Genomic DNA, 96,698 nt, shown 5'->3' with positions numbered 1-96,698 from the left:
CAGGTTTCCGCTCCGGCCTTTCGGCTTTTCGCGTTTCCCTTTCCGGCGGTTCCGACTCTATCAGATCCTTTCGGGCCTGACTCCCAGTCAGCGGGGTTTGTCTTTGCGGCTGTTGGGCCGTTCCGACGTCCCAAACTTTAGCGGATTCCCCCGGCGGTTCCTAATCGGGCCGCCGTACCGGAATCGAATTGAATTCGGGCACGCCGAATTCGATCCCGGAGGGAGATCGTGCTCGTGGTTGGTTGCCGCTTCAGCGGCGGAGGTGCTGTCGCAGAACCGTTACGGCTCCGTGGCAACTCGAAGAACCTTACGTATCGAGGAGGGGCATGTCAACACCCTCCTGGCAACTTCTTTTCAGTCGAGGTCCGTGAGGCGGCCGCCGGCGTCCGGCTGGGCGTCCTCCACGCGGCGCAGCAGGCGGGTCAGGACCTCACCGAGGACTCCCCGCTCGTCGGAGGAGAGGTCCTGGAGCAGGTCCTCCTCGAAGCCGGAGGCGAGGCGCATCGCCTCGAGCCACTTGGCGCGGCCCTCGGTGGTGAGCTCGACGATGACGCGTACCCGGTTGGACTCGTCGCGGTCGCGGGTGACCAGGCCTTCGCCGACCATGCGGTCGATGCGGTGGGTCATGGCGGCCGGAGTGAGGCCGAGTCGCTTCGCCAGGTCGCCGGGGCCCATGCGGTACGGGGCGCCGGAGAGGACGAGGGCCTTGAGGACCTCCCACTCGGCGTTCGTGATGCCGAGGTTCGCGGTCTGGCGGCCGTAGGCGACGTTCATGCGCCTGTTGAGGCGGCCGAGCGCGGAGACGATCTGCTCGACCTGGGGGTCGAGGTCCTGGAACTCGCGCTGGTACGCGGCGATCTGCTCGTCGAGGGTCGGCTCACTGTCGCCGGGGTTGTCGCCCATGGCCCGCAGTATGGCACGACCGGCTTGGCGTTGAAGTCCTTCGATGTGTATTGTTTAGATCCTAACTTTAGCTTCGAAGTCTTCAGTTCTAACTCCTAAGGCAGGTGAAAGTGACCAGGGCGATGGGCGCAGCGATGCGTCGGATCCAGGTGGGCAGCGCGCTGAGTTCGTTCGGCGTCGGGTTCACGGTCCCGTTCCTCTATGTGTACGTCGCTGAGGTGCGAGGTCTCGGGGCCGGAGCTGCGGGCATCGTGCTCGCCGCCTTCGCCATGGCCGCTCTGGTCGTCCTGCCGTTCACGGGACGGGCCATCGACCGGCGCGGTCCCGTGCCCGTCCTGGTCGTCGCCACGCTGGTGGCGGCGGTCGGTGCCGTCGGGCTCGGGCTCGCGGGCGGTCGGACGACCGCGGTCCTGTCGGCGGCGGTGCTCGGCGCGGGCACGGCCGTGATCCAGCCGGCGCTCGCCACGATGATCGTGTGGACGTCCACGCCGGACACCCGTACGCGCGCCTTCGCCCTGCAGTTCTTTCTGCAGAACCTCGGTCTTGGCATCGGCGGGCTCATCGGCGGCCAGATCGTCGACGAGAGCCGTCCGTCGAGCTTCACCCTGCTTTTCGGCATCGAGGGCGTGATGTTCCTGGTGCTCGCCGCTGTCGTCGGTTTCGTGCGGATGCCGTACGCGCCGACGATCGGCGGGGCCGTGCCGAAGGACGGCTCCGGTGCGGGCAGCGGGCTGCGGGCGCTGCTGCGGCACCGGGCGATGGTGCAGCTGTGCGTCCTCGGGTTCGTGCTGTTCTTCGCCTGCTACGGACAGTTCGAGTCGGGCCTGAGCGCGTACGGCGTGGAGGCGGCGGGGATCTCCCCGTCGACGCTGGGCATCGCGCTCGCCGCCAACACCGCGATGATCGTGGTCGCGCAGTTCGCGGTCCTGAAGTTCGTCGAGCGGCGCAGGCGGTCCCGGGTGATCGCCGCGGTCGGGCTCGTGTGGGCGGTCGCGTGGCTCGCGGCCGGGTACGCGGGTGTGGGGCACGGCAGCCAGGCCATGGCGACGGCCGCGTTCATCTCGACGTACGCGCTGTTCGGTCTCGGTGAGGCGATGCTGTCGCCGACCGTGGCCCCGCTGGTCGCCGATCTGGCGCCGGCCGGGACGGTCGGGCAGTACAACTCGGCGTTCGCGCTGGTCAAGCAGCTCGCTCTGGCCGTCGGTCCGGCGGTCGGCGGGCCCATGGGGGCCGCGCTGCACGGTCCGTACATCGTGACGTTCGTGCTGTTCTCGTTGGGGATCACGTTCCTCGCGGTGCGGCTCGGGCGGCATCTGTCGCCCGTGCAGGACCAGCCGTCACTGGCGAAGAGCCGGATCGTGGCGGAGGGCGGGGCTCCGGTCGAGCCGGTGCCCGCGGCCGCGTCCGCCTGAGGCCCGGCCGGATCACGGCGTACGCGGCAGGGCGAATTCGCACCAGACCGCCTTGCCGCCGCCCGGGGTGCGCCGGGAGCCCCAGTTCGAGGCGATCGTGGCGACGATGGCGATGCCCCGGCCCGCCTCGTCGGCGGGTTCGGCGCGGCGGCGGCGCGGGAGGTGGTCGTCGCCGTCGGTGACCTCGATGATCAGTCGGCGGTCGGTGCGGCGGAGCCTGAGGCGCATGGGCGGGGTGCCGTGCTGGAGCGAGTTGGCGACGAGTTCGCTGGCGGCCAGGACGCCCAGGTCGTGCAGCTCGGTCGAGAAGCGCCAGCTGGCGAGTACCCCGGAGGCGAAGGCACGCGCGCGGGGGGTCGCTTCGACGCCGCCGAGGAGTTCCAGGGCTGCGTTGCGGAACAGCTCTCCGTCGGGGCCCGTGCGCGCCGGGTGCTGGAGGACGAGGACGGCCACGTCGTCGTCGTGGTCCGCGGTGACGCCTGCCGCGCGGATGAGGCGGTCGCACACGACCTGGGGCGTGCCGGTGGCGCCGGCGAGCGCGCGCTCCAGGGCCGCGACGCCCTCGTCGATGTCCTCGTCCCTGCGCTCGACCAGGCCGTCGGTGTACATGACGGCGGTCGATCCGGGGCCGAGCGGAACCGATCCGGAGGCGTGCAGCCACCCGCCGGTGCCGAGCGGGGGCCCCGTGGGCTCTTCCGCGCGGTGGATCGTGCCGCTCTCGTCGCGTACGAGGATGGGGAGGTGGCCGGCCGACGCGTAGACGAGGCGGCCCTCGTTCGGGTCGTGGACCGCGTAGACGCAGGTGGCGATCTGGTTGGCGTCGATCTCGATGGCGAGGCCGTCGAGGAGCTGGAGCACCTCGTGCGGCGGCAGGTCGAGGCGGGCGTAGGCGCGGACGGCGGTGCGCAGCTGGCCCATGACGGCGGCGGCGCGCACCCCGCGGCCCATGACGTCGCCGATGACGAGGGCGGTGCGGCCGCCGCCGAGGGTGATCACGTCGTACCAGTCGCCGCCGACCGCGGCCTCGGTGCCGCCCGGCTGGTACGTGGCCGCGATGCGCAGGTCGTCGGGCTGCTCCAGCTCCTGGGGCAGGAGGGAGCGCTGGAGGGTGACGGCGGTCTCGCGCTGGCGGCGCTCGCTGGCGCGCAGCCGCTCGGCGGCCTCGGCGTGGTCGGTGACGTCGGTCGCGAAGACGAGCACTCCGGGGCCGCCTGCCCGCTGCTGTCCCGCCCCCTCGTTGTCACCGTCCGCTTCGCCGGCCGGCACCGTCACGGGTGTGCAGGTGAACGTGTACGAGCGGCCGCCGGCCACCTTGCGGGACTTGACCGTGCGCGGCTTGGCGCTGCGCAGGACCTGGTCGAGCAGCGGCAGCAGGCCGAGTTCCTCCAGCTCGGGCAGCGCCTCGCGCGCGGGGGCGCCGGTGGGGCGGTCGCCGAAGGCCGAGACGTACGCGTCGTTCACGTACGCGATGCGGTGGTCGGGGCCGTGGACGAGGGCGACGAGGGCCGGGACGCGGTCGAGGACCTCGCGTGCGGGCAGTTCGTCGATGCCGGCGGCGGGCGTGAGCGCGTCGTCGTCGGACGGGGGTTCGTGGCGGGCGGCGGGCACGGCGCCTTCCCCTCGCTGGCTTTGGGAGACGCCATGGTCGGACCGCGCTGCCGCGCGGCGCTGCGTTCCGGGGAGCCGGGCGCTCCAGCGCGTGAAGTTCACTGTGGGGAAAGCCTCGTGAGGTCGGGTGGGGTCTCCCCTGTCCGGCCGGGTGACCGGGAGCGCGGGGAAGGGCAACGTGGCGGTCGGTCCGCCCACGGTCAGGGGCCGGCCAGGGTCATGGACCAGTCTGACCGACCGGACCGGCATCCGTCAGACGCCTGTCCTTGAGGGGGAGTTCCTGAGTCCGGTCAGGTCGACCCCTTCGGGTCCTGGGGCGGGTTCGCCGGGGGGCTGCCCGGCGGGTTTCCCCCGGCCGCGAGTTCGAATTCCGCACGCGGGCGTTCGAGCGAGCCGAGGGAGACGATCTCGCGCTTGAAGAGCCCGGAGAGTATCCATTCGCTCAGGACACGGGCCTTCCGGTTCACGGTCGGCACCCGGCTCAGGTGGTAGACGCGGTGCATGAACCAGGCAGGGTAGCCCTTCAGCCTGCGTCCGTAGACGTGTGCGACACCTTTGTGCAGGCCGAGCGAGGCGACGGAGCCGGCGTACGCGTGCTCGTAGTCCGTCAGGGGCTCGCCGCGCAGGGAGGCCGCGATGTTGTCTCCGAGGACTCTGGCCTGGCGCACCGCGTGCTGGGCGTTGGGCGCGCACTCCTTGCCCTCCTCGCCGGCCGTGATGTCGGGGACGGCGGCCGCGTCGCCCGCGCCCCAGGCGTGCGGAGCGCCGTCGACGGCGAGCTGGGCGGTGCAGGTGAGGCGGCCGCGTTCGTTGCGCGGCAGGTCGGTCGCGGCGAGCAGGGGGTTCGGTTTGACGCCCGCGGTCCACACGACGGTGCGGGTCGGGAAGCGGGAGCCGTCGTCGAGGACGGCGATCCGGTCCTCGCAGGATTCGAGCCGGGTCCGCAGGCGTACGTCGATGTTTCGGCGGCGCAGTTCGCTGACGGTGTAGCGGCCCAGCTCCTCGCCGACCTCCGGGAGGATGCGGTCGCTGGCCTCCACGAGGATCCATTTCAGGTCGTCCGCGGTGACGTTGTGGTAGTGACCTGCGGCGTAGCGCGCCATGTCCTCGAGTTCGCCGAGTGCCTCCACACCCGCGTAGCCGCCCCCTACGAAGACGAAGGTGAGGGCCGCGTCGCGGATGGCGGGGTCGCGGGTCGAGGAGGCGATGTCCAGCTGCTCGATGACGTGGTTGCGCAGGCCGACGGCCTCTTCGACGGTCTTGAAGCCGATGCCGTGGTCGGCGAGCCCGGGCACGGGCAGGGTGCGCGAGACGGAGCCGGGGGCCAGGACGAGTTCGTCGTACGTGATCTCGACGGCGCCCGTGCCCTCCTCCTCGGTGGCCAGCGTGGTGAACGTGGCGGTCCGCTTGCCGTGGTCGACCGCCGTGACCTCGCCGACGATGACGCGGCACCTGCCGAGGACGCGGCGCAGCGGCACGACGACGTGGCGCGGCGAGATGGATCCGGCGGCGGCCTCGGGCAGGAACGGCTGGTAGGTCATGTACGGGTCGGGGGTGACGACGACGATCTCGGTCCGGCCGCTTCTCAGTTCCGGTTTGAGTCTCTGCTGGAGGCGCAGCGCGGTGTACATCCCGACATATCCGCCCCCTACGACGAGGACGCGCGTACGCGGGACTTCCGGGGCCGTCCCCCGGGAAGAAGCAGTCTTCGGCATCGGCACCACCCCATGACGCATCGGCCACTTGAGTTTGTCCACAGCCCCGGCAAATTGTGTGACCGGCGGCCGCACCGGCAGCCGGTCGGGCGAATTGCCGGAGTACGGGACATGTCCGCAGGTCAGCGTGTGTGTAGCGGGTGAGGCACAGGGGTGCAATCGGGGTGGAATCGCCGCGTACTCCGTTCGGGGGGCGCTCTGTGCGGAACCTGCCCCTTCTGAATTGACTCCGGCTCAACTATGTTCGTGTGCTGTCGGGGTGTCGGGGGATGCGCTGACGGACCCGTCGGACGGGTCCGTGGAACTGGCCTGTTCCTCACGCTCCGGTTGCCAATGGCGGGGAGAGTCTCCGGGGGGAGACGTCATTACCGGGGGAACACATATGCACATTCAGGACTCTCAATGGACTTCCACGGCTTCCGCTTCGGCCGTGGCCGGCGGACCGGCCACTACGGCGGGCGGTAACGGGCGCGGCGCGGGCGACAGTTCGCGTGCCGCGCCGCTGCGCGTGGATGCCCAGCGCAATCTGGAACACGTCCTGCGCGCGGCGCGCGAGGTCTTCGGCGAGCTGGGGTACGGCGCGCCGATGGAGGACGTGGCGCGGCGGGCCCGGGTCGGTGTCGGCACGGTGTACCGGCGCTTCCCGAGCAAGGACGTGCTGGTGCGGCGCATAGCCGAGGAGGAGACCTCCCGGCTGACCGACCAGGCGCGGGCCGCCCTCGGCCAGGAGGACGAGCCGTGGTCGGCGCTGTCGCGCTTCCTGCGCACGTCCGTGGCCTCCGGTGCCGGGCGGCTGCTGCCTCCGCAGGTGCTGCGCGTCGGCGTCCCCGACGAGCGTGCCGACGCGGCGGGTGCGGTCCGGGGCGATACACGGGTTCCGCAGCAGCGGCACGCCGGCGTCCCGCCCGAGCTGCGTCTCGTGGAGCAGCGCACGACCCCGGTCGCCGAGGCGGCGCCGGCGGACGACGCGGGCGCCGCGGAGCTGCTCGAGGTCGTCGGGCAGCTCGTGGACCGGGCGCGCGCGGCGTCGGAGCTCCGCGAGGACGTGACGGTGGCGGACGTACTGCTGGTGATCGCCACGGCAGCGCCCTCCCTGCCGGACGCCGCACAGCAGGCCGCGGCCTCGTCGCGACTTCTGGACATCCTGCTCGAAGGGCTGCGCTCACGGCCCGCGTAAGGGCGGGCAGTGCCGCGTAGGACCGGTGGGGCCGGGCGCACCGGGGGCGGGGCGGGTTCTGGGCGTACGACCGACGCCTGGGGTACCCGGCGGCCTTCGGCGGGCGCGGTGGCAGGTGATGCGCGCGGCGCCGGCTGTGGGGACGGCCGTGGGTGGCGCAGGTGCGTCGCGCACGGCCAACTCCCGTTTCTTGCACGAACGTTGACCACTACCCGTACGGGTGAAAGCTATTGCTTCACTGCAGGAAGTTTCCACGGATGAGTGGTTGACGGGCACCGGCAGGTGGTGGGGACCACCCTTGTGGCACTCTTTCCCGCGTGTTCGGGTCTGAGTGTGCGGTCGGGGGCTTTCCGCGGTGAGCGTTGACGGGCGGGACGAGCCACTCGAGAACAGTAGTGCGGGCGACGCCGGGACCGGCGGGCTGCCCGCGCGGCAGGTGCCGAGCCAGGGAGGTCCACGCCGGGACGACTCGCCAGACTCCGAACCCCCCGGCCTCCCGGCCCCCGCAGGCCCTTCCGACGCCCCGGGTGAGGACCGCTCCGACCCGAGCGTCCCGCAGCAGCGCGAGCACGGCGTGGATCCGGGCACCCTCGTGCTCCCGCCCCCGCCCGAAGCGCCTTCGGCGGACGCCGACCTGATCGCCCGTATGCGGTCCGGCGACGACACCGCGTACGAGGAGCTGTACCGCCGTCACTCGGCCGCCGTCCTCCGTTACGCACGCACCTGCTGCCGGGACGGGCACACCGCCGACGACCTCACCGCCGAGGTGTTCGCGCGCATGCTTCAGGCCGTGCGCGGCGGCAGCGGGCCCGAGCACGCGGTGCGCGCCTATCTGCTGACCACCGTGCGCCGCGTCGCCGCTGGCTGGACGAAGTCGGCGAAGCGCGAGCACCTGGTCGAGGACTTCGCGGTGTTCGCCCAGCAGGCCGCCCGCTCCAGCGAGGTCTCCGACGACGACACCCTGGATCTCGGCGCCGACGTCCTCGCGATGCACGAGGCCGAGCAGTCGATGGCCATGCGGGCCTTCCGGTCCCTGCCGGAGCGCTGGCAGGCCGTCCTGTGGCACACGGAGGTCGAGGACGAGTCGCCCAGCGAGGTCGCCACGCTCTTCGGCCTCGACGCCAACGGCACGCGCGTGCTGGCCAAGCGCGCCCGCGAGGGCCTCAAGGAGGCGTACCTCCAGGCCCATGTGAGCACCACCCTCACCCAGGACGAGGAGTGCGCGCGCTACGCCGACCGGCTCGGCGCGTACGCCCGCGGCAGCCTGCGCACCCGGGCCGAGCGCGGCCTGCGCAAGCATCTGGAGGAGTGCGCCAGGTGCCGGCTCGCCGCCGGTCAGATCAAGGAAGTCGCCGGCGGGATCCCCGGTGTCGTGCCGGTCGCGGTCATCGGCTGGTTCGGTGCCGCCGGGTACGCGAAGGTGGTCGCGCTCATCGGCGGCGGCGCCGCGAGTGCGGCCGGCGCCGGTGCGGCGGCCGCGGCGGGCGGCAGTTCCGGAGGGGCGGCGGGCGGGGGCGCCGCGGCGTCCGAGGGGCTCGGCGCGCCCGTGAAGGCGGGTATCGCGGCCGGTGTGGTCGCGGCGGGCGTGGCCGTGGCGGTGGCGATCGCCCTCGCGGGCGACCCGCAGAAGCCCAAGCCGGAGGCGCGCAAGGAGAAGCCGGCAGTCTCGCAGCCGATCACGCCGCCGCAGCCGACGCCTCCCCCCGAGCCGAAGCCCGAGCCGCCGGCCCCGAAGCCGACGCCTCCCCCCAGGCCCGCGCCGAAGCCGACGCCCACCCCGAAGCCGGTCCCGAAGCCCACGCCCGAGCCGACACCACCTCCGAAGCCGGCCCCGAAGCCGACGCCCAAGCCCACTCCGAAGCCCACGCCTCCCCCGCCCGCCCCGGCCGTCTACCAGCTGAACCAGCTGTCGTACGGCGGACTCGGCGACGGCACCGAGCCGGAGATCCGGCCCGGCGAGAGCAGCTGGGTGTGGCAGCGCCACGGCCTGCGCGTGGCGGACAAGCAGTACGCGAACGGCGTCACCGTCCACGCGAACTCCTCCGTGACCGTCGACCTCAACCGCAGCTGCACCGCGTACGACGCCTTCGCCGGTGTCGACGACATGACGCTCGGCACGGGCGCGGTGCGGTTCTCCGTGTACGCGGACGGGGTGCGCCTGTGGGGGTCGCAGGTCCTCAGGGGCGGGGACCCTGCCGTTCCGGTTCACCTGAATCTCGCGGGGCACAAGACGATCCGCCTGGTCACCGAGCCGCGGACGAACTTCGGCTCCCTCGCGGTCGGGGACTGGGCGGAGTCCCGTTTCACCTGCCGGTGAGCGTCCCCGGTCGAAGCGCGCGGCCCTGGTCGAAGTGGCGGACGCGTGCCGTCAGGAACGTGACCGTCTCGGCCGCCGTGTTGCCCGCCCCCGCGGCGCGCGCAGCGGCGTACCGGGTGGCGCCCAGCGCGGCGGCGGCCTCCGCCTCCAGCGCCTCGATCTCGGCGCGTTCGGGCTGGGGCCGCTCGGAGACACCGCGCCAGCCGTCGGACGCGGCCACCACCCGTACCGCGCCCTCCGTGTCGCCCAGCTGGGCCAAAAAGAGCGCCCCGCGGCCCGCGAGTCCTGCGTTGACGCTCTCCGCACAGCGGTGCTCGACCGCGTACCGCAGGGCGTCGGTGAGGACCGCGAGGCCGCGCGCGGGCCCCGACTCGGCCGCCGTGATCCGTGCGTCGACGCCCCCGACCATGGCCGTGAACTGCGGTGGCGGGGTGCCTCGCGACGACTCCGTGGCCGCGTCGTCGCACAGCGCGCGGGCCCGCGCCACCTCGCCGTCCTCCACCGCCATCAGGGCGTTCAGGAGCAGCACGTACGCGTGGGGATCCGGCACCCCGTACCGGTCGGCCTCCCCGATCGCCTCGGTCAGGAGCTTGCGCGCCGCGTCGCGTTCGCCGGAGCGGTAGGCGATCTCGCCGAGCCGGGCGATGAGGAACGGCGCCTCCGCGTACGCGCCGACCTCGTAGGCGAGGCGCAGTGCCTCCTCGAACTCGCCCTTCGCCTCGTCGAACCGGCTGCGCGCGATGGCCGCCTCACCGGCCGCGCTGCACACCTGGGCGCGCATCCACCGGTCCCCGACACGGCGGCTGATGGTCCGCAGCTCGGCGACGTCGTCGTCGACGCCCGTGAGGTTGCCCGGCCCGTCGACGGCCGTGTGCGTACGGAACATCAGGGTGACGCCGATCTCCCACTCGCCGCCGTACACACGGCAGTTGGCGACGGCCTGGTCGAGGGCGGCCCTGACGTTCTCCGGGTTGTCCAGGAAGTGCACGGTGAACGGCCAGATGATGCCGGGGAAGCGTGCCCCCGCGGGCCCGGGCCGAGCGAAGGCGTCGCGCACCCGCATGAGGTACTCCCGGTCGGCCTCGCCCCGCAGGGCGCTCTCCGCTCTGGACTGGGCCACGAAGAAGATGTGCAGGAGGCGCAGCTCCATGAGCGGCCAGTACAGCGGGTCGTCCTCGTCCGCCAGGTCGTCCGCGGCGGGGAACGTCCGCCCTTCGCGCGGGGGGACCCGGCAGCCGGACGGGGCCGGGCGGTCCGGGCGGTCCGGGCGGTGCGCCGGAAGCAGCTGCTCCAGGATGTGGCCGACCCACTCGGCGCCCTCCCTGCGGTAGTTGCGCAGCCACCAGAACCAGCCGGTGGAGAGGGCGAGTGCGACCGCGGACTCCGTGTCGCCGGTCACCGTGGAGCGGTGGAGCGCGGCGCGGAGGTTGTCGAGCTCCGTCTCCAGGCGTTCGATCCATGGGAGTTGCTCGGCGGAGCGCAGGAGCGGGTCGGCCTTCTCGACGAGGGCGCGGAAGCAGGCGACGTGGCGCCGCTCGGCCTCGGTGCGCAGCAGCGGTGTCTCGGCGGCGCGTTCGGTCGCGTACTCGTGGATCGTCTCCAGCATCCGGTACCGCATGCTGCCGTCGCCCGGAGCGGCCACCAGGAGGGACTTGTCGACGAGCGCGCCGATCAGGTCGGATGCGGGGCCGGTGCAGACGGCCTCCGCGGCCTCCAGGTCCCAGCCGCCGGCGAAGACGGACGCCTCCCGCAGGACCGTGCGCTCCTGCTCGTCGAGGAGGTCCCAGGACCAGTCGACGACCGCGCGCAGGGTCTGCTGGCGGGGCAGTACGGTGCGGCTGCCGCTGGTCAGCAGGCGGAAGCGGTCGTCGAGACGGTCCGCGATCTGGCGGGGGGTGAGCAGTCTGAGGCGGGCCGCGGCCAGCTCGATGGCGAGCGGCAGGCCGTCGAGGCGGCGGCAGATCTCGGCCACGGCCTCGGGGTCGCCCGTGACGTCGAAGTCGGGGCGCACGGCGCGGGCGCGCTCCGCGAACAGGCGGTGCGCGGGGTCGGGCGGCAGGGGTTCGACGGGGCGCACGGACTCGCCGGGCACGCCCAGGGGTTCGCGGCTGGTGGCGAGGACCGTGAGGCCGGGGCAGTGGGTGAGGAGGGTCTCGGCGAGCTCGGCCGCGGCGCCGATGACATGTTCGCAGTTGTCGAGGATCAGGAGCAGGCTGCGCGCGGCGCAGTGTTCGACGAGCAGCGCCACGGGGTCGTCCTGCGGCGCCGTGTGCTCGCTGGTCATCAGGACGGTCTCGCGCAGGCCGAGGGCGCTGACGACGGCGCCGGCCACCGCCTCGGGCTGGTCGAGCGGGGCGAGCTCGGCGAGCCAGGCGCGGGGGTGTTCGGCGGCGGCTTCCTCGGCGAGGCGGGTCTTGCCGGAGCCGCCGGGTCCGGTGAGGGTGACGAGGCGGGCCGCTCGCAGGTCTGAACGGATGGCGTCGAGTTCGGGTTCCCGGCCGACGAACGAGTTGAGGCGCGGCCTCAGATTGCCGTCGCGCTGCGGCTGCCGGGGCGACGCCGGGCGGCCGAAGTCGCGGGCGGGGCCTCGGGCGGAGTCGAGCAAGTCGGCGTACAGAGCGGCCAGTTCGGGTCCGGGGTCCGCGCCGAGGCCGTCGGCGAGGGTGCGGCGGGCCGTCTCGTAGACGGCGAGTGCGTCGGCGCCGCGGCCCGCGTCGCGCAGGGCGCGGATGAGGAGGGCGTACAGCGGCTCGTCGTACGGGTGGGCGTGGGTGAGTTCGGTCAGCTCCGGTACGACGTCCGCGGCGCGGCCGAGCTGCAGATCGGCCTCCACGCGCGCGCGTGCCGCTTCGAGACGCTGGGCCTCGGGGCGGGTCGCGGCGGTGCGGTCGGCGAGGTCGGCGAGTGCGGGTCCGCGCCACAGGGCGAGCGCGTCGCGCAGGGCGCGGGACGCGGTCGCCGGGTCGTGTGCCGTGAGGGCGGCCGTGCCCTCACGGGCGAGGCGCTCGAAGACGTACAGGTCCACGTCGTCGGGGCGGGCGGCGAGGCGATAGCCGCCGCCCGCCACCGAAGTGACGGCGTCCTTGCCGAGGGCGCGGCGCAGTCGGCCGACGAGAGCCTGGAGGGCGGCGGTCGCGTCGGCGGGTGGCTCGTCGGCCCATACGTCGTCGATGAGCGCGTCCGCAGGGGCGGTGCGGCCGGCGTGCAGCGCGAGCGACGTGAGCAGGGCGCGCAGGCGCTGTCCGCCCACGGGCAGGGGTGTGCCTTGATCGTCGTACGCCTCGGTGACGCCCAGGATTCGGTACCGCACGGGTCCATTCTCACGGGTCAGGACGGGCTCAGTCGCGCGGATTCCGGTTCGGGCGCGGGGGACGCCACGGGCGCGATGCTTCAGCGCCCGGCTCCCAGTGCGCCCCGCTGCGGCGCGACGCTCCCTGTGGGCACGGCGCGCTGACGGGCCGGGGTGCCGGTCCAGCAGGTGCCGCGGCGGGCGATGAGGCGGCGCAGCCAGAGTTCGAGGGAGACGAGGTCGGCGAGGCCGTCCAGCGGCAGGGGCTCGCCGTCGGCCGCCGCGCGCAGGGCCTTGCGGACGACGCGGGCCTCGATCAGGCCGGTCTGGGCGAGGAGCGGGGTGTCGAAGAGCTGGATGAGGTGGTCGGCAGAGACGCGCAGGCCGGTGCGGGCCGCCGCGGCGGACGATGCGTGCGAGGGGGCGCCCCAGCCGGCGGGGAGTTCGCTGACGCCGGCGCCTTCGAGGACGGTACGCAGGATGTCGGCGCGGGCGCCGGGCCGGACGCGGAGTGCCTCGGGGAGGGCGCGGGAGGCGCGTACGACCTGGTTGTCGAGGAAGGGGGCGTGCAGGCGCTGGAAGCGGATCTCGGCGGCCTGTTCGAGGACGCGCAGGTCGGCCGCGTGACGGGCGAGGGCGGCGCGGGCCCGGAACGCGCCGGGCCGCTGCCCCGGTCCTGGCCCCGGACGCGTCGCGCCGTCCTGGAGGCGAACCGATACTTCAGCGAGGGCCTCGCCCGTCAGCCAGCGCGCGGCGGGCCCCGGTCTCGCCCAGGCGAGGGCCGCGAGCGATGCGCCGACGGCGCCCGCCGCACCGCCCGGGTCCTCGAAATTCCGCTGCAGCAGCCGCTCCGCGAGGCTTGCGATGCCCTCCTTGTACGGCGTGCGGGCCAGCTTGCGTGCCGCGCCGTACACGCGCGCGGGCACCAGCACGGAGCCGCCGTCCGCCTTGGCGAGCGCGGCGACCGGCTTGACCATGTGGCGTCGGCGCCGGTCCATGAGGAGGTCGGCGAGGCGGGCCGGGTGCGCGTCGAGTACCTGGCGGGCGCCGTAGCCCGTGAAGTGGTCGGCGCTGCCGGAGAGAAGGCGCGTGCGGTGGCGGGCGGCGGTGATCAGGGAGGGGCCGGGCTCGTCGGTGAGAGGGCCGTCCAACTCGGCGTAAGGGAGCGCCTCTTCGCCTGCGGTGACGACGACGTGGTGCAGCCGGGGGTTCGCGGCGATGGCGCCCGCGCGCCGGAGTTCGGCCTCGCGCCCTTCGGCGCCCGCGGACAGGTCGTTGAAGGTGACGGCGAGGAGACGTTCGCCCGCGCCCGTGCCGTGGCCGAGGACCGTGCCGGGCAGCCCGGGCAGGCCCGCCGCGAGCAGCGCGAGAGTTCCGGACGCGGGTCCCCCGGAGAGGTCGGCGCCGATGCCGGGCACGGGCATGCCGCGGGCCGCGCGCCGCTCGGCGGGGCCCATGCCGGGGACGGGTCCCGGGTCGATGTCGGCGCCGGGGACATGCCGGGGCGCGACGAGCCGTGCGCGCACGGCTTCGACGAGCGCGTCGCGCAGGGCGTCCACCGCGCCGGTGGGGTCCGCGGAGGGCGCGGCGACGGCGAGCGACGCGACCGGTTCGTAGCCGGCGATCTCGCGGGCACCGGCGCGCAGGATCAGCGCGTGGCCCGGCGGGATGCGGCGTACGCCCTGGTACGGCGTCGAGTCGTGCAGGGCTTCGGGCACGTCGGGGGCGGCGAGCAGGGCCGCGAGATGGCCGATGTCGAGGTGGGCCTCGATCAGGTCGGCGAGCGGCAGGGCGGCCGTCGCGTACGCGGTGCCGCCGGCCCAGGGCGTGTAGAACACGGGCCGTGCGCCCGCGAGATCGCCGACGACCATGAGGCGCCGGCCGACCTGGACGACCGCGGTGTAGCTGCCGGGCCAGGCGGTGAGGTGGCGCAGGGCCCCGCCGCGCGCGGCGAACAGGCCGATCCGCAGCTGCTCGTCGGTGGCACCGCAGGTGCCGAGTACGGCGATACGGGTCTGCTCGTCGGCGCTGACGATCCTGACCTCGTCCGGACGCCAGTCGCCGACCGCCCACAGCGGGTCGGGGTCACCCCACAGGAGCTGGGAGCCCACGGGGTGGACGGTCTCCCCGTCGGATCCGGTCGAGCCCGCGGCCCCGAACCGCACGGGTCCGGCGGCGGTACTGCTCCACCCCACCAACCACCGCATCGCCGCCTCCACAGGCTGTGGACAGAACCTCGTCAGAAGGAATCAGAGGAAATCACAGGAACAGGGTCCCCATGCTGCCACGAAGGAGACGTACGAGAGCGGCGACCGGGCGGCACGTGCGCCACCGAATGCGCCCCTTTTGAGCGGTAGTTGAACCCCCCGGGGGCCGCCCGGAGGCATCGGCGGCGCCGTAGGGCACCGTCGATATTCGGCCAAATCGGCTGCGGATGGCCAGACCTGTGCACACTGCACCGGCCACGGCGCGCAACGCACAGTCCGGGAGGCGCCCTTCACCTCCCGGACCGGTCCGCCACCCGCGGGGATGAAGGCGGCGGTATCCCCCAGCCCGCTGGATCCAGTACAGCGGGCCGACCCACGCACCATCATGGAAGCGCTCCCCCCGTGGCCGCAGAAGAGCGCACGCGCAGGCGCACGGCCACACGGGCGGAGCACACCGTGACGGCGGCGCCCCGGGCACGTACTCCCGTACGGACAATATTCCCGCCATCCGGAACTATGCCCCTTAACGCTTGGGATCCGGCGAACTACGCTGGGTGCACGAATGCCGCGCGGTTATGCCACCGCGGCAGCCGGCTGTGTCGAGGGGTGGCGCATGTCCAGGGAGCAACGCGGGCCGAACGAGAAACTCGGCACCGTTCTCGCCCTCGCGGGAATCAGCAACGCAGGCCTGGCGCGGCGGGTCAACGACCTCGGCGCGCAACGCGGTCTGACGCTTCGCTACGACAAGACCTCGGTGGCCCGCTGGGTCTCCAAGGGCATGGTGCCGCAGGGCGCTGCGCCGCACCTCATCGCCGCCGCCATCGGCCAGAAGCTGGGCCGGCCCGTGCCGCTGCACGAGATCGGTCTGGCGGACGCGGATCCCGCGCCCGAAGTGGGCCTCGCCTTCCCGCGCGACGTGGGGGCGGCGGTGAAGTCGGCGACGGAGCTGTACCGCCTCGACCTCGCGGGCCGCCGCACGGGCGGCGGCATCTGGCAGTCGCTGGCCGGATCGTTCGCGGTGAGCGCGTACGCGACGCCCGCGTCGAGATGGCTGATAACGCCGGCCGACTCGTCTGTCGCACGCGACGCCCAGCCCCTGGAGAGCGGCGGGGACAACACACCTCAGAAGGTCGGCCACAGCGACGTCCGGAAACTGCGCGAGGCGGCCGAGGACGCGCGGCGCTGGGACTCCAAGTACGGGGGCGGCGACTGGCGTTCGTCGATGGTCCCCGAGTGCCTGCGCGTCGAGGCGGCCCCGCTGCTGCTCGGCGCGTACTCGGACGACGTGGGGCGCGCCCTGTTCGGGGCGAGCGCCGAACTGACGCGCCTGGCCGGGTGGATGGCGTTCGACACGGGCCAGCAGGAGGCGGCGCAGCGCTACTACATCCAGGCGCTGCGGCTCGCGCGCGCGGCGGCGGACGTGCCCCTGGGGGGCTACGTGCTGGCGTCGATGTCGCTCCAGGCGACGTACCGGGGGTTCGGCGACGAGGGGGTGGACCTGGCGCAGGCCGCCCTGGAGCGCAATCGCGGGCTCGCCACCGCCAGGACGATGAGCTTCTTCCGGCTCGTGGAAGCACGCGCACACGCGCGCGCGGGTGACGCGCACGCCGCGGGTGCCGCGCTGCGGGCCGCGGAGGGCTGGCTGGAGCGGGCGCGCGACGGGGACCACGACCCGTCGTGGCTCGGCTTCTACTCGTACGACCGCTTCGCCGCCGACGCCGCCGAGTGCTACCGCGACCTCAAGGCTCCCCGCCAGGTGCGGCGCTTCACGGAGCAGGCCCTGTCGAAGCCCACGGAGGAGTTCGTGCGCTCGCACGGGTTACGGCTCGTGGTGTCGGCGGTCGCCGAGCTGGAGTCGGGGAACCTGGACGCGGCGTGCGAGCAGGGCACGCGCGCGCTGGAGGTGGCGGGGCGGATCTCGTCGGCCCGGACCACCGAGTACGTGAAGGATCTGCTGCACCGACTCGAACCGTACGGGGACGAGCCGCGCGTCGTGGAGCTGCGGGAGAGGGCGAGACCGCTTCTGATGGCTCCGGCGTAGGGCAGAGGTGTGAAGAACCGGTCCGGCCGAACGGCCACCGCCCGGGTTTGAACGCGTTGTCAGTGGCGCAGTGCAGTATCGGGGGCGGGAGGTGAGGCACGGTGATGACGAGCGGGTACGACTGCGATGTGCTGGTGATCGGTGGCGGGATCGTCGGTCTGTCGACGGCGTACGCCCTCACGCGCGCGGAGCCGGGCACCCGGGTGACGGTCCTGGAGAAGGAACACGGCCCTGCCCGACACCAGACGGGGCGCAACAGCGGGGTCATCCACAGCGGCGTGTACTACCGCCCCGGCTCGCTCAAGGCCCGCTTCGCGGTGCGGGGAGCGGCCGAGATGGTCAAGTTCTGCGCGGAGTACGGCGTCGCGCACGCGGTCACCGGCAAGCTGATCGTGGCCACCGAGCGCGACGAGCTGCCCCGCCTGCACGCCCTGGTCCAGCGCGGCCGGGAGAACGGGATTCCGGTGCGGGAGCTCGGCCCCGCCCAGATCGGCGAGTACGAGCCGTACGTGCGCGGCCTCGCCGCGATCCACGTGGGCACGACGGGTGTCGCCGACTACGCCTCCGTGGCCCGGCATCTCGCCGAGGCCTCGGGCGCGGACATCCGGTACGGCGCCGAGGTGGTGCAGATCGACCGCCGCGCGGAGCGTGGTGTCGCGGTGCGCACGGCCGCCGGGGATGTCGTCCGGGGGCGCGCCCTGGTGAACTGCGCGGGGCTGCACTGCGACCGGATCGCCCGTCTCGCGGGGGACGACCCCGGCATGCGGATCGTCCCCTTCCGGGGTGAGTACTTCGAGCTGGCCCGCCCCGAGCTCGTGCGCGGCCTGGTCTACCCGGTGCCGGACCCGGCGTTCCCCTTCCTCGGCGTCCATCTCACGCGCGGCATCGACAAGAGCGTGCACGTCGGTCCGAACGCGGTGCCCGCGCTGGCCCTCGAGGGCTACGACTGGTCGACGATCAGACCGCGCGAGCTCGGCGCCACGCTGGCCTGGCCCGGCTCCTGGCGGATAGCGCGCCGGCACTGGCGGTACGGGGCCGGGGAGCTGCGCCGGTCGGTGTCCCGGGACGCGTTCACGGCGGCGGTGCGCAGGCTGCTGCCCGCGGTGACCGCGGACGACCTGGTGCCCACGCCCGCCGGCGTCCGGGCGCAGGCGGTCCTGCGGGACGGGACCCTGGTCGACGACTTCCTGATCCGCGAGGCCCCGCGCACGGTGCATGTGCTGAACGCGCCGTCCCCCGCGGCGACGGCCTCGCTCCCGATCGGCCGCGAGGTCGCCCGGCGGGCCCTGGCCGCGCTCGGGTCGTGAGCTCGGGGACCTGAGCCCCGAGCTCCGGGACCTGGGCTTGGACCTCACCTCCGAGACTTGAGCCTGGGCCCTGGCCTCCAGGGCCCGAGCTTGGGCCCCCGCCGGATCCGGCGTCTAAAATCGCCTCACTGTGTCTGAGTCACCCCGCACCCCCGAAGCCCACACCCCCGAGGCCGCCAGTCCCGAGGCCGCCAGTCCCGAGGCCGCCGGTCCCGAGGCCGCCGGTCCCGAAGCACCGGCTCCCGCACGCGCCAAGGGCGAGCCGCGCTTTCCCGACGGGCCCGCGCCGGACCCCGCCGGTTCGCACTTCGAGCGGCGCATCCGCAGCTTCCAGCCCCGCCGCAGCCGCGTCACGACGGGCCAGGCCGACGCCCTCCAGCGGCTGTGGCCCTTGTGGGGACTCGACATCGACGGGCAGCGCGTCCTCGACCTCGACGAGCTGTTCGACGGCAGGAAGCGCGTCGTCCTGGAGATCGGCTTCGGCATGGGCGAGGCGACGGCGCAGATGGCCGCCGACGACCCCGACACCGGCATCCTCGCGGTCGACGTGCACACCCCGGGCCAGGGCAACCTCCTGGGCCTCGCCGAGCGGAACGGCCTGACGAACATCCGGGTGGCCAACGGCGACGCGATCATCCTGCTCCGCGAGATGCTCCCCGCCGCCTCCCTCGACGGGCTGCGCGTCTACTTCCCCGACCCCTGGCCGAAGAAGCGCCACCACAAGCGGCGCCTGATCCAGCCGGAGTTCCTCAGCCTCGCCAAGGTCCCCCTCAGGCCGGGCGCCCTGGTGCACTGCGCGACCGACTGGGAGCCGTACGCCGAGCAGATGCTCGAAGTCCTGACCGAACACCCGGACTACGAGAACACGCAGCCCGACGGCGGGTACGCGCCCCGGCCCTCCTTCCGGCCCCTCACGCGCTTCGAGGGCCAGGGCCTGGACAAGGGACATGTGGTCCACGACCTGCTCTTCCTGCGCGCCCAGCACGCACCGGCCACCGCCGCGGACTGACACACCCCGTCGCGGCCGGGCCCGTCCCTCGTTAGGGTCAACGCTGTGGCGACCTATCCCTCGTATCCGAATGCGTTTCCGCACGCCCAGCCCGGAGCGGACGCTGCCGGACCCGGCACACTGCGGCATCCGCGCTGGTGGGAGCGGAGGACCGTGCACGCCTGGGCGCTCGTCTCGCTCCTGACACTCTCCGGCCTGGTGATCCTCGCCCTCGTGCGGGAACAGACCGGCACCAAGGGGTTCCTGGTCGGACTCTGCCTCGCGGTCCTGCCCGTCCCGCTGCTGATAGCCGCGTTCCGCTGGCTGGACCGGGTCGCGCCCGCGCCCTGGCGGAACCTGCTGTTCTCCTTCGCCTGGGGCGCCTGCGCCGCCGCGCTCATCGCGATCGTCGCCAACAGCTTCGCGACCCACTGGATCGCCACGAACTCGGCCGACCCCGCGAACGCCGACACCCTCGGCGCGACGGTCATAGCGCCCATCGTCGAGGAGTCCGCGAAGGCCTGCGCCGTCCTGCTCATCTTCCTGTTCCGCAGACGGGACTTCACCGGGATCGTCGACGGCGTGGTGATCGCCGGGGTCACCGCCACCGGCTTCGCGTTCACCGAGAACATCCTCTATCTGGGCAACGCCTTCGGCACCGACCAGCTCAACAGCGGCACCGGCATCGCCTCGGTGACCGCCGCCACCTTCTTCGTACGCATCGTCATGTCGCCGTTCGCGCACCCCCTGTTCACGGTGCTCACCGGCATCGGCTTCGGCGTCGCGGCCTGGACCGCGCCCGACCGCGGGCCGGTGCGGCGCGTGTTCCTGCCCCTCACCGGGCTGCTGCTCGCGATGGGCATGCACGCCACGTGGAACGGCTCGTCGGCGTTCGGCCGGTTCGGGTTCTTCGGGGTCTACGCGCTGTTCATGATGCCCGCGTTCGGGCTGCTGACCTGGCTCGCGATCGGGACCCGCCAGCGCGAACTGCGCACGGTGCGCTCCGAGCTGCCCGCGTACGCGGCGGCCGGCTGGGTCGGCCCGGCCGAGCCGTTCGCCCTCGGCTCGATGCGCGCCCGCCGCCTGGCCCGCGAGTTCGCGCAGCACCACGGCGGCAAGGAGACGGCCAAGGCCGTGGCCCAGTACCAGCAGTACGCGACCTCACTCGCGCTCCTGCGCCACCGCGGGCGGCGCGGCCGGGCCGGGGCGGACTATGTCGTACGGGAGCGGGAGCTCCTCGACGAGCTGTGGGCGCGGCGCCACGCGGCCCGCCCCGCCCTCGTCTACGCGTCCCACGCCACCGCGCCGCCCGTGTGGGTGCCGCCGATGTACGCGGGGCCGGTCGCCCGGTTCCCCGCGCACGGTGCCCACAACGCGTACAACCCGTACCGCTACTGAGAACGCCTCAGGCGGACGCCTCCGTGAGCTTCGAGAGCTCCGCGTCCGTCAGCTCCAGGCCGGCCACGGCCACCAGCGCCGGCAGCTGCTCCACGGTGCGGGCGGACGCGATGGGCGCGGCCACCGTCGGGCGGGACGCGAGCCAGGCGAGGGCGACGGTCGCGACCTCGGCGTCGTGCGCCTGCGCCACCTCGTCGAGGGCCTTCAGGACGCGCAGGCCACGCTCGGTCTGCAGGTGCTTGCCGGCGCCCGCGGCCCGCGCGCTGTCGACCTCGGTGCCCGGCCGGTACTTGCCCGTCAGAAACCCGGACGCCAGGGCGTAGTACGGGACGGCGGCGAGACCGCTGCGCGAGGCGACCTCCTGGAGCCGGCCCTCGTAGGTGTCGCGCGAGACGAGGTTGTAGTGCGGCTGGAGCGCCGCGTAGCGGGCGAGGCCCTCGCGGTCGGAGAAGTCCAGGGACTCCTGGAGACGTTCCGGGGTCAGGTTCGACGCTGCGATGGCGCGCACCTTCCCGGACTTCACCAGCTCGTCGAGGGCGGTGATGATCTCCTCGACCGGCACGGACGGGTCGTCGAAGTGCGTGTAGTAGAGGTCGATGTAGTCCGTGCCGAGGCGGCGCAGCGACTCGTCCGCGGCGGACTTGATGGTGTTCGCCGACAGGCCCTTGAAGTCGGGGTGCGCGCCGACCTTGGTGGCGACGACGACATCGGAGCGGTTGCCGCGCGCGGCCAGCCACTTGCCGATGACGGTCTCGGACTCGCCGCCCTTGTTGCCCGGAACCCACGCCGAGTACGCGTCGGCCGTGTCGACGAAGTTGCCGCCGGCGGCGACGTACGCGTCGAGCACGGCGAAGGACTGCGTCTCGTCGGCGGTCCAGCCGAACACATTGCCGCCGAGGGAGAGCGGGAACACCTCGAGGTCCGACGAGCCAAGCTTGCGAAGAGAAGTCATGGCCTGTCAGAACACCGATGCGGAGCAAGATATTCCAGGCATGGCCGACCGGCAGCCCTGACGTCGGGGGGTTGCCGTCAGGGCCGCCGGGGTTCGCAGGGTTACGCGCCTTCGGAGGGTCTACGAGCCTCAGATGGTCAGGCCGTTGGAGCGCAGCCACGGCGCGGGGTCGACTCCGGTCGCCTGGCCGCCGGGGTGGACCTCCAGGTGGAGGTGCGGCCCGGTCACGTTGCCGGTGGCGCCGACGCGGCCGATGACGTCGCCGCTGGTCACCTTCTGGCCGGCGCTGACGTTGAGGGACGACTGGTGGCAGTACCAGAGCTCGGTGCCGTCCGGCAGTTCGAGGACGGTGCGGTAGCCGTACGCGCCCGCCCAGCCGGCTTCCTTGACGGTGCCGGAGTGGATCGCCTTCAGCGGCGTACCCGTGGGAGCGGCGAAGTCGAGACCCGTGTGGTAGCCGGAGGACCACATCGAGCCGGGCTGACCGAACGTGCCGGTGATCGTGTAGGAGGCGACCGGCAGCGTGAAGCTCTTGGCGAGCTTGGCGAGGCGCTCGGCCTCGGCCTTCTTCTTCGCGGCCTCCTCCGCCGCCTTCTTGTCGGCGGCGGCCTTGGCCTTGGCTGCGTCCTGCTCCTTGGCGGCGTCCTCGGCGGCCTTCTTCGCGGCGGCCTCCTCGGCGGCCGCGGCCTCGGCGTCGGCGGCCTGGTCCTGTTGCTGCTCGGCCTGCTGCATGATGCGGGCGCGCAGGGCCTCGCCGGCGGTCGTGCCCTGCTCGGCGTCCGCGGTGGTGACGCCGGCGTCGGTCAGCGGGGTCGCGCCGGCGCCGGACTCGTCGTCGTCTCCGGAGACATCGGATATCAGCGCGCCCACGCCGGGCAGGGACTTGGCGTCGGGCAGCGAGTCCTTGACGGCCGAGAGGTCGGGCATCGAGATGTGCACGGGGGGCTTGCCGCCCTGCGCGGTGGCGATGCCGCCCGCGCCGACGGCCGCGATCACGCCGACCCCGAGAACAGTGGAGCTGCGCGCGAGACCGCCGCGCTGCTTGGCTACGCGGTGCCTGCCGCGTACGGGGCGGACTGACTCCTCGGTGGGATTCCACTCGTCCCAGGTCCGCTCGTCCGCTTCGCCGAACTCTTCGTCGATCGGCGCGTAGGAGAACTCTGGGGCAGGCCGGTTGGACGCCACGGGGGCGCGCTCCTTTCCTTCCTTCTCGCCTACCGGGTTAGCTGACGGGTTCGGAGCAGGAAGGTCTCCTACCGACGCCTTCCGCAAGGAAAGACGTCCGATTCACCCCAAGTTGGTGGTTCCCCGGCTCCCTTGCGGGATTAGGCGCGTGCGCACGGAGCCGTCTCTTGTGACGGCTGGGACGACCGCGCTGCGTTATCGAACGTTAATAGACACCGGGGCCTGATTCCAAGCCGTTCCGACTGATCGTTAACGCCTTTGGCCTGGACTTATCGGGGCACGAGCGGGCGGAATCGGGCGAGTTGACCGGCCACCGGAGCGGGTCGCTCATCTGACGGTTTGTCAAATGTTATGCGCAGCGACGCGATTCGACTACGGAAGGTGAAGACCGTGGTCACGGCTGCTTCACTGCCGCTTCACGGCCGCCTCACCGCGAGCAGCGCCATGTCGTCCGTCGTACCGCCCCCGGTGTGCCGGCGGACCTCTGCGGTGAGCGCGGCCAGCAGCGGATCGGGCCCCGAGAACATCCGCCCCGCGAGCCGGGCCGCCGGGTCGTAGAAGGTGCCCTCCTCGTCGCGTGCCTCCGAGAGGCCGTCGGTGTAGAGCAGCAGCGTCGCCCCGGACGGGAACTCCGTCTCGGACGCCCGGTCGGGCCAGCTGCCGAGGCCACCCATCCCGAGCGGCAGCGCGGGCTCCGGCGGCGACAGGACCTTGAGCGCGCCGTCGCCGCCCAGGATCAGGGGTTCCGGATGGCCGCGGTTGATGACCCGTACGAGGCCGTTGCCGTGCGGGATCTCGGCGAGCACGGCCGTGGTGAAACCCTCGAACTCGTCGAGGCCGTTGCGCCGCAGCCCCTCGCGCGCGAGCGCCCGCTCCAGGCGCTGCGCGACCGCCTCCAGGGTCGCCTCCTGCTCGGCCGCCTCCCGGAAGGCGCCGATGACGACGGCCACGGCGGACACCGCGCCCATGCCCTTCCCGCGTACGTCGCCCACGACGAGCCGCACCCCGTGCGGGGTGTCCTGCACCGCGTACAGGTCGCCCCCGATGAAGGCCCCCGCCTGGGCCGCCTCGTAGCGGGCCGCGATCTCCAGGCCGCCGATGCGCTCCGCGGGCTCGGGCAGGACGGCGCGCTGGGCCGCCTCGGCGATCTGGCGCACGGAGGTGAGCTGCTCACTGCCCCGCCGCACGACACGGTTCATGACACAGGCGAGGACGGCGACGGTGACGACCGTGACGAGTTCGGTGACGGCGTCGGTGTCGTAACTGCGGGTGTATCTGAGATGCACCCCGAGTACGACGGCCACGGTCGCGAGGCCGGTCAGGAGAGTGCCGCGGGGCGAGAAGAAGGGGGCGCCGACCAGCGGGGCGGCCGTGAAGAGGGGCACGCCGGTGAACGTCGACGGCGTCACGTAGTCGTAGACCGCCCCGACGACGATGAGCAGCACGGGCAGCAGACGCACGAAGAACCGGGCCCGGGACAGGCCCTGCTCCGTCTCTCGCCCGTGTCCTCCTCGCTGCCCCACCGCTCGTCTCCCGCCACCGTCCGCGTCGGTCCCGCGCCTGCGCACGCCGTCGGGCCCCACTCCAGAGTTCCCCCGGAAAAGACGGCGGGCGACCTGGCGGGACCGACCGGGTGAAAGGGGGCCGGAGGCGGCGGATCGCCGAACGCCGGGCAACCGATTCGCGTTCTGTCGCCGCAATGGCGTAGAGTCGTGTTTACCGACGCGGGGTGGAGCAGCTCGGTAGCTCGCTGGGCTCATAACCCAGAGGTCGCAGGTTCAAATCCTGTCCCCGCTACTGAAGGCCGAAGGCCCGGAACCAATGGTTCCGGGCCTTCGGTGTATCCGCCTACAGGTCGAACTCGTGCGGGGGCAGGTCGAGCATCAGGCAGGCCTCGCGGACGACGGCCTGCTCGGTCTTGTCGAAGTCGCCGTCCGCGCCGCCGATGACGATGCCGATCTGGATGACCGCGCGCGCCTCGGCGGGCTTCTTCTTCGCCTTGGCGATCTCCTGGAGGACGCTGACCTTGCCGAAGTCGAAGTCGGCGGTCAGCTTGTTCAGATTCGCGTCGAAGCGGCTCTGGAGCTGATCCGCCGGGAAGTTCTGCAGCACCTCGTTCGTGGAGATGAGCTGGGCCACGCGACTGCGCTCGGCCGGGTCGATGTTCCGGTCGGCCGCGGCGACCAGCGCGCACATCGCCATGCTCGCGTCACGGAAGGCGCCGCTCTTCAGGTCGTTCTTCTTCGCCATGAGCTGCGTCTGCATCGTCGACGCGGACTCCTTGAAGCGATCCCACAGGGCCATGACTCTCCTCGATCGGCAGGTACTGATCTTCTACAGCTCTGTAGAAACTAGCGGAGGGCGGCAAAAGTTCCGCCCCTAAACTGAAGGCTCGAACCCATGGCCGGTGGAAGCCTTTCGCGGTCCGATGAACGGGAGAAGACGACGGTGCCGACACCCGAGAATCCCTGACGGCGCCCGAGAGTGACCGACACAGCCCCGAAGACGGACCCGGGCCGCACGACCCTCCAGCTCCTGCGCTCCCTCGACAGCGGCCCGCGCGGCCTCACCGAGGCGGAGGCCGAGCGGCGCCTCGCCCGCCACGGCGAGAACGTCCTGCCGGGTACACGCCCCCTGTCCTGGCCCCGTCTGGCCGCCCGCAGCCTGCGCGACCCGTTCACCGGCGTCCTGCTCTGCCTCGGCCTCGTCTCGGCGACCGTCGCGGCCTGGGGCACCGCCTGCGTGATCCTCGTCCTGGTCGCCGTCAGCTGCGGCCTGCGCTCCGCCGGCGAGCACCGCGCGGACAGGGCGATGGCGGGCCTGCGCGACCTGGTCGCGACGACGGCGACCGTGCTGCGCCGCACCGGCGACGACGAGAGCGCCCCGCCGACCGAACACGAGGTCCCGGTAAGCCAGTTGGTGCCCGGCGACATCGTGCGGCTCGGCCCCGGCGACCTGGTCCCCGCCGACGTACGCCTCCTGCGGGCGCAGGGCCTGACCGTGCAGCAAGCCGCGTTCACCGGGGAGTCGGTGCCCGTCGACAAGCGGCCCGTGGACCTGCCCGCGGACGGCGAGTCGGCGCATCTGTGCCTCCAGGGCGGCAGCGTGGCCTCCGGGAGCGCGAGCGCCGTGGTGCTCGCGACGGGTGCAGACACCCGCTTCGCCGCCGCCCACCGCACGGTCGGCACACCGCGCGGGGCGAGCGCGTTCGAACGCTCGGTGCACGGCATCTCCTGGACCCTGATCCGCTTCATGCTGCTGACTCCGCCGCTGGTCCTGATGGCGGGCGCCGCGCTGCGCGGCCGGGGCCTGGAGACCCTGCCGTTCGCCGTCGCGGTGGCCGTCGGGCTCACCCCGGAGATGCTGCCGGTCATCGTCACGACGGCGCTCGCCCGCGGCTCCGCGCTGCTCGCCCGCACCCACGGCGTCATCGTCAAACGGCTCCCCGCCCTGCACGACACAGGCGCCGTCGACGTCCTCTGCGTCGACAAGACCGGCACCCTCACCCAGGACCGCCCGGCCGTCGACCTCGCCCACACCGACCCCGACGCCCTGCACTGGGCGGCCGTCTCCGCCTGGTGGACGCTCCAGCTCGCCGACCTGCCGGCCCCGGACGCGCTCGACGAGGCGGTCATCACGCAGGGCCTCTCGGCAGACCCGGCCGTCACGGACGCGTACGACGGGATCACGGCCCTGCCCTTCGACCCCGTACGCCGCCTCGCCACCGCCGTCGTCCGGCGGCCCGGCGGCCTCGGCGCGGTCACGCTCGCCGTCAAAGGCTCCGTGGAGAACGTCCTCGACCGGTGCGCGCTCGACGGCACCGAGCGCGCGAGCCTGCTCGCCCGGGCCGCGGCGCTGTCCGGCGACGGGCTCCGGCTCCTCGCCGTGGCGACGGCCGAACGCCCCGCCCGGCACCGCCCGTACCGCACCGCCGACGAACACGGCCTCACCTTCACCGGCTTCGTCGCCTTCACCGACACCCTCGTGCCGACCGCCACGCAGGCCCTGCACGATCTCGCAGAGCGCGGCGTCACGGTCAAGGTGCTCACCGGCGACCACCCCGGCACCGCCGCTCGCGCCCTGCGCGATCTGGGGCTCGCCCCCGGCGACGTACAGACCGCGGACGTCCTCGACGCGCTCACGGACGAGGAACTGGCCCGCCTCGCCCACCGCACCACCGTCTTCGCCCGCTGTACCCCCGCCCACAAAGCGCGCATCGTCACCGCCCTGCGTGCCGGCGGGGAGACGACCGTCGGCTTCCTGGGCGACGGCGTGAACGACCTGCCCGCGCTGCGCGCCGCCGACGTCGGGATCTGCCCGCGCGACGCGGTCCCGGTGGCGCGCGACGCGGCGGACATCGTGCTCGCGCAGCCCGCGGACCGGCCGGGCAAGGACCTCACCGCGATCGGCCACGCGATCACCGCGGGCCGGCACAGCAGCGGCAACATCGCCACGTATCTGCGCGTCACGCTCTCCTCGAACCTCGGCAACGTGATCGCGATGCTGTCAGCGGGCCTTCTGCTGCCGTTCCTGCCGATGCTCCCGGCCCAGGTGCTCGCGCAGAACCTGTGCTTCGACGCGGCCCAGCTCTCGTTCGCCTTCGACCGGCCGGCGCCCGACGCCCTGCGCCGGCCCACGACGCTGCGGCCGCACGACTTCCTGCGCTTCATCACCGGGTTCGGCGTCCTCAACGCCGCCGCCGACCTCGCGACCTTCGGCGTCCTCGCGCTCGCCCTGCACTCCACGGCGGGAGCGGGCGACGAAGCGGCGTTCCACTCGGGCTGGTTCACCGAGAACCTCCTGACCCAGGCTCTGGTGATGCTGCTCCTGCGCACCGGCCGCGCCCCGCGCACCCCTGGCCCGGTCCGCTGGGCGGTCGCGTCCCTGACCGCCGCCGGCATCCTGCTGCCCCTGACCCCCGCCGCCCGCCCGCTCGGCATGACTCCCCTGCCGCCCGTGTACTACGCGCTCCTCGCGGCGGTCCTCGCCCTGTACGCGGTCGCGCTGACGGCGGTGAAGAGGCGGTACCTGCGGGAGGCTTGAGGGGCAGCGGAGTTCGGCGGGAACAGCACAGCGGCCCGGCCGGCCGAAGCCGTCCGGGCCGCTGTTCACGCGGTAGACCCTGTGGGACTCGAACCCACAACCAATGGATTAAAAGTCCACTGCTCTGCCAATTGAGCTAAGGGTCCACACGCCGACCCTCGCCGACGCATCCCCGAGCATAGCCCGCCGGCGCCGGGAGGCCGATCGGGTATCGGCCTCCACGGCCTGTCGGATGTCACACGGGCGGCCGGGCGGCGCGCCCGCCGCTCACGGATCGACCGGTTCCGGCGCTCCCACGCGCCCCGCCTCACGCGCGACGGTCCGCGCGTGCTCCGGGTTGAGGAACCAGTGCCGGGCCGACACCAGCCACCACACGCCCGCGAACCCGAGGACCACGAGCACCGCGATCGGGGCGTAGTTGAACGTCTCCCATGTGACCGGCGAGACCTGCGGCAGCATGAAGAGGACCGTGATGACGGCGACCCACACCACGGCCACGATCCCTATCGGCCGCGACCACCTGCCCAGGTGCCAGGGCCCGCGCTCGAAGTCGTCGCCCTTGCGCAGCCGCAGCAGGGTCGGGACGACGTACGCGATGTAGAGACCGATGACGGCGATCGAGGTCACGGCCGCGTACGCCGTGACGTTGATGAGGTACGGCAGCCCGAGCACGAGCGCGCCGAGCGCCGCCAGCCACACCGCGGCGACGGGGGTACGGGTGCGCGGGCTGACGGTGTGCCAGACGTGCGAGAACGGAAGCGCGCCGTCACGCGAAAAGGCGTAGATCATACGGCTGTTGGCGGTGACGGAGGCCATGCCGCAGAAGAGCTGCGCGCCGATGACGACGAGCAGCAGCAGCTTCCCGGCGGTCGCCCCGAGCGCGTCGAGCAGGATCTGCGCGGGCGGCGCGCCCGTGGCCGAGCCGAGGGCGCCCTGGTACGACTGGATGGCGAAGGTGAATCCCAGGAGCAGCACGAACCCGGCGATCCAGGACGTCCAGATGGACCGCACGATGCCCTTCGGCCCCGCGGTGGACGCGTCGTGGGTCTCCTCGGTCATGTGCGCGGAGGCGTCGTAGCCGGTGAAGGTGTACTGGGCCATCAGCAGGCCGATCAGGACGACGTAGAACCCGCTGCCCCAGCCGGTGTTGTTGACGAACTTCGTGAAGACGAAGGACGCGGACCGGTGGCTGTCCGGCACGAAGGCGAGAGCGCCGACGATGACGGCGACGCCGACGACGTGCCACCAGACGCTGACGCTGTTGAGCAGCCCGACGATGCGCACGCCGAAGGTGTTGAGGAGCCCGTGCAGCACGAGGATCGCCGCGAACAGCAGGATCGTCCGCCCCGGCGTCACCTCGAAGTCGAACTGGAGGTTCAGATACGCGCCGAGGAAGGACGCGGCGCCGAAGTCGATCCCGGCGGTCACCGCGACCTGGCCGAGGACGTTGAACCAGCCCGTGAACCACGCCCAGGCGGCGGCCGTCCGCGCGGGTGCGAGCCGGTGCGCCCAGAAGTAGAGGCCGGCGGAGGTCGGGTACGCCGAACAGATCTCCGCCATCGCGAGCCCGACGAACAGGGTCATGAGGCCGACCCCGACCCACCCCCAGGTGATCAGGGCGGGGCCGCCGGTGTTCATCCCGAAGAGATACATCGTCAGGCACCCGGAGAGCACCGAGATGATCGTGAAGGAGACGGCGTAGTTGGAGAACGCCGACATCCTGCGGGCGAGGACCTGCGTGTAGCCGAGCTGGGCGAGACGTTCCTCGTCGGTCTTCGGCGGCGGTTGCTGCGCCACGGGATCACTTGTCATGCCCCCAGCGATTCCCGTACCGGGGACGGGGCATGCGCGGGCGTCGGCCAAAAATGCCCGCGGGTGAACGGCGGTACAGGAGCGCGAAAAGAAAGAAGGGCCCGGGAGACGTGATCGTCTCCCGGGCCCTTCTCAGGTCAGGCCGTCAGGCCCTGCGGCCTTCAGCCGTCTCAGCCGTTGCGCTTCCAGCGCGGCTTCTCGTCGCGGCGGAACGAGGAACCGCCGGTCGAGCCGGAGCCCGCACCGCGGTGGTCGTCGCGGCGGCCGTAGGGACGGTCGTGGCCACCGGAGCGGAAGCCGCCGCCGGCGGGACGGTCGTCACGACGGTCACGGTTGAACGGACGGTCGCTGCCGCGGTGGCCGCCGGAGGGGCGGTCGTCACGGCGGAAGCCGCCGCCCGAGGGGCGCTCGTCACGACGGTCGCGGTTGAAGCCGCCGCCCGAGGGACGGTCGTCGCGACGGTCGCGGTTGAAGCCGCCGCCGGAGGGACGGTCGTCGCGGCGGAAGCCACCACGGTCGTTGTCACGACGCTCGAAGGAACGGCCACCGCGGTCGTCACGACGGTCACGGTCGAAGCCGCCACGGTTGTCGTCACGGCGGTCACGGTTGAAGCCGCCCGACGGACGGTCGTCACGACGGAAGCCACCACGGTCGTTGTCACGACGGTCACGGTTGAAGCCGCCCGACGGACGGTCGTCACGACGGAAGCCACCACGGTCGTTGTCACGGCGGTCACGGTTGAAGCCGCCCGACGGACGGTCGTCACGACGGTCGCGCTTCTCGTAGTTGCCCCGCTCGTCACGGCGCTGCGGGCGCTGCTCGTACGAGGACGAACGCTCCTGGCGCTCGGCCGGCGCGGCAGCCTGCTCCGGGACGGACGCCTCGGCGGCCTTCTCGGCAGCGGCGGCGACGGCGGCGGCGACGCCCTCGGCGTCCTCGCCGCGCTCACGGGCGGCACGCGCGGTGAGGCGGTCGGCCTCCTCGCGCAGCTCGCCGGCGCGACGCGTGGCCCGCTCCAGCTCCTTGGTGAGGGAGGCGACCTCACGCTCGGCCTGCTGCGCGGCGTTGCCCGCGGACTCGGCCTGGACCTCGGTCATGGACCGGGCGCCGGTGATCTCGGCGACCTCCGCGTCGAAGGCATCACCGCCCTGGATGATGTGGCGCGAGGCGTCGACGCCCGCGTCCTCCATGAGGCGGAAGATCTGGCGGCGCTGGTGCGGCAGCGACAGGGAGACGACGACACCGGACTTGCCGGCACGCGCGGTACGGCCCGAGCGGTGCAGGTAGTCCTTGTGGTCACCGGCCGGGTCCACGTTCAGCACCAGGTCGATGCCGTCGACGTGGATACCGCGGGCGGCGACGTCGGTCGCGACGAGCGCGTTGACGTAGCCGTCCTTGAAGTCGGCGAGGACGCGGGTACGGGCACCCTGCGTCATGCCGCCGTGCAGCGCGTCGGCCTTCACGCCGGCGTCCTGGAGCTGCTCGGCGATGCGGTCGGCGCCCAGCTGGGTGCGGACGAAGATGATCGTGCGGCCCTTGCGGGAGGCGATCGCGGCGGTGACCGGCGCCTTGTCCTTGGGCTTCACGATCAGGATGTGGTGGGTCATGGTCGTGACGGCGCCCTGGGCGGCGTCGACCTCGTGCGTGACCGGGTTGTTCAGGTAGCGCTTGACCAGCGTGGAGATCTCGTTCTCCATCGTGGCCGAGAACAGCATGCGCTGGCCGTCGGACGGGACCTGGTCGAGCAGCTCGGTGACCTCGGGCAGGAAGCCCAGGTCGGACATCTGGTCGGCCTCGTCGAGCACAGCGATCTCGACGTTCGCGAGCGAGCAGGCGCCGCGGTTGATGATGTCGCGCAGACGGCCCGGGGTGGCGACGAGGACGTCGACGCCGCGCTCGAGGGCGTAGATCTGGTTGCCCATGGACGTACCGCCGCAGACGACCTTCATCTTCAGGCCGAGGACGTCGCCGTAGGGCTGGAGGGCGTCGGCGACCTGCATCGCCAGCTCGCGGGTCGGGGTCAGGATGACCGCGCGGGGCTTCTTCTTCTCGGTGTGACCGCCGGCGAGACGCGCCAGGGTGGGCAGACCGAAGGAGAGGGTCTTGCCGGAGCCGGTGCGGCCACGGCCGAGGATGTCCTTGCCGGCCAGGGCGTCCGGGATGGTCGCGGCCTGGATCGGGAACGGCGCGGTCACGCCGTTCTGCGCGAGCTTGCGGACGATGCCCTCGGGCAGACCGAGGTCGCCGAAGGACAGGGTGGGCTCGGCGGGGGCGCCGGCCTCGGCGGAGGCGCTGTCGGCGGCCTCTCCGACGGCAACGGCAGTCACGTCCTCGTCGACGGCGAGAACCTGTACGGCCTCGTCGTTCTCGGGCATGACGGTGTGGTCAGAACTGGAAATGGACATGCGAAATGCGAAACCTTCCGGAGTCTCGGCACGCGCCCGTCAACTCCGTGAATTTCGCAATCGACCGCCTCAATGCGGTCCAGCCACGGCTGGGGAGAGAACGCGCCACGCGGCGCTCTCTTAACGGCGCCGGGCAAATGGGATCAAACGATCTACCACCATAGTCACCCACCGCCCTCCTGCGCAAACCAATCCCCTGAGACCCCGCTCACACCTTCCCCCGAGGTCAGGCCAACGCAGGCGTCCCCGCCCGCGGCGCCGGCTCCCGGTCGACCCGCACCCGGGCCGACGCCTGCTCGTGCGCCGACGACGAGGGCTCCGCGGTGGTCGGGTCGGGCGTCGGCGTGGGGGTGTCCGGGGTCGGCGTGGGCGTGTCCGGCGCGGTGCGCGTCGGGGTCGGCCGGGACGGTGGCGTGGTCCGCCCGCTCGCCGAGGGTTTCACCGGACCCGTTGCTCCCTTGGAGGGACTCTCGGAGGGCGAGGCGGCACGCGAGGCCGCGTCGGACGCGGTGCCGCTCGGCGACGGCGACCCCTTCACGCCTTCCCGGCCCCCGGCCTGCTCCCCGCCACCCCCGGGGACCACCGCGCCGCCGTCCGGCGCCGCCCGCCCGCCGTGCCGCCCCGCCGAGTGCGACGGGGCGGGCCCGCCCCCCTCCTGGGCGACGCTCATGCAGCCGGTGGTCGCCGCCGTGACGGCCACCACCGCCGCGGCCAGTCGGACCAGACGAGGGGGTACGGACAGCTGGCGCACGGGCAAGCACCTCCGGGGCGCTGAAAAGCTGGAGCTGAGCTGAAGCTGAAGCGATACGGGAACCGCCGAAACCGGCGTCACCGTTCCCAACTCCCGTCCCCCGCAAGAGGACACGCCCGCTCACGGCCCGGCCGTCACCCGTACCCGAGGGCGTGCAGCCGCGCGTCGTCGATCCCGAAGTGGTGGGCGATCTCGTGGACCACGGTGACCTCCGTCTCCGCGACGACGTCCTCGCGGGACTCGCACATCCGCAGCGTGGGTCCCCGGTAGATGGTGATGCGGTCGGGCAGCACGCCCGCGTACCACTCACCCCGCTCGGTCAGCGGCGTCCCTTCGTAGAGGCCCAGCAGCTCAGGTCCCCCGTCGGCGGGCTCGTCCTCGACGAACACCGCCACGTTGTCCATGAGCCGCGTCAGCTCCGGCGGAATCCGGTCCAGGGCTTCGGCGACCAGTTCCTCGAACTCCTCGCGCGTCATCTCCAGCACACGGCCATTGTCGGCCACTCGCCCTCAGATCGACCTGTCCGTCCGGGCATACGGGACCATCCGCATGGGCATACGGGACCAATGGCCCGCGTCCCCGCTGTCGCCGCCCTGTCCGCCCTGCGGAACATCCCCTCCGCGGTCGGCCGCCACCATCGCGCCCGCCGCCCCCGCCCCACCGGCGATCTCACCCTCCAGCCCCGCCCGTACCTCCGCGCCCTGGGCCTCGCGGCCGTCGTCCTCATGGGGGCGTGGCTCGGCCTGCTCGTCGTGGGGAACGTCCGCGTCCCGGTGGGCCCGATGGACACCCGGATGACGCTGCGCCCGTCCCTGACCGGCGGCACGAAGATCAACGTCTCACCGCTCGGCTCGCTGGAACTCAAGTCGCACACCGCCCCCATCCGCCTCGACGTGGACGTCGACCGCCTCGACCCGGTCCGCTCCCAGGCCCTGGTCGACCACCCCGAACGCATCTCCGGCCTCCAGGACGAGATCACCCGCGACGTCGAGCACGGCACCCTCGACCTCGCCCTGCGCTCCTGCGTCGCCGTCGTCTCCGGCGCCACCGCGCTCGGCCTCGCCGTCTACCGCCGCCCCCGCCGCGCACTCGGCGCCGGCGGCCTCGCGCTCGCCCTCCTGGCGGCCTCGGGAGGGGCGGCCTACGCGACCTGGAACCCCAAGTCGGTCCTGGAGCCGAAGTTCTCGGGCCTGCTTTCCTCGGCCCCCTCGGTCGTCGGCAGCGCGCGCTCGATCGTCACCGAATTCGACGTCTATCAAAAGGAGTTGGCGCGCCTGGTGACCAATGTGACCAAGCTCTACGACGTGACGTCGACGCTCCCCGTGTACCAGCCGGACCCGTCCACGATCCGCGTCCTGCACGTCTCGGACATCCATCTGAACCCGGCCAGCTGGAAGATCATCTCCTCGCTCGTCGAGCAGTACGACATCTCGGTGATCGTCGACTCCGGCGACACGATGGACCACGGCTCGGCGGCCGAGAACCCGTTCCTCGACCCGATCAAGGACCTCGGCGCCCCGTACATCTGGGTCCGCGGCAACCACGACTCGGCCACCACCCAGCGCTACCTCGCCCACATGAAGAACGTCCGCGTCCTCGACAACGGCAAGGCGGTCACCGTCGCCGGGCTGCGCTTCGCCGGCACCGGAGACCCCCAGTACACGCCGGACCGCGCGGTCAAGGCGCAGGGCGACCCGGCCGAGCGCATGGCGGGCATCCGGCTCGCCTCCGCGCTGCGCGACCAGCGGGAGGCGGGCACGCCGGTGGACATCGCGATCGCCCACAACCCGGTGGCCGCCCGCGAGACGGACGGCACGGTCCCGCTGGTCCTCGCGGGCCACATCCACCACGAAGCGACCGAGGTGATGAAGCTGGGCACGCGGCTGCGCGTCGAGGGCTCGACCGGCGGCAGCGGCCTGCGCGCCGTCGACGACGGCTCCCCCGACCCGGTGCAGGCGTCGGTCCTCTACCTGGACCGCGACACGCGCCGTCTGCAGGCCTGGGACGAGATCGAACTGGGCGGCCTGGGCCTGACGACGGCGCAGGTCAGCCGCCATCTGCCGAAGGAGAACCAGCCTTGAGAGCGGCCACCTCTATTCGGTTTGGCCCAGGTCCCAGCGTCGTAGTACAGTCTGGTCGTGCCCAAGGGCAGCGGTCAGGGCTTGACCGTCCTGACCTCCGTGAGGAGCGAAGGAGAAGCTGAACCTTTCGGGGGGAAGCGGAGTCACATGCTTCTCACGTCCCTGGACGCGCAGACGAAGCAGAGCAGTATTGCTAGTTCGCCCTCATCGTCTAGTGGCCCAGGACGCCGCCCTTTCAAGGCGGTAGCACGGGTTCGAATCCCGTTGGGGGCACGCAACACCCTGTGCGACACTTGTGTCGCACAACAGCTTGGTCCTGTGGAGCAGTTTGGAGTGCTCGCCACCCTGTCAAGGTGGAGGCCGCGGGTTCAAATCCCGTCAGGACCGCTGCGATTCGTTCGCGAACCGCGTGGCTGGGTAGCTCAGTTGGTACGAGCGATCGCCTGAAAAGCGATAGGTCGCCGGTTCGATCCCGGCCCCAGCCACAAGATTCAGGCCCCGTCCCCGGACGGGGCCTGTTGCGTTTCCCCCGCCGGACCCTGCGGCCCAGCGCCCGAAGTCCGCGCCCGCGGCGAAGCGGCCGTGCGGACCACAGATCCTGAAGGCCCCGTCCCGGGCGGAACTTTCGTCGTTTCCGGGCGCAGCCACCCGCGGTGCCGCCGGAGGGTCACGCCCCCGGCGCCCCCGCCCGGTCCGGCTCCGTCGTTCGGCCGCCCGGGTGGCGGTGGCGCCAGACCCAGAAGATCGTGCTCGACAGCAGGGCCCATGCCGTGAGGACCAGGAACGGGAACACGTGCTGGTGTCCGCCGAAGTACACGGCCGTGTGCTGCGCGTTCACCGAGGCACCCGGCGGCAGCCACTGGCCGATGCGGCCGAGCACCGACGGCAGCAGCGGCCACGACACCGCGCCGCCCGACGACGGGTTGCCGAGGAGCACCATCAGCCCCCAGGTCGGGAGCATCGCCCAGCGGCCGACCAGCGTGTTGAACATCGTGAAGACCATCCCCGACGTGAACATCGTCAGCGCGAGGATCGCCCAGGACTCGGCGAACGGCAGATCGAGCGCGCCCAGCCACCAGTCCACGACCACGGCGATCACGAAGGCCCCGAGCAGCGCGTACGCCACCGTGTAGGCGATGCGCTCCAGCGGGTTCAGGGCGCGCGCGTGCACGCTCAGCTGGATGGCGCCGACGAAGCCGATGATGACCGCGGCCAGCGAGATGTAGAAGATCGCGAGTCCGCGCGGGTCGCCCCTCTGGAGCGGCTTGATGTCGGTCACGGTGACCGGGACCCCGAGTGCGGCGCCGACCTGCGGGGCGGTCTCGGCGAGGACCTGTGCCACCGAGGCTCCGGAGGCTCCCGAGACCTGGAGCGCGACGCGGTCCCCCTGCCGCACGTCGAGGATCGCGAAGACTTTCTGCTGGTCCACGTCCTCGACGGCCGCCGCGACGTTGTCGTACGGATGCACTTCGAGGGACGCGTTGAGCGCCTTCTCCATGCCGTCCAGGAACGCCGCCCCGCCGTGCTTCGCGTTCGCCGCGCCCACCACGGCCGTGGGGATCCGGTGCGGCGTCGGGTTCGCCATCGTGTACGTGTACGAGCCCGCGAAGAGCCCCGCGGCGGCGGCCAGGATGAACACGAGGACGGTCGCCGGCAGGAACGGCGACTTCTTGAAGTTCTCCCAGCGCTCCCCGCGTGTCGGCACGCGCCCGTGTGCGCCGTGGTCGTGTGCGCCGTGGTCGTGATCGTCGCCGCTCGGCTCAGACATATGGACACGTTAAAACAGTCATATCGGACCTTCAGCTCTAACTGCCCTGTTCTCCGCCGATACCGGCCCACGTCAAAACCATTCGCCACCCGTTTCCCGGAGGTGAGATCCTGGAGGACGTATGTCTACGCAGCCTGCCCCCGTCCTCGGCACCCTCGCCCAGCGCCTGTCCGAGCTGTCCCTGCGCGATGCGCACCGGCTCGGCCGCAGGCTCGAAGGCGCGCGCCGCATCCGCAAGCCCGAAGCCCGGGCCGCCGTGCTCGCCGAGATCGAGGCGGAGGCCGAGAAGGCCGAGGCCCGGACGGCGCAGCGCCGCGGCCGGTACGAGGCGCTCGAGATCACGTATCCCGAGCAGCTCCCCGTCAGCCAGAAGAAGGACGAGATCGCCGACGCGATCCGCGACCACCAGGTCGTGATCGTCGCGGGCGAGACCGGCTCCGGCAAGACGACCCAGATCCCCAAGATCTGTCTCGAGCTCGGCCGCGGCGTGCGCGGCATGATCGGGCACACCCAGCCCCGCCGGCTCGCGGCCCGCACGGTCGCCGAGCGGATCGCGGACGAGATGGACACCCCGCTGGGCGAGGCCGTCGGCTGGAAGGTCCGCTTCACGGACCAGGTCAACCCGGACGCCACGTTCGTGAAGCTGATGACGGACGGCATCCTGCTCGCCGAGATCCAGACGGACCGCGAGCTGCGCGCGTACGACACGATCATCATCGACGAGGCCCACGAGCGGTCCCTGAACATCGACTTCCTGCTCGGCTATCTGGCGCAGCTGCTGCCCAAGCGCCCGGACCTGAAGGTCGTCATCACGTCGGCGACGATCGACCCCGAGCGCTTCTCCCGCCACTTCGGTGACGCCCCGATCGTCGAGGTCAGCGGCCGTACGTATCCGGTCGAGGTGCGCTACAGACCCCTGCTCGAAGAGGATTCGGACGAGGCCGACCGGGATCAGATCACCGCGATCACGGACGCCGTCGAGGAGCTCCAGGGCGAGGGCAAGGGCGACATCCTCGTATTCCTCTCCGGTGAGCGCGAGATCCGCGACACGGCGGACGCGCTGGAGAAGAAGAAGCTCCGGTTCACCGAGGTCCTGCCGCTCTACGCGCGCCTGTCGCACGCGGAGCAGCACCGCGTCTTCCAGCGCCCCTCGGGCTCGCTCCGCCGCATCGTCCTCGCGACGAACGTCGCGGAGACCTCGCTGACCGTCCCCGGCATCAAGTACGTGATCGACCCGGGCACCGCCCGCATCTCGCGGTACTCGCACCGCACGAAGGTGCAGCGCCTGCCCATCGAGGCGATCAGCCAGGCCAGCGCCAACCAGCGCAAGGGCCGCTGCGGCCGTACGTCGGACGGCATCTGCATCCGTCTGTACTCGGAGGACGACTTCCTCGCCCGCCCCGAGTTCACGGACGCGGAGATCCTCCGTACGAATCTCGCCTCCGTCATCCTCCAGATGACTGCGGCCGGGCTCGGCGACATCGAGAAGTTCCCCTTCATCGACCCGCCGGACCACCGCAACATCCGCGACGGCGTGCAGCTCCTCCAGGAGCTGGGCGCGCTGAACCCGGCGGAGAAGGACGTCCGTAAACGCCTCACCGAGCAGGGCCGCAAGCTCGCCCAGCTGCCGGTGGACCCGCGCCTGGCCCGGATGGTCCTGGAGGCCGACAAGAACGGCTGTGTGCGCGAGGTCATGGTGATCGCGGCCGCGCTGTCCATCCAGGACCCGCGCGAGCGCCCCAGCGAGAAGCAGGCGCAGGCGGACCAGCAGCACGCCCGCTTCAAGGACGAGACGTCCGACTTCCTGGCGTTCCTCAACCTCTGGCGCTATGTGCGCGAGCAGCAGAAGACGCTCGGCTCGTCCGCGTTCCGCCGCATGTGCAAGTCGGAGTACCTGAACTTCCTGCGCATCCGCGAGTGGCAGGACATCTACACGCAGCTGCGCACGGTCGCCAAGCAGATGGGCATCCATCTCAACGAGGACGATGCCCCCGAGCAGCAGGTGCACATCTCCCTCCTCGCCGGCCTGCTCTCCCACATCGGGATGAAGGACGTGAAGGAGTCCACGGACAAGGACCCCAAGCAGCGCGGCGGGCGGAACGAGTACCTGGGCGCGCGGAACGCCAAGTTCGCCGTCTTCCCCGGCTCCGCCCTCTTCAAGAAGCCCCCGCGCTTCATCATGTCCGCCGAGCTCGTCGAGACGTCGCGGCTGTGGGCCCGCGTCAACGCGAGGATCGAGCCGGAGTGGGTCGAGCCCCTCGCCGAGCACCTCCTCAAGCGCACGTACAGCGAGCCGCACTGGGAGAAGGACCAGGCGGCCGTGATGGCGTACGAGAAGGTGACGCTGTACGGCGTCCCGCTCGTCGCCCAGCGCAAGGTGAACTACGGGCGCATCGACCCCGAGGTGAGCCGCGAGCTGTTCATCAGGAACGCGCTCGTCGAGGGGGACTGGCGCACGCACCACAAGTTCTTCTCGGACAACCGCAGGCTGCTCACCGAGGTCGAGGAGCTGGAGCACCGCGCCCGCCGCCGCGACATCGTCGTCGACGACGAGACGCTCTTCGACTTCTACGACCAGCGGGTCCCGGACCACGTCGTCTCGGGCGCCCACTTCGACAGCTGGTGGAAGCACAAGAAGCGGGACGAGCCCGAACTCCTCGACTTCGAACGCTCGATGCTCATCCGCGAGTCGGCGGAGGCCATCACCAAGGACGACTATCCGGACTCGTGGCGCCAGGGTCCGCTGAAGTTCCGGGTGACGTACCAGTTCGAGCCGGGTGCGGACGCGGACGGCGTGACCGTCCACGTACCGCTCCAGGTGCTCAACCAGGTCACGTCCGAGGGCTTCGACTGGCAGATCCCGGGCCTGCGCGAGGACGTGGTCACGGAGCTGATCCGCTCCCTGCCCAAGCCGGTCCGCCGGCACTACGTCCCGGCGCCGAACTACGCGAAGGCGTTCCTGGAGCGGGCAGTGCCCCTGCAGGAGCCCCTGCCCACCACGCTCGCCCGCGAGCTCCAGCGCATGGTCGGCGTCCCCGTCACCCCGGACGACTTCGACCTGTCCCGCGTACCCGACCACTTGAAGATCACCTTCAGGATCGTCGACGAGCGGCGCAGGACCCTCGCCGAGGACAAGGACCTGGAGGCGCTCAAGCTCCGCCTCAAGCCGAAGGCCCGCAAGGCGATCTCGCAGGCGGCAGCGGCCACGGCCGAGCGCTCGGGCGGCGAGGCCGTGGAGCGCTCGGGACTCACGGACTGGACGATCGGCACGCTCAGCCGTGTCTTCGAGACCCGGCGCGCCGGCCAGCCCGTCAAGGCCTACCCGGCGTTGGTCGACGACGGGGACACGGTCTCCGTCCGCCTCTTCGACACGGAGGCCGAGCAGCAGCAGGCGATGTGGAAGGGCACGCGCCGGCTGATCCTGCGCAACATCCCGGTCAATCCGGGCAAGTTCGCCTCGGACAAGCTGACCAACCCCCAGAAGCTCGCCCTGTCCGCGAACCCGCACGGCACGGTCCAGGCGCTCTTCGACGACTGCGCCATGGCCTCCTGCGACAAGCTCGTCGCGGACTTCGGCGGCCCGGCCTGGGACGAGGAGTCGTACCGGAAGCTGTACGACAAGGTGCGCGCCGAGATCGTCGACACGACCGTACGGACGGTGGGCCAGGTACAGCAGGTGCTCGCCGCCTGGCAGGCCTGCGAGCGCCGCCTGAAGTCCACGAAGAGCCCGACGCTGCTCGCCAACCTCACGGACGTGCGGACCCAGTTGACGGCCCTGATCCGCCCCGGCTTCGTCACGGACACCGGCCTGCGGCGCCTGCCCGACCTGGTGCGCTACCTGGTCGCGGCCGACCGGCGCCTGACGCAGATGCCGACGAACGTCCAGCGGGACACGTCGCGCATGGAGAAGGTCCACGAGATGCAGGACGAGTACGCGTGGCTGCTCGAACAGATGCCGCAGGGGCGGCCCGTGCCGCAGGAAGTCCTGGACATCCGCTGGATGCTGGAGGAGCTGCGGGTCAGCTACTTCGCCCACGCGCTCGGCACCGCGTACCCCGTCTCGGACAAGCGGATCGTGAAGGCGATCGACGCGGCAGCGCCGTAACGGCCCGGGCACGTTAAGTGAGTTCGACCGCCGGGCCTGCACTGCTGTACAGTCTCATCTCGCAGCACAGAGCAACACCAAGTGCCGCGAGCAAGGTCCTGTGGAGCAGTTTGGAGTGCTCGCCACCCTGTCAAGGTGGAGGCCGCGGGTTCAAATCCCGTCAGGACCGCATATAAGACTGAGGCCCGTATCCCGCAAGGGATGCGGGCCTCAGTCGTGTGCGCGCCCGCCCGTGAGGCCCGGTCCCGCCCGTCCGCGCCCCTGCGCCCCGCGCCCGGGCGTCTTGACTGTGCGCCACTCCCCCGGTACTCAGACAACAGGGATTACCGACCCGGAGGTGGCGCATGGCGGCATCCGCCCGGCACGAGACGCGCGCGCTGCTGCGCGCCCACCTCTCCGCCGCCTCCGGCTACCGCCATCTGACCCGGCACTGCCCCGTCTGCCACCAACTCCTGCGCCTCGCCCTGGAGCCCGGCAGAGAGCCCGCAGGAGGCCGCGAGGCGGCCCGGGGGGCCGCGGAGGACGAAAGTCCCACCACGGCGTGACCAAAGGTGCCGGTCGGCGGTCCCGACTGGTGGGAGCCTGGGGGAGAACGGCGGACACCGCCACGCGAATCCCCTCTAACCCAAAGGCCTTGCCAGCAACAAGCGTTCGAGCGTGTGACGGGCATCACGGGACCAGTTTTGGAAACAGCGTTTCTTACACCCGCCCTACAACACCTCAATTTAATATGTGCAATTGCACCACCCCCAGGGCCCGCCGGGGCACCCCCGAAGGCCCGCCCCGCGACCCCTCCGAGGGACCTCCGCGGCGACCCTCCGAGCACCCGCCGGCGCTCTCCGGCAGGCCGTCACAGGCACTCCACCAGGGACCCACAGGGCCGCCCACAAAGCCACGCACAGGCACCCCACAGGCCACCCCGGCCGCACGGATCCGCGCATAAAAAAATCGCGCTGGACCCGGCGGAGTCCAGCGCGATCAACGACGCACCCTTGAAGCATGAGCAGGCGTGGGCCTGTTGGGGCAGACCCGCGTCGTGTGGAGCTATAGGTTGGGCGCGAAAAGGGCTGGGGGGCCCGGAACGCCCGTTTTATTCAGTTGTTCAGGCCTCGCTGCGCTGCTGCGGAATGCCCGCGAGCAGTGCACGGACCTCCGCCTCGCGGTAACGGCGGTGCCCGCCGAGCGTGCGAATCGACGTGAGCTTGCCAGCCTTTGCCCAGCGCGTCACCGTCTTCGGGTCGACGCGGAACATCGTGGCGACCTCAGCCGGGGTCAGCAGCGGCTCGGCATCAGGGGTGCGAGCGGTCATGAGCGGCCTCCTCGGGAGAACCGAACCTTCTCGGTTCATTCCTCTAAATTCTGCACCTTGACCCGCGTTGCCCGAAATGGCGGACGCGAGTCGAGTCGGTTATAGGACGAACGGCTTGTCCTCGGCACTACAACTACACCATCCGTCCAGCCGCGTCGGCCAAACCGATGGAATTGCCCTCCCAGGTGTTCATCAGCGACGGAAGCCGATGGACCATGCCATAGCGGACAGTCACGCCACTGTGACGATCAGTCACAGTGGCGCCAGGAGTCACGGGACCCCCCATAGCGTGCAATGCTGAGATTCCGGCTGAACGCGGACGAAAGTAGCCGGACGGAGTCCTCCCCGGACTCCTTGTCCTATTTTGGCACGAGGAGGGGCGATGGACGCAAGGGCGTATTAAGTGCGGTCCATCACGCTTGAGACAAAAGCCCGGATCAGGACCTACGTCCCCGCACGTCTGTCCGGTCAGTTCGCGAACTGCCGGTTCCGCACCGCACGCCAACGCTCCATCAGCCGCGCGTACGCCGCTTCGGCACCGTCACCGTCGCCGCGTCGCAGCGCCTCGATCCCCTCCGCCACGTCCGCAGCGGAATGATCATCATCCAGATCCTCCGCGGGCAAGGCGTGCACCAGGCCGCCGTAGTCGAGTTCGACGAATGAACGCGGGTGGAACTCTTCGAGCCAGCGCCCCACATCCACCAGGCCGTCGATCAGCGGCCCCTCGTCCATCGTGTCCCGCAGCGTGCGCAGCCCCCGCGCGACCCGGCGGCGCGCCTGCACCATCGGCGTGCGGTAGCGCAGCACCGGCGCCTCGCCGTCCGCGGCCCCCTTGCCGTACTCGCGCTCCTCGTCCGCGACCAGCACGAACCAGTTCAGCGGGATCTGCCAGGTGGACGTGCGGATCCAGGGGCGGGCGTCGGGGTTGCGGGCCAGCCAGCGCTCGTAGTCCGCGGCGGACTGCCGGCGGACCACCGGCGGGAGCACCGCGTCCAGCACGGGTGTCGGCAGACGGCCCGGCAGCTCGTCCAGCGCCTGCCAGCCGCGCAGCCGCGTGCGCCACGGGCACACGCAGACCACGCCGTCCGCCTCGATGACGAACGCGTCGTCGCTCTCGTGAACCGGCACGGGCACCGGCGGCGTGGGCAGCAAGTCGGCCAGCGAGCGGCGCAGTTCGTCCTGGTAGGAGGGCCGCTCGCGGCGCTGCGCGTAGCGCTCCCAGTGGCTCCGCTCGGGCTCGGGGAACGCCGCGAGGGGTTCGTACACGCGTAGATACGACGCGTAGGGCACGGTCACCGAAGACACCTTGGGCACGGCTGCTCCCTCCCCCGGCCTGCGCCTGGAAAACACTGCAAATCGTCCCATGGCCGAAGCTGAACGCACCTGGCCGGACACGCGCGTACTCCGCGAGAGGGTGATCCACAGCACTGCGCGTCCGGCGGCTCGGCGCAGGCTCTAGTCTCTTGCCCAACGGGGCCCGCCACCCGTACGGGCACCGCCACCAACCGCCGCTACTTGACCGGGAGTCACCACAGTGACCGACGTAACCGGCGCCCCTGCCGATGTTCTGCACACCCTGTTCCGGTCGGATCAGGGCGGCCATGAGCAAGTCGTGCTCTGCCAGGACCGCGCCAGTGGCCTCAAGGCCGTCATCGCCATCCACAGCACCGCCCTGGGCCCCGCCCTCGGCGGCACCCGCTTCTACCCCTACGCGAGCGAGGCGGAGGCCGTCGCCGACGCCCTCAACCTCTCGCGCGGGATGTCGTACAAGAACGCCATGGCCGGGCTCGACCACGGCGGCGGCAAGGCCGTGATCATCGGTGACCCCGAGACGATCAAGAGCGAGGAACTGCTGCTCGCCTACGGCCGCTTCGTCGCCTCCCTCGGCGGGCGCTACGTGACGGCGTGCGACGTCGGCACCTACGTCGCCGACATGGACGTCGTCGCGCGCGAGTGCCGCTGGACGACCGGGCGTTCGCCCGAGAACGGCGGCGCCGGCGACTCGTCCGTGCTCACCGCCTTCGGCGTCTTCCAGGGCATGCGGGCCTCCGCCCAGCACCTGTGGGGCGACCCGACGCTGCGCGACCGCAGGGTCGGCGTCGCGGGCGTCGGCAAGGTCGGCCACCACCTCGTGGAGCACCTCCTGTCGGACGGCGCCGAAGTCGTGATCACGGACGTGCGCGAGGAGTCCGTACGGCGGATTCAGGACAAGCACCCGTCCGTCCGGGCCGTGGCGGACACCGAGGCGCTCATCCGTACGGAGGGTCTCGACATCTACGCTCCGTGCGCCCTGGGCGGCGCGCTCGACGACCACTCCGTCCCGGTCCTCACCGCGAAGATCGTCTGCGGCGCGGCCAACAACCAGCTCGCCCACCCGGGCGTGGAGAAGGACCTCGCCGACCGCGGGATCCTCTACGCGCCCGACTACGTCGTGAACGCCGGCGGAGTGATCCAGGTCGCCGACGAGCTGCACGGCTTCGACTTCGACCGGTGCAAGGCCAAGGCGGCGAAGATCTTCGACACGACGCTGGCCATATTCGCTCGTGCGAAGGCGGACGGGATTCCGCCGGCCGCCGCGGCCGACCGCATCGCCGAGCAGCGCATGGCGGAGGCCCGCCGCCGCTGACGTTCGGGGCGCCCCTGAGCGACCCGGCGGCGGCTGTGGGAGACAAGACTCACGCCCGTCGGCGGGTCGCTCGCCAAGAAGAGGTTAAAATCGCAGTTGACCAGCGAGGACAGGGCACCTTGCTGGTCCTGCGCCCAGGCGCGTCCTGCGGGCGACGTACCGTATGGCCGCGGGAGCAGGTACCGTGGAAGCCCTAAGGACGGGTCTCTCTGCGGAGAGCCCGTTCGAGATCATGAACGCGTGTCAAGACTCTGGGGCCGTCGAGCCCCGTCACCGAGGGGGTCGAGCCATGGGGCGCGGCCGGGCAAAGGCCAAGCAGACGAAGGTCGCCCGCCAGCTGAAGTACAGCAGCGGCGGGACTGACCTCTCGCGTCTGGCCAATGAGCTGGGCGCTTCGACCTCGAATCAGCCGCCGAATGGCGAGCCGTTCGAGGACGACGACGAGGAAGACGACCCGTACGCCCAGTACGCGGATCTGTATAACGACGACGAGGATGACGAGGACTCAGACGAGTCCGGTCCCTCGTCGCAGCGCCGCGGCGCTTGACCTCGCAGTCCTGCAGTCTGCAGTCCAGCAGTAGTTCTTCGCAGTTCTCGTTTTCGTAGCAACTGCACTTCACCCGGTCCGGGGTGGTCACACCGCCGGACCGGGTTTTGTGCTGCCCTGCGGTCCCTACTTGCTGTAGTCACCCGTGAGCGCCGCGCCCGTGGCGTGCTCGCCGCGCTCGGTGATCTCACCGGCGACCCACGAGTCCACGCCGCGGTCGGCGAGCGTCGCGAGCGCCGAGTCCACCGCGTCCTGCGGGACGATCGCCATCATGCCGACGCCCATGTTCAGCGTCTTCTCGAGCTCCAGGCGCTCCACCGCGCCGGCCTTGCCGACGAGGTCGAAGATCGCGCCGGGCGCCCACGTGGAGCGGTCCACGGTGGCGTGCAGGCCGTCCGGGATGACCCGGGCCAGGTTGGCCGCGAGGCCGCCGCCCGTGATGTGGCTGTACGCGTGGACGTCCGTGGTGCGGGTCAGCGCCAGGCAGTCCAGCGAGTAGATCTTGGTGGGCTCCAGGAGCTCCTCGCCGAGCGTGCGGCCGAGCTCCTCGATGTGCTGGTCGAGCTTCAGGTTCGCGCGGTCGAAGAGGACGTGGCGGACCAGCGAGTACCCGTTCGAGTGAAGGCCTGAGGACGCCATGGCGATCACCGCGTCACCCGTACGGATACGATCCGGGCCGAGCAGCCGGTCGGCCTCCACGACGCCGGTGCCGGCGCCCGCGACATCGAAGTCGTCCGCGCCGAGCAGGCCCGGGTGCTCCGCGGTCTCGCCGCCGACGAGGGAGCAGCCGGCGAGGACACAGCCCTCGGCGATGCCCTTGACGATCGCGGCGACACGCTCGGGGTGCACCTTGCCGACGCAGATGTAGTCGGTCATGAACAGCGGCTCGGCGCCGCACACCACGATGTCGTCCACGACCATCGCGACGAGGTCGTGACCGATGGTGTCGTACACGCCGAGGCGGCGGGCGATGTCGACCTTCGTGCCGACTCCGTCCGTGGCGGAGGCGAGCAGCGGACGCTCGTAACGCTTGAAGGCGGAGGCGTCGAAGAGGCCGGCGAATCCGCCGAGACCGCCGAGGCCGGCGACCTCGGGGCGCTGCGTCTTCTTCACCCACTCCTTCATCAGCTCGACGGCGCGGTCGCCCGCTTCGATGTCGACGCCCGCGGACGCATAGCTGGCACCAGGTGTCTCAGACATGGCTTGAGAACTTTCGTGTCGTACGACGGGGGTCTTACGGGCGACGGAGGGCGTCGGTGGCGGCGGTGTTCGCCGGTCCTGCCGCGAGCTCGGTCTCCAGAAGCTGCTTGCCGAGCAGCTCGGGGTCGGGAAGGTCCATCGGGTACTCGCCGTCGAAGCAGGCGCGGCAGAGGTTCGGCTTGTCGATGGTCGTGGCCTCGATCATGCCGTCGATGGAGATGTAGGAGAGGGAGTCGGCGCCCAGGGACTTGCCGATCTCGTCGATCGACATGCCGTTGGCGATCAGCTCGGCGCGCGTCGCGAAGTCGATGCCGAAGAAGCACGGCCACTTCACGGGGGGAGAGGAGATCCGGATGTGGATCTCGGCCGCGCCCGCCTCGCGGAGCATGCGGACCAGGGCGCGCTGGGTGTTGCCGCGCACGATCGAGTCGTCGACGACGACCAGGCGCTTGCCCTTGATGACTTCCTTGAGCGGGTTGAGCTTCAGCCGGATACCGAGCTGCCGGATGGTCTGCGAGGGCTGGATGAAGGTCCGGCCGACGTACGCGTTCTTGACCAGACCCGCGCCGAACGGGATGCCGGAGGCCTCCGCGTAACCGATCGCGGCGGGGGTGCCCGATTCCGGCGTCGCTATGACCAGGTCGGCCTCGACCGGTGCTTCCTTGGCGAGTTTGCGGCCCATCTCCACGCGGGAGAGGTACACGTTCCGCCCGGCGATGTCGGTGTCGGGGCGGGCCAGGTACACGTACTCGAAGACACAGCCCTTGGGCTTCGCTTCTGCGAATCGTGAGGTGCGCAGGCCGTTCTCGTCGATGGCGACGAACTCGCCCGGCTCGATCTCGCGCACATAGCTGGCGCCGCAGATGTCGAGGGCGGCGGACTCGGAGGCGACGACCCAGCCGCGCTCCAGCCGGCCGAGGACCAGCGGGCGGATGCCCTGCGGGTCGCGGGCCGCGTAGAGGGTGTGCTCGTCCATGAAGACGAGGGAGAAGGCGCCCCGAACATCCGGAAGGATCCTGGCGGCGGCGTCTTCGATGGTCAGCGGCTTGCCGTCGTCGTCGACCTGGCCCGCGAGGAGCGCGGTGACGAGGTCGGTGTCGTTGGTCGCCGCGAGCTGCGTGTTGCGGCCGTTCTCCTTGGGGAGGGCCGCGACCATCTCGGCGAGCTGGGCCGTGTTGACCAGGTTGCCGTTGTGGCCGAGCGCGATCGAGCCGTGCGCGGTGGCACGGAACGTCGGCTGGGCGTTCTCCCAGACGGAGGCGCCGGTGGTCGAGTAGCGGGCGTGACCGACCGCGATATGACCTTGGAGGGAGCTGAGGGAGGTCTCGTCGAAGACCTGGGACACGAGGCCCATGTCCTTGAAGACGAGAATCTGGGAGCCGTTGCTCACCGCGATTCCCGCGGATTCCTGACCTCGATGCTGGAGGGCGTAGAGCCCGAAGTAAGTCAGCTTGGCGACCTCTTCACCGGGAGCCCAGACACCGAAGACGCCGCAAGCGTCCTGGGGGCCCTTCTCGCCGGGGAGCAGATCATGATTGAGTCGACCGTCACCACGTGGCACGCCTCCGAGTGTAGGCGAGATCGACCACTGGTCCGAATTGGCGAACGTGATCCCGTGCCTGGTCGAGCCGGTCGCACCCGCCCGTGAAGCCCCTGTCCGGGCGTGCGCCGGCCTCCGCTCACCCCCTTCCGCCCGCCCCGGCCCTTTGCCGCGATCATGATGCTGACCTGGCTCTTCGCGTGCTGTCGGCGCTGCTGGGCGGTCTCGGGTGCGGCGCCGGCGGCGGGTGCGGGGCGGTGGGCTCCGGTGGGGGCGGCGCCAGGCGCACGGGCGGTCGCGAGTGTGACGGAATTCGCTGCGGAGGCGGAGGCGGGGTACGGGGTGCGGGCGCCGTCCGGTCAGTCCCGGCCCGCTCGCGCCGCGGCGCCGGTTCCGTCGGGGGCCGTCAGCGTGAGGGTGCGGCCCTGGATCTCGTACGACAGCTTGTGGGCGAAGAGCTTCAGGAGGGCGCGTTCGGTGTCCATGCGCGGGCCCTGGCAGAGCATGCGGGTGGTGACGGGCCTGCCGAGCGTGAGGTGGCCGTCGCGGAACCCTGCCTTGGCGCGGAAGCGGTTGCAGCCGAGGTTTCCGGTGGCGGCGCCCTCCTGGCCGTCCTTCTCGAAGGTCATCCTGGCGCGGCCCGCGACCTCCTTGGGCAGCGAGGTCGCGACGTCGTCCGAGATCAGGCTCGTGACGGTCCACTCGGTGCCGGTCAGCGGGGCCGGACGGTCCTTGACCAGGGCGATCGTGTCGCCGTCGTCGGTGGTGAGGGTGAGGCGGTCACCGTCGGTCCTGGCCCTGTTGCTGCCGCCGATGGCGCGGCTGAACGTCTTCTCGAAGTCCCGCTGCTTCTTGTCGGTGCACATCGTCATCGTCACGGCGGTCCTGCCGATACGGATCGTGTCGCCGTCGATCTCGGCCTCCGCGTCGAAGCTGTTGCAGCCGTTGTTGCCGCGCGCCCGGTCCGCCGAGGGGAACTCCACGTAGGCGCTCCCGGGGGCCTGTGTCGTGGCGCCGTCGACGGTGACGCTCTCGACGTTCCAGCGGACCCCGGTGACGGGCGTACCCGCCACGGACACGGTCTGTGATCCGCACGCTGCGACGGCCGCGAGGGGCAGGAGCGCGGCCAGGACGGTGAGGTTCCGGGATTGCGTGTGCATGGCGGTTGGACGGGCGGGGCGGCCGGATCGGTTCCCCCGTTCCGCCATCGGGGTCAGCTCATGAGGGGCAGCAGCCTGCTGAGATCGGCCCGCTCGCCGCTCGCGCTGACCTTCGCGTCGTCCAGGGCGGCGCGCCACCCGACGCGTCCGGTGGCGAGGCGGATCCAGGTGAGCGGGTCCGTCTCGACGACGTTCGGCGGGGTGCCGCGGGTGTGGCGGGGGCCCTCGACGCACTGGACGACGGCGAACGGCGGGATCCGCACCTCGGTCGACGCACCGGGCGCCTTCACGGCGAGAGCGTCGGCGAGCAGCCTCGTACAGGCGGCGAGCGCCTGACGGTCGTGAGGGACATCGAGCCCGGGCAGCGCGTCGTTCAGGTCGTCGGTGTGGACGACGAGTTCGACGGTACGGGTGACGAGGAAGTCGGCGAGGGTCATGGCGCCGGTTGGGGCATCCCCTGTTCGAGCGGAGCCGAGAGCTTGGGGAAGGGTGGGGATCAGTCGGGTGTCGGGGGCCTCGGCGAGGGCCTCCTCGATACGGGCCGTGGTGCGCGCGAAGAGCTCCGACGGCTGCGCGCTCGCGGCGAGTTCCCGGGCGCCTTCGGCGATGGCACCGGACTCGGCAGCGGTCCCCGACGGCCAGTCCAGGAGCGGGAGTTCATGCTTGGCCGGCTCCGGCAGCTCCAGCCCCCTGGCCACCGCGCCGACCGTCATCGTGAAGTGCGCCGCCAGCTCCCGTACGGTCCAGTCGCCGAGCCGGGTCGGCGCGCCGAGCTGCTCGGGCGTGAGCGTGAGCACCGCATCCCGCACCTGCCCGAACTGCGCGAGGACGGCCGCCCGGATCTTGGCGGAATCATAGGAGCGCGCACGCTTCTTGGCCGGAGACATGGGGCGAGCCTATTCCGCGACCGGCATCCGTTCTTGGCGAACGTGGGGGCTGGGGTCTTCCGTTTGGATCAGGCCGGACCAGGAGCGGGGCCGGTGCCATGCCCCGCGAGCCCGGCGTGATCCGGAGGGGAGGCCCTGGGCCGCGCCGGTTCCGTGTGGCACGTCGAGGCGGGGGGAGCTTGATCCGCGAGCGGCCGCGGCGCTCGGTGACATCGGTGACGCAGGCGCGGAAGGCCTTCTCGGGCGCGGGAGTCATCGGCCTGTCGTAGCCGAGCGCGGCGGTCATGGTGTGGATCTGCGGTTGCCCGCCGCAGACGGAAGAGGCCCGCCGGACCGCGTCATTGCTGCTGCGGCTCGCCTTTCCCGGTTCTGCTTCGTCCGGCGGCTCGTGGCACAACGCGAAGGCCCCACCCGGCAGTTCGCGGCCGGGTGGGGCCTTCGCGTTCGTACGGGGACGATCGTCAGGCCAGCAGCGCCGGGATCGTCGCCTCGTGGGCCTCGCGGAGTTCCGTGAGGGAGAGGGCGAACTCGCCCTGGAGTTCCACCGCGTCGCCGTCGACCACGCCGATGCGGGTGGCCGGGAGGCCGCGCGCGCCGCACATGTCGGTGAAGCGCAGCTCCTCGCTCCGCGGGACGGCGACGACCGCGCGGCCCGCCGACTCGGAGAACAGGAACGTGAACGCGTCCAGGCCGTCGGGCACGATGAGCCGCGCGCCCTTGTCACCGAGCATCGCCGACTCGACCACGGCCTGGATGAGACCGCCGTCGGACAGGTCGTGCGCGGCGTCGACCATGCCGTCGCGGGACGCCGAGATCAGGATGTCGGCGAGCAGCCGCTCCCGCTCCAGGTCGACCTGCGGCGGCAGACCGCCGAGGTGGTCGTGGACGACCTGCGACCAGGCCGAGCCGCCGAACTCCTCGCGGGTGTCGCCGAGCAGGTAGAGGAGCTGGCCCTCTTCCCTGAAGGCGACCGGCGTGCGGCGGGCGACATCGTCGATGACGCCGAGCACGGCGACGACCGGCGTCGGGTGGATCGCCGCCTCGCCCGTCTGGTTGTACAGCGAGACGTTTCCGCCGGTCACCGGGGTGCCGAGGATCTGGCAGGCGTCGGCGAGACCGCGGATGGCCTCGACGAACTGCCACATGACGTCCGGGTCCTCGGGCGAACCGAAGTTCAGGCAGTCGGAGATCGCGAGCGGCTTGGCGCCGGTCGTCGCGACGTTCCGGTACGCCTCGGCGAGGGCGAGCTGCGCGCCGTGGTACGGGTCGAGCTTCGCGTAACGGCCGTTGCCGTCGGTCGCGATGGCGACGCCGAGCCCCGACTCCTCGTCGATGCGGATCATGCCCGAGTCCTCGGGCTGCGCGAGGACGGTGTTGCCCTGCACGAAGTGGTCGTACTGCGAGGTGATCCACTTCTTCGACGCCTGGTTGGGCGACGCGACCAGCTTCAGGACCTGGCCCTTCAGCTCCTGGGCGGAGGCGGGCCGCGGCAGCTTGTTCGCGTCGTCGGCCTGGAGCGCGTCCTGCCACGCGGGGCGGGCGTACGGGCGCTCGTAGGTCGGGCCCTCGTGGGCGACCGTGCGCGGGTCGACGTCGACGATCTTCTCGCCGTGCCAGAAGATCTCCAGGCGGTCGCCGTCGGTGACCTCACCGATGACGGTCGCGATGACGTCCCACTTCTCGCAGATCTCGAGGAAGCGGGCGACCTTCTCGGGCTCGACGACCGCGCACATGCGCTCCTGCGACTCGCTCATGAGGATTTCCTCGGGCGAGAGCGTGGAGTCGCGCAGCGGTACGTCGTCCAGCTCGACGCGCATGCCGCCGGAGCCGTTGGACGCCAGCTCGCTGGTGGCGCAGGAGATTCCGGCGGCGCCGAGGTCCTGGATGCCGACGACGAGCTTCTCGGCGAACGCCTCCAGGGTGCACTCGATGAGGAGCTTCTCCTGGAAGGGGTCACCGACCTGCACGGCGGGGCGCTTCGAGGGCTTCGCGTCGTCGAAGGTCTCGGAGGCCAGGATCGAGGCGCCGCCGATGCCGTCGCCGCCCGTCCGGGCCCCGTACATGATGACCTTGTTGCCCGGGCCCGACGCCTTCGCGAGGTGGATGTCCTCGTGCCGCATGACGCCGATGGCGCCGGCGTTGACCAGCGGGTTGCCCTGGTAGCAGGCGTCGAAGACGACCTCGCCGCCGATGTTCGGCAGGCCCAGGCAGTTGCCGTAGCCGCCGATGCCGGCGACGACTCCGGGCAGGACGCGCTTGGTGTCGGGGTGGTCGGCGGCGCCGAAGCGCAGCGGGTCCACAACGGCGACCGGGCGCGCGCCCATCGCGATGATGTCGCGCACGATGCCGCCGACGCCGGTGGCCGCGCCCTGGTAGGGCTCGACGTACGACGGGTGGTTGTGCGACTCGACCTTGAAGGTGACGGCGTAGCCCTGGCCGACGTCCACGACACCGGCGTTCTCACCGATGCCGACGAGCAGCGCGTCGGACTGCGGCGCCTTCTCGCCGAACTGGCGCAGGTGGATCTTGGACGACTTGTACGAGCAGTGCTCGGACCACATCACGGAGTACATGGCGAGCTCGGCGCCGGTCGGGCGGCGGCCGAGGATCTCCACGACGCGCTCGTACTCGTCCTTCTTCAGGCCGAGTTCGGCCCAGGGGAGCTCGACGTCGGGGGTCTGTGCGGCGTTCTCAACGGTGTCGAGGCTCATGAGGCGGCGACCAGCTTCTTGAGGATCGAGGTGAAGAAGGGGAGGCCGTCGGTGCGACCGGAGCCGATGAGCGGCTCGACGGCGTGCTCCGGGTGCGGCATCAGACCGACGACGTTGCCCGCCTCGTTCGTGATGCCGGCGATGTCGCGGAGCGAACCGTTCGGGTTGAAGTCGACGTAACGGAAGGCGACGCGGCCCTCCGCCTCCAGCATGTCCAGCGTGCGCTCGTCGGCGACGTAGCGGCCGTCCATGTTCTTCAGCGGGATGTGGATCTCCTGGCCGGCCGTGTAGTCGGCGGTCCAGGCGGTGTCCGTGTTCTCCACGCGCAGCTTCTGGTCACGGCAGATGAAGTGCAGATGGTCGTTGCCGAGCATCGCGCCGGGGAGCAGATGCGCCTCGGTCAGGACCTGGAAGCCATTACAGATACCGAGAACGGGAAGACCCGCCTTGGCCTGGTCGACGACGCTCTCCATCACCGGCGAGAACCGGGAGATGGCACCCGCCCGCAGATAGTCGCCGTAGGAGAATCCACCGGGCAGGACGACAGCGTCGACCTGCTTCAGATCCTTGTCCTTGTGCCAGAGGGCTACGGGTTCCGCGCCGGCGAGTCGGATCGCGCGCTGCGTGTCCCGGTCGTCGAGGGATCCGGGAAAGGTGACGACTCCAATACGAGCGGTCACTTTTCTGCCCCCACCGCGGGTTCTTCCACCTTCACGGTGAAGTTCTCGATCACGGTGTTGGCGAGGAACGTGTCGGCCAACTCGTGGATACGGGCGAGGACGGCATCGTCGACCGGCCCGTCAACCTCGAGTTCGAATCGCTTTCCCTGACGTACGTCGGAGATGCCCTCGAAACCGAGGCGCGGCAGTGCACGCTGCACCGCCTGGCCCTGGGGGTCGAGGATCTCCGGCTTGAGCATGACGTCGACTACGACGCGTGCCACTGGCACTCCCGGTGTGTGGTGCTGAGCAGGTCCCTTCAGACTACCCGGACAAAATTTCTACTCGCGTAGACCGTAGGAAGCTACGAGAGCCGGATCACGTTACTGCAACAGCCCCGGTGACCCCGTGGAAAATCCGGGGAAAGATTTCGGAGACCCATTGCCTCCGGACACGCGGGCGGATTTAGTCGGTCTTCACAATGCAATGCCATGCAGGGTAAAAAGGAAATGGCGAAAGCGGGCAGTTCGCCTCTGCTTTGCCCCATAACAGCCGGACAGTCGACATCGGCGCACGTCAAGGTGCGGATGTCGCACGAAGGGACCGATATTCGTGGCGCAGCGTGTCGTGGTCACTCTCTCCGACGACATCGACGGCGGAGAAGCCGCAGAAACGGTCATGTTCGGTCTCGACGGCAAGTCGTACGAGATCGACCTGAATCCAGCCAATGCCGAGAAACTGCGCAAGGCCCTGGCCCCCTTCCTCCAGGCCGGCCGCAAGCAGACCGGCTCGGGCCGTGCGGCGTCGGGGAAGACCGTCAGGAGCTTCAAGCACACCGCCGTGTCCGCCGATCCGGCGGCCGTCCGCGCCTGGGCACGCTCGCACAAGATGGACGTCCCGCCGCGCGGCCGCATCCCCAAGCGGGTCTACGAGGCGTTCGAGGCGGCCAACTGACTCCCTCCGGCAGCCCGCAGAGCAGCGGACTTGCGCTGCACCCCTGTTGATCAGCTAAAGTCTGGAGCACGCCGAGGGGCGAGGCCGAAAGGCCGGACCTCACGGAGTCTTGCGGGTGTAGTTCAGTAGTAGAACATCCCCCTTCCAGGGGGAAGGCGCAGTGTGCAATTCCTGTCACCCGCTCTGCATCGCGTACCAACCACTCTTCGGAGTGCGGTAGGCTGGTGCTCGCACCGATCGATGAGAGTCGATCGGAGGCAGTGCGAACGTAGCTCAGTTGGTAGAGCGCAACCTTGCCAAGGTTGAGGTCGCGAGTTCGAACCTCGTCGTTCGCTCCAGTTGAAGGCCCCGGTCCATCGGACCGGGGCCTTCTGCATGTCCGCCCCTCTCCACTTCTGCATCTCCGCCCCTCTCCCACCTCCCGCGGCGCAGGTCCGCGACCCGCTCTGACATTTGTCATGCGGTCCGGTGACAGCGCGCACTGCTCCTCGCCCCGGCGCCGGGACAGGCTCGGAGCATGGAAACGAACGAGCGCGTGATCGACGTCACCGATCTGCGACGCGTGTACGGGGGCTCGTACGAGGCGGTGCGCGGAGTGACCTTCTCCGTCGCCCGCGGAGAACTCTTCGCCCTCCTCGGCACCAACGGCGCGGGCAAGACCTCCACCGTCGAACTCCTCGAAGGACTCGCCGTCCCCGCCGGCGGCCGTGTACGGGTCCTCGGGCACGACCCGTACACGGAACGCGACCTGGTCAGGCCGCGCGTCGGGGTCATGCTCCAGGAAGGCGGCTTTCCGTCCGAGCTGACCGTCGCCGAGGCCGTCCGGATGTGGGGCGGATGCACGAGCGGTGCCCGGCCCGCCGGTGAGGCCCTTGAGCTCGTCGGGCTCGAACGGCGGTCCCGGATCCGCGTGAAGCAGCTGTCCGGCGGCGAGAAGCGGCGCCTGGACCTGGCGCTCGCGCTGCTGGGCCGGCCCGAGGTCCTCTTCCTCGACGAGCCGACCACCGGCCTCGACGCCGAGGGGCGGCGCGCCACCTGGAACCTGGTGCGCGAGCTGCGCGCCGAGGGCACCACCGTGCTGCTGACCACCCACTACCTCGAAGAGGCCGAGGAACTCGCCGACCGGCTCGCCATCCTGCACGAGGGGCGGATCGCCGCCGAGGGCCGCGTCGACGAGGTCGTCGCCGCCCAGCCCTCGCACATCTCCTTCGAACTTCCCGACGGCTACTTCCCCGGCGACCTCCCGCCGCTCGCCGAGCTCGGCGTCAGCGGCCACGAGACGGACGGCCGCACCGTGCGGCTGCGGACCGGCGAGCTCCAACGGGCCGCCACCGGGCTTTTGTTGTGGGCCAGGGACGCCCGGGTCGAGCTGCGGGGGCTCGACGTGCGCAGCGCGTCCCTCGAAGAGGCGTTCCTGCGGATCGCGCAGGACGCCCGTACGGAAACCATGGCCGGCACGGAGAACAGGGACGAGGTGGCGGCGCGATGAGCACGGTCGTGACGGACAGGACGAGGCCCGCGGTCACGGGCGGCACGACGGCCGCAGGGCGGATGCGGGCGCTCGCCCGCGCGGAGCTGACGCTGATCGGGCGCAGCAAGGGCACGCTCGTCACCGCGGTGTTCGTGCCGCTGGTGCTGCCGTTCAGCGTGCGCTCGTCGATCGACAGCATGGACCTGAAGGGTGCGGGACTCACCGTCGGCTCGGTGCTGCTGCCGTCCGCGATCGGCTTCTCCCTCCTCTTCGCGGTCTACAGCGCGCTGGTCGGCGTGTACGCGGCGCGGCGCGAGGAGCTCGTCCTCAAGCGGCTGCGCACCGGCGAACTGCGGGACGCGGAGATCCTCGCCGGTGCCGCCGTGCCCTCCGTCGCCATCGGCCTCGCGCAGAGCCTCGTGCTCGTCGCCGCCTGCACGGCGTTCCTCGACGTGGGGGCTCCCCAGGCGCCCTATTACGCCGTACTCGGGCTGCTGCTGGGCCTGGTGATGTGGCCCGCGCTCGCCGCCGTCACCGCGAGTTTCAGCAAGAGCGTCGAGAGCGCGCAGGTCGCGGCCATGCCGCTGCTGCTCCTCTCGCTGCTCGGCTCCGGCACCGTCGTACCGCTCGAAGTCATGCCGGACCGTCTCGCGTCGGTGTGCGAACTGCTGCCCCTCACGCCGGTGATCACCCTCGTACGGGGCGGCTGGACCGGGGACCTCTCCGCGTACGGCGCCCTGGGCGCCGTCGCCACCGCTGTGGCCTGGACCGTCCTCGCCGTGTTTGCTGTACGACGGTGGTTCCGCTGGGAACCGCGGCGGTGATCCGACGGAGCGGGGACATGAGGCGGCCTGACGTGTGGTGGCGGGGGAAGAGCACCCCGGCGAAGGTGGAGACGTACACGCGATGGTCTCTGCACTCCTTCGGGCTCGTCGAGATCTGCTGGCTCGGGCCGCTCGCCTTCGGTGAGGTGCCGGCCGCGCTCGCGTGGACCCTGCTCCTTGCGCTCTGCGCGCATGCCGTGTTCGGCGCGGTGACCACGTCCCGGGCGCTCGACTGGACGCGCGGCCGGCGCGAGCAGCCGATCCGCCTCGTCATCGCGTACGGCGTCGCCACCGCCGTGATCGCCGTCGGGACGCTCGGCGTGATGCTGCGGGTGCCCGCGGACGCGGACTCCGGGGATCGCACGGCGCTCGTCCTCTTCGTCGGCATCCTCATGGTCGGCGCGGGCTGTGTCACGCCCGGGCTGCGCACCCGCAGGCGGGTGATCGGCGCGGCGCTCGGCGCGTCCCTCGGTGCCGGGGCGGCGTCCGTGCCGTCCGGGCTGCCCGCGCCCGCCGCCCTCGTCACGGCGGCCACCGTGCTGTTCACCACCGCGATCTTCGCGCTGACCGCCGGATTCTCCGTCTGGCTGCTGAACGCCGTCCACGAACTCGACGAGGCCCGCGAGACCAGGGCGCGGCTCGCCGTCGCCGAGGAGCGGCTGCGGTTCGGGCGCGATCTCCATGACGTGATGGGCCGCAATCTCGCCGTGATCGCGCTCAAGAGCGAGCTCGCGGTCCAGCTCGCCCTGCGCGGACGGCCCGAGGCCGTGGACCAGATGACCGAGGTGCAGCGCATCGCCCAGGAGTCACAGAAGGAAGTACGGGAGGTCGTACGCGGCTATCGCGAGGCCGACCTGTCGGCCGAACTGGCGGGCGCGCAGGGCGTGTTGACCGCCGCGGGGATCTCCTGCGAGGTGACAGGTCCGGCCGCCGGGCTGCCCGGCCCCGTGCAGTCCGCCCTCGGCTGGGTCGTCCGCGAGGCCACGACGAACGTCCTGCGGCACGGGGACGCCCGGCGCTGCGACATCGGCCTCCGGGTGGGGCCGCACGCGGTCGTCCTGAGCGTGGAGAACGACGGGGCCAAAACGCCTGGGGCCCTGAGCGGCGGGTCGGGGCTCGCGGGGCTGCGGGAGCGCCTTGCCGAGGTCGGCGGGACGCTTGAGGCGGGTGTGGTGCCAGATACGGACGGGATGTTCCGGGTGGTGGCCGAAATACCGCTCGCCGGGCCCACCGCGCAGCAGCGGCGCGACGCCGCGTACGAAAGGAGCGCCGGGTGACCGTGCGCGTACTGCTCGCCGATGACGAGCACCTCATCCGCGGGGCGCTCGCCGCGCTGCTCGGGCTCGAGGACGATCTGGCCGTCGTCGCCGAGGCCGCCACCGGGCCCGAGGCGCTCGCCATGGCCCGGGCGCACCGGCCCGATGTGGCGGTGCTCGATCTGGAGATGCCGGGCGCCGACGGTGTGAAGGTCGCCACAGCGCTGCGCGGTGAACTGCCCGCGTGCCGGGTCATGATCGTGACCGGTCACGGGCGCCCCGGGCATCTGAAACGGGCCCTGTCCGCCGGGGTGCGCGCCTTCGTGCCGAAGACCATGAGCGCCCAGCGGCTCGCCGAGATCATCAGGACCGTGCACGCGGGAAACCGTTATGTGGACCCGGAGTTGGCGGCCGACGCGATCGCCGCGGGCGACTCCCCGCTGACCGCACGCGAGGCCGAGGTGCTCGAATTCGCCGCCGACGGGGCGCCCGTGGCGGAGATCGCGGAGCGCGCCGCGCTCTCGCAGGGGACCGTGCGGAACTATCTGTCGTCCGCCGTCTCGAAGCTCGGCGCCGAGAACCGGCACGCGGCGGTGCGGCTCGCGCGGGAGCGGGGTTGGGTATAGTTGCTCTCGCGCCACGGCGCAGTGCGAACGTAGCTCAGTTGGTAGAGCGCAACCTTGCCAAGGTTGAGGTCGCGAGTTCGAACCTCGTCGTTCGCTCCACAGAAAGCCCCCGGCACCTCAGGTGCCGGGGGCTTTCGCGTATCTGCGGCGCCGTGGTTACCAGCTGACGCCGGTCAGGCGCTCGTACGCCTCGATGTACTTGGCGCGCGTCGCGTCCACGACCTGCTGCGGAAGCGCCGGCGGCGGCTGCTCGCTCTTGCGGTCCCAGCCCGACTCGGGGCCCGTCAGCCAGTTCCGCACGTACTGCTTGTCGAACGACGGCTGGGCGTGGCCCGGCTCCCACTCGGCGGCGGGCCAGAAGCGGGAGGAGTCCGGGGTGAGGACCTCGTCGCCGAGGATCAGCGTCTCGCCGTCGAATCCGAACTCGAACTTGGTGTCCGCGAGGATCACGCCGCGCTCCCGCGCGATGTCCCGGGCCCGGCCGTAGACGGCGAGCGTCATCTGGCGCAGCTGGGCGGCGGTCTCCGCGCCGACCTGGCGGGCCACCTCCTCGTACGACACGTTCTCGTCGTGCTCGCCGACCTCGGCCTTCGTGGCGGGCGTGAAGATCGGGGCGGGCAGCTCGGAGCCGTCGGTCAGGCCCTCGGGCAGCGCGAGGCCGCAGACCGTGCGCGAGGCGTCGTACTCGACGAGGCCGGAGCCCGTCAGATAGCCGCGGGCCACGCACTCGACGGGGACCATGCGCAGCGACTTGCAGATGAGGGTGCGGCCCTGCCAGTCGGCGGGGGCGCCGGCCGGCAACTCGGTCGACAGGACGTGGTTGGGGACCAGGTCGGCGAGCTGGTCGAACCACCACAGCGACAGCTGCGTGAGCACGCGGCCCTTGTCGGGGATGGGGGTGGGCAGCACCCAGTCATAGGCGGACATGCGGTCTGAGGCGACCATCACGAGGTCGCCCGCCTCGTTCCGGTACAGGTCCCGCACCTTGCCGGTGTGGAGGTGTACCAGGCCCGGCACCTGCTGGGGTTCGGGCTTTTCGACGAATCCGGACACGGTTCCTCCCCGTGGATATGTACGAGTGCATCTGATTCTCGCTCATACAGGGATGAGTTTTGGCCACGGGTCCGGCGGGCGGCAGCGGCGGGGACGGGCCGGGGCGCGACCGGTCGGTCGCGTGGTCAGTCGCGCTTGCAGATCCGGTCGAGGAGGTTGGCCGTCGCACGCTGGATCCGCGGGTCGACATGGCCGGGCCGGTCCAGGGCCGGGGACCAGGCGAACGTGCCGGACGCGAAGACCAGCGATCCGGACGGCGCCCGGTACAGGGACGTCTCCTGGTGGCGCGGCGCCCGCTCGCTGTCGCGGTAGGGCGAGTGGGCGAGCAGGATGCGGTCCTCGTGCTCGGGCAGCGCGGTGCGCGGGAAGTAGCGGTCGGCCTCGCCCGCGACCAGGCCGTCGATCTCGTCGCCCTCGTGCGCCCCGGTGGCCTCCCACAGCCAGTGGCCCGCGTTCCGCACGACGAGGGGGTGCGGCTCCGGGACCCGGCCCGCGTACTGGATGCCCATGAGCTGCTGCTCGGGGCGGTCGATCTCGCGCCACAGGGCGGACTTCCCGGGCGCCCTGCGCTTGTGGCAGGTGAGCAGCCGGTCCGGCACACCGGACGGGGACGGGCCCAACTCCACCTGCCAGTACATGGTGTTGGCGGAGAGGAAGACGAGTGAGGTGCCGTGCTCGCGGGCCACTTCGGCGGTGCGGCGCATCGGCGTCGACCAGTACTCGTCGTGGCCGGGGAAGACGAGGCCCCGGTAGCGGGTCGGGTCGATGCGGCCCGCGTGCAGGTCGCGGGCGTCGGCGTACGCGAGGTCGTAGCCGTACCGCTCGGCCCAGCGGATGAAGTCGTAGGCGTGGCCGACGTGCAGGGGAAGGCCCGCGCCGGCGTACGGGCGGTCGAAGGAGACCGTCGTCGCGGCGTCGCCCTCGCCGAGCAGCCGCCCCTCCTCGTCCCACGCGTGGTAGAGACTCGCGCCCGTGTGCCCGTCCTCCGGATAGAGGTTGTACGCCTGCCAGGTCACGTCCGGCAGCAGCAGGAGGAGATCGGCGGGCCGGCTGTCGCGGACCGTGAAGGGGACGTGCGAGCGGTAGCCGTCGACGGTGGTGAGGACGGCCACGTACGCCCCCACGTTCCAGAACGACGGGATCTGCAGGCGCCAGGACAGCCACCAGTGGTGGCAGGAGACCGTGCGGTCCGCGGTGAGCGGGGCCGGCTGGACGATGCCGGAGAGCCGCGGGCTGGTGATGATCTTGCTGGCGCCGTCGCCGCCGTAGTGACCGATGCGGTAGATGTCGACGCTGAACTGCTGGGGCGGGTCCACCGTGATGTGGAAGTCGATCGCCTCGCCGGGCGCGGCCGCTCCGGTCGATGTGAAGCCCTTGATCTGGCGGTGCACGTCGTCTGCCATGCGGGGGCCGCTGGTGCGAGGGCTGGGGATGCTGGTCGCGATGGTGCTCGCACCGGGCTGGGGGGCGTGGTCGACGTACCAGGGGACCACCTGGCCCGTGTCGTCGAAGTAGTGTTCGCTGCCGCGCAGCCACGGCAGGGGGCCCTGGCCGAACGGGTCGCTCACGGCGTGGGCGAGCGCGCCCGACTCCCAGCGGCGGATGGTGCGGGGTGACCGCGCGTGTTCCGGCCGTGCGGCCTTCTGCCCCTCCCGTTCCGGCCCCATGCGCGCTTCCCTCCCTCGCTCCCCCGAGCCCTTGTGCGCTCCGTCTGTCAGCGACCGGCCCCAGCACATCACATTACGCACGCACTCCGTCACCGTTCGTCGCGAATTGACGTGAACGGAACGTGGGCCTCCAGGTGGTGGGGGGTGAGCTGTGCGGATGCGAGGGGCGCGGGGTGCGGGTGTGCCGCGCATTCCGTCGCGGCCTACACCAGGCGGACCGGCTTCTCGGGGCGGATGCCGAGGCGGGTGAGCCAGGCGCGCAGGGGTTCCGGGTCGCCCTCCTCCACGAGGCTCAGGACGCGCGGGGTCAGGTCCTTGGCGCGCTCGCCGTCGACCAGGAGCGAGGGGCCGTCCAGCCAGTCGAGGCCGGGGGCGGCTCCGGCCGTGTCCACGGCGGCACAGCACACCATCGCCGTGACGTGGTCGGCCACCAACTCCCGTCCTGTACGGGGTGGTTGGAGAGGGAAGAGCGGGAGCATGCCCTCGTCCCACAACGCTTCGTCGGGCCCCTGTCCGGCGGCGGGCACGGGCGGGGCGGGACGCTCGCTCTCCTCCCGGGCCGACTCGGCACTGAGGCCGGCGGCGAGAAGAGCGGTGGGGGTGCCCTCGCGGTCCTCGGCGACGTCCTCGGCGCCCTCGGAGGCGTCCTCGGGGTCGTGGGGGGTGGTGGGGTCTTCCGGGGCCACGGACCGTGCGGGGTCTGCGGGGGCCGCGGTGTCTGCCGGGGATACGGGCTCTGCCGGGTCCCCGGCGCACGTCGCCGTCGCGAGGTGGTCCATCACCCGGGCGAGTGTCGGGCCCTCCCGGTCGGGGGACGCGGGGTCCGCGGAGCCGTGCACGCCGAGGGCGTCGAGAACGCGGTGCAGGCGCGCCGCGTCCATGCGCCACTTACGGTCCACGACCTCGTCCGGATACTCCTGCCAGTCGACCGGCGCCCAGTCGGGGCTCTGCTCGGCGGGGCCTCCGTGGAACAGCCGGGCGGCGAGCAGCGACGCCGCCTCGTCCACCGTGCCCGGCTCCTCCAGCAGATCGCAGGCGGGCCGCTCGCCGAGCCGGGAGGCGAACCCCTCGGCGAGGCGGTCGCGCCGGGACAGTTCGGTGAGGGCGGCCACGACGCCCGCGTCCAGGCGGGAGGGCCAGCGCCCCATGCGCCAGGCGGGCAGCGCGACCCGGGTGAGCAGCCGGTCCCAGCCCGCGTAGGCCAGGCCGACCTGCTCCTGGGCGACGATCCGCACGCCGTAGTCCACTGTCTGTGCGCGCTCGGCGGCGGCCGCGGCGACCCCGCGCTCCATCTCGCCCGCGTGGCCCCGGCAGCTGCGCAGCAACAGGCGCGCGACCCAGCCGACGCCGCCGAGAACCAGCCGCCCCAGCGGCCCACGGCCGGGCGCCGCGGCGACGGCGACCGCAGCGTCCAGGCCGCGCACGAAGCGGCGCGCGGCCGCTATGTCCGGGTGCGCCGACGGCCCCGTACCGGCGACGACCGGGGCGAGGACGGCGCGCAGCTCGCCCACGCGCATCCACCACAGGAAGGGGGAGCCGATGACCAGGACGGGTGCGGCCGGCACCCGGCCTCGGCCGGCGCCGCCGCCCCGGATGCCCGCGTCGTCGGCGTCCCGCGGGATCCGGCCCTCGTCGGCCTTGGGTCTGGGCGGTCCGTGCGCGGGATGCGTACGGTCCTCCAGCCAGCTGTCGCAGTCAGGGGTGAGCGCTATGGCGGAGGGGGCCGGGACGTCGAGCCGGTCGGCGAGATCGCGCACCAGCCGGTAGAGATCGGGGGCCCGCTCCTCGGCGATCGGCACCGTCGGGCTGACGGCCGGGCGGGCGCGGGCCACCACGAGGGCGATGCCCGCCGCGCACGCCAGGACGACCAGGGCGAGGACCGTCACGATCCACCGCGCCGCCTGCCAGCCGTCGCCGACCATGTGCCCGGTGGCGGCGCCCGCGGCCAGCACGACCGCGAAGGCCGCGGGCAGCAGGGCGACGGCCAGCGCTCTGCCGCGGATGCGCAGCACCGCGAGAGCCCGGGAGCGCGCGGCCTGCGCGCCCATCTCCGCACCCATACCGGACACGACCGATGTCACCCCCTGCTGCCTATGTTTCCCGCACCCATGACGTTGTCCACTCCCCCACTGTGGCATCCGTCACTGACATCGCAATGCCGGTGGGCCAAGTGCCGGAACGCTTTCGCCGCACCCTAGTTGGGGCTCAGGGCATCGTCAGCCGGATGGGCGAGCGGTCACTCGATGGAATGGCTTTGGGTAGAGGTGGATGACATTCAGGCCCCTGATCCGCTTCGGATCAAGGGCCTGAGGTCCACGCAGGTGAGGCTTGCGGTCAGGCCTCCGCGGCCGCCTTCGCCGCGATGTCGGTGCGGTGCTGCGAGCCGTCGAGGCCGATCCGCGAGACCGCCGCGTACGCGCGCTCGCGGGCCTGCGTGAGGTCCGAGCCCGTCGCGGTCACGGAGAGCACACGGCCACCGGCGCTGACGACGGCGTCCCCGTCCCGCTTCGTCCCGGCGTGCAGGACGTACGCGTGGGGCGCGTCCTGCGCGGCCACGTCGGCGAGCCCGGTGATGGGGTCGCCGGTGCGCGGTGTCTCCGGGTAGTTGTGGGAGGCCACGACGACGGTCACGGCCGCCTCGTCGCTCCAGCGCAGGGGCGGCAGGTCCTCGAGCGTGCCGTCGGCCGAGGCGAGGAGGACGCCGGCGAGCGGGGTCTTCAGGCGGGCCAGGACGACCTGGGTCTCCGGGTCGCCGAACCGGGCGTTGAACTCGATGACCCGTACACCGCGCGAGGTGATCGCGAGTCCCGCGTACAGCAGGCCGGAGAAGGCCGTGCCGCGGCGGCGCAGTTCGTCGACGGTCGGTTGGAGGACCGTCTCCATGACCTCGTCGACGAGCTTCGGGTCGGCCCACGGGAGCGGCGAATAGGCACCCATGCCGCCGGTGTTGGGGCCCGCGTCGCCGTCGAGCGCGCGCTTGAAGTCCTGCGCGGGCTGGAGCGGGACGACGGTCACGCCGTCGGTGATCGCGAAGAGCGAGACCTCGGGGCCGTCGAGGAACTCCTCGATGACGACGCGGTCGCAGGCGTTGGCATGCGCGCGGGCGGCCTCGAGGTCGTCCGTCACGACGACGCCCTTGCCGGCCGCGAGCCCGTCGTCCTTGACGACGTACGGGGCCCCGAAGGCGTCGAGCGCCTCGTCGACCTCGGCCGGGGTGGTGCACACGTACGAGCGGGCGGTCGGCACGCCGGCCCCCGCCATCACGTCCTTGGCGAACGCCTTGGAGCCTTCCAGCTGCGCGGCTTCCCCGGAGGGGCCGAAGCAGGGGATGCCCGCGGCGCGTACGGCGTCGGCGACCCCTGCGACAAGGGGTGCCTCCGGGCCGACCACGACGAGGTCCGCGGCCAGCTCACCGGCCAGCCGGGCCACGGCAGCGCCGTCGAGGGCGTCGACCGGGAGCAGCTCGGCGACCTCGGCGATTCCTGCGTTGCCGGGCGCGCAGTACAGCGCGGTGACGTCGGGGTCGAGGGACAGTGAGCGGCACAGGGCGTGTTCGCGGGCGCCGCTGCCGATGACGAGGACCTTCACGCCAGCCAGCATAGGCGGCGGGCCGGTGTGCTCTTGTACGGGCCGCCGAGAGCGGGGGCGGCGGGGGTTCGTGCGTTTCTCCATGGAACGGGGTGACGGGGGCCGGTCCGAGGGCTTTGCCGGGGCCAGAGCCGCAGGGCAGTGGCTGCGCTGCGTGGCCCGTGCTGTCCGGTCCCCGCTACGAGGCCGCCTACTCGTTCGTGAATTCCTCGACGACCGTCGCCCCGAGCTCGCGGACGATCAGGTCGTGGCCGGAGAGGACCCCCGACTCGTCGAGGTCGGCGTCGTCGTCTGCCGGGATGTCGTCCTCGATGGAGACCGGGGGCGGCTCCGGGGCCGCCGGTCTCGGCGCGGGGGCCGGGGCGGATGCCTGAGGCCCGGACCGGTCCGGGGGGCGCGGCGCGGCAGGGGCCTGCGCCTGAGGGGCCGGCGGGCGCGGCGGAGCGGGGGCCGCGGGGGCACCACCGCCGCTCTGGCCCGCGTAGCCACCGCCCTGGCCCGGATAACCGCCGCCCGGAGCGGGGGGCGGAGCCTGGCCACCACCGCCGCCGCCCGAGGGGTCGACGACCGCCTCGACCTTCCAGTGGACGCCGAACTGCTCGGCCAGTGCCGTCCGCAGGACCTCTTCGCTGCCGCTGCTCGCGAAGTTGTCCCGCGCTCCGGCGTTCAGGAAGCCGAGCTGGAGGGTCGTGCCGTCGAAGCCGGTCACCTGCGCGTTCTGGCTGAGCAGGATCCAGGTGAAGCGGCGCTTGTTCTTGACCACTTCGAGGATGTTCGGCCACAGGCTGCGCGGGTCGAGCCCACCGGCTGCGGGCGGTGCCGCGGCGGGGGGCTGAGCGGGGGCCTGCGGCTGGGGCTGGGCAGGGGGCGGCGTGGGAGCCGCGGCGGAGGGCTGGCCCCCACCGGTGCCTCCGCCGGTGGGCGCGGCCGTGGGCCAGCCGCCGGGGCGCCTGCCGCCACCGGCGGGGGCGGCCGTGGGCCACGCGCCGGGTGCGGCCCCGGCGGGCGGCGCCGAGGGCGCGGGTTCTGCCGGAGCAACGGGGGCGGCCGGCGGCGCGGACACCTGAGGAGCAGGAGCAGGAGCCGATGCAGCGGCCGGGGCAGGAGCGGGCGCTGGAGCAACCGGCGCAGGCGCCGCTTCCCCGCCCGGTCCCGGCCCCCGCACCGCGGCCCGGGCAGCGGCAGGGCCGCCCCCCGCGGGGACCTGCGCGGCCGCACCGGGGTGGGCGTCGGGCGACGGCACGTATCCCATGGCCGGGCCGGAGCCCTGTCCCGCGGGTACGAAGTGGCCGCCGCGCTCCAGGCGCTCGAGCCGGGCCATCACGGAGCGGGCGTCGTCGTACGCGGCGGGCAGCAGCACGCGCGCGCAGATCAGCTCGAGCTGGAGGCGGGGCGAGGTGGCGCCCCGCATCTCCGTGAGCCCCTCGTTGACCAGGTCGGCGGCGCGGCTGAGCTCGGCGCCGCCGAAGACTGTGGCCTGGGCCTGCATCCGCTCGACGACGTCGACAGGAGCGTCGATGAGGCCCTTCTCGGCCGCGTCCGGGACGGCGGCGAGGATCACCAGGTCCCGAAGCCGCTCCAGGAGGTCGGCGACGAACCGGCGCGGGTCGTTGCCCCCCTCGATGACGCGGTCGACGACCTCGAAGGCGGCGGCGCCGTCACCCGAGGCGAAGGCCTCGACGACGGAGTCGAGCAGCGAACCGTCCGTGTACCCGAGGAGGGACGTCGCCATGGCATACGTCACACCGTCCTCGGCCGCGGCGGCGAGCAGCTGGTCCATGACGGACATGGAGTCACGCACGGAACCGGCGCCGGCCCGCACGACCAGCGGCAGGACACCCTCCGCGACGGGGATGTCCTCCTTGCCGCAGACCTCTCCGAGATAGTCCCGGAGCGTCCCGGGCGGCACGAGGCGGAAGGGGTAGTGGTGCGTACGCGACCGGATGGTCCCGATGACCTTCTCGGGCTCCGTGGTGGCGAAGATGAACTTGAGGTGCTCCGGGGGCTCCTCGACGACCTTCAGAAGGGCGTTGAACCCCGCCGACGTGACCATGTGGGCCTCGTCGATGATGTAGATCTTGTAGCGGCTGCTCGCGGGACCGAAGAAGGCCTTTTCTCGCAGGTCACGGGCGTCGTCGACACCACCGTGCGAAGCGGCGTCGATCTCGATGACGTCGATCGAACCCGGCCCGTTCCTCGCCAGGTCGCGGCAGGACTGACACTCGCCGCACGGCGTCGGTGTGGGCCCCTGCTCGCAGTTCAGGCACCGCGCGAGAATGCGCGCGCTCGTCGTCTTGCCGCAGCCGCGCGGGCCACTGAACAGGTACGCGTGATTGACCCGGTTGTTCCGCAGCGCCTGCTGCAGCGGGTCGGTCACATGTTCCTGCCCGATGACCTCGGCGAACGACTCCGGGCGATAGCGGCGGTAGAGCGCGAGAGACGACACGTATACGAGGTTATAGGCGCCCACTGACAACCATGGCCGCCGCTGACGACCCCGGCTGTCGTGACAACCGCCACTGGCGCCGACCCCATGGCCCCGGGGGCGAGCCGCCCCCGGAACGCAAGACGCCCCTCACGCACCCGCCAGAGCCGACCTACCCTTGCTGCCTTCCGGCCCTGGGGGAGTTCAGTCAGATAGCGCCACGTGAGGGGCTGAGCTCCACAGTAGCGGATGCCCGGCCGGAATCACGAGCCCGGTCCCCTGACCGATCCCCACCCCCGGATCATGTTCGCGAGCACCCCCCAACGTCTTGTATTGTTTGCGGCGGAGGATTCGCCTAGTGGCCTAGGGCGCACGCTTGGAAAGCGTGTTGGGGGCAACCCCTCACGAGTTCGAATCTCGTATCCTCCGCCATTGCTCTCACCGGGCAATACGTCGAAGGGCCCCACCGCTTGCGGTGGGGCCCTTCGACGTTCTGTGGTTGCGTAGCCGGCTACGCGACTGGGAGGTCCTCACATGACCAGTAAGTTCACCGAGCTTGCGATCGACTGTGCCGATCCCGACGCTCTCGCCCGGTTCTGGTGTTCCGTCCTCGGCTACGAGGTGCACGAGAGGGAGGACGGGCTTGTCATCATCGGCTCCCCCGAGGTGCCCGAGGGCAAGGACCGCCTCGGCCCGGTGCCCCCGGCGCTCACCTTCGCGCGCGTACCCGAGGGCAAGGCCGTCAAGAACAGGCTCCACATCGACGTCAACCCGACCGACAGGGAGCAGGACGAAGAGGTCCGTCGCCTGCTCGACCTGGGTGCCCGGCACGTCGACGTCGGGCAGGGCGATGTGAGCTGGGTCCCACTTACCGACCCGGAGGGGAACGAGTTCTGCGTCCTTGCGGGCCGCCGCCCCTGACCGGAGCGCGTGCGTCGTTTCCCGGCTCAGGGTTCGTCGGGGTTGGCGACGGTGAGTTGTGCGGCCTCGGTGATGCTTTCGGGGCGCACGGCGCGGGCCATCGCGGCGCGGGCCGCTTCGGGCTCCGATTCGGGAGGCACGACCAGGAGGACGAAGAGGTCCTCGTCGTCGCGGGTGAGGAGGGCTGTGCCGTCGCCGACCTCGTGGGCGTCGAGATGCACGACCCGGTCGTCGATGATCAGGCGGGTGGGGAGCTCTTCCCAGGCGTCGGAGTCGAGGCCGACGCGCGTGATGGGGCCCAGATGCGAGGTCAGCTCCGCGACCAGGGCGGGCAGTTCGGCCGTGACGTCATGGGACCGGGGCCACCACGCGCCGTCGAGGAGCCCTTCGCGGGACTGGGTGGTCTCCAGCCTCAGCGGGGCCGTTCCGGGTTCCGCCTCCTGATGGGGGGCGTTCGTCAGAAGCACTGGGGGCTGGTGGGGGGTGTCGGATTCAGCCATGGTGGTTCGCCCGCCTCGGTCGTACGGCCGACGCCCACCGAGTGGCCGTGCCGATGTCGGGGCGTGCGTCGACCGGCGCGATGCCGTCGTAGCTTTACGGTAACCCCGGGGGCCGCGCCCACGCTCGCCGCGGCGGGCCGCGGGCTGCCGCGGCCCGCGTTACGGTTAAAGCAGTGGAAAGCGGGAGGTGACGGCCATGGAGGCGATCATCCTCATCGGCGCCATCGTCCTCGTGACCCTCATGGGAATGCGCCTCATCCACCGGATCAACGCCCGGCACGACGCACGCATCGCCTCGCACACCTTCAGCGATCCCCTGCCGGGTGTCGGCAGACGGAGCCGCAAGAACCACCGGCGGATCCCCGAAGACACGTCCGGCCCGGTCGACCGCGGCTGACGGGGACCACGCACGTCCTCATTCGTCCCGCCGTGGTGCCAGGTGTCCCACCACTTCCGTCAGGTCGCTGACCGCCTGTTCGATCTTCCGGCGGACGCTCTTCTGCTCGGTGACGATCGCCGCGAGCAGGAGGGCGGTGAGCGCGGCGGAGCCGTTGAGAGCCTGGAGGTTGACCATGACCTCGAAGAGGGTGTGATCGGCGAACGGGCCGACGTGGTCGGTGGCCGCGGAGATCCCCAGCACGGACACGAACAGCACGCACGGCGCCGCCCCGGCGAGCTGGAAGCGCAGCGCCGCCCACGTGAGCAGCGGGAAGACGAGGAAGAGCAGGGCGAGCGGGCTTCTCGTGGCCAGGGGGGTGATGACGGCCGCGGTGACCAGCAGGGCCGTCGCCTCCGGCCAGCGGCGGGTGTTCCAGGGGGGCCGGGCCCTGCTCAGCGCGATCAGCAGCGGGGTGCCGACGAGTACGCCCATGGCGTCACCGGCCCACCACGCCGCCCACACCGGCCAGAACGCGCTCCAGTCCAGACTGCCGCTGAGCGCCAGCACGCACGTGCCCACGGTGGCGCTCAGCAGTATCGGCAGCAGTCCGCCGAGGAAGACCAGTGCGACCCCGTCCCGCAGCCGGTCCAGCGCGAGGCGGAAGCCCGCCTTGCGCAGCAGCACGTAGGCGCACATCGGTGCGAGGGTGTTCGCGGCGACGATCGCGAGGTCGGAGAGGCGGAACGGGTTGATCGAGTCGATGAGCAGGAAGGCACCGAGCGCGATGCCCGGCCAGATCCGCGGGCCCATCCAGAGCAGGCAGGTGACGGCGACGCCCGTCGGGAGCCAGAGCGGGGTGACGACCGCGCCTTCGAGGGCGATCCGCTGCCACAGACCGAGCCGTCCGGTCGCGTAGTAGCCGGCGGCGACGGCGAGGATCCTCAGCAAGGCCTCGGAGAGGCGTCGGAGTTCCTCGGTGGGCACCACTGGATCACACAATCACTCCCGTCCCGTGGCGGAGCGTGACACGCGCTGCCACGGGCCCGCTGTCACCCGGGCAGGACGGGTGGCGGGTCGTGGCACAGGACGAGTACCGCGGAGTCGTCCTGGTGGCCGGTGCAGTCGGCGACCTCCATCACCGCGGCGGCGAGTTCCGCGGGGTCGGCGCCTGCGTCGGCCGCAACGACCCGGGCCACGCGCTCCAGGCCCGCCTCGATCGGGAACGAGGGCCCTTCGACCACGCCGTCGGTGACCAGGACGTACGCCCCCGCCGTCGAGAGGCGGTGCCGGGTGACCGGGTACTCGGACCCGGGCAGCATGCCGAGCGGCAGCCCGCCCTCGTCCGCCGAGATGCCGTACCGGCCGTCGACCGTGGCCCAGATGGCGGGGACGTGGCCCGCGCGGGCGGACTCGAGGACCCAGGTCGTCGGGTCGAAGCGGATGAAGCTGCAGGTGGCGAAGAGTTCGTGGCGCATCGACAGCAGCAGGTCGTTGGCCTGGGCGAGCGCCTCGCCCGGGTCCGGGGCGAAGGCGGCCACGGCGCGCAGCGCAATGCGGATCTGCCCCATGAAGGCGGCGGCCTCGACGTCGTGGCCCTGGACGTCCCCGATGGAGAACCCGAGGGTGCCGTCAGGGGTGGCGAACCCGTCGTACCAGTCGCCGCCGATGTCCAGGCCGTGGCGGGCCGGCGAGTAGCAGGCGGCGGTCCGCAGTCCCGGCAGGGCGGGCAGCGAGACGGGGAGCATTTCGTGCTGGAGGGCTTCCGCCAGTTCGACCCGGGCGTGCTGGAGTTCGGCCCCTGCGCGCGCCTGTGCGGCAAGGCGGCCGAGCCTGGTCAGCAGGTCGTCGGCGCTCTCGGGCTGGCTGGGACGACGCTGCGTCATGGACCGCTCCGAATACGGAAAACCCCGGCTTCATCATATTTGCGTGGCGTCCCCACCGCCGCTCAGCTTCTGGACCTCGCCGTACGTAGGTGCCGCGGGGGCCACGTCGCGGCCCGCCCGTACGTCGAGCGCAGCAGTGACCGCGGCGCCCAGGGCCGCGCGGAACAGGAGCGAGCCGAGGCTGACCCGGCGCACGCCCAGGGCGGCGAGCTCGGGGACGGTGGGGCCCGTGGGGGAGTAGAGGATGTTGAGGGGGATGCCGGACGGGCTCAGGTGCGCCACCAGTGCGGTGATCGCGGCCGGGTCGGTCAGGCCCGGTACGAAGACTCCGTCGGCGCCCGCCTGCCGGTAGGCGTCGAGCCGGCGGCGGGTCTCCGGTTCCGGCGCGGTCCGCGGGTCCGGGAGCCAGTACGTGTCCGTGCGGGCGTTGACGAACAGGTCCGGTACGGCGGCCTTGACCGCGGCGATCTTCGCCGCGTGGACGGGGGCCGGGGTGAGGGTGCCGTCGGCCCTGCCGTCCTCCAGATTGATCCCCACCGCGCCCGCCCGCGCCAGCTCACGGGCGAGGCCGGCGACCTCGGCCGGGTCGTCGCCGAACCCGCCCTCCGCGTCCACGGACAGCAGGAACGTGCCCCCGCCCAGGCGGCGGGCCAGGCGCAGGGTCTCCTCGCGGGTGGCCGCGGCGCCGTCGGGCAGCCCGGCCGCGGCGGCCACGCCGAGGCTCGTCGTACCGATCGCGGTGAACCCCTGCCCGGCGAGCGCGGCGGCGGAGGCGTGGTCCCAGGCGTTGGGGAGAAGGAGGGGGCCGCCGGGGTCGTGGTGCAGGGCTCTGAAGGCTTCGCAGGCGGGCTGGTTCATCGGGAGGTCGTCCCTTCGAGGGGGCCGGCCGCGAGGGCCACGCCTGCGGCGGGCGCCGCGGGCGAGACGGCCGGGACCGGGAGCGGAACGAGGCAGGGGTCCGCCGGCGCCCGGCGCACGTCCTCGTACCGGTTGAACCGGTGTCGCTGTGTCATGCGGCGCACGCTAGGCGCGGAACCGTTCGGCGCCGGCCGAAGCGTCCGGGAGCGGCGGGCGTCCCTCAGTCGTTGACCGCCGTAAGGAGTACCGCCGCGTCCGTGACCGCGCGCAGCCCGTGCCGTTCCTGCGGGAGCGCGTGGAGCCGGCCCTCCGTGAGCGTCACGTCGCCCGAGGCCGCCGTCAGTACGACCTCGCCCCTCAGCACCTGGAGCGTCGCGGCGGGCGGCGCGTTGTGCTCCTCCAGAAGTTCGCCCGCCGTCAGGGCGATCACGCTCTGCCGGAGGGTCTCCTCGCGGAGCAGGAGGTGCGCGCTGCGGCCGTGGGGGGAGGTCCGCGCGGCGGCGACGTGCTTGTCGGCGAGAGCGTTCAGGTCGTACGTCGTGGTCATGCTTCCAGCGTCCCCCGGGGACCCGGCCCCCGCCACAGGCACGAGCCGCCGCCACACGTGAAGCCCCTACTTCCCGCAGTGCTCCGCCACCATGTCCGCGAAGGCCCTCGCCAGTGGGGTCAGCGTGGACCAGCGCCGGACCGCCCAGCCGACCGCGAGCGGCGGCAGGTCCGGTACGGGGACGAGGACCGGGCCGCCCGCGCGGGCGGGGTCCCGCCAGCCGGGCAGTTCGGGGACGAGCGCGTGGCCGAGGCCCAGTTCGGCGAGGTGCACGGCGGTGGCCCAGTCGGCGACGCCCGCGTCCGACCCGGCCGGCCTGACGATCCCGAGCCCGGTGAAGTGCCGGTCGAGGTGGGAGCGCGACGTGGACTGTTCGGGCGGTCTGATGAGGTGGGCGGCGGCCAGGTCACCGGGGCCGATCCGCGTCCGGCCGGCCAGCGGGTCGTCGGGGCGCACCGCGAGGACCCAGGGGAGTTCGACGACGGGGCGCTGCTCGACGCCGCGTTCCGGCGCGCCGATGGTGACCCACGCGAGGTCGAGGTCGTGCGCGGCGAGCGCCTCGTAGGCACGGTGGCTGGAGCTGACCGTCTGGAATTCCAGGCTCGCCCGGGGGTGGCGGCGCCGGAAGCCGACGATGGCCCCGGACATGAAGTGGCGCACGGTCGTCGCGCCCGTGGTGACGCGCACCGCGCCGCTCTCGCCGCGGGCCAGGTCGCGCAGGCGGCGCAGCGCGACATCGATGCCGCCGATGCCCTCGGCGGCCGCGGTCTGCAGGATGCGCCCGGCGGGGGTCGGCAGGACACCGCGCGCGTGCCGTTCGAGGAGGCTGACGCCCACCTCCCGTTCGAGGCGCCGGATGTGCTGGCTCACCGCCGACTGCGTGCAGGAGAGGTCGCGGGCGACGGCGCTGAGGCTGCCCGCCGCGCACACGGCGACGTAGACACGGAGATCGTCGAGGGTCACGGCGCCAACGTAGCCATTCGGGCACACCCAAGCCACACCTTGGACCTTGCCAAGAAATTGCGAGGATTGACTTGGGTGTCGGCCTCCGAAACGATCTCGGACGTGGATGCACTTGAAGCAGTGGCCGTCGGAGCGGCCGGTGTCGCCGCCGGCGCGATCAACGCGGTGGTCGGCTCCGGAACGCTCATCACCTTCCCTACGCTCCTCGCGTTCGGCTATCCGCCGGTGCTCGCCAACGTGTCGAACAACATCGGCCTCGTGCCGGGTGTGCTCAGCGCCGCGTACGGCTACCGGCGCGAACTGAGGGGGCAGAAGAAGCGGCTGCTCCGGTTCGGTACGGCCTCGCTGATCGGCGGGATCACGGGCGCGCTCCTGCTGCTGAAGCTGCCGGCCGACGCGTTCACCTCGGTGGTGCCCGTCCTCATCCTGACCGCCTGCGTCCTGGTCGTGCTCCAGCCCCGGCTCAGCCGCTGGTCGAAGAAGCGCCAGGCCGCGGCGGCGCGCGCCGACGGCGGCGTCCCGATGTGGTTCGGGGTGCTCGGGACGGGCGTCTACGGCGGCTACTTCGGCGCCGCGCAGGGCGTGCTGCTCATGGGCATGTTCGGCAGCTTCATCCACGACGACCTCCAGCGCCTCAACGCGGCGAAGAACGTCCTGGCCTCGATCGTGAACGGGGTGGCGGCGGTGATCTTCATCGCCGTCGCCGACGTCGACTGGGTCGCGGCCGCGGTGATCGCCGTCGGCTCCACGCTGGGCGGCCTGGCCGGCGCGAAGTTCGGCCGCAGGCTGCCCCCGGCGGCCCTTCGCGCGGTGATCGTCGTGGTCGGCGTCACCGCCTCGGTGATCATGCTCGTACGGGGCTGAGCCCGCGGGCCGTCAGCGCTTGAGGAACGCGATCCGGGCGCGCTTCTCCGGGAGGAACACCTCCGGCAGGTCGATCTCCGGGAGCACGATCTCGGGGCCGAGTTCGAAGCCCGCGCGCTCCAGGAGCGCGACCGCCTTCGCGTTGCGCGCGTCGGGCTCGACCACGATCCGCCGCTTGCCGTGCCCTTCGAGCGCGTACGCGACGAGGACGGTCATGAGCGCTGCGGTGAAGCCGCTGACGGCGCCGTCCGTGGCCGGGGCGATCAGGAAGTGCACGCCGATGTCGCCGTCCTCGACCTCGTAGCACTCGCTGACCCGGTCGGCCTCGGGCTCGTACGTCTGGAACAGCGCGACGGGTTCGCCGTCGAGGCGGACGAGGTGGGCGTGGTGCGTGGTGAGCGAGTCGAGGTGCTCGTACGTCTCGCGCACCTGCTCGCGGCTCGCGCCCTCCATGCCCCAGAACCGGGCGCGTTCCTCGCGTACCCAGCCGTGGAGCACGTCGAGGTCGGCGGCGGGGTCGACCGGGCTGACGCGGACGGTCCCGAATCCTTCGACGGTCTGCTCGTACACGCGGTGCTCCTTCTGACGAGAGTGGTCTTCTCTGGTGAGGCGGGTCCAGTCCGTGACCACGGGGACCAGTTCGCCCCGCAGCCACAGGGGGAGCTGGTCGCGGCGGTGCGCGGAGCCGGGGATTCCGCAGGCGCCGAGCGGAACGACCCACAGGCTGTTCGCGCGGTCGGCGACGTCCCACACATAGCGGGCGGCCGGGCCGCGGGCGCTGAGGTCGGTGACGCCGGGGACGCTCGACGTGGACAGGACGCAGTCGTGGTCGCCGGGCAGGCCCGGGCCGGCCTCGTCGCCGTCAGAAAGCGCCCGCCAGGCGGCGAGCCGGTGCCGGTCGCCCCAGGTCTCCCCGGCCGCCGTGGCCCCGGCGGCTTCCTCGACCGCCTCGCGGACGACCGTCTCCCGGTCCACCTCAGGGAATCGGCCGGTCGTCAGCAGCGTCTCCAGCGCGTACGCGATGCGCGGCGCGAGGGCCAGCCACGGCCGGAAGACCTCCGGGTACGCCTCCTCCATCCCCGTGAGGGGCGCGAACGCGGGGTGCGCGGCCAGCTTCCGTACGACCGCGGCCCGCACCCGCGCGTACGCGGCGGCGTCCGCGCTGTCCGCGTCCATGTGCCGGTCCCAGGCGAGCAGCCGTTTCCTCAGTGCCGCCGCTTCGGGGGTGAGTCCGGCGAGGCGGGCCACCAGGTCGAGCAGCGGGCGGGCGGAGGCGAGGCGGGTGTCGGTGTGGACGGTGGCCATGCCGGGCGCCGTCCACACCTCCCGTGCGTCGAGCAACTCCCGTATGCGGTCGGCCCGGTGCGACGGCGCGAACTCGATGCCGAGGGGCGCGGCCAGGCCCCGCTGGTTCGCCATGACCGCGACGGTGCCGACCGGCTCGCGGGGCAGTGCGCGCAGGCCGCGCCAGGCGTGCCGGGGCTCGTGGGCGGGGACGACGCGGAGCAGGTTCTCGGGGTCGCGCTCGGGCACGGCGCCCGCGACGCGGTGCAGGAGACCGCCCTCGGTGTCGGCGGCCTGGACGACGTTGACGGGCTCGGCCCAGCGGTCGAAGGCCCGGTCCACGTCGGCGACGGTGCGGGCGCGGAGCAGGGCGGGCAGCGCGGCGAAGCCCAGGTCCTCGCGTACGCGCGGTGGCTGGCGCAGCGCGATGCCCTCGCCCTCGTCGGGTCCGCCGACGACGACCGTCCCGCGTTCGGTCTCGACCACCTCGACCTCCTGCGGCCGCCCGCCCGCCACCTCGAAGGTCTCCACGCTGCGCGACGCGGGCCGCCACCCGTCGGGCCCGAACGCCTCCACGCCGCCGTCCGGGAGCCGCCGCAGCCGCTCGCGGTACAGGTCCTGGTAGTCCGCCATCGCGTTGGTGATCGCCCAGGCGACGGTGCCGGTGTGGCCGAAGTGGCCGATGCCGGGCACGCCGGGGACGGCGAGGCCCACGACGTCGTACTCCGGGCAGGCGAGCCGTATCTGCTGGTAGACGCCCGGGTCCTCGATGTAGCGGTGCGGGTCGCCGGCGATCAGGGGGCCGCCGCCGACGGTGCGGTCGCCGGTGACGAGCCAGCCGTTGCTGCCGGAGGTGCCGGGGCCGTCCGTGGCGAAGAGGCCGACGGCTGCGGGCCCGACGCGGCGTACGACCTCGTCGCGCCAGAGCTTGCCGGGCAAGCCGGTGAACAGGATGTGCGTGGACAGCCAGATGCCGAGGGGGGTCCAGGGCTTCCAGGGGCCCGGTTCGAGACCGGCGCGGGCGAACTCCGGTGCGGCGCCGCCGAGTTCTCGCAGTCCGGCGTCGACGCCGGCGACGTACGCGTCGAGCCAGCCGCGCGTCTCCTCGTCGAGCGCGCGGTAGCAGCGCCGGGCCGTGTCGTCGATACGGGCCTGCCGGGCGAACCGGTCCCAGCCGGCGGCCTCCTGGCCGAGGAAAGCGGCGGAGGTACCCTGCGAGCGGTGCCGCTCGACCTCGATCTGCCAGGCCCGGTCGGCGGCGGCGTTGCGCCCCTGGGCGTGGGCCAGTTCCCGCGCGCTGTCGGCACGGAGGTGAGGTATGCCCCAATCGTCCCGGTAGACCTCGACGCTCACGCTTTCCTCGCCCCGCCTTCACCCGCCTTACAGATTAGGGCAGCCTAACCTAAGTCGGAAAGGGGTGCGCCCCGGCCCACGCCGCGCGATCATCGACACATGGACGTCACTCTTCACCTCGCCCAGGAGCCGGACGCCGACGCGCTCCTCGGCCGCAGCCCCCTGGCCGCGCTCGTCGGCATGCTGCTCGACCAGCAGGTACCGATGGAGTGGGCGTTCGCGGGCCCGCACACGATCGCCCAGCGCCTGGGCACCGACGATCTCGACGCGCACGAGATCGCCTCCTACAACCCCGAGGCCTTCGCCGAGCTGCTGTCCACCAAGCCGGCCGTGCACCGCTACCCCGGCTCGATGGCCAAGCGGATCCAGCAGCTGTGCCAGTACCTCGTCGAGCACTACGACGGGGACGCGAGCGCCCTCTGGGAGGGCGTCAAGGACGGCGGGGAGCTGCTCAAGCACCTCAACGACCTGCCCGGCTTCGGCACGCAGAAGGCCCAGATCTTCCTGGCCCTGCTCGGCAAGCAGCTCGGGGTGCGCCCCAAGGGCTGGCGCGAGGCCGCGGGCGCGTACGGCGAGGCGAAGTCCTTCCGGTCGGTCGCCGACATCACGGGACCCGAGTCGCTCACGAAGGTGCGCGCGCACAAGCAGGAGATGAAGGCGGCGGCGAAGGCGGCCAAGGCCGCGGGGAAGTAGGACCCGAAGCAGGTCGCGCCGCGCGTCAGCACACGCCGCGTCCCGTAGCCCATGAGGGCGGATCTCGTCCGCGTTGATCGTTTTCGGGGTGCCACCGGGGGACATTTACATCCATGAGCACGCGCGCCTCCCCAGCGGGCGCGGGCCGCCGCACCGCGCGACGGCCCGCGTGGGCCCGGACGTTGCTCGTCCTCCTCACCCTGCTCGGCACGGCGTTCGCGTCCACGGTCCCGTGCGCCGGGGCCGCGCCCGCGCACACCGCGTCCTCCTCCACCGAACCCGGCGAGCTCCACCAGGACGCCCCCGACACCGCACTGCGCCTGCCGACGGGGCACGCCACTCGCCTCCCCGCCGAACGCGCCACCCACGTGCTCCCCGCGCGCCCTTCCGCGCCACCCGCGCGCCCCCGTGCGCCCCGCGCCACCCTCAACTCCCTGAACGCCCTGCGCTGCGTCGTCCTGCGCTGCTGACAGTCCGGCTCCGCCCTCCCGGCGGACCGAGCCTGCACACCCCCCACGCACGACAAGGACGACACCCTCATGCCCATCGACCCTTACGCGGTCCTGCGCGCCCTCCTGTGCGCCGAAGCGGTACGCGACGGTCGCGCCGTACGCCCCGCACGCGAGACCCCGAAGCCCACGCCCCCGACCGACGACAAGGCACAGGACACGAACCCGCAGGACCGCACCTGAGCCGCCCGCACAACAAAGGTCCCGGCCCCGCACCCGCGGGACCGGGACCACTGAGTCCGCTACCTCCGCCGCGTCCCGAACAGCGACCGCGAGATCTCCCGCCCCAACTGCGTACCGACCGACCGGGCAAGCGACTTGAAGATCCCGCTGCCCACCACCTGCTCCACGACCGACGCGTCCTCCTCGGGCTTCCCACGCCCCCCAGAACCCCGCGCCGCCGCCTTCTCCGCCTTCGCCGCCTTCTCTGCCTTCTCTGCCTTCTCTGCCTGCGCCTCGGCGTCCTTGCGCGCCTGCGTCTCGGCCTCCTGGGCCGTCAGCTTCTCGTACGCGGACTCACGGTCGACGGCGTTCGCGTAGCGCGCGTACAGGACCGACTCCTTCACGGCCTTGTCGAGGGCGGCCGCGTCCATGGGCCCCATCAGCGACTCGGGCGCCCGCAGCCGGGTCGCGGCGACCGGCGTCGGCGCACCCTTCTCGCTCAGCACGGTGACCACGGCCTCACCCGTACCGAGCGAGGTCAGCAGCTCCTCGAGGTCGTACGCGGAGCGGGGGAACGTCTTGACGGTCGCGTTCAGCGCCTTCTGGTCGTCGGGCGTGAAGGCGCGCAGCGCGTGCTGGACCCGGTTGCCGAGCTGGGAGAGGACGTCGGACGGCACGTCTTTCGGCGTCTGTGTCACAAAGAACACGCCCACGCCCTTGGACCGGATCAGCCGCACGGTCTGCGTGATCGCCTCCAGGAACGCCTTCGACGCACCGCTGAAGAGCAGATGCGCCTCGTCGAAGAAGAAGACCAGCTTCGGCTTCTCCACATCGCCGACCTCGGGAAGGTCCTGGAAGAGATCGGCGAGCAGCCACATCAGGAACGTCGAGAAGAGATGCGGTTTGTCCTGCACGGCGGGCAGTTCCAGTACGGAGACCACGCCGCGGCCGTCCGGGGCCGTACGCAGCAGCTCACTGCTGTCGAACTCGGGCTCACCGAAGAAGTCGCCCATGCCCTGCTGCTCGAACGCGGTCAGGGAGCGCAGGATCACGCCCGCCGTCGCCGTGGAGAGCCCGCCGATGGTCTTCAGCTCCTGCTTGCCCTCGTCGGAGGTGAGGAACGTGACGACCGCGCGCAGGTCCTTGAGGTCGACGAGTTCGAGGCCCTTCCGGTCCGCGTAATGGAAGATCAGGCCGAGCGACTGCTCCTGCGTCTGGTTGAGCTGGAGGCACTTGGAGAGCAGGATCGGGCCGAAGCCGGTGATGGTGGCCCGCAGGGGGATGCCGGGGCCGATGCCGCCGAGCGCGTAGAACTCGCTCGGAAAGCCGGTCGCCCGCCACTCCTGACCGACCTCGGCCGACCGCTGCACCACCCTGTGGGCCGGCTCGCCCGCGGCCGAGATGCCGGAGACGTCGCCCTTGATGTCGGCGAGGAAGACGGGGACGCCCTGCGCGGCCAGCTGCTCGGCGATGAGCTGGAGCGTCTTGGTCTTGCCGGTGCCGGTGGCGCCCGCGACGAGGCCGTGCCGGTTGAGCATCCCCAGCGGAATCCGGATCTGCGCGTCCGGCAGGCACTGGCCGTCCCACACGAGCGCGCCGAGGTCGAGGGCGGGCCCGGCGAAGGCGTACCCGGCGGCGATCTCCAGGGCGGGGGCGGGGAGAGCGGGGGCCGTGGTGACGGGCTCGGGGGCGGTGGTCCCGGCCGGGGAGGCCTCGCCCGTCCCGCCCGGGGATGCGGAAGCGGCAGTTCCGGGCGTCAACCCGGCGACCGCGTCTACCCCCGATGAAGGCTTCGCATTCGCCCGCCCGGCCGGGATCGGCTCACTGTCACTCATTTCTCGCCCCTGTCCCCGGATTGAGTGTTCCCGGTTTGCCCATGTTTAGGACGTCATTTCCCAGAGTCGCACTCCGTCTCCATGGCTGCGCCCGGAGAGCCGGGCCCGGTAGGCTTTCCGTGTGATCTTCAAGCGCATCGGAAACGGCCGGCCGTACCCCGACCACGGCCGGGAAAGCACCCGGCAGTGGGCGGACGTCGCGCCGCGCCCGGTCCGCCTCGATCAGCTCGTGACGACCAAGGGCCAGCTCGACCTCGAGACGCTCCTCGCCGAGGACTCGACGTTCTACGGCGACCTCTTCGCGCACGTCGTGAAGTGGCAGGGCGACCTGTACCTCGAGGACGGTCTGCACCGCGCCGTGCGCGCCGCGCTCCAGCAGCGCCAGGTGCTGCACGCCCGCGTCCTCGAACTGGGCTGACCCGCGGGCCGCGCGCCCGCGTTGACCCTTTCGGGTAGTCCCCGGCGTGGGCCAATGATCATTTAGTAGGAATCACCGCCGGGGCGCACTACGCTGCGCCCATGAGCATGCTCACTCCCCCCGGCATGGGCGGCAAGTACCGCATCACGGGAGACAAGTATCCGCGTATGCGCCGGAACCGCGGGCGCAGCAGGATCGTGCTCGCCGTCGTCGCCTCCGTCGTGGCGGTCGGCCTGATCGGCTGGGGCACTCTGCAGCTGATCGACGTCTTCACCGGCGGCGGTGACAAGGCCTCGGCCGCGGGAGCCACCGGCGACTGCCGGACGAAGACCTCGGCGTCGCCCTCGGCGAGCCCGAAGACCCTGCCGAAGCCCGGCCAGGTCACGGTCAACGTCTTCAACGCCACGCCCCGCAGCGGCCTCGCCAAACAGACGGCGGACGAGCTGAAGAAACGTGGCTTCGCCATCGGCGACGTGGGCAACGCGACGAAGGCGTACGACAAGAAGGTCAAGGGCCCCGGGCTGCTGCTCGGCGCCAGGGCCGCCACCGACGCGGCGCTGCCGGTCCTCGGCACGCAGCTCGCCGGCGCCGAGCTGAAGACCGACACCCGCGCCAAGCCGGCCGAGGTCGACCTGATCATCGGCACCGCGTTCAAGCAGCTCACGACGAAGGCGGACGCCGACAAGGCCCTGGCCGCGCTGGCCAAGCCCTCACCGACGTCCGCCACGTCGAAGAAGCACTGCTGAACCGAACCGAAGTGACGCCGATCCCTTACGGGGTGGCTACTCGGCCGCCCCGTACATCCGGTCGCCCGCGTCGCCGAGGCCCGGGACGATGTACCCGTTCTCGTTGAGCCGCTCGTCGACCGAGGCCGTCACGACCGTCACCGGCGTACCGGCGAGCTCGCGCTCCATGATCTCCACGCCCTCGGGGGCGGCGAGCAGCACCACGGCCGTCACGTCGTCCGCGCCGCGCTTGATCAGCTCCTGGATCGCCGCGACGAGCGTGCCGCCGGTGGCCAGCATCGGGTCGAGGACGTAGACCTGCCGCCCGGAGAGGTCGTCGGGCATGCGCGTCGCGTACGTGGACGCCTGGAGCGTCTCCTCGTCGCGCACCATGCCGAGGAAGCCCACCTCGGCGGTCGGCAGCAGCCGCACCATGCCGTCCAGCATGCCGAGACCGGCCCGCAGGATCGGCACGACCAGGGGCCGCGGGTAGGAGAGCTTCACGCCGGTCGTGCCCGAGACGGGGGTCTCGATGTCGACCAGTTCGGTGCGCACATCCCTGGTGGCCTCGTACGCGAGCAGGGTGACCAGCTCGTCGGCGAGGCGCCGGAAGGTCGGGGAGTCGGTGCGCTTGTCGCGCAGCGTGGTGAGTTTGTGCGCCACCAGCGGGTGGTCGACGACGTGGATCCGCATGTCCTCAACAGTAACCGGGTCCGGGGCGCCCTCGCGCTGGCATCAAACCCGCCATCGGAGGGAAAGCCGGAAGGACCGACCTGGGTGGTGCGCCCGTGCCGGATCGGGGCCGGCACGACCGGGGACAGGACCCGGAGCCACAGGACGCCGAGGACGGGCGCAGACGGCGCCGAGCCCAGTTCCTGCGGGAACTCGCGGCGGCGCGCGGGCCGCGCGACCGGGTCCGGCCACGCCGTGCCGGGGCGGCACGAATGCGGCGGCAGATGCGCATGCGCACGTTCCGCTCGTGACGCCGCGCGAACACAGCGGGCCGAAGACCTCTCCTGAAGCGATGGTTTCTGCCACGATTCCGATTGGGCGGGGCTCGGAACTGCACACCCCGCCTCCCGAGTCCGCCGGGGGGAACTCCAACCGGCACACCTGAGACCAGTGGGAGAGTCACGGTGTACTTCGCCGCACTGCTCGCGCGCACCGAAGACGGGTGGGAAGCGAGCGATACAGAGCTCGACGACGTGGAGGCCCTGTCGGATCTGACCGACCTGGCCCGTGAAGCCTCGGCCGGTGCCGAGGACGACACAGTGCTCGTCTTCATCGAACAGGAGGACGCCTGGTTCGGCGTCGTCCGTGTGGACGGCGAGGAGGACCCTCGCATCTACGTCTCCGACGCGGCCGCGGCCGCCCGGAGTTCGTACGGCGAGATCCTGCTCACCGACGAACTGCTCGGAAAGGATCCCGACCAGGACGAGCTGGACGCCCTGGATCTCGACGGGACCGAGGACGGCGAGCCCGACCCGGCCGACGAGGACGAGGCCGGGGACGACGACGCGGCGGATCCCGCCGCCGAGGCCGTGCCCCCGGGCCCGATCGGGGACCGGCTGATCCTCGCCGACCTCGGAGTCTCCGAGAAGGAGCTCCTCGCCCTCGACCCCAACGACGCCCTCAGCGAGATCGCCGAGGTCCTGGGAGCGGCGGAGGTCCTCGAAACGGTCCGATAGCTCCCACCCGTCCACCATGTGCCCATTTCTCCACGACGATGCCGGTGCCGGCCGCGGTCGGCTACATTCCGCCCGTGAGCACCGCAGACCAGGCACCGGACCCCGTACGCGATCCCTGGCGGCAGGCCATGCGCCTCGCCGTCCGGGAGGCGCGGCTCGCCGCCGAGGGCGGTGACGTGCCCGTCGGGGCCCTCGTGCTCGCCCCGGACGGCACGACCGTGCTCGCCTCGGGGCACAACGAGCGCGAGGCGACCGGCGACCCGACCGCGCACGCGGAGGTGCTCGCGATCCGGCGGGCGGCCGCGGCGCTCGGGGAGTGGCGGCTCACGGGGTGCACGCTCGTCGTGACCCTGGAGCCGTGCACGATGTGCGCGGGCGCCCTCGTACAGTCCCGGGTCGACCGGGTCGTCTACGGGGCGCGCGACGAGAAGGCCGGGGCGGCCGGGTCCCTGTGGGACGTCGTCCGCGACCGGCGCCTCAACCATCGCCCCGAGGTGATCGAGGGCGTACTCGCCGACGAGTGCGCGCAGCAGCTCACCTCCTTCTTCCGAGACCGCTAGCCGGAGCCCCCGGAAGGCGCTCCGGACGGGCCTCCCGGATACGGATTTCAGACCACGGCCCAACTTGGGCTAGGATCTCTCTCGGTAGCGTGTCCGAGCGGCCGAAGGAGCTCGCCTCGAAAGCGAGTGTGGCGCAAGTCACCGTGGGTTCAAATCCCACCGCTACCGCTGACAACGCCCCTCTTGCCCGGGTCACCGGGAAAGAGGGGCGTTCTGCATGTCCCGCCATGTCCAGCCGCACGCAGACCGATCGGGCAAAACGCCCCGCCCACCGGGCCGTTGGCGCCGAAAACCGGATAACCGGCTGAACAGACGTCCGGGATACACTCACGCCCGGCACAGGGGTCACATGGGATACGGGCAATGGGGAGGCCAGAGCGTGGTGCAGACGAAAAAGATAGGTCTCTTCGTCGTCGTCGTGTTCGTCCTCTACGTGATCATCACCGACCCGGCCAAGGCCGCGGACTACGTCCAGATAGGCTTCGAGGGCGTCTCGTCCGCTGCTCAGAGCATCGGCGACTTCATGACCTGGGTCGTCAACGGCGGCGGGAACTGAGCGACCTCGTCAGCGTCTGCAAGGAGTGCCCGTGATCCGCCATCTGGTCCTCTTCAAGCTCAATGAGGGCGTCCAGCGCGACGAGCCTCGCGTCGTCGAGGGCGTCAAGGCCTTCCGCGCACTCGGTGAGCAGATCCCGGAACTGGCGTTCTGGGAGTGCGACTGGAACATCACCGACCGCCCCATCGCCTACGACTTCGCCATCAACTCGGCGGTCGAGGACACCGATGCGCTCAAGCGGTACATCGAGCACCCGGCCCACCAGGCGGGTGTCGCGCAGTGGCGCGAGTTCGCCACGTGGGTGATCGCGGACTACGAGTTCTGAGCGAATCGCACGCCGAAGCGGCCCTTCACCGGAACGGTGAAGGGCCTTTCTATGCCTTATGCCCCAACTTGCCCTTCAACACGTACTTATGCGGTGCTTGCACACAGTGCACCTGTCTTGTGATGCTATGACCGCTTTTGACGGATGAGTTGACGGACGAGCTGACGGAGACAGAGGTGGCGTTGACCGTGCCGGCCAGTACAGCGCCTCAAGCACCGCCCGCGAAGAGCCGGGGCGCCGACACCCGTGCGCTGACGCAGGTCCTCTTCGCCCAGCTCAAGGACCTGCTGCCGGGGACCCCCGAGCACACCAGGGTGCGCGCCGCCCTCATCGAGGCCAACATCCCGCTCGTGCGGTACGCCGCGGCCCGCTTCCGCAGCCGGAACGAACCGATGGAGGACGTCGTCCAGGTCGGCACGATCGGGCTCATCAACGCGATCGACCGCTTCGACCCCGAGCGCGGCGTCCAGTTCCCGACGTTCGCGATGCCGACCGTCGTCGGCGAGATCAAGCGCTACTTCCGCGACAACGTCCGCACGGTCCACGTGCCGCGCCGGCTCCACGAGTTGTGGGTGCAGGTGACCGGCGCGACCGAGGACCTCACCACGGCGTTCGGGCGCACCCCCACCACCGCCGAGATCGCCGAGCGCCTGCGCATCGGCGAGGACGAGGTGCTCGCCTGCATCGAGGCGGGGCGCTCGTACCACGCGACCTCGCTGGAGGCGGCCCAGGAGGGCGACGGTATGCCCGGCCTGCTCGACCGGCTCGGCTACGAGGACCCGGAGCTCGACGGCGTCGAACACCGCGATCTCGTACGGCATCTGCTCGTTCAGCTGCCCGAGCGCGAGCAGCGGATCCTGCTGCTGCGCTATTACAGCAATCTGACGCAGTCGCAGATCAGCGCGGAATTGGGCGTTTCCCAGATGCATGTGTCAAGACTGCTGGCCAGAAGCTTCGCGCGGCTCAGATCCGCAAACAGGATCGAAGCGTAACCGGAACGAGTGGAGTGCCCTTCTCGGCACTTCCCGGCCGGAATACGTCAGCTCCCCGCCACACCCCCCTTTTCCTGCACCGATTCACCCCTTCCATGTCGACATGTCACTACAGCGTGTTGCCGACATGTGACATTCTGCGGGAACCGCGTTTGCCGCAGCCCCGCCTCCGGTATTCAGGTGGAGGCTGCGTTCCTTCCAGACGGGAGCGCCCGCCGCGACCGTCCGCGACCTCAAGGGGGTGGCATGTCCGCAGTCCAGGGCAGCTCGAAGGTGCTCACGCTCAGCAAGAGCGCGTCAGCGCCCGACGTGCTTCACAGCCCGCCGGTATCCGGGGCTTCCGAAGCCATCGACACCCGCACCCTGTCCCGCTCCCTCTTCCTGCGGCTCGCCGCACTCGACGAGAACAGCCCCGAGCGTGGGTACGTACGGGACACCCTCATCGAGCTGAACCTCCCACTGGTCCGGTACGCCGCGGCCCGCTTCCGCAGCCGGAACGAGCCGATGGAGGACATCGTCCAGGTCGGCACGATCGGCCTGATCAAGGCGATCGACCGCTTCGACTGCGAACGCGGCGTGGAATTCCCGACGTTCGCGATGCCGACCGTCGTCGGCGAGATCAAGCGCTTCTTCCGTGACACGTCCTGGTCGGTGCGCGTGCCGCGCCGGCTCCAGGAGCTGCGGCTCGCCCTGACCAAGGCGAGCGACGAGCTGGCCCAGAAGCTGGACCGCTCGCCGACCGTGCCCGAGCTGGCCGCGGTGCTCGGCGTCTCCGAGGACGACGTGGTCGACGGGCTCGCGGTGGGCAACGCCTACACCGCCTCCTCCCTCGACTCCCCGGCGCCCGAGGACGACGGCGGCGAGGGCTCGCTCGCGGACCGTCTCGGCTACGAGGACACGGCTCTGGAGGGCGTGGAGTACCGCGAGTCGCTCAAGCCGCTGCTCGCCAGGCTCCAGCCGCGCGAGCGCCGCATCATCATGCTGCGCTTCTTCGCGAACATGACACAGTCGCAGATCGGCGAGGAGGTCGGCATCTCGCAGATGCACGTGTCGCGCCTGCTCACGCGGACGCTGTCGCAGCTCAGGGAAGGACTGATCGCCGACTGACGCACCGCGCGCGCCGCCGGTGCCGTTGGCAGGGTTCCGAATTGACGGACCGTCAGACACACTGGCGCGATGCGACGAGCATCGATACGCGGCCGCCGAGGCGCCCTGACGGGTGCGACGGCGGCCGTGGTCTGCCTGGGTGGTCTCCTTGCGGCGTGCGGGGGTTCCGGCGGCGGTGACGGCTATGTGGCGGTCGGCGCGGCCGGCGCCACGCCCGAGCGGACGCCGGGGCGCACGGTGGCACCGACCGGCGATGTGGAGCTGGTGCCGCTGGACGGGGCCGACTCGGATCCGCCAGGTCCGTCGGAGGGCGGGACGGACAGCGCCGAAGGTGGTACTGGCGGCGCCAAGTCTCCTGACAGCAGCGGCAGTTCGGCGGATACGGGCGCCGGGGCCGGAGCGGAAGCGGGTACCGACGGTGGCTCCGGGACGCCCGAGGCGTCGGGGCCCGACGGGTCCGGGTCGCCGTCCACCGGCGGCTCCGGCGCGGGCAGCTCCGGCGGCGGTTCCGACGGCAGCGGTTCCGACGGCAGCGGTTCCGGCGGTGGGGCGACGACCACGCCGTCCGCCCCGGGCACCGGCACCCCGAGCGGGCCCGCCGCCCTGAAGGTCGGGGACCCGGAGCGCAAGGCCGCGGACAAGCGGTGGTGCGAGGACGTGACCCTGAACTTGGTCAACACCGGTGGTACCGCGGTGCGTTCGGGCACGGTGACGTTCGGGACGCACATCATCGGCGCCCTCGGCATCGACTGGGCCACCGTCGAGTCCACCGAGGACCTCCCCGTGCCGATCGACGCGGGGAAGCGCAAGAAGAAGACCTGGACCGTGTGTGTCGATGCCTGGCGGGTGCCGCTCGGCATGCATGTGGAGACGCGGGACGTCTCCGTCAAATGGAAGTGAACGGCTCTCGCGCACATGAAAGCGAACGGCTCTCGCGCGAGAGCCGCGATGACCTACTTGAGAGCGAGCCAGGCCACGCCGGCCACGATGACGACGGCGAGCACGATGCCGAGGATCAGACCGGCGCCGGGTCCCGACTTCGCCGGAGCGGCCTGCTGGCGGGGCTGCGAGGCCGGTTCGTCGACGAAGGCGCGGAACATCTGGGTGCTCCCCGCGGGGTCGTAGTTGCCTTCGGGGGCCGGGCCCTGGGGGTTGTGTGCCATGGGGAAGGACCCTAGCGAATACGTGCGGGCAATGCCATACCCATGCTGAGCTGCAGCTTTACATGTGCAACCCCTCCCCTTTACCGGGTTTTTAGGCTCGTACACCCTTTTTCGTTTGCCTGCGGCAACCAACTGTCTCTATGGTTGCCCTAAGCAACGAATGTAGGAGGTGCCGTGGCGGAGCAGAGTCAGTACGAAGAGCTCGCCCGACAGTTCAGTGCCTTCGGTGCCGTCAAACGAGACCTCCAGCGGTCCCTGCCGCACGACTGTCCGGCCGGTTCGGCCGCGGTTCTCATGCTCCTCGGCCAGTACGGCGAGATGCGGATGAGCCGCCTGGCGGAACTGCTCGCCGTCGACATGTCCGTCACCAGCCGCCACGTGGCGCACGTCGCCGACCGGGGCTGGATCGACCGGTCCCCCGACCCTGCCGACAAGCGCTCCCGCATCCTCAGCCTCACCGAACAGGGCCTGAAGCAGATCGAGCTGCTCTCCGAGCGGTCGACCGAACTGCTCGCCTACCGGTTGAGCGACTGGTCCGACGACGAGGTCGGACAGCTGATCGCGATGATGAGCCGGCTCCGCGACAGCTTCGGAGACTGCCGGTACACACCGGGGCTCGCGCAGGCGCTTCCGGACGCCACCGAAGAGACCACCCGTACACCCGCGTAAGTAAAGGAACCCCATGGCAACAACCACACCAGCAGGTGTGCGGGGCAGCCACGCCAAGCATGGAGGCGCAGCCGCCCCCGGCAGCGGCGCTCCGATGACGCACAAGCAGATCATGGAAGCGCTGTCCGGGCTGCTGCTCGGCATGTTCGTCGCGATCCTGTCGTCGACGATCGTCACCAACGCGCTTCCCGAGATCGTCGGCGACCTGGGCGGCGGCCAGTCCGCCTACACCTGGGTCGTGACCGCCTCGCTGCTCGCGATGACCGCGACGACGCCCCTGTGGGGCAAGCTCGCCGACATCTTCAGCAAGAAGGCGCTCGTACAGATAGCGCTGATCGTCTACGTGGGCGGCTCGGTCGTGGCCGGCCTCTCGCAGAGCCCGAGCATGCTGATCGCCTGCCGCGTGGTGCAGGGCATCGGCGTCGGCGGTCTGTCCGCCCTCGCGCAGATCGTCATGGCCGCGATGATCTCCCCGCGTGAGCGGGGCCGTTACTCCGGCTACCTCGGTGCGACCTTCGCCGTCGCCACCGTCGGCGGCCCGCTGCTCGGCGGTGTCATCACCGACACCTCGTGGCTGGGCTGGCGCTGGTGCTTCTATGTCGGCGTGCCGTTCGCGATCATCGCGCTCATCGTCCTGCAGAAGACGCTGAAGCTCCCGACGGTCAAGCGCGACAACGTGAAGGTCGACTGGGCCGGTGCCTTCTTCATCACCGCCGCGGTCTGCACCCTGCTCCTGTGGGTGACCTTCGCCGACGACAAGTACGACTGGCTCTCCTGGCAGACCGGCGCGATGGTGGGCGGCGCCGCCGTCCTCGCGCTGATCTTCATCTTCGTGGAGACCAAGGCCGCGGAGCCGATCATCCCGCTGCGGCTCTTCCGCAACCGCACCATCACGCTCGCCTCGATCGCCTCGCTCTTCGTGGGTGTCGCGATGTTCACGGGCACCGTGTTCTTCTCGCAGTACTTCCAGCTGGCGCGCGGCAAGTCGCCGACGATGTCCGGTGTCATGACGATCCCGATGATCGGCGGCCTGTTCATCTCGTCGACCGTCGCGGGCCAGATCATCACCAAGACCGGCAAGTGGAAGGCGTGGCTGGTCTCCGGCGGCGTGCTCATCACGGCGGGCCTCGGACTGCTCGGCACGATCCGCTACGACACCCCGTACTGGCACGTCGCGATCTTCATGGCCCTCATGGGTCTCGGCATCGGCATGATGATGCAGAACCTCGTGCTCTGCACCCAGAACCAGGTCGCTCCGCAGGACATCGGTTCGGCCAGCTCCACGGTCACCTTCTTCCGCTCCCTCGGTGGTGCGATGGGTGTCTCGGCGCTCGGTTCGATCATGTCCACGCGCATCACGCACTACGTCAAGGACGGCCTGGCCGACCTCGGCCCCAAGGGCGCTGCCCTGGGCCACGGCGGCACCGGCGGCGGCGCCATCCCGGACCTCGACAAGCTCCCCGCGCCGCTGCGCACGATCATGGAGAGCTCGTACGGGCACGGCATCGCGGACGTGTTCCTGATCGCCGCCCCGATCGCGCTGCTCGCGCTCATCGCCACGCTGTTCATCAAGGAGATTCCGCTGCGTACCTCGAACTCCCAGGCTGTTCCGGCCGCCGAGTCCGAGTCCGAGGCGGCTGCGGTTGCGGCTGCCGGTGCTCCCGAGACGGAGGAGCTCGTTCCGGCCATGGCGGCCGCGGTCTCCGCGCCCTCCTCGGACGGCTCGGCCCAGCGTCTCCAGGCGGTCGCCACGACGGCGGGCAGCGTCCCGGTGACGGCGTCCGCCGGTGGCGGCACCCCGGTCCGCGGCTTCGTCCGCGGCTCCGAGAGCGCCCCGGTCGCACGGGCCGCGGTCACGCTGATCTCGCTCGGCGGACGCCAGCTCGGCCGCGCGGTCTCCCAGGGCGACGGCGCCTACGGCATCGACGCCCCCGGCGCGGGTTCGTACGTCCTGATCGCCTCGGCCGACGGTTACCAGCCGCAGGCCTCCACGGTCGTCGTCGGCGAGGAGCCGGTCGCGTACGACATCCTGCTCAGCGGCACCAGCGGTCTGAGCGGCGTCGTGAAGTCCCTGGACAGCAAGCTGCCGGTGCCCGGCGCCATGGTCATCGTGACCGACGTCCGCGGTGACGTCCTGGCCACCGGACTCTCCGGCGAGCAGGGCGAGTTCACCTTCGCCGAGCTGGTCCCGGGCGCGGTGACCGTGGCGGTCAACGCGGCGGGCCACCGTCCGCTCGCGCTGCCCGTCGAGGTCGGCGGCACCGGGGTCACCCGGGTCGAGATCGAGCTGCGCTCCGGTGCGCAGGTCTCCGGTGTGGTCCGGGCCGCGGGCGGTGCGCTGAACGACGCGCGGGTCACGCTCGTCGACGCGGCGGGCAACGTGGTCGCCACGGCGACGACCGGCCACGACGGCGCGTACGCCTTCACCGACCTGGACAGCGGCGAGTACACGGTCATCGCGACCGGCTACCCGCCGGTGGCCACCGGTCTGACGGTCAACGGCGGCGGCGCCGAGGGCCACGACATCGAGCTCGCCCACCCCGGCGAGTGACGACCCCGGGCGGGGGCGCGCTTCGAGCGGAGACGCGCCCCGGCCCGGTAGTGGGAAAAGGACCCCGGAACCGGCGGCGGCACTACGGCAGGGGACGGCCGGCCGCCACCGGACCGGGGTCCGGCCCGTTTACGGGCCATCGACCAAAGGGGCCTCAGCCATCGATTCGAGGGCCCCAGCGGCGGGCGAACACGCCCGCGAGAGCGGCGCCGGTTTTCCGGCGCAAGGGAGAAACATGGGACTGAGCGCGCGGATCCGTACGAGGGACGGATGGGCTCTGCCGCACGCCGTCGTGACGGTGACCGACATGACAGGTGCGCAGGTGCTGCGGGCCGAGGCCGACGACGAGGGGGCCGTGCACGACGCGGTGACCCTGACCCCGGGCCCGTACGTGGTGATCGTGACGGCGGTCGGTTACGCGCCGACGGCGTCCACGGCGATGGTGACGGCGAGCGGCCGTGCCGACGTCGGCACGGTGGTCCTCGCCCGGCAGGGCGGCGCCGAACTGCCGCCGCCCGGGCCGTGGACGATCGACCCTGTGCACTCCTCGGTGGGCGCGGTCGCGCAGCACCTCGGCATTTCGAGCGTGCACGGCCGGTTCACGGAGTTCGGCGGGCGCATCGAGATCGCCCAGGACGTGGAGAAGTCGCGGGTGGAGGCGGTCATCAAGGCGTCCTCCATCGACACGGGCAACGGCATGCGGGACGGACACCTGAAGACGTCCGACTTCCTGGACGTCGAGACGTTTCCGGAGATCACGTTCCGCTCGACCGGCCTGGAGCCGGCCGGGTCCGACCGCTGGACGGTGCACGGCGAGCTGACGCTGCACGGCGTCGTACGGCCGGTGGACCTGGACCTCAGCTACCTCGGCACGGGCGCGGACCCGTGGGGCGGCACCCGGGCGGCGTTCCGGGCGACGACCGCGCTGAAGCGCGAGGACTTCGCGATGAACTACAACCAGGTCGTCCAGGCGGGCATCTCCGCGATCGGCACGACGCTGAAGGTGGAGCTGGACATCCAGGCCGTGCAGGGGGACTCGCTGCCGCAGGTGTGAGCGGGGGTTCGAGCACGGGCGCCCGGACCGTCGTAGGGTGCTGGGCATGGCACCCAGCATCGCGACCAACACCCGTGTCTCCCTGGACGAGTTGCTCGACTTCGTCCGCCCGCGCCACCGCGCGCTCCTGCTGACCGCCCGCGCCGACGGAACCCCGCAGGCCTCCCCCCTGACCTGCGGGGTCGACGACTCCGGGCGGATCGTCGTCTCCACCTATCCCGAACGCGCCAAGACCCGTAACGCCAAGCGGAATCCGCGGGTGAGCGTGGTCGTCCTGAGCGACGACTGGAACGGCCCATGGGTGCAGATCGACGGCACCGCGGAGGTCCTCGACTCGCCCGAGTCGGTGGAACCGCTGGTCGAGTACTTCCGCAACATCTCGGGCGACCACCCGGACTGGGACGAATACCGCGCCGCGATGGTCAAGCAGGGCAAGTCCATCATCCGGATCACACCCGAGCGATGGGGGCCCGTGGCGACCGGCGGGTTCCCCGCGCGTCTCGCGTGAAGTTCTAGGCCGAGGCGTTCCGCTGGGCCGCGACCATCGTCTCGATGCCTGCCACCAGCAGGTCGAGCGCGATCTGGAAGTCGGCCTCGCGGATGTCCTCCACCTTGTGCCCCTCGGTGCCCGCCATCAGCGCCCGTGCGTTCTCGTAGTCCTCGGCCATTTCCGGGGCCAGTTCGCCGAAGGCGCCCATCGCGTGGTGGTAGTACTCGTCCTGGGTCATCCCGGCGTCCACGCAGCGCTGCACGAAGTGGCCCTCGATGGTCCCGTACCCGTACACGAACTGGAAGACGGCGGCGATCGCGCCCCGCTGGCCCTGCAGGGTGAGGCTGGTGTCCTCGATGATGCGCTGCACCTGGCGCGAGAACGCCAGCGAGTGCGGGCCGATGTTGAGGAAGTGACCCGTCAGCGGGGAGGTCCAGGGGTGGCGCACCAGGCTCGCGCGGTACACCCCGGCGAGCTGCCTCAGCGGGGTGCGCCAGTCGCCGCCCGGGGCCGCGGGCTCGGGCAGTTCCATCTCGCCGAAGACGTGGTCGAGGGCCAGCTCCAGGAGGTCGTCCTTGGTGTCGACGTACCAGTAGACGGACATCGCGGTCACGCCGAGCTCGGCCGCGAGGCGCCGCATCGAGAACTTGGCGAGGCCCTCCGCGTCGAGGAGTCGCACCGTGGCCGCGGTGATCCGCTCCCGGTCGAGCGTGCTGGGCGCCTCGCTTCTGCGGGTACGCGGCGTCTTGCCCTCCAGCCAGACGCTCGTCCGCGCCGGACGCCCCGCGCGGTCGGCTGCCTTCGCCATGGCGCACTCCCAAAGTCCTCGTACCGGCCCGGTTCCGGCAGCGGACCGGAACGGCCCGGTCCGCCACCACCGATGCTAAGTGCAGCTACGCCGCGGCCTTCACCGCTGAGTCTGCCCGCTCCGCCCTCCTGAGCAACGCCGCGGCCAGCAGGCCGCCCACGAGCACGGCGACCGCGCCGACCAGCTGGCTGGTCTCCAGACCCGAGGAGAACGCGTCGGCGATCCGCTCCCGCTCAGCCCCCGACTCGGCCGCGGCGAGCGCGGCCGGGAGCGAGGCCGCGGAGACGGATACGAGCGCGGCGAACCGGGAGTTCAGCACGGCGCCGAGAACGGCCACGCCGAGACCGTTGCCGAACTCGGCGAGCGTGCCGTTGACTCCGGCGCCGACGCCCGCCTTCTCCGGCGGGATCGCGCTCATGATGGCGTTCGCCATGGCGGGCATGGCGATGGAGATGCCCGCGCCCATCACGACGAGGCCGAGCAGCATGCCCCCGTAGGAGTCCCCGCCGAGCAGAGCGATCGCGGCGAGACCGGCCGCGAGGCACGACATGCCGGTGGCGATGGTCGCGGGGGTGCCGAGCTTCGGCAGGATGCGGGCTCCGACGCCGGTGAGGTTGAGGACGACGACCGTCAGGGCCATCGGCGCGGTGCGCAGACCGGCCTCCAGGGCCCCGTAACCGAGCACGAACTGGAGGTGCTGGGTGAGCAGGAAGAGCGAGCCGCCCATGCCGAAAGCGACCAGGATCGCACCGGCGACGGCGCCGGTGAACTGCTGGTTGCGGAAGAAGTGCATGTCCAGCATCGGATACGGGATGCGCAGCTCCCACACGACGAACGCGGCCAGGACCACGAGGCCGACCAGCCCGGAGATGCCGACGTGCGCGGACGTCCAGCCGTGCTGCGGGCCCGAGATGATCGCGTAGACCACGCCGGTCATACCGATCGTGGACAGGAGCGCGCCGACCAGGTCGGGGCGGTCGCCGAGCGGATTCTTGGACTCGGGGACGAGCGCGATGACCGCGATCAGGCCGACCACCGCGACCGGGATGTTGATCAGGAAGATCGCGCCCCACCAGAAGTGGTCGAGCATGACGCCGCCGATGAGCGGGCCCGCGGCGAAGCCGAGGGAGTTCACGGTGGCCCACAGGCCGATCGCCCTGACCCGCTCCTTGTCGTCGAAGATCTGCACGACGACGGCGAGCGTGGTGGTCATCAGGAGCGCGCCGCCGACGCCCATGCCGGCGCGCGCGGCGATCAACTGCCCGGTGGACTGGGCGAGTCCGGCGACCAGCGATCCGGCGCCGAACAGGACGAGCCCGGCCGCGAGCATCTTCTTGCGCCCGTAGCGGTCGGAGGAGCTGCCCGCGGTGAGCAGCAGTCCCGACTGGACCAGCGAGTACGCGTTGATCATCCACTGGATGTCGGAGGTCGAGGCGTCCAGCTCCCGGGTGAGGGAGGGGATCGCCACGTTCAGGACGGTGTTGTCGAGCAGCACGGTGAGCTGGGCGAGGCAGATGACGCCGAGGATCAGCCAGCGCTGCGGGTGGCCGCCGCCGGTGGCGGCCGTTGAGTTCTCGGCGGTCGTCGCCGTCATGTCCAGATTCCCCTATACGGTGTATGTCGAGTGACGTCGTACACCGTATAGCCGTCCCCGCGCGGCGGCCAAGTCACTTTTCGACGCCTGACACCCGCTAGCGTTCTCCCGCTGAAACCTGATGAGTGAGGGGTCGGATGTCCAAGCACCGCCGCACACCGCACGTTCTGCTCGCCGCCGGGCTGTTGGGGGGACTCGCCGCCGCGCCGCCCGCGCAGGCAGCCGGGGGACCGTCACCTGTCCCGCTGCGCATCGCCACGTACAACATCCACGCCGGTTCCGGCATGGACAACGTCTTCGATCTCGACCGGCAGGAGACGGCGCTGCGCGCCCTTCACGCCGATGTGATCGGGCTCCAGGAGGTCGACGTCCACTGGGACGCCCGCAGCCAGAACCGGGATCTGGCCGAGGAGTTGGCGGACCGGCTCGGGATGCATGTGTCGTTCGCGCCGATCTACAGCCTCGACCCGGTCGAGGAGGGAGGGCCGCGCCGCGAGTACGGGGTCGCGATCCTGTCCCGGTATCCGGTCCACGGCGCCGTCAACCACGAGATCACCCGCCTGTCGACGCAGGACCCGAACCCGGTCCCCGCGCCCGCGCCCGGCTTCGGGGAGGTCGAGCTGAAGGTGCGCGGGGTGCCGGTCCAGGTGTTCGTGACGCACCTCGACTACCGGTCCGACCCCTCGGTACGGGCCGCACAGGTCGCCGACACGCGCAGGATCATGGCCGCGGAACGTACGTCGCCCAGTGACCGCCAGATCCTGCTCGGCGACTTCAACGCTGAGCCGGACGCGCCCGAACTCGCACCGCTGTGGAAGGAACTGACGCCCGCCGACCCGGGGGCGAACACCTTCCCGGCGGCGGATCCGGTCAAGCGGATCGACTACGTCGCCGTGGGCGAGGGGGTCCGGGTACGCGACGCGGCGGTGGCCGAGACTCTCGCCTCGGACCACCGCCCGGTTGTCGCCGATCTGGCGCTGACGCGTAAGAGCCGTCAGCTCTTGGGCTTCGTCAGGTCGTAGAAGGTCGCGCTGCCCACGGTGACCTTCGTGTAGTTCTTCTCGACCCAGGACTGGATCTTCGAGGCGGAGCCACTGCCGCCGCCCATCCCGCCCATGCCGCCACCGATGAAGTAGTGGATCTTCCCGTCCTCGACGTAGCTCTTGAACTGGGCGAGCGTCGGGGACGGGTCACTGCCGTTGAAGCCGCCGATCGCCATGACGGGCTTCCCGGTGGAGAGCTGGTAGCTCGCCGCGTTCTGCGAGCCGATGGCCGCGGCGGCCCAGGTGTAGTCGTCCGCGTTCTTCCCGACGAGGGCCTTGGCCTTGGCGCTGACCTGGGCGCCGTTGAGGAGACCGCCCATGCCGCCGCCGCCCGCGCCACCGCGTTCCCCCATGCCGGCGCCGCCGGGCAGGGTGCCGGTGCCGCCGGGCATGGCGCCCGGGCCGCCCTGCTGCGTGCCGTTGCCTGTGCCCTGGTTCTGGCCCTGACCGCCCTGGCCCTGGCCGGGCATGCCGCCGGTCGGGGGCTGGCCCATGCCACCACCCTGCTGGCCCTGCTGACCCTGGCCGGCCTGCCGGCCCTGGCCGTTCCGCTGACCCTGCTGGCCCTGGCCGGGCGGCTGCATCCCGCCGCCCATGCCGCCTTCGCCGCCACCGGGGCCGCCGCCCCGGCCGCCGCCGCCCATCATGCTCGCCCCCGCGGGACCGGCCGTCACGATCGACCCGCTGTGTCCGGTGTCGAGCGTGCTGACGGTGTACGCGGTCGGCCCGGCCAGCGCGGCCACGAGGCCCACCCCGGCCGCACCGAGTGCCAGTTGACGGTTCAGCCGGCCCGCGACGGCGAGGCCGAGGCCCGCTGCGACACCGCCGACGAGGATCACCCAGCGCAGCCACGGCACATAGTCGGGCGTCCGGTTCAGCAGGACGTACGACCACACGGCCGTCACCGCCACCGTGCCGCCGAGCGCGGCGGACGCCGTGAACCTGGCCCGTTCCTCCCACAGCACGCTCGCGCCCATGCCGACGAGCGCGGCCGCGTAGGGGGCGAGGGCCACCGTGTAGTACTGGTGGAAGATCCCGGCCATGAAGCTGAAGACGACCATGGTCATCACCAGCGAGCCGCCCCACGCGAGGAACGCGGCGCGTGCCGTGTCGGTCCGCCGCGCCTTCCACGTGACGACGACACCGGCGACGAGCAGCAGCAGTGCGGCCGGCAGGAGCCAGGAGATCTGGCTGCCGATCTCGGAGTTGAACATCCGGTCGATGCCGGTCTCGCCCC

At 71.7% G+C, this 96,698-nt stretch carries 80 protein-coding genes, 11 tRNA genes, 1 other RNA gene and 1 riboswitch (1 of these 93 cut by a window edge); of the genes, 49 read left to right on the top strand and 43 right to left on the bottom strand.

Going from position 1 to position 96,698, the window contains the following annotated elements; translation table 11 throughout:
- Positions 1 to 354: 354 nt before the first annotated feature.
- On the bottom strand, positions 355 to 903 hold the full coding sequence (locus tag ACZ67T_RS10800; protein WP_100598978.1) for a MarR family winged helix-turn-helix transcriptional regulator: 549 nt from the start codon (positions 901 to 903) through the stop codon (positions 355 to 357).
- Between the two features lie 122 nt (positions 904 to 1,025).
- Here ACZ67T_RS10800 and ACZ67T_RS10795 point away from each other — a divergent pair, with 122 nt between their 5' ends.
- Complete coding sequence (locus ACZ67T_RS10795; RefSeq protein WP_469983065.1) at positions 1,026 to 2,315, top strand: MFS transporter; 1,290 nt, start codon at positions 1,026 to 1,028, stop codon at positions 2,313 to 2,315.
- 12 nt (positions 2,316 to 2,327) lie between these two features.
- Here the strand turns inward: ACZ67T_RS10795 and ACZ67T_RS10790 are convergent, their stop codons facing one another.
- The gene (locus ACZ67T_RS10790) at positions 2,328 to 4,025 is read right to left on the bottom strand and encodes an ATP-binding SpoIIE family protein phosphatase (RefSeq protein ID WP_469983063.1); all 1,698 of its coding nucleotides are present in this window, start codon (positions 4,023 to 4,025) and stop codon (positions 2,328 to 2,330) included.
- 188 nt (positions 4,026 to 4,213) lie between these two features.
- Positions 4,214 to 5,638: an NAD(P)/FAD-dependent oxidoreductase gene (locus ACZ67T_RS10785; RefSeq protein WP_469983062.1), complete on the bottom strand. Its 1,425-nt coding sequence runs from the start codon at positions 5,636 to 5,638 to the stop codon at positions 4,214 to 4,216.
- A 382-nt stretch (positions 5,639 to 6,020) separates the two neighbouring features.
- Here ACZ67T_RS10785 and ACZ67T_RS10780 point away from each other — a divergent pair, with 382 nt between their 5' ends.
- Positions 6,021 to 6,815 (top strand): TetR/AcrR family transcriptional regulator, encoded by a 795-nt coding sequence (locus ACZ67T_RS10780; protein ID WP_469983060.1) that lies wholly within the window; start codon positions 6,021 to 6,023, stop codon positions 6,813 to 6,815.
- 355 nt (positions 6,816 to 7,170) lie between these two features.
- Positions 7,171 to 9,132 (top strand): sigma-70 family RNA polymerase sigma factor, encoded by a 1,962-nt coding sequence (locus ACZ67T_RS10775; protein ID WP_469983058.1) that lies wholly within the window; start codon positions 7,171 to 7,173, stop codon positions 9,130 to 9,132.
- Here the strand turns inward: ACZ67T_RS10775 and ACZ67T_RS10770 are convergent.
- Both ACZ67T_RS10770 and ACZ67T_RS10765 read right to left on the bottom strand, forming a co-directional pair.
- Positions 9,119 to 12,442 carry an AfsR/SARP family transcriptional regulator gene (locus ACZ67T_RS10770; protein ID WP_469983057.1) on the bottom strand — a complete coding sequence of 1,108 codons (3,324 nt, stop codon included), beginning with the start codon at positions 12,440 to 12,442 and terminating at the stop codon, positions 9,119 to 9,121. The genes ACZ67T_RS10775 and ACZ67T_RS10770 overlap by 14 nt on opposite strands.
- Before the next feature lie 80 nt (positions 12,443 to 12,522).
- Positions 12,523 to 14,628 (bottom strand): asparagine synthase-related protein, encoded by a 2,106-nt coding sequence (locus tag ACZ67T_RS10765; RefSeq protein ID WP_469983056.1) that lies wholly within the window; start codon positions 14,626 to 14,628, stop codon positions 12,523 to 12,525.
- A 613-nt stretch (positions 14,629 to 15,241) separates the two neighbouring features.
- Between ACZ67T_RS10765 and ACZ67T_RS10760 the strand changes: the two genes are divergently transcribed.
- The 4 genes from ACZ67T_RS10760 to ACZ67T_RS10745 all read left to right on the top strand — a co-directional run bounded on the left by ACZ67T_RS10760 (position 15,242) and on the right by ACZ67T_RS10745 (position 20,362).
- Entirely contained in the window at positions 15,242 to 16,669 is a 1,428-nt protein-coding gene (locus ACZ67T_RS10760) for an MFS transporter (RefSeq protein WP_100598971.1), read from the top strand.
- A gap of 104 nt (positions 16,670 to 16,773) precedes the next feature.
- Positions 16,774 to 17,976: an L-2-hydroxyglutarate oxidase gene (gene lhgO / locus ACZ67T_RS10755; RefSeq protein ID WP_469983054.1), complete on the top strand. Its 1,203-nt coding sequence runs from the start codon at positions 16,774 to 16,776 to the stop codon at positions 17,974 to 17,976.
- Positions 17,977 to 18,106: 130 nt separating this feature from the next.
- Positions 18,107 to 18,985, top strand: a complete 879-nt coding sequence (gene trmB / locus ACZ67T_RS10750) for a tRNA (guanosine(46)-N7)-methyltransferase TrmB (RefSeq protein WP_469983053.1) — start codon at positions 18,107 to 18,109, stop codon at positions 18,983 to 18,985.
- 45 nt (positions 18,986 to 19,030) lie between these two features.
- Positions 19,031 to 20,362 carry a PrsW family intramembrane metalloprotease gene (locus tag ACZ67T_RS10745; RefSeq protein ID WP_469983051.1) on the top strand — a complete coding sequence of 444 codons (1,332 nt, stop codon included), beginning with the start codon at positions 19,031 to 19,033 and terminating at the stop codon, positions 20,360 to 20,362.
- A gap of 7 nt (positions 20,363 to 20,369) precedes the next feature.
- Here the strand turns inward: ACZ67T_RS10745 and ACZ67T_RS10740 are convergent, their stop codons facing one another.
- From ACZ67T_RS10740 to ACZ67T_RS10730, 3 genes are all read right to left on the bottom strand, one after another.
- Complete coding sequence (locus ACZ67T_RS10740; RefSeq protein WP_469983050.1) at positions 20,370 to 21,314, bottom strand: aldo/keto reductase; 945 nt, start codon at positions 21,312 to 21,314, stop codon at positions 20,370 to 20,372.
- A gap of 129 nt (positions 21,315 to 21,443) precedes the next feature.
- Positions 21,444 to 22,499, bottom strand: a complete 1,056-nt coding sequence (locus tag ACZ67T_RS10735; RefSeq protein ID WP_469983049.1) for a M23 family metallopeptidase — start codon at positions 22,497 to 22,499, stop codon at positions 21,444 to 21,446.
- Between the two features lie 11 nt (positions 22,500 to 22,510).
- A riboswitch (cyclic di-AMP (ydaO/yuaA leader) is annotated at positions 22,511 to 22,656 on the bottom strand.
- Positions 22,657 to 22,915: 259 nt separating this feature from the next.
- Positions 22,916 to 24,022 (bottom strand): PP2C family protein-serine/threonine phosphatase, encoded by a 1,107-nt coding sequence (locus ACZ67T_RS10730; protein ID WP_469983048.1) that lies wholly within the window; start codon positions 24,020 to 24,022, stop codon positions 22,916 to 22,918.
- A gap of 200 nt (positions 24,023 to 24,222) precedes the next feature.
- Between ACZ67T_RS10730 and ACZ67T_RS10725 the strand changes: the two genes are divergently transcribed.
- Positions 24,223 to 24,296 (top strand) — tRNA-Met (locus ACZ67T_RS10725).
- A 51-nt stretch (positions 24,297 to 24,347) separates the two neighbouring features.
- Here the strand turns inward: ACZ67T_RS10725 and ACZ67T_RS10720 are convergent.
- Entirely contained in the window at positions 24,348 to 24,803 is a 456-nt protein-coding gene (locus tag ACZ67T_RS10720) for a tellurite resistance TerB family protein (protein ID WP_100598964.1), read from the bottom strand.
- Between the two features lie 180 nt (positions 24,804 to 24,983).
- On the opposite strand from ACZ67T_RS10720, the gene mgtA reads away from it, so the two are divergent.
- Positions 24,984 to 27,542, top strand: coding sequence for a magnesium-translocating P-type ATPase (gene mgtA / locus ACZ67T_RS10715; protein ID WP_469983046.1), 2,559 nt, complete (start codon positions 24,984 to 24,986; stop codon positions 27,540 to 27,542).
- Positions 27,543 to 27,615: 73 nt separating this feature from the next.
- On the opposite strand, the gene ACZ67T_RS10710 is transcribed toward mgtA, so the two are convergent.
- The 3 genes from ACZ67T_RS10710 to ACZ67T_RS10700 form a co-directional block, all read right to left on the bottom strand.
- Positions 27,616 to 27,688 (bottom strand) — tRNA-Lys (locus ACZ67T_RS10710).
- 121 nt (positions 27,689 to 27,809) lie between these two features.
- The gene (locus ACZ67T_RS10705) at positions 27,810 to 29,354 is read right to left on the bottom strand and encodes an amino acid permease (RefSeq protein WP_469983045.1); all 1,545 of its coding nucleotides are present in this window, start codon (positions 29,352 to 29,354) and stop codon (positions 27,810 to 27,812) included.
- Between the two features lie 170 nt (positions 29,355 to 29,524).
- A complete protein-coding gene (locus tag ACZ67T_RS10700) occupies positions 29,525 to 31,759 on the bottom strand; it encodes a DEAD/DEAH box helicase (RefSeq protein WP_469983043.1) in 2,235 nt (744 codons plus the stop codon).
- Positions 31,760 to 32,082: 323 nt separating this feature from the next.
- On the opposite strand from ACZ67T_RS10700, the gene ACZ67T_RS10695 reads away from it, so the two are divergent.
- The gene (locus ACZ67T_RS10695) at positions 32,083 to 32,553 is read left to right on the top strand and encodes a hypothetical protein (RefSeq protein WP_469983042.1); all 471 of its coding nucleotides are present in this window, start codon (positions 32,083 to 32,085) and stop codon (positions 32,551 to 32,553) included.
- Positions 32,554 to 32,644: 91 nt separating this feature from the next.
- Here the strand turns inward: ACZ67T_RS10695 and ACZ67T_RS10690 are convergent, their stop codons facing one another.
- Positions 32,645 to 32,995, bottom strand: a complete 351-nt coding sequence (locus ACZ67T_RS10690; protein WP_469983040.1) for a metallopeptidase family protein — start codon at positions 32,993 to 32,995, stop codon at positions 32,645 to 32,647.
- A gap of 81 nt (positions 32,996 to 33,076) precedes the next feature.
- On the opposite strand from ACZ67T_RS10690, the gene ACZ67T_RS10685 reads away from it, so the two are divergent.
- From ACZ67T_RS10685 to ACZ67T_RS10670, 4 genes are all read left to right on the top strand, one after another.
- Positions 33,077 to 34,591, top strand: coding sequence for a metallophosphoesterase family protein (locus ACZ67T_RS10685; RefSeq protein ID WP_469983039.1), 1,515 nt, complete (start codon positions 33,077 to 33,079; stop codon positions 34,589 to 34,591).
- Between the two features lie 200 nt (positions 34,592 to 34,791).
- A tRNA-Glu gene (locus ACZ67T_RS10680) sits at positions 34,792 to 34,864 on the top strand.
- A 39-nt stretch (positions 34,865 to 34,903) separates the two neighbouring features.
- Positions 34,904 to 34,978, top strand: a tRNA-Asp gene (locus ACZ67T_RS10675).
- 24 nt (positions 34,979 to 35,002) lie between these two features.
- Positions 35,003 to 35,076 (top strand) — tRNA-Phe (locus ACZ67T_RS10670).
- Between the two features lie 182 nt (positions 35,077 to 35,258).
- Here ACZ67T_RS10670 and ACZ67T_RS10665 read toward each other — a convergent pair.
- Positions 35,259 to 36,359 (bottom strand): ABC-2 transporter permease, encoded by a 1,101-nt coding sequence (locus tag ACZ67T_RS10665; RefSeq protein WP_469983038.1) that lies wholly within the window; start codon positions 36,357 to 36,359, stop codon positions 35,259 to 35,261.
- 121 nt (positions 36,360 to 36,480) lie between these two features.
- On the opposite strand from ACZ67T_RS10665, the gene hrpA reads away from it, so the two are divergent.
- The 3 genes from hrpA (at position 36,481) to ACZ67T_RS10650 (ending at position 41,009) form a co-directional block, all read left to right on the top strand.
- A complete protein-coding gene (hrpA, locus tag ACZ67T_RS10660; protein WP_469983037.1) occupies positions 36,481 to 40,464 on the top strand; it encodes an ATP-dependent RNA helicase HrpA in 3,984 nt (1,327 codons plus the stop codon).
- A 94-nt stretch (positions 40,465 to 40,558) separates the two neighbouring features.
- Positions 40,559 to 40,633 (top strand) — tRNA-Asp (locus ACZ67T_RS10655).
- A 175-nt stretch (positions 40,634 to 40,808) separates the two neighbouring features.
- Positions 40,809 to 41,009: a DUF6274 family protein gene (locus tag ACZ67T_RS10650; protein WP_469983036.1), complete on the top strand. Its 201-nt coding sequence runs from the start codon at positions 40,809 to 40,811 to the stop codon at positions 41,007 to 41,009.
- A 557-nt stretch (positions 41,010 to 41,566) separates the two neighbouring features.
- On the opposite strand, the gene bldC is transcribed toward ACZ67T_RS10650, so the two are convergent.
- Both bldC and ACZ67T_RS10640 read right to left on the bottom strand, forming a co-directional pair.
- On the bottom strand, positions 41,567 to 41,773 hold the full coding sequence (bldC, locus tag ACZ67T_RS10645) for a developmental transcriptional regulator BldC (RefSeq protein WP_003949541.1): 207 nt from the start codon (positions 41,771 to 41,773) through the stop codon (positions 41,567 to 41,569).
- A gap of 468 nt (positions 41,774 to 42,241) precedes the next feature.
- Complete coding sequence (locus ACZ67T_RS10640) at positions 42,242 to 43,087, bottom strand: DUF8083 family protein (RefSeq protein ID WP_469983035.1); 846 nt, start codon at positions 43,085 to 43,087, stop codon at positions 42,242 to 42,244.
- A 220-nt stretch (positions 43,088 to 43,307) separates the two neighbouring features.
- Here ACZ67T_RS10640 and ACZ67T_RS10635 point away from each other — a divergent pair, with 220 nt between their 5' ends.
- Together ACZ67T_RS10635 and ACZ67T_RS10630 are read left to right on the top strand one after the other, a co-directional pair.
- Positions 43,308 to 44,399, top strand: coding sequence for a Leu/Phe/Val dehydrogenase (locus tag ACZ67T_RS10635; RefSeq protein ID WP_469983033.1), 1,092 nt, complete (start codon positions 43,308 to 43,310; stop codon positions 44,397 to 44,399).
- 289 nt (positions 44,400 to 44,688) lie between these two features.
- Complete coding sequence (locus ACZ67T_RS10630; protein WP_116512208.1) at positions 44,689 to 44,946, top strand: DUF3073 domain-containing protein; 258 nt, start codon at positions 44,689 to 44,691, stop codon at positions 44,944 to 44,946.
- 126 nt (positions 44,947 to 45,072) lie between these two features.
- On the opposite strand, the gene purM is transcribed toward ACZ67T_RS10630, so the two are convergent.
- From purM to purS, 7 genes are all read right to left on the bottom strand, one after another.
- A complete protein-coding gene (gene purM, locus ACZ67T_RS10625; RefSeq protein ID WP_469983032.1) occupies positions 45,073 to 46,146 on the bottom strand; it encodes a phosphoribosylformylglycinamidine cyclo-ligase in 1,074 nt (357 codons plus the stop codon).
- A 34-nt stretch (positions 46,147 to 46,180) separates the two neighbouring features.
- A complete protein-coding gene (purF, locus tag ACZ67T_RS10620; RefSeq protein WP_469983031.1) occupies positions 46,181 to 47,707 on the bottom strand; it encodes an amidophosphoribosyltransferase in 1,527 nt (508 codons plus the stop codon).
- Between the two features lie 338 nt (positions 47,708 to 48,045).
- Positions 48,046 to 48,846, bottom strand: a complete 801-nt coding sequence (locus ACZ67T_RS10615; RefSeq protein WP_469983030.1) for an META domain-containing protein — start codon at positions 48,844 to 48,846, stop codon at positions 48,046 to 48,048.
- A 53-nt stretch (positions 48,847 to 48,899) separates the two neighbouring features.
- Entirely contained in the window at positions 48,900 to 49,733 is an 834-nt protein-coding gene (locus ACZ67T_RS10610) for a maleylpyruvate isomerase family mycothiol-dependent enzyme (RefSeq protein ID WP_469983029.1), read from the bottom strand.
- A gap of 461 nt (positions 49,734 to 50,194) precedes the next feature.
- The gene (purL, locus tag ACZ67T_RS10605; protein WP_469983028.1) at positions 50,195 to 52,444 is read right to left on the bottom strand and encodes a phosphoribosylformylglycinamidine synthase subunit PurL; all 2,250 of its coding nucleotides are present in this window, start codon (positions 52,442 to 52,444) and stop codon (positions 50,195 to 50,197) included.
- Entirely contained in the window at positions 52,441 to 53,124 is a 684-nt protein-coding gene (gene purQ / locus ACZ67T_RS10600) for a phosphoribosylformylglycinamidine synthase subunit PurQ (protein WP_469983026.1), read from the bottom strand. Before purQ ends, purL begins: the two co-directional genes overlap by 4 nt.
- Positions 53,121 to 53,387: a phosphoribosylformylglycinamidine synthase subunit PurS gene (purS, locus tag ACZ67T_RS10595; RefSeq protein WP_100598945.1), complete on the bottom strand. Its 267-nt coding sequence runs from the start codon at positions 53,385 to 53,387 to the stop codon at positions 53,121 to 53,123. Before purS ends, purQ begins: the two co-directional genes overlap by 4 nt.
- A gap of 328 nt (positions 53,388 to 53,715) precedes the next feature.
- Between purS and ACZ67T_RS10590 the strand changes: the two genes are divergently transcribed.
- The 8 genes from ACZ67T_RS10590 (at position 53,716) to ACZ67T_RS10555 (ending at position 58,333) form a co-directional block, all read left to right on the top strand.
- Complete coding sequence (locus ACZ67T_RS10590) at positions 53,716 to 54,057, top strand: histone-like nucleoid-structuring protein Lsr2 (RefSeq protein ID WP_469983024.1); 342 nt, start codon at positions 53,716 to 53,718, stop codon at positions 54,055 to 54,057.
- A gap of 111 nt (positions 54,058 to 54,168) precedes the next feature.
- Positions 54,169 to 54,240 (top strand) — tRNA-Gly (locus ACZ67T_RS10585).
- A 79-nt stretch (positions 54,241 to 54,319) separates the two neighbouring features.
- Positions 54,320 to 54,395, top strand: a tRNA-Gly gene (locus tag ACZ67T_RS10580).
- Positions 54,396 to 54,574: 179 nt separating this feature from the next.
- Positions 54,575 to 55,546, top strand: coding sequence for an ABC transporter ATP-binding protein (locus ACZ67T_RS10575; protein WP_469983022.1), 972 nt, complete (start codon positions 54,575 to 54,577; stop codon positions 55,544 to 55,546).
- A complete protein-coding gene (locus tag ACZ67T_RS10570; protein WP_469983021.1) occupies positions 55,543 to 56,352 on the top strand; it encodes an ABC transporter permease in 810 nt (269 codons plus the stop codon). The genes ACZ67T_RS10575 and ACZ67T_RS10570 overlap by 4 nt, the downstream gene beginning before the upstream one ends.
- A gap of 17 nt (positions 56,353 to 56,369) precedes the next feature.
- Positions 56,370 to 57,629: a sensor histidine kinase gene (locus ACZ67T_RS10565; protein ID WP_469983020.1), complete on the top strand. Its 1,260-nt coding sequence runs from the start codon at positions 56,370 to 56,372 to the stop codon at positions 57,627 to 57,629.
- Positions 57,626 to 58,234: a response regulator gene (locus ACZ67T_RS10560; protein ID WP_469983018.1), complete on the top strand. Its 609-nt coding sequence runs from the start codon at positions 57,626 to 57,628 to the stop codon at positions 58,232 to 58,234. Before ACZ67T_RS10565 ends, ACZ67T_RS10560 begins: the two co-directional genes overlap by 4 nt.
- A gap of 23 nt (positions 58,235 to 58,257) precedes the next feature.
- A tRNA-Gly gene (locus ACZ67T_RS10555) sits at positions 58,258 to 58,333 on the top strand.
- A gap of 57 nt (positions 58,334 to 58,390) precedes the next feature.
- On the opposite strand, the gene ACZ67T_RS10550 is transcribed toward ACZ67T_RS10555, so the two are convergent.
- The 6 genes from ACZ67T_RS10550 to ffs form a co-directional block, all read right to left on the bottom strand.
- A complete protein-coding gene (locus tag ACZ67T_RS10550) occupies positions 58,391 to 59,287 on the bottom strand; it encodes a phosphoribosylaminoimidazolesuccinocarboxamide synthase (RefSeq protein ID WP_469983016.1) in 897 nt (298 codons plus the stop codon).
- Between the two features lie 125 nt (positions 59,288 to 59,412).
- Entirely contained in the window at positions 59,413 to 60,954 is a 1,542-nt protein-coding gene (locus ACZ67T_RS10545; RefSeq protein ID WP_469983014.1) for a N,N-dimethylformamidase beta subunit family domain-containing protein, read from the bottom strand.
- A 203-nt stretch (positions 60,955 to 61,157) separates the two neighbouring features.
- Positions 61,158 to 63,014, bottom strand: a complete 1,857-nt coding sequence (locus tag ACZ67T_RS10540; protein ID WP_469983101.1) for a hypothetical protein — start codon at positions 63,012 to 63,014, stop codon at positions 61,158 to 61,160.
- A gap of 274 nt (positions 63,015 to 63,288) precedes the next feature.
- Positions 63,289 to 64,542 carry a phosphoribosylamine--glycine ligase gene (gene purD, locus ACZ67T_RS10535; protein ID WP_469983012.1) on the bottom strand — a complete coding sequence of 418 codons (1,254 nt, stop codon included), beginning with the start codon at positions 64,540 to 64,542 and terminating at the stop codon, positions 63,289 to 63,291.
- Between the two features lie 190 nt (positions 64,543 to 64,732).
- Positions 64,733 to 66,988 carry a DNA polymerase III subunit gamma and tau gene (locus ACZ67T_RS10530; protein ID WP_469983010.1) on the bottom strand — a complete coding sequence of 752 codons (2,256 nt, stop codon included), beginning with the start codon at positions 66,986 to 66,988 and terminating at the stop codon, positions 64,733 to 64,735.
- A 118-nt stretch (positions 66,989 to 67,106) separates the two neighbouring features.
- Positions 67,107 to 67,201, bottom strand: an RNA gene (gene ffs / locus ACZ67T_RS10525) — signal recognition particle sRNA small type.
- Positions 67,202 to 67,311: 110 nt separating this feature from the next.
- On the opposite strand from ffs, the gene ACZ67T_RS10520 reads away from it, so the two are divergent.
- Together ACZ67T_RS10520 and ACZ67T_RS10515 are read left to right on the top strand one after the other, a co-directional pair.
- Positions 67,312 to 67,399 (top strand) — tRNA-Ser (locus tag ACZ67T_RS10520).
- Positions 67,400 to 67,501: 102 nt separating this feature from the next.
- Entirely contained in the window at positions 67,502 to 67,888 is a 387-nt protein-coding gene (locus ACZ67T_RS10515; RefSeq protein ID WP_469983008.1) for a VOC family protein, read from the top strand.
- Positions 67,889 to 67,914: 26 nt separating this feature from the next.
- Here ACZ67T_RS10515 and ACZ67T_RS10510 read toward each other — a convergent pair whose 3' ends face one another.
- Positions 67,915 to 68,388, bottom strand: a complete 474-nt coding sequence (locus ACZ67T_RS10510; RefSeq protein ID WP_469983006.1) for a DUF5994 family protein — start codon at positions 68,386 to 68,388, stop codon at positions 67,915 to 67,917.
- 196 nt (positions 68,389 to 68,584) lie between these two features.
- Here ACZ67T_RS10510 and ACZ67T_RS10505 point away from each other — a divergent pair, with 196 nt between their 5' ends.
- Complete coding sequence (locus tag ACZ67T_RS10505; RefSeq protein ID WP_469983004.1) at positions 68,585 to 68,785, top strand: hypothetical protein; 201 nt, start codon at positions 68,585 to 68,587, stop codon at positions 68,783 to 68,785.
- 18 nt (positions 68,786 to 68,803) lie between these two features.
- Here the strand turns inward: ACZ67T_RS10505 and ACZ67T_RS10500 are convergent, their stop codons facing one another.
- The 6 genes from ACZ67T_RS10500 to ACZ67T_RS10475 all read right to left on the bottom strand — a co-directional run bounded on the left by ACZ67T_RS10500 (position 68,804) and on the right by ACZ67T_RS10475 (position 73,018).
- Positions 68,804 to 69,754, bottom strand: coding sequence for an MASE1 domain-containing protein (locus ACZ67T_RS10500; RefSeq protein WP_469983003.1), 951 nt, complete (start codon positions 69,752 to 69,754; stop codon positions 68,804 to 68,806).
- Positions 69,755 to 69,816: 62 nt separating this feature from the next.
- Positions 69,817 to 70,650 carry a PP2C family protein-serine/threonine phosphatase gene (locus ACZ67T_RS10495; RefSeq protein ID WP_469983001.1) on the bottom strand — a complete coding sequence of 278 codons (834 nt, stop codon included), beginning with the start codon at positions 70,648 to 70,650 and terminating at the stop codon, positions 69,817 to 69,819.
- 33 nt (positions 70,651 to 70,683) lie between these two features.
- Positions 70,684 to 71,508, bottom strand: coding sequence for an isocitrate lyase/PEP mutase family protein (locus ACZ67T_RS10490; protein ID WP_469983000.1), 825 nt, complete (start codon positions 71,506 to 71,508; stop codon positions 70,684 to 70,686).
- Positions 71,505 to 71,663, bottom strand: a complete 159-nt coding sequence (locus ACZ67T_RS10485) for a hypothetical protein (RefSeq protein ID WP_469982998.1) — start codon at positions 71,661 to 71,663, stop codon at positions 71,505 to 71,507. Before ACZ67T_RS10485 ends, ACZ67T_RS10490 begins: the two co-directional genes overlap by 4 nt.
- Before the next feature lie 65 nt (positions 71,664 to 71,728).
- Positions 71,729 to 72,055: a cupin domain-containing protein gene (locus ACZ67T_RS10480; RefSeq protein WP_469982997.1), complete on the bottom strand. Its 327-nt coding sequence runs from the start codon at positions 72,053 to 72,055 to the stop codon at positions 71,729 to 71,731.
- 66 nt (positions 72,056 to 72,121) lie between these two features.
- Positions 72,122 to 73,018, bottom strand: coding sequence for a LysR family transcriptional regulator (locus ACZ67T_RS10475; RefSeq protein WP_469982996.1), 897 nt, complete (start codon positions 73,016 to 73,018; stop codon positions 72,122 to 72,124).
- 102 nt (positions 73,019 to 73,120) lie between these two features.
- On the opposite strand from ACZ67T_RS10475, the gene ACZ67T_RS10470 reads away from it, so the two are divergent.
- A complete protein-coding gene (locus ACZ67T_RS10470) occupies positions 73,121 to 73,882 on the top strand; it encodes a sulfite exporter TauE/SafE family protein (RefSeq protein WP_469982994.1) in 762 nt (253 codons plus the stop codon).
- Positions 73,883 to 73,894: 12 nt separating this feature from the next.
- On the opposite strand, the gene ACZ67T_RS10465 is transcribed toward ACZ67T_RS10470, so the two are convergent.
- A complete protein-coding gene (locus tag ACZ67T_RS10465; protein WP_469982993.1) occupies positions 73,895 to 76,519 on the bottom strand; it encodes a GNAT family N-acetyltransferase in 2,625 nt (874 codons plus the stop codon).
- A 99-nt stretch (positions 76,520 to 76,618) separates the two neighbouring features.
- Between ACZ67T_RS10465 and ACZ67T_RS10460 the strand changes: the two genes are divergently transcribed.
- The 3 genes from ACZ67T_RS10460 to ACZ67T_RS10450 all read left to right on the top strand — a co-directional run bounded on the left by ACZ67T_RS10460 (position 76,619) and on the right by ACZ67T_RS10450 (position 77,904).
- Positions 76,619 to 77,212: an HhH-GPD-type base excision DNA repair protein gene (locus ACZ67T_RS10460; RefSeq protein WP_469982991.1), complete on the top strand. Its 594-nt coding sequence runs from the start codon at positions 76,619 to 76,621 to the stop codon at positions 77,210 to 77,212.
- Between the two features lie 113 nt (positions 77,213 to 77,325).
- Positions 77,326 to 77,682 carry a hypothetical protein gene (locus ACZ67T_RS10455; protein WP_469982989.1) on the top strand — a complete coding sequence of 119 codons (357 nt, stop codon included), beginning with the start codon at positions 77,326 to 77,328 and terminating at the stop codon, positions 77,680 to 77,682.
- A 69-nt stretch (positions 77,683 to 77,751) separates the two neighbouring features.
- Positions 77,752 to 77,904, top strand: coding sequence for a hypothetical protein (locus ACZ67T_RS10450; RefSeq protein WP_469982987.1), 153 nt, complete (start codon positions 77,752 to 77,754; stop codon positions 77,902 to 77,904).
- A 59-nt stretch (positions 77,905 to 77,963) separates the two neighbouring features.
- On the opposite strand, the gene ACZ67T_RS10445 is transcribed toward ACZ67T_RS10450, so the two are convergent.
- Complete coding sequence (locus ACZ67T_RS10445; protein WP_469982986.1) at positions 77,964 to 79,718, bottom strand: helicase HerA-like domain-containing protein; 1,755 nt, start codon at positions 79,716 to 79,718, stop codon at positions 77,964 to 77,966.
- A 121-nt stretch (positions 79,719 to 79,839) separates the two neighbouring features.
- On the opposite strand from ACZ67T_RS10445, the gene ACZ67T_RS10440 reads away from it, so the two are divergent.
- Positions 79,840 to 80,136, top strand: a complete 297-nt coding sequence (locus ACZ67T_RS10440; RefSeq protein ID WP_003955420.1) for a type II toxin-antitoxin system VapB family antitoxin — start codon at positions 79,840 to 79,842, stop codon at positions 80,134 to 80,136.
- Positions 80,137 to 80,237: 101 nt separating this feature from the next.
- Positions 80,238 to 80,882, top strand: coding sequence for a LytR C-terminal domain-containing protein (locus ACZ67T_RS10435; protein WP_469982984.1), 645 nt, complete (start codon positions 80,238 to 80,240; stop codon positions 80,880 to 80,882).
- Positions 80,883 to 80,918: 36 nt separating this feature from the next.
- Here the strand turns inward: ACZ67T_RS10435 and upp are convergent, their stop codons facing one another.
- Positions 80,919 to 81,554 carry a uracil phosphoribosyltransferase gene (gene upp, locus ACZ67T_RS10430; RefSeq protein WP_100599118.1) on the bottom strand — a complete coding sequence of 212 codons (636 nt, stop codon included), beginning with the start codon at positions 81,552 to 81,554 and terminating at the stop codon, positions 80,919 to 80,921.
- A 443-nt stretch (positions 81,555 to 81,997) separates the two neighbouring features.
- Between upp and ACZ67T_RS10425 the strand changes: the two genes are divergently transcribed.
- The 8 genes from ACZ67T_RS10425 (at position 81,998) to ACZ67T_RS10390 (ending at position 86,989) form a co-directional block, all read left to right on the top strand.
- Positions 81,998 to 82,549 carry a tRNA adenosine deaminase-associated protein gene (locus ACZ67T_RS10425; protein ID WP_469982982.1) on the top strand — a complete coding sequence of 184 codons (552 nt, stop codon included), beginning with the start codon at positions 81,998 to 82,000 and terminating at the stop codon, positions 82,547 to 82,549.
- A 38-nt stretch (positions 82,550 to 82,587) separates the two neighbouring features.
- Positions 82,588 to 83,109, top strand: a complete 522-nt coding sequence (gene tadA / locus ACZ67T_RS10420; RefSeq protein ID WP_469982981.1) for a tRNA adenosine(34) deaminase TadA — start codon at positions 82,588 to 82,590, stop codon at positions 83,107 to 83,109.
- A gap of 83 nt (positions 83,110 to 83,192) precedes the next feature.
- A tRNA-Ser gene (locus ACZ67T_RS10415) sits at positions 83,193 to 83,277 on the top strand.
- Between the two features lie 211 nt (positions 83,278 to 83,488).
- Positions 83,489 to 83,665, top strand: a complete 177-nt coding sequence (locus ACZ67T_RS10410; RefSeq protein ID WP_100599122.1) for a hypothetical protein — start codon at positions 83,489 to 83,491, stop codon at positions 83,663 to 83,665.
- A gap of 31 nt (positions 83,666 to 83,696) precedes the next feature.
- Positions 83,697 to 83,990, top strand: a complete 294-nt coding sequence (locus ACZ67T_RS10405; RefSeq protein ID WP_469982980.1) for a Dabb family protein — start codon at positions 83,697 to 83,699, stop codon at positions 83,988 to 83,990.
- Positions 83,991 to 84,166: 176 nt separating this feature from the next.
- On the top strand, positions 84,167 to 84,982 hold the full coding sequence (locus ACZ67T_RS10400) for an RNA polymerase sigma factor SigF (RefSeq protein ID WP_356277391.1): 816 nt from the start codon (positions 84,167 to 84,169) through the stop codon (positions 84,980 to 84,982).
- 246 nt (positions 84,983 to 85,228) lie between these two features.
- Complete coding sequence (locus ACZ67T_RS10395; RefSeq protein WP_469982978.1) at positions 85,229 to 86,089, top strand: RNA polymerase sigma factor SigF; 861 nt, start codon at positions 85,229 to 85,231, stop codon at positions 86,087 to 86,089.
- A 69-nt stretch (positions 86,090 to 86,158) separates the two neighbouring features.
- Complete coding sequence (locus tag ACZ67T_RS10390; protein ID WP_469982976.1) at positions 86,159 to 86,989, top strand: hypothetical protein; 831 nt, start codon at positions 86,159 to 86,161, stop codon at positions 86,987 to 86,989.
- 53 nt (positions 86,990 to 87,042) lie between these two features.
- Here the strand turns inward: ACZ67T_RS10390 and ACZ67T_RS10385 are convergent, their stop codons facing one another.
- Complete coding sequence (locus ACZ67T_RS10385) at positions 87,043 to 87,252, bottom strand: hypothetical protein (protein WP_469982975.1); 210 nt, start codon at positions 87,250 to 87,252, stop codon at positions 87,043 to 87,045.
- A gap of 174 nt (positions 87,253 to 87,426) precedes the next feature.
- Between ACZ67T_RS10385 and ACZ67T_RS10380 the strand changes: the two genes are divergently transcribed.
- The 4 genes from ACZ67T_RS10380 to ACZ67T_RS10365 all read left to right on the top strand — a co-directional run bounded on the left by ACZ67T_RS10380 (position 87,427) and on the right by ACZ67T_RS10365 (position 92,034).
- Positions 87,427 to 87,921 carry a MarR family winged helix-turn-helix transcriptional regulator gene (locus ACZ67T_RS10380; protein ID WP_469982973.1) on the top strand — a complete coding sequence of 165 codons (495 nt, stop codon included), beginning with the start codon at positions 87,427 to 87,429 and terminating at the stop codon, positions 87,919 to 87,921.
- Between the two features lie 94 nt (positions 87,922 to 88,015).
- Positions 88,016 to 90,472 carry an MFS transporter gene (locus ACZ67T_RS10375; protein ID WP_469983099.1) on the top strand — a complete coding sequence of 819 codons (2,457 nt, stop codon included), beginning with the start codon at positions 88,016 to 88,018 and terminating at the stop codon, positions 90,470 to 90,472.
- Between the two features lie 235 nt (positions 90,473 to 90,707).
- The gene (locus ACZ67T_RS10370) at positions 90,708 to 91,526 is read left to right on the top strand and encodes a YceI family protein (protein ID WP_469982972.1); all 819 of its coding nucleotides are present in this window, start codon (positions 90,708 to 90,710) and stop codon (positions 91,524 to 91,526) included.
- Between the two features lie 46 nt (positions 91,527 to 91,572).
- Complete coding sequence (locus ACZ67T_RS10365; RefSeq protein ID WP_469982971.1) at positions 91,573 to 92,034, top strand: PPOX class F420-dependent oxidoreductase; 462 nt, start codon at positions 91,573 to 91,575, stop codon at positions 92,032 to 92,034.
- A 4-nt stretch (positions 92,035 to 92,038) separates the two neighbouring features.
- Here the strand turns inward: ACZ67T_RS10365 and ACZ67T_RS10360 are convergent, their stop codons facing one another.
- Positions 92,039 to 92,824, bottom strand: coding sequence for a TetR/AcrR family transcriptional regulator (locus tag ACZ67T_RS10360; protein ID WP_469982970.1), 786 nt, complete (start codon positions 92,822 to 92,824; stop codon positions 92,039 to 92,041).
- Between the two features lie 85 nt (positions 92,825 to 92,909).
- A complete protein-coding gene (locus ACZ67T_RS10355) occupies positions 92,910 to 94,418 on the bottom strand; it encodes an MFS transporter (protein ID WP_469982969.1) in 1,509 nt (502 codons plus the stop codon).
- Between the two features lie 137 nt (positions 94,419 to 94,555).
- On the opposite strand from ACZ67T_RS10355, the gene ACZ67T_RS10350 reads away from it, so the two are divergent.
- The gene (locus ACZ67T_RS10350) at positions 94,556 to 95,440 is read left to right on the top strand and encodes an endonuclease/exonuclease/phosphatase family protein (protein ID WP_469982967.1); all 885 of its coding nucleotides are present in this window, start codon (positions 94,556 to 94,558) and stop codon (positions 95,438 to 95,440) included.
- On the opposite strand, the gene ACZ67T_RS10345 is transcribed toward ACZ67T_RS10350, so the two are convergent.
- Positions 95,413 to 96,698: the 3' portion of an ArnT family glycosyltransferase gene (locus ACZ67T_RS10345; protein ID WP_469982966.1), read on the bottom strand. 961 nt of this gene lie beyond the right edge of the window; the window shows 1,286 of its 2,247 coding nt (coding positions 962–2,247); the start codon falls outside the window, past its right edge — the gene reads right to left on this strand; its stop codon occupies positions 95,413 to 95,415. The genes ACZ67T_RS10350 and ACZ67T_RS10345 overlap by 28 nt on opposite strands.

The sequence above is a fragment of the Streptomyces sp. NPDC107517 genome, from assembly GCF_055582645.1.
The sequence above is the reverse complement of the archived record's forward strand: the minus strand, read 5'-3'. Positions and strand labels throughout refer to the sequence as shown.

Coding starts and splice junctions, on each gene's coding strand:
- ACZ67T_RS10610 (WP_469983029.1), bottom strand. CDS start 49,733: ATGTCTCCGGCCAAGAAGCGTGCGCGCTCCTATGATTCCGCCAAGATC.
- ACZ67T_RS10540 (WP_469983101.1), bottom strand. CDS start 63,014: ATGGGTGCGGAGATGGGCGCGCAGGCCGCGCGCTCCCGGGCTCTCGCG.
- ACZ67T_RS10720 (WP_100598964.1), bottom strand. CDS start 24,803: ATGGCCCTGTGGGATCGCTTCAAGGAGTCCGCGTCGACGATGCAGACG.
- ACZ67T_RS10450 (WP_469982987.1), top strand. CDS start 77,752: ATGCCCATCGACCCTTACGCGGTCCTGCGCGCCCTCCTGTGCGCCGAA.
- ACZ67T_RS10370 (WP_469982972.1), top strand. CDS start 90,708: ATGGGACTGAGCGCGCGGATCCGTACGAGGGACGGATGGGCTCTGCCG.
- ACZ67T_RS10350 (WP_469982967.1), top strand. CDS start 94,556: ATGTCCAAGCACCGCCGCACACCGCACGTTCTGCTCGCCGCCGGGCTG.
- ACZ67T_RS10765 (WP_469983056.1), bottom strand. CDS start 14,628: ATGCGGTGGTTGGTGGGGTGGAGCAGTACCGCCGCCGGACCCGTGCGG.
- upp (WP_100599118.1), bottom strand. CDS start 81,554: ATGCGGATCCACGTCGTCGACCACCCGCTGGTGGCGCACAAACTCACC.
- ACZ67T_RS10435 (WP_469982984.1), top strand. CDS start 80,238: ATGAGCATGCTCACTCCCCCCGGCATGGGCGGCAAGTACCGCATCACG.
- ACZ67T_RS10355 (WP_469982969.1), bottom strand. CDS start 94,418: ATGACGGCGACGACCGCCGAGAACTCAACGGCCGCCACCGGCGGCGGC.
- ACZ67T_RS10505 (WP_469983004.1), top strand. CDS start 68,585: ATGGAGGCGATCATCCTCATCGGCGCCATCGTCCTCGTGACCCTCATG.
- ACZ67T_RS10545 (WP_469983014.1), bottom strand. CDS start 60,954: ATGGGGCCGGAACGGGAGGGGCAGAAGGCCGCACGGCCGGAACACGCG.
- ACZ67T_RS10480 (WP_469982997.1), bottom strand. CDS start 72,055: ATGACCACGACGTACGACCTGAACGCTCTCGCCGACAAGCACGTCGCC.
- ACZ67T_RS10495 (WP_469983001.1), bottom strand. CDS start 70,650: ATGACGCAGCGTCGTCCCAGCCAGCCCGAGAGCGCCGACGACCTGCTG.
- ACZ67T_RS10395 (WP_469982978.1), top strand. CDS start 85,229: ATGTCCGCAGTCCAGGGCAGCTCGAAGGTGCTCACGCTCAGCAAGAGC.
- ACZ67T_RS10650 (WP_469983036.1), top strand. CDS start 40,809: ATGGCGGCATCCGCCCGGCACGAGACGCGCGCGCTGCTGCGCGCCCAC.
- ACZ67T_RS10760 (WP_100598971.1), top strand. CDS start 15,242: ATGTCCAGGGAGCAACGCGGGCCGAACGAGAAACTCGGCACCGTTCTC.
- ACZ67T_RS10570 (WP_469983021.1), top strand. CDS start 55,543: ATGAGCACGGTCGTGACGGACAGGACGAGGCCCGCGGTCACGGGCGGC.
- ACZ67T_RS10515 (WP_469983008.1), top strand. CDS start 67,502: ATGACCAGTAAGTTCACCGAGCTTGCGATCGACTGTGCCGATCCCGAC.
- ACZ67T_RS10705 (WP_469983045.1), bottom strand. CDS start 29,354: ATGACAAGTGATCCCGTGGCGCAGCAACCGCCGCCGAAGACCGACGAG.
- ACZ67T_RS10445 (WP_469982986.1), bottom strand. CDS start 79,718: ATGAGTGACAGTGAGCCGATCCCGGCCGGGCGGGCGAATGCGAAGCCT.
- ACZ67T_RS10780 (WP_469983060.1), top strand. CDS start 6,021: ATGCACATTCAGGACTCTCAATGGACTTCCACGGCTTCCGCTTCGGCC.
- ACZ67T_RS10385 (WP_469982975.1), bottom strand. CDS start 87,252: ATGGCACACAACCCCCAGGGCCCGGCCCCCGAAGGCAACTACGACCCC.
- tadA (WP_469982981.1), top strand. CDS start 82,588: ATGCCGGTGCCGGCCGCGGTCGGCTACATTCCGCCCGTGAGCACCGCA.
- ACZ67T_RS10565 (WP_469983020.1), top strand. CDS start 56,370: ATGAGGCGGCCTGACGTGTGGTGGCGGGGGAAGAGCACCCCGGCGAAG.
- ACZ67T_RS10685 (WP_469983039.1), top strand. CDS start 33,077: ATGGCCCGCGTCCCCGCTGTCGCCGCCCTGTCCGCCCTGCGGAACATC.
- ACZ67T_RS10575 (WP_469983022.1), top strand. CDS start 54,575: ATGGAAACGAACGAGCGCGTGATCGACGTCACCGATCTGCGACGCGTG.
- purM (WP_469983032.1), bottom strand. CDS start 46,146: ATGTCTGAGACACCTGGTGCCAGCTATGCGTCCGCGGGCGTCGACATC.
- purL (WP_469983028.1), bottom strand. CDS start 52,444: ATGAGCCTCGACACCGTTGAGAACGCCGCACAGACCCCCGACGTCGAG.
- ACZ67T_RS10665 (WP_469983038.1), bottom strand. CDS start 36,359: ATGTCTGAGCCGAGCGGCGACGATCACGACCACGGCGCACACGACCAC.
- ACZ67T_RS10365 (WP_469982971.1), top strand. CDS start 91,573: ATGGCACCCAGCATCGCGACCAACACCCGTGTCTCCCTGGACGAGTTG.
- ACZ67T_RS10360 (WP_469982970.1), bottom strand. CDS start 92,824: ATGGCGAAGGCAGCCGACCGCGCGGGGCGTCCGGCGCGGACGAGCGTC.
- ACZ67T_RS10800 (WP_100598978.1), bottom strand. CDS start 903: ATGGGCGACAACCCCGGCGACAGTGAGCCGACCCTCGACGAGCAGATC.
- ACZ67T_RS10615 (WP_469983030.1), bottom strand. CDS start 48,846: ATGCACACGCAATCCCGGAACCTCACCGTCCTGGCCGCGCTCCTGCCC.
- ACZ67T_RS10390 (WP_469982976.1), top strand. CDS start 86,159: ATGCGACGAGCATCGATACGCGGCCGCCGAGGCGCCCTGACGGGTGCG.
- ACZ67T_RS10700 (WP_469983043.1), bottom strand. CDS start 31,759: ATGTCCATTTCCAGTTCTGACCACACCGTCATGCCCGAGAACGACGAG.
- ACZ67T_RS10460 (WP_469982991.1), top strand. CDS start 76,619: ATGGACGTCACTCTTCACCTCGCCCAGGAGCCGGACGCCGACGCGCTC.
- ACZ67T_RS10795 (WP_469983065.1), top strand. CDS start 1,026: ATGGGCGCAGCGATGCGTCGGATCCAGGTGGGCAGCGCGCTGAGTTCG.
- ACZ67T_RS10490 (WP_469983000.1), bottom strand. CDS start 71,508: ATGAACCAGCCCGCCTGCGAAGCCTTCAGAGCCCTGCACCACGACCCC.
- ACZ67T_RS10630 (WP_116512208.1), top strand. CDS start 44,689: ATGGGGCGCGGCCGGGCAAAGGCCAAGCAGACGAAGGTCGCCCGCCAG.
- ACZ67T_RS10455 (WP_469982989.1), top strand. CDS start 77,326: ATGAGCACGCGCGCCTCCCCAGCGGGCGCGGGCCGCCGCACCGCGCGA.
- hrpA (WP_469983037.1), top strand. CDS start 36,481: ATGTCTACGCAGCCTGCCCCCGTCCTCGGCACCCTCGCCCAGCGCCTG.
- ACZ67T_RS10740 (WP_469983050.1), bottom strand. CDS start 21,314: ATGACTTCTCTTCGCAAGCTTGGCTCGTCGGACCTCGAGGTGTTCCCG.
- bldC (WP_003949541.1), bottom strand. CDS start 41,773: ATGACCGCTCGCACCCCTGATGCCGAGCCGCTGCTGACCCCGGCTGAG.
- ACZ67T_RS10785 (WP_469983062.1), bottom strand. CDS start 5,638: ATGCCGAAGACTGCTTCTTCCCGGGGGACGGCCCCGGAAGTCCCGCGT.
- ACZ67T_RS10375 (WP_469983099.1), top strand. CDS start 88,016: ATGACGCACAAGCAGATCATGGAAGCGCTGTCCGGGCTGCTGCTCGGC.
- lhgO (WP_469983054.1), top strand. CDS start 16,774: ATGACGAGCGGGTACGACTGCGATGTGCTGGTGATCGGTGGCGGGATC.
- ACZ67T_RS10485 (WP_469982998.1), bottom strand. CDS start 71,663: ATGACACAGCGACACCGGTTCAACCGGTACGAGGACGTGCGCCGGGCG.
- ACZ67T_RS10510 (WP_469983006.1), bottom strand. CDS start 68,388: ATGGCTGAATCCGACACCCCCCACCAGCCCCCAGTGCTTCTGACGAAC.